The organism is Bradyrhizobium sp. Leo78, from assembly GCF_059512425.1.
This window is the reverse complement of the sequence record NZ_JCAMOT010000019.1, coordinates 1-112,000: the sequence shown is the minus strand read 5'-3', so window position 1 is coordinate 112,000 and position 112,000 is coordinate 1. Positions and strand designations below refer to the sequence as shown.

General features: G+C 63.1%; 105 protein-coding genes and 3 pseudogenes (1 of these 108 cut by a window edge). 66 read left to right on the top strand and 42 right to left on the bottom strand.

Annotated elements, in window-relative coordinates; translation table 11 throughout:
- The 6 genes and pseudogenes from AC5ZG1_RS23495 to ggt all read left to right on the top strand — a co-directional run.
- Positions 1–770, top strand: partial view of a carbohydrate ABC transporter permease gene (locus AC5ZG1_RS23495; protein WP_028168693.1) — the 3' portion only. The gene continues 172 nt to the left of window position 1, outside the view; 770 of the gene's 942 nt are visible here — the last part of the coding sequence; the start codon falls outside the window, past its left edge; its stop codon occupies positions 768–770.
- On the top strand, positions 770–1,621 hold the full coding sequence (locus tag AC5ZG1_RS23490; RefSeq protein WP_456643594.1) for a carbohydrate ABC transporter permease: 852 nt from the start codon (positions 770–772) through the stop codon (positions 1,619–1,621). The genes AC5ZG1_RS23495 and AC5ZG1_RS23490 overlap by 1 nt, the downstream gene beginning before the upstream one ends.
- A gap of 15 nt (positions 1,622–1,636) precedes the next feature.
- Positions 1,637–2,728, top strand: coding sequence for an ABC transporter ATP-binding protein (locus AC5ZG1_RS23485; RefSeq protein WP_028168695.1), 1,092 nt, complete (start codon positions 1,637–1,639; stop codon positions 2,726–2,728).
- A 77-nt stretch (positions 2,729–2,805) separates the two neighbouring features.
- The gene (locus AC5ZG1_RS23480) at positions 2,806–3,642 is read left to right on the top strand and encodes a universal stress protein (RefSeq protein ID WP_496134201.1); all 837 of its coding nucleotides are present in this window, start codon (positions 2,806–2,808) and stop codon (positions 3,640–3,642) included.
- 171 nt (positions 3,643–3,813) lie between these two features.
- Positions 3,814–4,578 (top strand): annotated as a pseudogene (locus AC5ZG1_RS23475) (LysR substrate-binding domain-containing protein).
- A 498-nt stretch (positions 4,579–5,076) separates the two neighbouring features.
- Positions 5,077–6,831 carry a gamma-glutamyltransferase gene (gene ggt / locus AC5ZG1_RS23470; RefSeq protein ID WP_496134200.1) on the top strand — a complete coding sequence of 585 codons (1,755 nt, stop codon included), beginning with the start codon at positions 5,077–5,079 and terminating at the stop codon, positions 6,829–6,831.
- Between the two features lie 86 nt (positions 6,832–6,917).
- On the opposite strand, the gene AC5ZG1_RS23465 is transcribed toward ggt, so the two are convergent.
- The 3 genes and pseudogenes from AC5ZG1_RS23465 to AC5ZG1_RS23455 all read right to left on the bottom strand — a co-directional run bounded on the left by AC5ZG1_RS23465 (position 6,918) and on the right by AC5ZG1_RS23455 (position 9,506).
- Positions 6,918–7,349: an RrF2 family transcriptional regulator gene (locus tag AC5ZG1_RS23465; protein ID WP_496134223.1), complete on the bottom strand. Its 432-nt coding sequence runs from the start codon at positions 7,347–7,349 to the stop codon at positions 6,918–6,920.
- A gap of 147 nt (positions 7,350–7,496) precedes the next feature.
- Positions 7,497–8,550: pseudogene (locus tag AC5ZG1_RS23460) on the bottom strand (cytochrome-c peroxidase).
- Positions 8,551–8,624: 74 nt separating this feature from the next.
- A complete protein-coding gene (locus AC5ZG1_RS23455; RefSeq protein WP_496134199.1) occupies positions 8,625–9,506 on the bottom strand; it encodes a transporter substrate-binding domain-containing protein in 882 nt (293 codons plus the stop codon).
- A gap of 171 nt (positions 9,507–9,677) precedes the next feature.
- Here AC5ZG1_RS23455 and AC5ZG1_RS23450 point away from each other — a divergent pair, with 171 nt between their 5' ends.
- The 6 genes from AC5ZG1_RS23450 to AC5ZG1_RS23425 all read left to right on the top strand — a co-directional run bounded on the left by AC5ZG1_RS23450 (position 9,678) and on the right by AC5ZG1_RS23425 (position 15,056).
- Positions 9,678–10,766, top strand: coding sequence for an ABC transporter substrate-binding protein (locus tag AC5ZG1_RS23450; protein WP_496134198.1), 1,089 nt, complete (start codon positions 9,678–9,680; stop codon positions 10,764–10,766).
- 83 nt (positions 10,767–10,849) lie between these two features.
- Positions 10,850–11,689 (top strand): ABC transporter permease, encoded by an 840-nt coding sequence (locus tag AC5ZG1_RS23445; RefSeq protein ID WP_496134197.1) that lies wholly within the window; start codon positions 10,850–10,852, stop codon positions 11,687–11,689.
- Positions 11,690–11,730: 41 nt separating this feature from the next.
- A complete protein-coding gene (locus AC5ZG1_RS23440) occupies positions 11,731–12,510 on the top strand; it encodes an ABC transporter ATP-binding protein (protein WP_456643587.1) in 780 nt (259 codons plus the stop codon).
- Between the two features lie 32 nt (positions 12,511–12,542).
- Positions 12,543–13,031, top strand: a complete 489-nt coding sequence (locus AC5ZG1_RS23435; protein WP_456643586.1) for a tetratricopeptide repeat protein — start codon at positions 12,543–12,545, stop codon at positions 13,029–13,031.
- 37 nt (positions 13,032–13,068) lie between these two features.
- Positions 13,069–13,851 carry a MetQ/NlpA family ABC transporter substrate-binding protein gene (locus AC5ZG1_RS23430; protein WP_456643585.1) on the top strand — a complete coding sequence of 261 codons (783 nt, stop codon included), beginning with the start codon at positions 13,069–13,071 and terminating at the stop codon, positions 13,849–13,851.
- An 8-nt stretch (positions 13,852–13,859) separates the two neighbouring features.
- A complete protein-coding gene (locus AC5ZG1_RS23425) occupies positions 13,860–15,056 on the top strand; it encodes an LLM class flavin-dependent oxidoreductase (protein WP_496134196.1) in 1,197 nt (398 codons plus the stop codon).
- 70 nt (positions 15,057–15,126) lie between these two features.
- On the opposite strand, the gene AC5ZG1_RS23420 is transcribed toward AC5ZG1_RS23425, so the two are convergent.
- Positions 15,127–15,942 (bottom strand): MetQ/NlpA family ABC transporter substrate-binding protein, encoded by an 816-nt coding sequence (locus AC5ZG1_RS23420; RefSeq protein WP_456643583.1) that lies wholly within the window; start codon positions 15,940–15,942, stop codon positions 15,127–15,129.
- A 91-nt stretch (positions 15,943–16,033) separates the two neighbouring features.
- A pseudogene (locus AC5ZG1_RS23415) lies at positions 16,034–16,282 on the bottom strand (LLM class flavin-dependent oxidoreductase); the annotation flags it as partial.
- A gap of 543 nt (positions 16,283–16,825) precedes the next feature.
- On the opposite strand from AC5ZG1_RS23415, the gene AC5ZG1_RS23410 reads away from it, so the two are divergent.
- The 4 genes from AC5ZG1_RS23410 to AC5ZG1_RS23395 are packed head-to-tail and all read left to right on the top strand — an operon-like array spanning position 16,826 to position 20,560.
- Positions 16,826–17,755 carry a TauD/TfdA dioxygenase family protein gene (locus AC5ZG1_RS23410; protein WP_456643582.1) on the top strand — a complete coding sequence of 310 codons (930 nt, stop codon included), beginning with the start codon at positions 16,826–16,828 and terminating at the stop codon, positions 17,753–17,755.
- A gap of 15 nt (positions 17,756–17,770) precedes the next feature.
- Positions 17,771–18,829: an ABC transporter substrate-binding protein gene (locus AC5ZG1_RS23405; RefSeq protein ID WP_456643581.1), complete on the top strand. Its 1,059-nt coding sequence runs from the start codon at positions 17,771–17,773 to the stop codon at positions 18,827–18,829.
- Entirely contained in the window at positions 18,826–19,692 is an 867-nt protein-coding gene (locus AC5ZG1_RS23400; RefSeq protein WP_496134195.1) for an ABC transporter ATP-binding protein, read from the top strand. Before AC5ZG1_RS23405 ends, AC5ZG1_RS23400 begins: the two co-directional genes overlap by 4 nt.
- Positions 19,685–20,560, top strand: a complete 876-nt coding sequence (locus AC5ZG1_RS23395) for an ABC transporter permease (protein WP_496134194.1) — start codon at positions 19,685–19,687, stop codon at positions 20,558–20,560. Before AC5ZG1_RS23400 ends, AC5ZG1_RS23395 begins: the two co-directional genes overlap by 8 nt.
- 11 nt (positions 20,561–20,571) lie before the next feature.
- Here the strand turns inward: AC5ZG1_RS23395 and AC5ZG1_RS23390 are convergent, their stop codons facing one another.
- From AC5ZG1_RS23390 to AC5ZG1_RS23370, 5 genes are all read right to left on the bottom strand, one after another.
- Positions 20,572–21,327 (bottom strand): ABC transporter ATP-binding protein, encoded by a 756-nt coding sequence (locus tag AC5ZG1_RS23390; protein WP_496134193.1) that lies wholly within the window; start codon positions 21,325–21,327, stop codon positions 20,572–20,574.
- On the bottom strand, positions 21,315–22,067 hold the full coding sequence (locus AC5ZG1_RS23385) for an ABC transporter permease (protein ID WP_496134192.1): 753 nt from the start codon (positions 22,065–22,067) through the stop codon (positions 21,315–21,317). The genes AC5ZG1_RS23390 and AC5ZG1_RS23385 overlap by 13 nt, the downstream gene beginning before the upstream one ends.
- Positions 22,068–22,100: 33 nt before the next feature.
- A complete protein-coding gene (locus AC5ZG1_RS23380; protein ID WP_245287654.1) occupies positions 22,101–23,099 on the bottom strand; it encodes an ABC transporter substrate-binding protein in 999 nt (332 codons plus the stop codon).
- A 213-nt stretch (positions 23,100–23,312) separates the two neighbouring features.
- The gene (gene epsC, locus AC5ZG1_RS23375) at positions 23,313–24,278 is read right to left on the bottom strand and encodes a serine O-acetyltransferase EpsC (protein WP_028168774.1); all 966 of its coding nucleotides are present in this window, start codon (positions 24,276–24,278) and stop codon (positions 23,313–23,315) included.
- 22 nt (positions 24,279–24,300) lie between these two features.
- Entirely contained in the window at positions 24,301–24,873 is a 573-nt protein-coding gene (locus tag AC5ZG1_RS23370; RefSeq protein ID WP_028168773.1) for a flavin reductase family protein, read from the bottom strand.
- 685 nt (positions 24,874–25,558) lie between these two features.
- On the opposite strand from AC5ZG1_RS23370, the gene AC5ZG1_RS23365 reads away from it, so the two are divergent.
- Both AC5ZG1_RS23365 and AC5ZG1_RS23360 read left to right on the top strand, forming a co-directional pair.
- Complete coding sequence (locus AC5ZG1_RS23365) at positions 25,559–25,759, top strand: hypothetical protein (protein ID WP_496134191.1); 201 nt, start codon at positions 25,559–25,561, stop codon at positions 25,757–25,759.
- 33 nt (positions 25,760–25,792) lie between these two features.
- A complete protein-coding gene (locus AC5ZG1_RS23360) occupies positions 25,793–26,629 on the top strand; it encodes a universal stress protein (RefSeq protein ID WP_496134190.1) in 837 nt (278 codons plus the stop codon).
- A 349-nt stretch (positions 26,630–26,978) separates the two neighbouring features.
- On the opposite strand, the gene AC5ZG1_RS23355 is transcribed toward AC5ZG1_RS23360, so the two are convergent.
- Positions 26,979–27,245, bottom strand: coding sequence for a hypothetical protein (locus tag AC5ZG1_RS23355; protein WP_463327362.1), 267 nt, complete (start codon positions 27,243–27,245; stop codon positions 26,979–26,981).
- A gap of 654 nt (positions 27,246–27,899) precedes the next feature.
- Between AC5ZG1_RS23355 and AC5ZG1_RS23350 the strand changes: the two genes are divergently transcribed.
- From AC5ZG1_RS23350 to AC5ZG1_RS23340, 3 genes are all read left to right on the top strand, one after another.
- A complete protein-coding gene (locus tag AC5ZG1_RS23350; RefSeq protein WP_496134189.1) occupies positions 27,900–29,183 on the top strand; it encodes an extracellular catalytic domain type 1 short-chain-length polyhydroxyalkanoate depolymerase in 1,284 nt (427 codons plus the stop codon).
- A gap of 426 nt (positions 29,184–29,609) precedes the next feature.
- Positions 29,610–30,503, top strand: a complete 894-nt coding sequence (locus AC5ZG1_RS23345) for an NAD(P)/FAD-dependent oxidoreductase (RefSeq protein WP_496134188.1) — start codon at positions 29,610–29,612, stop codon at positions 30,501–30,503.
- A 308-nt stretch (positions 30,504–30,811) separates the two neighbouring features.
- The gene (locus AC5ZG1_RS23340) at positions 30,812–30,937 is read left to right on the top strand and encodes a hypothetical protein (protein WP_496134187.1); all 126 of its coding nucleotides are present in this window, start codon (positions 30,812–30,814) and stop codon (positions 30,935–30,937) included.
- A 1,015-nt stretch (positions 30,938–31,952) separates the two neighbouring features.
- Here the strand turns inward: AC5ZG1_RS23340 and AC5ZG1_RS23335 are convergent.
- Together AC5ZG1_RS23335 and AC5ZG1_RS23330 are read right to left on the bottom strand one after the other, a co-directional pair.
- Positions 31,953–32,375, bottom strand: a complete 423-nt coding sequence (locus tag AC5ZG1_RS23335; RefSeq protein ID WP_130230890.1) for a CBS domain-containing protein — start codon at positions 32,373–32,375, stop codon at positions 31,953–31,955.
- Positions 32,376–32,427: 52 nt separating this feature from the next.
- Positions 32,428–32,898 (bottom strand): aminoacyl-tRNA deacylase, encoded by a 471-nt coding sequence (locus AC5ZG1_RS23330; protein ID WP_028165041.1) that lies wholly within the window; start codon positions 32,896–32,898, stop codon positions 32,428–32,430.
- A 547-nt stretch (positions 32,899–33,445) separates the two neighbouring features.
- Here AC5ZG1_RS23330 and AC5ZG1_RS23325 point away from each other — a divergent pair.
- A complete protein-coding gene (locus AC5ZG1_RS23325) occupies positions 33,446–33,682 on the top strand; it encodes a hypothetical protein (protein WP_456643570.1) in 237 nt (78 codons plus the stop codon).
- A gap of 179 nt (positions 33,683–33,861) precedes the next feature.
- Here AC5ZG1_RS23325 and AC5ZG1_RS23320 read toward each other — a convergent pair whose 3' ends face one another.
- The 4 genes from AC5ZG1_RS23320 to AC5ZG1_RS23305 all read right to left on the bottom strand — a co-directional run bounded on the left by AC5ZG1_RS23320 (position 33,862) and on the right by AC5ZG1_RS23305 (position 37,719).
- Positions 33,862–34,902: an alpha/beta fold hydrolase gene (locus AC5ZG1_RS23320; protein ID WP_496134186.1), complete on the bottom strand. Its 1,041-nt coding sequence runs from the start codon at positions 34,900–34,902 to the stop codon at positions 33,862–33,864.
- 805 nt (positions 34,903–35,707) lie between these two features.
- Positions 35,708–36,145 carry a phage holin family protein gene (locus tag AC5ZG1_RS23315; protein WP_496134185.1) on the bottom strand — a complete coding sequence of 146 codons (438 nt, stop codon included), beginning with the start codon at positions 36,143–36,145 and terminating at the stop codon, positions 35,708–35,710.
- Positions 36,146–36,161: 16 nt separating this feature from the next.
- Entirely contained in the window at positions 36,162–36,530 is a 369-nt protein-coding gene (locus AC5ZG1_RS23310; protein WP_028165067.1) for an ElaB/YgaM/YqjD family protein, read from the bottom strand.
- Positions 36,531–36,606: 76 nt separating this feature from the next.
- Positions 36,607–37,719, bottom strand: coding sequence for an AI-2E family transporter (locus AC5ZG1_RS23305; protein ID WP_496134184.1), 1,113 nt, complete (start codon positions 37,717–37,719; stop codon positions 36,607–36,609).
- A 198-nt stretch (positions 37,720–37,917) separates the two neighbouring features.
- Here AC5ZG1_RS23305 and AC5ZG1_RS23300 point away from each other — a divergent pair, with 198 nt between their 5' ends.
- Together AC5ZG1_RS23300 and AC5ZG1_RS23295 are read left to right on the top strand one after the other, a co-directional pair.
- Positions 37,918–38,709 carry a L,D-transpeptidase gene (locus AC5ZG1_RS23300; protein ID WP_496134183.1) on the top strand — a complete coding sequence of 264 codons (792 nt, stop codon included), beginning with the start codon at positions 37,918–37,920 and terminating at the stop codon, positions 38,707–38,709.
- A 7-nt stretch (positions 38,710–38,716) separates the two neighbouring features.
- Positions 38,717–39,370, top strand: coding sequence for a DUF2865 domain-containing protein (locus AC5ZG1_RS23295; RefSeq protein ID WP_496134182.1), 654 nt, complete (start codon positions 38,717–38,719; stop codon positions 39,368–39,370).
- Positions 39,371–39,376: 6 nt separating this feature from the next.
- Here the strand turns inward: AC5ZG1_RS23295 and AC5ZG1_RS23290 are convergent, their stop codons facing one another.
- Entirely contained in the window at positions 39,377–41,470 is a 2,094-nt protein-coding gene (locus AC5ZG1_RS23290; RefSeq protein ID WP_496134181.1) for a methyl-accepting chemotaxis protein, read from the bottom strand.
- Between the two features lie 179 nt (positions 41,471–41,649).
- Between AC5ZG1_RS23290 and AC5ZG1_RS23285 the strand changes: the two genes are divergently transcribed.
- Entirely contained in the window at positions 41,650–41,805 is a 156-nt protein-coding gene (locus AC5ZG1_RS23285; protein WP_130228911.1) for a Thivi_2564 family membrane protein, read from the top strand.
- A 152-nt stretch (positions 41,806–41,957) separates the two neighbouring features.
- On the opposite strand, the gene AC5ZG1_RS23280 is transcribed toward AC5ZG1_RS23285, so the two are convergent.
- From AC5ZG1_RS23280 to cysD, 4 genes are all read right to left on the bottom strand, one after another.
- On the bottom strand, positions 41,958–42,158 hold the full coding sequence (locus AC5ZG1_RS23280; protein ID WP_027579253.1) for a CsbD family protein: 201 nt from the start codon (positions 42,156–42,158) through the stop codon (positions 41,958–41,960).
- Between the two features lie 106 nt (positions 42,159–42,264).
- Entirely contained in the window at positions 42,265–44,427 is a 2,163-nt protein-coding gene (locus AC5ZG1_RS23275) for a malate synthase G (RefSeq protein WP_496134180.1), read from the bottom strand.
- A 382-nt stretch (positions 44,428–44,809) separates the two neighbouring features.
- Positions 44,810–46,726: an adenylyl-sulfate kinase gene (gene cysC / locus AC5ZG1_RS23270; RefSeq protein ID WP_496134179.1), complete on the bottom strand. Its 1,917-nt coding sequence runs from the start codon at positions 46,724–46,726 to the stop codon at positions 44,810–44,812.
- A 23-nt stretch (positions 46,727–46,749) separates the two neighbouring features.
- Positions 46,750–47,544, bottom strand: coding sequence for a sulfate adenylyltransferase subunit CysD (gene cysD / locus AC5ZG1_RS23265; RefSeq protein WP_027579256.1), 795 nt, complete (start codon positions 47,542–47,544; stop codon positions 46,750–46,752).
- Positions 47,545–47,800: 256 nt separating this feature from the next.
- Between cysD and cysG the strand changes: the two genes are divergently transcribed.
- From cysG to AC5ZG1_RS23205, 12 genes are all read left to right on the top strand, one after another.
- On the top strand, positions 47,801–49,228 hold the full coding sequence (cysG, locus tag AC5ZG1_RS23260) for a siroheme synthase CysG (protein ID WP_496134178.1): 1,428 nt from the start codon (positions 47,801–47,803) through the stop codon (positions 49,226–49,228).
- Positions 49,225–49,542 (top strand): DUF2849 domain-containing protein, encoded by a 318-nt coding sequence (locus AC5ZG1_RS23255; protein ID WP_028165075.1) that lies wholly within the window; start codon positions 49,225–49,227, stop codon positions 49,540–49,542. Before cysG ends, AC5ZG1_RS23255 begins: the two co-directional genes overlap by 4 nt.
- 11 nt (positions 49,543–49,553) lie before the next feature.
- Positions 49,554–51,209 carry a nitrite/sulfite reductase gene (locus AC5ZG1_RS23250; RefSeq protein ID WP_496134177.1) on the top strand — a complete coding sequence of 552 codons (1,656 nt, stop codon included), beginning with the start codon at positions 49,554–49,556 and terminating at the stop codon, positions 51,207–51,209.
- On the top strand, positions 51,196–51,711 hold the full coding sequence (locus tag AC5ZG1_RS23245; protein WP_130228905.1) for a DUF934 domain-containing protein: 516 nt from the start codon (positions 51,196–51,198) through the stop codon (positions 51,709–51,711). The genes AC5ZG1_RS23250 and AC5ZG1_RS23245 overlap by 14 nt, the downstream gene beginning before the upstream one ends.
- On the top strand, positions 51,708–52,439 hold the full coding sequence (locus AC5ZG1_RS23240; RefSeq protein WP_028165078.1) for a phosphoadenylyl-sulfate reductase: 732 nt from the start codon (positions 51,708–51,710) through the stop codon (positions 52,437–52,439). The genes AC5ZG1_RS23245 and AC5ZG1_RS23240 overlap by 4 nt, the downstream gene beginning before the upstream one ends.
- Before the next feature lie 121 nt (positions 52,440–52,560).
- Positions 52,561–53,550 carry a sulfate ABC transporter substrate-binding protein gene (locus tag AC5ZG1_RS23235; protein WP_496134176.1) on the top strand — a complete coding sequence of 330 codons (990 nt, stop codon included), beginning with the start codon at positions 52,561–52,563 and terminating at the stop codon, positions 53,548–53,550.
- Positions 53,551–53,617: 67 nt separating this feature from the next.
- Positions 53,618–54,424, top strand: coding sequence for a sulfate ABC transporter permease subunit CysT (cysT, locus tag AC5ZG1_RS23230; RefSeq protein WP_165435475.1), 807 nt, complete (start codon positions 53,618–53,620; stop codon positions 54,422–54,424).
- Positions 54,425–54,436: 12 nt separating this feature from the next.
- The gene (gene cysW, locus AC5ZG1_RS23225) at positions 54,437–55,399 is read left to right on the top strand and encodes a sulfate ABC transporter permease subunit CysW (RefSeq protein WP_496134175.1); all 963 of its coding nucleotides are present in this window, start codon (positions 54,437–54,439) and stop codon (positions 55,397–55,399) included.
- On the top strand, positions 55,389–56,438 hold the full coding sequence (locus AC5ZG1_RS23220) for a sulfate/molybdate ABC transporter ATP-binding protein (protein WP_130228900.1): 1,050 nt from the start codon (positions 55,389–55,391) through the stop codon (positions 56,436–56,438). Before cysW ends, AC5ZG1_RS23220 begins: the two co-directional genes overlap by 11 nt.
- Positions 56,439–56,636: 198 nt before the next feature.
- On the top strand, positions 56,637–57,134 hold the full coding sequence (locus AC5ZG1_RS23215; RefSeq protein WP_130228899.1) for a CAP domain-containing protein: 498 nt from the start codon (positions 56,637–56,639) through the stop codon (positions 57,132–57,134).
- 95 nt (positions 57,135–57,229) lie between these two features.
- Positions 57,230–58,402, top strand: a complete 1,173-nt coding sequence (locus AC5ZG1_RS23210) for a DUF3734 domain-containing protein (protein WP_456643557.1) — start codon at positions 57,230–57,232, stop codon at positions 58,400–58,402.
- A 7-nt stretch (positions 58,403–58,409) separates the two neighbouring features.
- Complete coding sequence (locus AC5ZG1_RS23205) at positions 58,410–59,198, top strand: 3-hydroxybutyrate dehydrogenase (protein ID WP_130228898.1); 789 nt, start codon at positions 58,410–58,412, stop codon at positions 59,196–59,198.
- 291 nt (positions 59,199–59,489) lie between these two features.
- Here AC5ZG1_RS23205 and metH read toward each other — a convergent pair whose 3' ends face one another.
- Together metH and metF are read right to left on the bottom strand one after the other, a co-directional pair.
- Entirely contained in the window at positions 59,490–63,344 is a 3,855-nt protein-coding gene (gene metH, locus AC5ZG1_RS23200) for a methionine synthase (protein WP_496134174.1), read from the bottom strand.
- Positions 63,345–63,376: 32 nt separating this feature from the next.
- The gene (gene metF, locus AC5ZG1_RS23195; protein WP_208824138.1) at positions 63,377–64,273 is read right to left on the bottom strand and encodes a methylenetetrahydrofolate reductase [NAD(P)H]; all 897 of its coding nucleotides are present in this window, start codon (positions 64,271–64,273) and stop codon (positions 63,377–63,379) included.
- A 383-nt stretch (positions 64,274–64,656) separates the two neighbouring features.
- Here metF and AC5ZG1_RS23190 point away from each other — a divergent pair, with 383 nt between their 5' ends.
- Positions 64,657–65,676, top strand: coding sequence for an LLM class flavin-dependent oxidoreductase (locus AC5ZG1_RS23190; protein WP_496134173.1), 1,020 nt, complete (start codon positions 64,657–64,659; stop codon positions 65,674–65,676).
- Between the two features lie 123 nt (positions 65,677–65,799).
- Here AC5ZG1_RS23190 and AC5ZG1_RS23185 read toward each other — a convergent pair whose 3' ends face one another.
- Positions 65,800–66,660, bottom strand: a complete 861-nt coding sequence (locus AC5ZG1_RS23185) for a prephenate dehydratase (RefSeq protein ID WP_028165088.1) — start codon at positions 66,658–66,660, stop codon at positions 65,800–65,802.
- A gap of 21 nt (positions 66,661–66,681) precedes the next feature.
- Entirely contained in the window at positions 66,682–67,422 is a 741-nt protein-coding gene (locus AC5ZG1_RS23180) for a 3-deoxy-manno-octulosonate cytidylyltransferase (RefSeq protein ID WP_496134172.1), read from the bottom strand.
- 202 nt (positions 67,423–67,624) lie between these two features.
- On the opposite strand from AC5ZG1_RS23180, the gene AC5ZG1_RS23175 reads away from it, so the two are divergent.
- The 6 genes from AC5ZG1_RS23175 to AC5ZG1_RS23150 all read left to right on the top strand — a co-directional run bounded on the left by AC5ZG1_RS23175 (position 67,625) and on the right by AC5ZG1_RS23150 (position 76,078).
- On the top strand, positions 67,625–68,170 hold the full coding sequence (locus tag AC5ZG1_RS23175) for a c-type cytochrome (RefSeq protein WP_130228505.1): 546 nt from the start codon (positions 67,625–67,627) through the stop codon (positions 68,168–68,170).
- Positions 68,171–68,374: 204 nt separating this feature from the next.
- A complete protein-coding gene (locus AC5ZG1_RS23170) occupies positions 68,375–70,270 on the top strand; it encodes an extracellular solute-binding protein (RefSeq protein ID WP_496134171.1) in 1,896 nt (631 codons plus the stop codon).
- A 14-nt stretch (positions 70,271–70,284) separates the two neighbouring features.
- Positions 70,285–72,150, top strand: coding sequence for an extracellular solute-binding protein (locus AC5ZG1_RS23165; protein ID WP_496134170.1), 1,866 nt, complete (start codon positions 70,285–70,287; stop codon positions 72,148–72,150).
- Between the two features lie 3 nt (positions 72,151–72,153).
- On the top strand, positions 72,154–73,263 hold the full coding sequence (locus AC5ZG1_RS23160; protein ID WP_130228508.1) for a microcin C ABC transporter permease YejB: 1,110 nt from the start codon (positions 72,154–72,156) through the stop codon (positions 73,261–73,263).
- Positions 73,263–74,441: an ABC transporter permease gene (locus AC5ZG1_RS23155; protein ID WP_130228509.1), complete on the top strand. Its 1,179-nt coding sequence runs from the start codon at positions 73,263–73,265 to the stop codon at positions 74,439–74,441. The genes AC5ZG1_RS23160 and AC5ZG1_RS23155 overlap by 1 nt, the downstream gene beginning before the upstream one ends.
- Positions 74,442–74,452: 11 nt before the next feature.
- On the top strand, positions 74,453–76,078 hold the full coding sequence (locus AC5ZG1_RS23150) for an ABC transporter ATP-binding protein (protein ID WP_028165095.1): 1,626 nt from the start codon (positions 74,453–74,455) through the stop codon (positions 76,076–76,078).
- Positions 76,079–76,345: 267 nt separating this feature from the next.
- Here AC5ZG1_RS23150 and AC5ZG1_RS23145 read toward each other — a convergent pair whose 3' ends face one another.
- A complete protein-coding gene (locus tag AC5ZG1_RS23145; RefSeq protein WP_496134169.1) occupies positions 76,346–77,188 on the bottom strand; it encodes a C40 family peptidase in 843 nt (280 codons plus the stop codon).
- Positions 77,181–78,563 carry a leucyl aminopeptidase family protein gene (locus AC5ZG1_RS23140; protein ID WP_496134168.1) on the bottom strand — a complete coding sequence of 461 codons (1,383 nt, stop codon included), beginning with the start codon at positions 78,561–78,563 and terminating at the stop codon, positions 77,181–77,183. The genes AC5ZG1_RS23145 and AC5ZG1_RS23140 overlap by 8 nt, the downstream gene beginning before the upstream one ends.
- Before the next feature lie 114 nt (positions 78,564–78,677).
- Here AC5ZG1_RS23140 and AC5ZG1_RS23135 point away from each other — a divergent pair, with 114 nt between their 5' ends.
- The gene (locus AC5ZG1_RS23135; protein ID WP_496134167.1) at positions 78,678–79,487 is read left to right on the top strand and encodes a tetratricopeptide repeat protein; all 810 of its coding nucleotides are present in this window, start codon (positions 78,678–78,680) and stop codon (positions 79,485–79,487) included.
- A 155-nt stretch (positions 79,488–79,642) separates the two neighbouring features.
- Here AC5ZG1_RS23135 and AC5ZG1_RS23130 read toward each other — a convergent pair whose 3' ends face one another.
- The 9 genes from AC5ZG1_RS23130 to AC5ZG1_RS23090 form a co-directional block, all read right to left on the bottom strand.
- Entirely contained in the window at positions 79,643–80,617 is a 975-nt protein-coding gene (locus AC5ZG1_RS23130; RefSeq protein WP_028165099.1) for a type II secretion system F family protein, read from the bottom strand.
- 10 nt (positions 80,618–80,627) lie between these two features.
- Positions 80,628–81,605 carry a type II secretion system F family protein gene (locus tag AC5ZG1_RS23125; RefSeq protein WP_028165100.1) on the bottom strand — a complete coding sequence of 326 codons (978 nt, stop codon included), beginning with the start codon at positions 81,603–81,605 and terminating at the stop codon, positions 80,628–80,630.
- Positions 81,606–81,616: 11 nt separating this feature from the next.
- Positions 81,617–83,080: a TadA family conjugal transfer-associated ATPase gene (locus AC5ZG1_RS23120; RefSeq protein ID WP_496134166.1), complete on the bottom strand. Its 1,464-nt coding sequence runs from the start codon at positions 83,078–83,080 to the stop codon at positions 81,617–81,619.
- A gap of 18 nt (positions 83,081–83,098) precedes the next feature.
- Positions 83,099–84,364, bottom strand: coding sequence for a CpaE/TadZ family protein (locus AC5ZG1_RS23115; RefSeq protein ID WP_496134165.1), 1,266 nt, complete (start codon positions 84,362–84,364; stop codon positions 83,099–83,101).
- Positions 84,361–85,110, bottom strand: coding sequence for a CpaD family pilus assembly protein (locus AC5ZG1_RS23110; protein ID WP_208824115.1), 750 nt, complete (start codon positions 85,108–85,110; stop codon positions 84,361–84,363). Before AC5ZG1_RS23110 ends, AC5ZG1_RS23115 begins: the two co-directional genes overlap by 4 nt.
- A 9-nt stretch (positions 85,111–85,119) precedes the next feature.
- Positions 85,120–86,571, bottom strand: coding sequence for a type II and III secretion system protein family protein (locus tag AC5ZG1_RS23105; protein WP_433994518.1), 1,452 nt, complete (start codon positions 86,569–86,571; stop codon positions 85,120–85,122).
- Positions 86,572–86,612: 41 nt separating this feature from the next.
- Positions 86,613–87,410: a Flp pilus assembly protein CpaB gene (gene cpaB, locus AC5ZG1_RS23100; protein ID WP_496134164.1), complete on the bottom strand. Its 798-nt coding sequence runs from the start codon at positions 87,408–87,410 to the stop codon at positions 86,613–86,615.
- 128 nt (positions 87,411–87,538) lie between these two features.
- Positions 87,539–88,063 (bottom strand): A24 family peptidase, encoded by a 525-nt coding sequence (locus tag AC5ZG1_RS23095; RefSeq protein WP_028165106.1) that lies wholly within the window; start codon positions 88,061–88,063, stop codon positions 87,539–87,541.
- Positions 88,064–88,368: 305 nt separating this feature from the next.
- On the bottom strand, positions 88,369–88,533 hold the full coding sequence (locus AC5ZG1_RS23090) for a Flp family type IVb pilin (protein WP_063623388.1): 165 nt from the start codon (positions 88,531–88,533) through the stop codon (positions 88,369–88,371).
- A 485-nt stretch (positions 88,534–89,018) separates the two neighbouring features.
- On the opposite strand from AC5ZG1_RS23090, the gene AC5ZG1_RS23085 reads away from it, so the two are divergent.
- The 3 genes from AC5ZG1_RS23085 to AC5ZG1_RS23075 all read left to right on the top strand — a co-directional run bounded on the left by AC5ZG1_RS23085 (position 89,019) and on the right by AC5ZG1_RS23075 (position 90,920).
- A complete protein-coding gene (locus tag AC5ZG1_RS23085) occupies positions 89,019–89,534 on the top strand; it encodes a pilus assembly protein N-terminal domain-containing protein (protein WP_130228574.1) in 516 nt (171 codons plus the stop codon).
- Positions 89,535–89,691: 157 nt separating this feature from the next.
- Positions 89,692–90,273, top strand: a complete 582-nt coding sequence (locus AC5ZG1_RS23080; protein WP_028165108.1) for a TadE/TadG family type IV pilus assembly protein — start codon at positions 89,692–89,694, stop codon at positions 90,271–90,273.
- Positions 90,274–90,281: 8 nt separating this feature from the next.
- Positions 90,282–90,920 carry a TadE/TadG family type IV pilus assembly protein gene (locus tag AC5ZG1_RS23075; RefSeq protein WP_496134163.1) on the top strand — a complete coding sequence of 213 codons (639 nt, stop codon included), beginning with the start codon at positions 90,282–90,284 and terminating at the stop codon, positions 90,918–90,920.
- Between the two features lie 86 nt (positions 90,921–91,006).
- Here the strand turns inward: AC5ZG1_RS23075 and AC5ZG1_RS23070 are convergent, their stop codons facing one another.
- From AC5ZG1_RS23070 to AC5ZG1_RS23060, 3 genes are all read right to left on the bottom strand, one after another.
- Positions 91,007–91,219 carry a cold-shock protein gene (locus AC5ZG1_RS23070; protein WP_028165110.1) on the bottom strand — a complete coding sequence of 71 codons (213 nt, stop codon included), beginning with the start codon at positions 91,217–91,219 and terminating at the stop codon, positions 91,007–91,009.
- A gap of 263 nt (positions 91,220–91,482) precedes the next feature.
- Positions 91,483–91,773, bottom strand: a complete 291-nt coding sequence (gene infA, locus AC5ZG1_RS23065; protein ID WP_027579226.1) for a translation initiation factor IF-1 — start codon at positions 91,771–91,773, stop codon at positions 91,483–91,485.
- 25 nt (positions 91,774–91,798) lie between these two features.
- Complete coding sequence (locus tag AC5ZG1_RS23060) at positions 91,799–93,226, bottom strand: DEAD/DEAH box helicase (RefSeq protein ID WP_496134162.1); 1,428 nt, start codon at positions 93,224–93,226, stop codon at positions 91,799–91,801.
- Between the two features lie 571 nt (positions 93,227–93,797).
- Here AC5ZG1_RS23060 and urtA point away from each other — a divergent pair.
- The 15 genes from urtA (at position 93,798) to AC5ZG1_RS22985 (ending at position 108,134) form a co-directional block, all read left to right on the top strand.
- Complete coding sequence (urtA, locus tag AC5ZG1_RS23055; protein ID WP_496134161.1) at positions 93,798–95,123, top strand: urea ABC transporter substrate-binding protein; 1,326 nt, start codon at positions 93,798–93,800, stop codon at positions 95,121–95,123.
- Positions 95,124–95,214: 91 nt separating this feature from the next.
- Positions 95,215–96,828: an urea ABC transporter permease subunit UrtB gene (gene urtB, locus AC5ZG1_RS23050; protein WP_496134160.1), complete on the top strand. Its 1,614-nt coding sequence runs from the start codon at positions 95,215–95,217 to the stop codon at positions 96,826–96,828.
- Positions 96,825–98,000, top strand: coding sequence for an urea ABC transporter permease subunit UrtC (urtC, locus tag AC5ZG1_RS23045; RefSeq protein ID WP_130228568.1), 1,176 nt, complete (start codon positions 96,825–96,827; stop codon positions 97,998–98,000). Before urtB ends, urtC begins: the two co-directional genes overlap by 4 nt.
- Positions 97,997–98,758 (top strand): urea ABC transporter ATP-binding protein UrtD, encoded by a 762-nt coding sequence (gene urtD / locus AC5ZG1_RS23040; protein WP_028165115.1) that lies wholly within the window; start codon positions 97,997–97,999, stop codon positions 98,756–98,758. The genes urtC and urtD overlap by 4 nt, the downstream gene beginning before the upstream one ends.
- 3 nt (positions 98,759–98,761) lie before the next feature.
- Positions 98,762–99,457 carry an urea ABC transporter ATP-binding subunit UrtE gene (gene urtE, locus AC5ZG1_RS23035; protein ID WP_028165116.1) on the top strand — a complete coding sequence of 232 codons (696 nt, stop codon included), beginning with the start codon at positions 98,762–98,764 and terminating at the stop codon, positions 99,455–99,457.
- 28 nt (positions 99,458–99,485) lie between these two features.
- Positions 99,486–100,322, top strand: coding sequence for an urease accessory protein UreD (locus AC5ZG1_RS23030; RefSeq protein WP_130228567.1), 837 nt, complete (start codon positions 99,486–99,488; stop codon positions 100,320–100,322).
- Between the two features lie 27 nt (positions 100,323–100,349).
- On the top strand, positions 100,350–100,652 hold the full coding sequence (locus tag AC5ZG1_RS23025; RefSeq protein ID WP_496134159.1) for an urease subunit gamma: 303 nt from the start codon (positions 100,350–100,352) through the stop codon (positions 100,650–100,652).
- A 134-nt stretch (positions 100,653–100,786) separates the two neighbouring features.
- Positions 100,787–101,092 (top strand): urease subunit beta, encoded by a 306-nt coding sequence (locus AC5ZG1_RS23020; protein WP_028165119.1) that lies wholly within the window; start codon positions 100,787–100,789, stop codon positions 101,090–101,092.
- Between the two features lie 100 nt (positions 101,093–101,192).
- Positions 101,193–101,732, top strand: coding sequence for an HD domain-containing protein (locus tag AC5ZG1_RS23015; RefSeq protein WP_496134158.1), 540 nt, complete (start codon positions 101,193–101,195; stop codon positions 101,730–101,732).
- Between the two features lie 25 nt (positions 101,733–101,757).
- Positions 101,758–103,470 carry an urease subunit alpha gene (ureC, locus tag AC5ZG1_RS23010; protein ID WP_130228565.1) on the top strand — a complete coding sequence of 571 codons (1,713 nt, stop codon included), beginning with the start codon at positions 101,758–101,760 and terminating at the stop codon, positions 103,468–103,470.
- Positions 103,471–103,518: 48 nt separating this feature from the next.
- Entirely contained in the window at positions 103,519–103,818 is a 300-nt protein-coding gene (locus AC5ZG1_RS23005) for a putative quinol monooxygenase (protein ID WP_496134157.1), read from the top strand.
- Positions 103,819–103,830: 12 nt separating this feature from the next.
- Positions 103,831–104,475, top strand: coding sequence for an urease accessory protein UreE (locus tag AC5ZG1_RS23000; protein ID WP_496134156.1), 645 nt, complete (start codon positions 103,831–103,833; stop codon positions 104,473–104,475).
- Complete coding sequence (locus tag AC5ZG1_RS22995) at positions 104,462–105,193, top strand: urease accessory protein UreF (RefSeq protein WP_496134222.1); 732 nt, start codon at positions 104,462–104,464, stop codon at positions 105,191–105,193. Before AC5ZG1_RS23000 ends, AC5ZG1_RS22995 begins: the two co-directional genes overlap by 14 nt.
- 222 nt (positions 105,194–105,415) lie before the next feature.
- Positions 105,416–106,066: an urease accessory protein UreG gene (gene ureG, locus AC5ZG1_RS22990; RefSeq protein ID WP_496134155.1), complete on the top strand. Its 651-nt coding sequence runs from the start codon at positions 105,416–105,418 to the stop codon at positions 106,064–106,066.
- A 409-nt stretch (positions 106,067–106,475) separates the two neighbouring features.
- On the top strand, positions 106,476–108,134 hold the full coding sequence (locus AC5ZG1_RS22985) for a CHASE domain-containing protein (RefSeq protein ID WP_208824078.1): 1,659 nt from the start codon (positions 106,476–106,478) through the stop codon (positions 108,132–108,134).
- A gap of 316 nt (positions 108,135–108,450) precedes the next feature.
- On the opposite strand, the gene AC5ZG1_RS22980 is transcribed toward AC5ZG1_RS22985, so the two are convergent.
- Both AC5ZG1_RS22980 and AC5ZG1_RS22975 read right to left on the bottom strand, forming a co-directional pair.
- The gene (locus AC5ZG1_RS22980) at positions 108,451–108,999 is read right to left on the bottom strand and encodes a sigma-70 family RNA polymerase sigma factor (protein WP_027579243.1); all 549 of its coding nucleotides are present in this window, start codon (positions 108,997–108,999) and stop codon (positions 108,451–108,453) included.
- Positions 108,999–109,211, bottom strand: a complete 213-nt coding sequence (locus tag AC5ZG1_RS22975) for a NepR family anti-sigma factor (protein ID WP_028165127.1) — start codon at positions 109,209–109,211, stop codon at positions 108,999–109,001. The genes AC5ZG1_RS22980 and AC5ZG1_RS22975 overlap by 1 nt, the downstream gene beginning before the upstream one ends.
- A 274-nt stretch (positions 109,212–109,485) precedes the next feature.
- On the opposite strand from AC5ZG1_RS22975, the gene AC5ZG1_RS22970 reads away from it, so the two are divergent.
- The 3 genes from AC5ZG1_RS22970 to AC5ZG1_RS22960 all read left to right on the top strand — a co-directional run bounded on the left by AC5ZG1_RS22970 (position 109,486) and on the right by AC5ZG1_RS22960 (position 111,710).
- On the top strand, positions 109,486–110,292 hold the full coding sequence (locus AC5ZG1_RS22970) for a response regulator (RefSeq protein WP_130228561.1): 807 nt from the start codon (positions 109,486–109,488) through the stop codon (positions 110,290–110,292).
- Positions 110,293–110,557: 265 nt separating this feature from the next.
- Positions 110,558–110,722 (top strand): Flp family type IVb pilin, encoded by a 165-nt coding sequence (locus AC5ZG1_RS22965; RefSeq protein ID WP_130228560.1) that lies wholly within the window; start codon positions 110,558–110,560, stop codon positions 110,720–110,722.
- 592 nt (positions 110,723–111,314) lie between these two features.
- Positions 111,315–111,710: a hypothetical protein gene (locus AC5ZG1_RS22960; RefSeq protein ID WP_496134154.1), complete on the top strand. Its 396-nt coding sequence runs from the start codon at positions 111,315–111,317 to the stop codon at positions 111,708–111,710.
- The last annotated feature ends 290 nt before the right edge of the window (positions 111,711–112,000 follow it).

Genomic DNA, 112,000 nt, shown 5'->3' with positions numbered 1-112,000 from the left:
CGGTGACCGACGCCAAGGTCGGCGTGCCCGGAAATTTCGTCGGACTGCAGAATTTTGCGGTGCTGATGAACGACAGCATCTTCCGCATCGCGGTCTGGAACACCATCCTCTACACGGCGGTGACGACCGTCTTCAAGCTGGCGCTCGGCTTGTGGCTTGCTCTGCTGCTCAACCGCCACTTTCGGGCAAAGGCCCTGACCCGGGCCTTCATCCTGTTGCCCTTCATCATCCCGACCGTGCTCTCGACCTTCGCGTGGAAGTGGATGTTCGATCCGACTTTCAGCGTCATCAACTGGACGCTCTTTCACCTCGGCATCATCCGCACCCGCATCAATTGGCTCGGCGACCCCCAACTTGCCCTGATCTCGGTGATGATCGTCAATGTCTGGCGCGGCGTGCCGTTTTACGCAATCAGCCTGCTCGCCGGATTGCAGACCATCAGTCCGGAGCTCGCCGAGGCGGCCGCGATTGACGGAGCGCGGCCCTGGCAGCGCTTCCGCTACATCACCTGGCCCTTGCTGCTGCCCGTCACCATGGTTGTGGTGCTGTTCTCGGTAATCCAGACATTCGCCGATTTCCAGCTCGTCTACATCCTGACCGGCGGCGGACCGGCCAACGCCACGCAGCTCTTCGCCACCTACGCCTATCAGATCGGCGTCGGCACGGGTCTGTTGGGCGAGGGCGCGGCGATATCGCTCGCCATGTTCCCGGTGTTGCTCGTCGTCGTCGTCGTGCAGCTCCTCTACATCCGACGCGTGGAGACACTCTGATGATAGAGGGCGCGCGCTGGCGTCGTTGGGTCTTCTTCAATCTCCCGCTCGCGCTGTTCGTGATCGGGCTGCTGTTCCCGTTCTATTGGATGATGGTGACGACGGTGCGGCCGGACGCCGAGCTCTATCGTCCCTGGATGGCGCCGAACTACACGCCGTTCTGGACGCTCAATCCGACCCTTGACCATATCCGGTATCTCCTCAACGAGACGCTCTTCAACAGGTGGATGCTGAACACCTTCTTCATCTCGGTGCTTGCCACATTGATCTCGCTGTTCTGCGGGCTCCTCGCCGGCTACGCGCTCTCCCGGCTCAAATTTCCGTTCGCCGGCAGCCTCGGCACTGGAATCTTCGTCACCTATCTGGTGCCGCAGACGCTGCTGTTCATTCCGCTCGCCGATATCATCCGCAACTTCCGCCTCGGCGATACGCCATGGGCGCTCGTTCTCACATACCCCACCTTCCTCATCCCGTTCTGCACCTGGCTGCTGATGGGCTACTTCAAGGCGATCCCGCGCGAGCTCGAGGAATGTGCGCGCATCGACGGCGCGACCCGCTGGCAGGCGATGGTCTACATCGTCTTTCCGGTCGCTGTGCCCGGCATCCTCTCGGCCGGTATCTTCGCCTTCACGCTGTCGTGGAACGAGTTCATCTATGCCCTCGTCTTCCTGTCCTCGCCGGAGCAGAAGACGGTCTCCGTCGGCATCACCTCGGAGCTGGTCCGCGGCGACGTATTCTACTGGGGCTCGCTGATGGCCGGCGCCCTGCTCGGTTCGGTGCCGGTGGCGCTGATCTATTCCTTCTTCGTCGAGTACTACGTCGCCGGCATCACCGGGTCCGTCAAAGGGTGAGGCAAAGGGTGAGCCATGTCTCGGGTCATCATACGGAGCTTGAACAAGAGGTTTGACGGAGTCCATGCCGTCAAGGATGTCAATCTTGATATCCACGACAAGGAATTCGTGGTGCTCGTCGGTCCCTCGGGCTGCGGCAAAACCACGACGCTCCGCATGGTGGCCGGGCTCGAATCGATCACTTCGGGCGAGATCATGATCGGTGACCGCATTGTCAACGAGCTGCCGCCGATGGACCGCGACATCGCCATGGTGTTCCAGAACTACGCCCTTTATCCGCACATGAGCGTCTACGACAACATGGCGTTCGGCCTGAAGATGCGCGGGTTCGATCGCACCGAGATATCTAACCGAGTGAAGGCCGCAGCCGAAATCCTCGGCATAGAGGAACAGTTGCAACGCAAGCCGCGGCAGCTCTCCGGCGGCCAGCGGCAGCGCGTCGCCTTGGGCCGCGCCATCGTTCGGCATCCGCAGGTGTTCCTGTTCGACGAGCCGCTGTCGAACCTCGACGCCAAGCTGCGCATCCAGATGCGGGTGGAGATCAAAAAGATCCACGTCCGCCTCGGCACCACCGCGATCTACGTCACCCACGACCAGGTCGAAGCGATGACGCTCGGCGATCGCGTGGTCGTCATGAAGGATGGTCTCGTTCAGCAGGTGGGCGAACCGCTGGAACTCTACAACGAGCCCGCCAACCGTTTCGTCGCAGGCTTCATCGGCTCGCCAGCCATGAACTTCGCGACGGTGGAAATGGCTGATACCGAGGGTGCCCTCTGGGCCCGCCATGAAGGCATCCGCATCAAGCTGCCGGCCGCCATCGCAGGCCGGCTCCGGCCGCATGTCGGAGAGAATGTCACGCTCGGCATCCGGCCGGAGGATCTGCGCGTCGCATCCGGCAGCGAGGAGGCGGATCTCAGCTTCGATGCCGTGGTCGAGGTCATCGAGAAGCTCGGCTCCCAGATTCTCCTCGACGTCAGGGTCGGTCCCAACACGATGGTGGCCGCAGTCGAACCGACCGTCAAAGCGAAAGTCCACGACCGTCTTCGCCTCGCACTGAATCCTGACCGGCTGTACTTCTTCGACCGCGTGTCGCAGGCGGCAATCTGATGTTGTGTGCCACCTCGTACACTGCTGGGTTGTAAGGACTATTCGCCGGATCGCCTTTGACAGGCTGGTGGTGAAACATGAAGGACGTACTCGTTTTCCTGTCTCCGTCGCGCAGAGATGACCTCTCGCGCGGCGCGCATTATGCGATCGCCCTGGCTCGCATGTATGGGGCGCATCTATCTGCATTGATTGCAGATGTGGAGACCGACCTCCGCGACTCGCTGCCTGAACCGGACATTCGGCAAGTCGGGAGTCCTGCCGCCAGGTCAGCAACGTCAAGTGAACGGGTGGCACGAACGGCGGAGCTTGTTCAGTCCGCTGCGACGGCTGCAAACGTATCGTGTGACATTCTGCAGGCCGAAAACCAGTCCGTCTCGCTTCGCGAACGAATGATCCATTGCACCCAGGTGCACGACGTCCTGGTGATCGATGTGCGCGGATCACTTGATGCGCCGCGCAAAGAACTGGTCGAGGCCGCCCTGTTTGCGAGCGGTCGTCCAATTGTCTTCGTGCCACCAAACACCCCTGTGCTCGCAAAAGACCGGATTGTCGTTGCATGGGACGGAACACGCTCGGCAGTTCGTGCAGTGCACGACGCCTTGCCCCTTCTCGCTCAGGCGCGTGAGGTGCTCGTCGTATCGGTCATGGACGACAAGCTGTTTCCGACACCTCATTCCGGACACGCACTCTGCCGCTATCTGGCGCGGTGGCAGGTTGATGCCAAATTCAGCACGATCCGTCGTGAGACTCTGAACGTCGGCGCGACCCTTCTGGCCTATGCGCAGCAAGCAGGCGCGGATCTGCTGGTGATGGGCGCGTTCGCACATGGATTCGAGCGCGAGCTGATGCTCGGCAGCGCAACGCGAGATATCTTCAACGGGAGGATCGAAATTCCCGTACTGTTGTCGCACTAGTTTCTTCTGACGCGCACGACGAGATAGAGAGGCCGCATCAAGATCCGCGAGTCCCGATGCGCGATGCCGCATGGCAATGGACGTTCATGACGCGCAACAACAGTCGTCGGCCGTCGAGTAGATCCAGTGCGTACGTGCACCTCAGCTTGCGACAGGCACTATTCCGGCACGATGCTTGTCCGCACTGGCCTCACCCTGTTTGAGCGGAAGGTTCGCAGGGTGAGCCTTAGCGAGGCCGGCGCGCAGCTCTATCCTGTGCTGCGGGAACGGTTCGAAGCGTTCGAGGCCGTGCTTGAACGACTCTCGCAGTCAAAGAGGCCCGCGCAAGTGACGATTTCGGCGACCAACGCCTTCACGGTGAAATGGCTCGTCCTGAAAGTTGCCGGTTTCCGAAAGCTGCATCCCGGCGTCGACCTGCAACTCCATGCGTCGGACGAGGCCGTCGACTTCGTAGCCAGCTCCGTCGACATCGCAATCCGCTACGGCACAGGGCCGTATCCAGGCCTCATTTCAGAGCCGATGTTTGCGGACGAGTTCGCACCGCTCGTTAATCCGAATCTCGGCGTGCGCGATCTCGCGGACTTGAACCGTCGTCCCCTGATCCACTTTGAATGGACAAGAAAGCACCCGTTCAATCCGACCTGAGAGAACTGGTTTGCAAAGGCCGGGTTGTCGTGCCCCTCGAACCTCGGACAGCTCCGATTTTCGGACGAAGGTTATGCCATCCAGGCGGCTGTCGCGGGCCAGGGGATCGCGCTGCTCAGTCTGGCCCTCGTGGCCGACGAACTCGCCGCCGGCCACCTCGTACAGCCGTTCGGCCCTAAGGTGGACGGGTTCACTTATCATCTGGTGACAAGTGAAGATCGCGCGAAGAACCCACGCGTGCAAGCCGCGGCTGAATGGCTCCGGTTGGAAGTGATGTCCCTAAAGCCCTGAACCGGCAGCAACAGTCTTCGCTATATCCCGCGATGGAGGAGGCATCTCGATGTCTCCGTGACGCCGATGTAGTCGCAGCGATAGCCGGCTCGGGCGCAAGCCCCAAGAGTAAGCCCCGCGTTCTGCGGGCTTTTTTCCTCTTCGATCGAAGTAGGGCGGGTGGCGGTGGCACTTAACGTCAGCATCTGATCCAAAAGCGGAACTGAGTTTCGCTCGCTCGCCCATCTCTTGATCCAGCACATCATGTGGGCGAGGTGGCTATCACGGTTGCTGCTTCGCCGCTCCAAGCTTTGGCCAAAGCATTCCAGCGGGCTTGCGATAGTTCATATACTCCCCGGCGAGGGGCGACGGCCCAACGCTGCCCATTCAACTCCTGGCGAGAATGTTGGATCGTGACAAACGTAATCATTTAGGGTGTTGCGAAGCGCGCGATCGCGGCGTCTGCTCATGCGGAGGAGCGTGCGCCCGAGGCAGGGCCGCGCGTACCGGAATGATATGATGATCAACATACAATGGATGGCTCTGCTCCTGGCTATGGTGGTGGGCGGGGCGCATGCGGCAACACCGTTGGCGCTCGAGGCGCAGAACGGGATGGTTGTGAGTTCGCAACACCTCGCCTCTGAGGCAGGCCTGGAGATTCTGAAGGCTGGCGGCAACGCCATCGATGCGGCTGTCGCCGTAGGCTACGCCGAAGCGGTCGTAAATCCGTGTTGCGGCAATCTTGGTGGCGGCGGGTTCATGGTGATGCATTTGGCCGATGGTCGCGACCGGTTCATCAACTTTCGCGAAACTGCGCCGGCAGCGGCGAGCGAAAAGATGTATCTCGACGTCGGCGGCAATCCGATTCCGGGCGCCAGCCGATTTGGCTACAAGGCGGTTGCTCTCCCGGGAACGGTCAAGGGACTGGATGCGGCCCTGACCGAATATGGGACGATGTCGCGCGCCGAGGTGATGGCGCCCGCGATCCGGCTTGCCCGCGATGGGTTCGCGCTAACCCGCGGTGACACCGACATCATGGATTATGCGGCAAGTCGGTTTCATAACGATCCGTCGGTCGCAAGCATCTTTCTGCGCCGCGACGGAAGCAACCTCCAGCCGGGCGACAGGTTGGTGCAGACGGATCTGGCGGTGACGCTCGAAGCGATCGCCAAGGACGGGCCGGACGCCTTCTACGCCGGCCGAATCCCGGCTGCGGTCGAGGCTGCGTCGAAGGCCGGCGGCGGAATCGTTAAAGCCGATGATTTTGCTCATTACAAGATCACCGAGACGGAGCCGCTGTACTGCACCTATCGCGGCTACGTCTTCGTCTCCGCGCCGCCGCCGAGCTCAGGCGGCACGACGCTGTGCGAGATCCTGAATGTCCTCGAGGGCTATGACATGGCGGCGCTTGGCTTCCACTCGGCCGCCTCGATCCACGTCATGGCCGAGGCCATGCGTCATGCCTATCTCGACCGCAATACGTATTTGGGCGATCCCGATTTCGTTAGAAATCCTGTTGATCGGCTACTGTCCAAGGACTACGCAGCAGCCATCCGAGCCAAGATTCTGCCCGACAAGGCGACGCCTTCGGAGGCGGCGCGGCCCGGACTCGAGCCGCATGAACAAGGCGATACCACGCACTACTCGGTCATCGATCACGCCGGCAACGCTGTTTCTGTCACCTACACGCTCAACGGTCTGTTCGGCGCAGCGGTGATGGCGCCGGGGACTGGTTTCGTCCTGAATGACGAGATGGATGACTTCACCATCAAGCGCGGCGTGCCGAACATGTACGGGCTGGTGCAGGACCAGGCGAATCTCATCGCGCCGAACAAGCGCCCGCTGTCATCGATGACCCCGACGCTGATCACCCGGAACGGCAAAGTCTTTGCTGTGCTCGGCAGCCCGGGCGGCCCGCGCATCATCACCATTACACTTGAGGCCGCGCTCAACATGATCGATCACGGCATGGAGCCGCGGCAGGCAGTCGATGCGCCGCGGATCCATCTTCAAGGCCTGCCTGACGAACTCGACTACGAGCCGTATGCGATCTCACCCGACACCGCAAAGCTGCTTCGTGAGATGGGCTACAAACTGGTCGAACAGACACCGTGGGGAGCGGCTGAGCTCATCGCGATCGGTCCTCCCGATGGCGGCGCTGCAGGTCCGCGCTCGTCCGGCAATGATGCCGCTCGGAGCGGCAGGATGCGGCCCGGCTATTTCTACGGCGCCCACGATGATCGGCGACCGGCCGGGAGCGCCGCGGGAGAATAGAGCGTATACCTTCGCAAAGCTGCAGCTGAGTTCCCAAGGCCGCGAAGGTGACCGATGCAGCCTGGAAGGTCGGACAATAGGCAGCGTCAGACCAGCTTCTTGCGCTTCGTCGTGGCCAAATCGGCCAGGCTCATCTGATCCAATACATCCGACATGGCATCGCGAACCCGTGTCATTGTGATGCGTACGACGCATTTGCGAGGATCTTCGCAGTCCTCGCATGGCTGGTAGGCCGTACGGCTTGCGCAGGCGATGGGCGCTAGCGGACCATCGAGCTCTCGGATCGCCTGCCCGATATTGATAGCGTGCGGCGGCCGAGCCAGCATATAACCGCCGCCCGGTCCCTTCTTCGTATGCACGAGGCCGGCTTTGCGGAGATCGCCCAGGATCGTGTCCAGGAATTTCTTGGAGATGTTGTTGGTCTGCGCAATGTCGATGGACTGAATCGTTTCGCCGGGTTTCAGGGCCGCCAGATGGACGAGTGCCTTGAGGCCATATTTTCCCTTGGCTGTTAGCATCTGATGTCTTCGAATTAGAATAGGTAATAGATATACTATAGGATATATCGCCGCCATTTGGCGGTTATCTTGGAATAATTCACACGTTGATGCGGCCATTGAAAGATAAGGCTTCTGAATTGGCCGCGCCCCGACTTCAACTCCCGCTCAAAGCGTTCGCAAGAACGCGGCGAGGGCGGCTTTCTCTTCGTCGGAAAGACCGAGCGGCCGGATGTGAGACGACAGTTGCGCCGCGAACGGATAAAGCGGATATTCCGCTTCGCTGCGGTTTCGCGCCCATACCTCACCGCCACCGCGATCGTAGAGGTTGATCGCGCCTTCAAGTGTCGGAAAAAGCCCGTTGTGCATATAGGGCGCAGTCTCTCCGACATGACGCAGGCTCGGTGTGCGGAAACGCCCGACGTCGTCAGGGAGATGGGTGACCTGGTAACGGCCGAGATCCTGCGCCTTCTCGCCGAAGAACGAGATCTTCAGATTGTGGAAGCGATCGTCCGTCAATAGCGGGCCGAAGTGGCAGTTGGCGCATCGCGCCTTGGTCCGGAACAGGTGCAGGCCCCACAATTCCTGTTCGGTCAGCGTGTTCCGGTCGCCGTCTGCGAAGCGATCGAAGCGCGTCTCGGTCTCGAGATGGGTTTGAAAGGCAACGAGCGCATCCGCGAGTGCGTCTGCCGAAATCGGTCCCGCGCCGTAAACCTCCGCGAAGCGGGCTGCATAGTCGGGATCGGCGCGCAGGCGCGCCAGCACGGAATCCAGATCCGGATTGCTCATCTCCTCAGATATCGTGAGCGGCAACAGCGACTGGGCCGCCAGAGACGATTCCTCGACCATCCCAGGCCAGATACGGCCGCAAGGCGACGTTCTGGAGCGATGGAGGATTACGCCGCCCGCGGGCAAGCGCATGCCCCGGCGCCGTTGCGGTCCCGCTGCTCCAGCCGTGCTGCGCATTGTGGCATGTCGAACAGGCGAGATCGTTGCCGGCAGAGAGCGTCGCGTCGTGGAAGAGACGCGCGCCAAGCGCGATATGACGTTGCTCTTGGGTGGATGGGGACGACGGCAGGTTCAGCTTGCCGAGCTCAACAAAGGCAACGTCAGCGTCGAGCCACGGTGCAGGCCATTCGGTTGCAGAGCGTGCGTAGGACTGCCGCAGCGTCGACAGATGCTCATCCCCTGGTGTCGCCGACGTTGCATGCGCGAAGATCATGCCGAGCATCGTCAGAGCGGTTACGCCAATCGCACCACAAAGGCTTGCCGCTTTACTTGAAGGAATCGCGCGGCTCAATGGCAATCAGGACCTGCCTGGTCCCTGTAGACCTCGAAGGAGGCGAGCTCCGCCCACCGTTCTCGCCGTCGCCGCCATTGCTCAGAGCTGCCTATCGCAGCCAGCGCGCGCCCGATCGTCACGGCGAGATCGGTTCGACGCTTTGCCACGGCAATCACGAGTGAAGTCGGATCGACGGGAGGCAAGGTCGCCGAGAATTTCTGCCAGGATCGCTTCGTGAACAAGGGATCAAGCACCGCGCGGTCGTGAAAGGTGGCTGCGCATTCGCCGGTCCTCACAAGCATCAAGGCTTCCGCCGGTGCCCGCAAGGTCCGTATCTCGGCGCCGAGCGATTGGGCGAGTTTCTGCCCGCGATCATTGGCGAGGGTGACGCAAACCACGCGGCCTCTGAAGTCGCTCCACTGCCGCAACGGCCGGTCCGAGCGCATGACCGGGCTCAGGCCGGACTCGTATCCCGTCGGCAATATCTCCGCCGCCTTGCGCAGCGGATCATCATCGGCGACGCGCGCCAGCACCGCGTCCACTCGATTTTCATTCAACGCCGCGAGCCGGTCCGCGGGCGGCACGAGCACGAGCTTCACGTCGGCACCAAGCCGTTCCCCGATCTCGTTCGCGAGATCGGTTTCGAATCCCTCCTCGATGTAGAGGCGCATGTCAGGTGCCTTGGCCGGCGGCACATAGGCGATGCCAAGCCTCAACTGATGCGCGTTATCGGTTTTATCACGAGGCCTCTCGGCAGATGCGAAATCAGACGAGGCAAAGCCCAGCTCGCCTCGTACGGTCACGATCGCTCCGCCGATCAGGACAGGCAGCAGCAAGCCGGACACAACGGCAGCGAGGATTTGCCAGATCGGCAAGCGTGCGTTGTTGGCGTTCATCGCGTGATCTTCTGCGCTGATTTCATGAAGCGAGCTGGCACGTGTGCTGCGAATAATCGTCCTTGAACTGAGATGATTACAGAATAAAGTTGTCTATAGAACATATAGACTTATCGCGATGATGAAGTATCGTGAAAACGTTCATTTGTCATCACTGAACGGGGAATTCACATGCGAACCACGCGCGCGGCAAGCAGCAGGCGCCCATTCGGTTATCTAGCAGTGGCGGGCGCGCTCCTCGCCGTCGCACACATCGCTCCAGTACGCGCCGCCGAGCCGCTGCCGGAAATCAATCTGCAGCTCACGCCCTGGACGGTGATCGCGCGCGAGAAAGGCTTCTTCAAGGAGGAGTTCGACAAGATCGGCACCAGGAAGATCAACCTCATCGCCTCTGGCGCCGCTGAATTGATCGGTGCAGAATCCGCCGCGGTCAAGGGCGGCGCGATCGCGATCGCGCAGCGCATGATCTATCCGGCCACGGTCCACCGTGCGAACGGTCTCGATGGCGAGATCATCTGGGTTTCGGAGGCGTCCAATCGTTATCGCGCGCCCATTCTCGCCCGCGCCGACAACGACAACATCAAGTCCGTCGCCGACCTTGACGGAAAGAAGTTCGGCTCGAGCCGCATAAGCTGCTATTGGTCGTCGCCGTTCGAGATCACGCAGAAGGCGGGGCTGCCGTTCGACTCGCGCGAGAAGCAGGGCCGGATACGCTACACCTCGATCGACAACACCGCCGTTGCGATCAGCGCGGTGCTCTCGGGCGCCGCCGACGCCACGACCTTCCATCTTGCGGCGGGCGCCGCCGCCACCGGCGCATGGCTGTCGGGTAAGCTCAAGGTGGTCGGCCGGTCGCCGGACGACGGCATCTATGTGAACAATGCGGGCCGCGTGACCTATTTCGCTCGCCGCGACTTCGTGGACAAATATCCAGACCTTGTGAAGGCGTTCCTTGCCGCGCGCGAGCGTACGCGCGAGTGGGCCGCCGATCACGTCGACGAAGCGGCCGAGATCGTCGCCAAGGAGACGCGCGTTCCGATCGAGGTCGCGAAGTTCCAGATCACCCACGCCGGCGAATGGGAGTTCATGGCGGGCGAGCCGAATGCCGACCGTGCGCGCGATGCGATCAAGAAGTTCCAGGCCTGGTACATTGCCAACGGCGATGACATCCTCTCCGAGCGCAAGCTGACCGACGCGCAGATCGATGCTTTCGTCGATGGGCGCTTCTTCGCAGGCGGCACCCACTCGATCTACAACTGACGCGCGGACGTAACCGACGCGTACGCCTCGGCACGCGGCGAGTGCCGGGGCGTCGTAATGATCTGTGAAAGAATGTTGTCAGCATGACCGATAGCGTAGAGGCGATCGACGGCTCCGGAATCCGAACCGGCGGCTCGGCAGTCGCGGCGCGGCAAGGGCGCGCGTACAAGGGACCTGCGCTGATCGGCATTGTGCTGCCCGCGATCATCCTGACCCTATGGCAAACGGCGTCCACCCGCGGTTGGATCGATCCGGTGTTCCTGCCGGAGCCGATCACCGTCGCCACGGCGTTCTGGAAGATGCTGACCAAGCAGAACCTGGCGCTGGATTTTCTCGCCAGCGTCAAGATCGTCGGACAGGCGTTCATCTACGGCTCGCTCGTCGGCGTCGCGCTGGGGATCGCGGCGGGATTGTCGCGCAAGGTCGAGCAGTTCTTCGGCCCGACCTTCGATACGATCCGGCACATTCCCGGCATTGCCTGGCTGCCGCTGATCGTTCTCTGGCTCGGCATCGGCGCGCCCGCGAAAGTGCTCGTCATCGCCAAATCCGTGTTCTTCCCGGTATTCCTCAACACGCTCCAGGGCATTCGCAACGTCGACAAAACTTACGTCGAACTGGCGGAAGTCCTCACGCTGACGCGCAGGCAGCTCGTGCGCAAGGTGATCCTGCCGGCCGCCACGCCCTCAATCATGGTCGCGCTGCGCTATTCGGCTGGGCTCGCTTGGGCGCTTGTGGTCGTTGCGGAAGGATTGAGCGGACTGGAGGGGCTGGGCTTCCTGATCTTCCGCGCGCAGGGCCTGCTGCTCACGGATCAGCTTGTCGTCTGCATGGTCATCATCGGTCTCGTCGGCTTCGCAATCGACCGCAGCATGTATCTGTTGCAACGTCGCGTGCTCCGCTGGAAGCAGGGCTACGAAGGTTGAAGCACGCGACGGCGGCCGCATCACATCAACAGGAGTATGCCATGGCCGCATCCGGCCAGCTCGAGGTGAGGAACGTATCCAAGACCTATGCTGTCGCCGGCCGCCCGCCGGTGCACGTCCTGTCCCATGTGAATCTCGATGTGAAGCCGGGCGCGTTCGTTTCGCTGGTCGGGCCGAGCGGATGCGGAAAGTCGACGCTGCTGCGGCTGATCATCGGTCTCGACCGCGACTATCGCGGCGATATCCTTATCGACGGCCGGCAGGTCACCGGTGCCGCGCTCTCGCGGGGCATCGTGTTCCAGGATCACCGTTTGCTGCCGTGGCTGACGCTCGAGGACAATATCGGTCTGAGCCTGGAGAATTCGGGCAGGAGCGCCGCGGACAAGGCTGCCACGATCGCCGAGCATATCGCCCTTGTCGGCTTGAAAGGTTTCGAGAAGGCCTATCCGCATCAGCTGTCCGGCGGCATGGCGCAGCGTGCGGCGATCGCCCGTGGCCTGGTGAACCGCCCGGAGATCCTGCTACTCGACGAACCGCTCGGCGCGCTGGACGCTCTGACCCGGGTCCATCTCCAGGCCGAATTGCAGCGCATCTGGCGCGTCGAACAGATCACCATGATTCTGGTGACGCATGACGTGGATGAAGCGATCTACCTCAGCGACAGGGTCGTGGTAATGGCCGGCGGTCCCGGCCGGATCGTCGACGACATCAAGATCGACCTTCCACGCGACCGCGACCGTGCGGACCTTGAGTTCGCCAGCTACAAGCGACGAATCCTGTCCGCCATGGGCGAATATGGCGGCAAGCCGCAGGCGGCCTGATGGCCGACGTGCCTGTCCTGCGAGGTCCAATCATGCTGAGGTCGCAGACGACGGCACGGCTCCACGGTCTCAGCTTGCTTCGCAACGTGATCGTTGCGATCGGGCTCGCCGCGAGCGGGGCGGCCATAGCCATGGACACCGCCCCGTCAAGCGATCTTCCTGATTTGTCGGCGGTGCGGGTCGAGATCTATTCCGGCGAATACGAGAAAGCGGCCGCCAAGCTGCTGACGCTTGCAGAAACCATCCATCATGCCGACGTGTACAATCTGCTCGGCTTCTCGCTGCGCAAGCTCAGGCGCTACGACGAGGCGGCGCGGTGGTACAAGGAGGCCATCTTCTACGATCCGACCCACCGGCCGGCGCTGGAATACCAGGGCGAGCTGTTCATCGATATCGGCGATGTCGCGCGCGCAGAGAAGAACCTCGAGCTGCTGCGGCTATTGTGTCACCCCGGCGGATGCGAGGAATACGACAAGCTGAAAGATGCTCTCGCTCGCGCCGGACATAAGTCCAAATCCTAGATTCTTGCGCTCACACTGCCTGGATGGAGATCTATAGATGAAACGCTGGTTGCTCTCTGTTGTCGTTGGGGTCGCGCTCCTCGCCACGCCCGCCTGGGCGGAGCAGAAGATCAAGGTCGGCATTGCGGCCGGCGACGGCGATATCGTCTGGGCGAAGGTCAGGGAGATCGCCGCCAAGGACGGACTCGACCTCACTGTGGTGGTGTTCAACGACTATCTCTTGCCAAACGCCGCGCTCGACGCAGGCGATCTGGATGCAAACGCGTTCCAGCACAGGCCCTTCCTCGAGAACCAGATCAAGACGAGAGGCTACAAGATCACGCCGGTCGGCGAGACGATCGTCGCCCCCATCGGCCTCTATTCCAGGAAGGTGAAGTCCATCGGCGAGATCAAGGACGGCGCGTCGATCGGCATCCCGAACGATCCCTCCAATGGAGGGCGTGCGCTCCTGCTGCTGCAGGCCGAGAAGCTGATCAAGCTCAAGGACGGTGTCGGGATATCGCCGACTGTGCTCGACGTGACTGACAACCCCAAGAAGCTGCAGCTTCGCGAGATCGATGCGGCGCAGCTTCCACGCAGTCTCGATGACCTCGACGCCGCCGTGATCAACACCAACTACGCGGTCCCGGCCGGGCTGCTTCCGGGCAAGGATTCCATCGCCGCCGAATCCGCCGTCAGCAATCCCTATAACAATTTCATCGCCGTGCGCGAGCGGGACAAGGATGCCCCTTGGGTGTCGAAGCTGGTGCGCGCCTATCAGAACGATACGATCCGGCAGCTCATCAAGGACACATTGCCAGGCCAGATTCCGGCCTTCTAGGGGTTAGCATGACGATAGTCCACGAGCCGGGCGAGATTGTTGGATCGCCGATCTTTCCGAGTCCGACGCAATTTCCGGACAGTCCGCTATCGAAGTCGCTGAGCCAGCCTTTGCTGCTCGGCTTGTTCTTGCCGATCCAGGCGGGCGGCTGGAGTGCCTCGACCTTGCCGCGAACGACGACGTGGACGTTCGACTACAACCGGGATCTGACGCTCACTGCCGAAGCTTTTGGCTTCGATCTGGTCTTTGCGCTGTCGCAATGGTTGCCGAAAGGCGGTTATGGCGGGGTATTCACCGGCGAGGCGCTCGATTCGTTCATGACGACAGCGTCGCTGGCGGCACTCACGTCAAAGATCATGCTGATCTCGACCATCCATGTGCTTTACGGTCCGATCCATCCGCTGCATCTCGCCAAATACGGCGCAACGCTGGATCACATCTCGGGCGGACGCTGGGGCATCAACGTCGTGACCGGGCATCGCGCGATCGAGCACGAGGCCTTCGGATGGAACCAGATCGAGCATGATCGCCGTTACGAACTGGCGGCGGAGTTCATCGAGGTGCTGCAGCGGCTGTGGAGCGATGACGAGAATTTTTCCTTCTCGGGCAAATCGCCGTGGCGGCTGAACAAAGCGTTCGTGACGCCGAAGCCGCGGTTCGGACGGCCCATCCTCGTCAATGCCACTGGATCGGACGCCGGCATCGCGTTTGCCGGCCGTTATTCCGACATCGTGTTCATCACGAGCCCCGCCGGCTCGTCCTTTGAGAGCGCGATCGAGGCGCTTCCAGCGCATGCGCAACGTGTCAAGCGGGCCGCGATCGAGGTCGGACGCGAGGTGCGGACGCTGCTCAATCCGATGGTGATCTGCCGCGAGACCGAGCGGGAGACGTGGCAGTACCATGACGCCATCGTCGATCACATCGACCCCGTCGCTGGCTTCCAGAATTTCGCCAGCGATGCGCACGCCTGGAAGGGAAGGATAGGTCGTGACGCGCCAAAACGGCCTGCGATCGGTGGCAATATCGAGGTGATCGGCACGCCGGAGCAGGTGGTCGATCAGTTCATCCAGCTCGAGAAGGCCGGCATCGACGGGCTTCAGCTCAGCTTCTTCGATTTCAAGCCTGATCTCGAGTTCTTCGGTCGCCGCGTGCTGCCGCTGATGGAGCAGGCTGGACTGCGGCTTCCGGTGACCCGTACGAACTGAGCTGAGATCCGGCCGCCGCGCCGTTTGGCCGGACGGCGCGCTACGCGGCGGTTCGCTCGCGGCGAGCCGGTCATTTCAAATAATCCGGCAGCGTGAATCCGTCATAGAAGCGGTCGCTTCGGATCGCGGCCTTGAAGGTTTCCGACTTATAGCCGGCGACGATGTCCTGTGCCCATGCGCTCTCCGCGTTGCTGCGCTTCACCGCAACGACGTTGATATAAGGGGTCGTCATCTTTTCCAGCGCGAAGGCGTTCGTCAGCTTCAACCCGCTATAGATCGCGAAATTGCCCTGGATGGCGGCGAAGTCGACGTCGTCAAGCGCGCGCGGCGCCTGCGCGGCCTCCAGCGGCACGATCTTGATGCCGCCCGGATTCTTGATGACGTCGAGCTCGGTGACGTCGACCGGCTTGCTGTCGCGGATTTCCACGAGGCCGAGGTCGCGCAGGATCCACAGCGCGCGCTGCAGGTTGACGGGATCATTGGGGACGGCCACGGTGGAGCCGGGCTTGATGGGCGTGCCGAGCGCATGCTTCTTCGAATAGAGACCCATCGGCGGCGTCGGCACGTGGACAATGCCGACAAGGTCGGTGTTCTGGCGCTCATTGTAGGAATTCAGGAAGATCGTGTGCTGCATGACGTTGGCATCGATCTCGCTCTTGAACACGGCGTTGTTGGCCTCGAGCCCGGTCGAGAATTCGAAATATTTGATGCGGTAGCCCTTCTTCTCGAGTTCCGGCTGAACGCCGGCCTTGAACTCGTCGATATAGGGGCCGGGCACGAAGCCGAGCTTGAGCTCAGCCTTGGCGGGTTCGGCACGGGACGGGACGCCTGCCAGCGCGCCGATGATGAGAAAGGCCGAAAGTAGAAGGAAACGAGGCGTATTCATTGCGGTCTCGGAGAGGTTGTGATGCTTGGCGTGCACGAAAATGCCCGCGGAAGACGCGGGGCATGATCCGGAAAGATCAGGCGGTCATGCGAATCGCGGCGAGCCAGGTGATCGGCTCCAGTCGGAAGCGCTGCGCATAGCGGACATTGTCGCCAAGCGCGGGACCGTCGGCGAAGAAGATCGCATCGAATTTGTGCGCCTCGGCGCGCTGCGCCAGCTCCTGGTAGTAGGTGATATCGAGGATCCGGTCCGTCGCGGAGCCCTTGTAGCGCCACGCGGCCTCGTGATGGCCGCCGGGATAGATGAAGAGATTGAGGGTTAGCTGCCGTCGATCGCTCATGTCTTAGGACCCGCGCATGTTTGAAGGCTGATGACGCCGTCGGGCTGCGACATTTCCGGGCATCCGTCGTCACTGCGTTTCCTGCTCGCACTCAAGCTGCAGTGCGAAAGAGTCTACGTCTGCGATCGCGAGAATGTCGATGAAATGAATTTACATAGTTGCGTCGGAAGCCAGCATGAACATTTTGGGTTATTCGTCGATAGGAGACGAGACCGCATGCTGCGATAGGAATGACGACGCATCGGGCATCCTGTGCGACGTCAGTACGAGAGTTTTCGGCTTAAAGAGCTTCGATTTCGACTGGCCATGCATGCAGTCGGTGCCCGCAAGACGATCGTCATCGCAAATATTCCAGCACCCGCATCGACGGAAACGCGATCATTGTCTGTCGTCGAAAACAAAGCTGGTTTCATTTCATTGACTGACGGTCGATCGCTCTTACGATTTACGCCCAATCGCGAGGTCGAAACATGCCGCCGATCTCTACGCATCAGCACTCTGGCGATCGCCGCAGATTGTTGCGGCCGAATAGGGGACACAACCATGGCTCAAACTGATGGCATCGATAACGTCATCCCGCGCGCTGATATCGTCGAGCGTGCGGCCCGCCTCGGTGCGGAGATCAGGAACATCAATCTGGCGGGCGATCTGCCTGACGAGACGATCGCCGCGATCAACAAGGTGCTGCTTGAGCACAAGGTGATCTTCTTCCGCAATCAAGATCATCTCGACGATGCCGAGCAGGAACGCTTTGCGGTGCGGCTTGGCAGACTGGTGCCGCATCCAACCATCGGCCCGGCCAAGGGCACGTCGTCGATCCTCGAACTGGACTCGGGAAGGGGCGGAGGCCGCGCCGACCAATGGCACACTGACGTCACCTTTGTCGACGCCTATCCGAAGATCTCGGTACTCCGTGGCGTGGTGATCCCGCCCTATGGCGGCGACACGATCTGGTCGAACACCGCGGCGGCCTATCTCGATTTGCCGCCGCCGCTCCGGCGGCTCGCCGACGAACTCTGGGCGGTCCACAGCAACGCCTATGATTATGCGGTGAAGTCGCGCGCCACCGACGCTGACAGGAAACACTTCGACGAAGTGTTCACGGGTACGGTCTACGAGACCGAACATCCGGTGGTTCGCGTCCATCCTGAAACCGGCGAGCGGACGCTGGTGCTCGGCAACTTCGTGCAGCGGTTCGTCGGCTTGCCGAAATATGACGGCCAGAAACTCTTCGACCTGTTCCAGTCGCATATCACCGCGCCGGAAAACACCGTGCGCTGGAGCTGGAAGGCAGGCGACGTCGCGATCTGGGACAATCGCGCGACGCAGCATTATGCCGTCAATGACTACGGCGACCAGCATCGCGTCGTCCGCCGCGCCACGGTCGATGGCGAGGTGCCGGTCAGCATCGACGGTCGCCACAGCGTGACACGCATCAAGGCGACCAAGCCGCAGGCAGCCAAGGCCGCGTAGCGGGGAGTTCGGCAGATGAGCATGACGCATCGATCGGCTGGCTTCTGGTCCGGGAGCAGTGCTGCAACGAAAATCCGGTATATTCTGTGGGCATTCGCGCTGATGCTTGGCTTCCTCGGCCAGGCGTTGGCCGAGCCATTGGAAAAGACCGAGATCCGCTATCAGGGCTGGGCTGGCCAGGTGACGTTCCCCGAACTGGCCGAGGATCTCGGTTACCTCGCGCCGCTCAAGCTCAAATGGGTCGGCAACACCATCAGCGGGCCGCAGGACATTCAGACCGTCGTCACCGGTGACATCGACATCGGCGGCGCCTTCTATGGGGCGATCATCAAGCTGACTGCGGCGAGAGCGCCGATCAAGGCGGTGGTGGGCTATTACGGCTCCGACGCCGATACGTATTACGGCTACTATGTGAAGGAGGACAGTCCGATCAAGGGGGCGCGCGACCTGATCGGAAAGAAGGTCGCAGTCAATACGCTCGGCGCCCACCTTGAATTCGTGCTCCGCGAATATCTGGCGCGGAACGGGCTGAGCGCGAGCGAGGCGAAGCAGGTGACGCTGGTGGCGGTCCCACCGGTCACCGGCGAGCAGGCGCTGCGGCAGGACCAGGTCGAGGTGGCCGCGCTCAACGGCGTGCTGCGCGACAAGGCGCTGGAACGCGGCGGCCTGCGAAAACTGTTCGCCGACACCGACCTGTTCGGCAACTTCACCGGTGGCGCTTATGTGCTGCGCGACAAGTTCATCAAGGAGAATCCGAATACAGCGCGCAAACTGGTCGAGGGCATCTCTCGCGCCATCGAATGGGCACGCGAAACCCCGCCGGAGGAAGTGCGGGCTCGCTTCAACAAGATCGTTGCGGAGCGCAAGCGAAACGAAGACGCCTCGTCGATCAAATACTGGAAGAGCACCGGCGTCGCATCAAAGGGCGGGCTGATCACCGACCAGCAATTGCAGGTGTGGATCGATTGGCTGGTGAAGGATGGTCTGCTGAAGCCCGACCAGATCAAGGCCTCCGACACCTACATCAACCAGTTCAACTATTATCGTTCGGGCAAGGCAGCGGAAGCCAGATGAGCACCGCAAAGATCCGCTTCGAACAGGTTCGCAAGGAGTTCCTCGTCCGCGGCGAAAGCGGTGGACCGGCGCGGCGGTTCATCGCGCTGGAGGATGTCACGCTCGACGTCCGGCCGGGCGAATTCCTGGCCCTGGTCGGCCCGAGCGGCTGCGGGAAGTCGACCTTGCTCGATCTCCTGGGTGGGCTGACCGCACCGACCAGCGGCCAGATTCTGCTCGATGGACGACCGATCTCGGGCCCGGCGCGCGACCGCGGCATCGTCTTCCAGCAATACGCGCTGTTTCCCTGGCGGACGGCGGCGCAGAATGTCGAGTTCGGGCTCGACATTGCGGGGTTGAAAGCGAAGGAGCGCCGTTCGATCGCGCTGCACTATCTCGATCTGGTCGGGCTCGCGGGTTTTGCTGACCGGTACCCGCACGAGCTGTCCGGCGGCATGAAGCAGCGCGTGGCGATCGCGCGCAGCCTTGCCTACGATCCGGAAGTGTTGCTGATGGATGAGCCGTTCGCGGCGCTCGACGCGCAGACGCGCGAGACGCTGCAGGGCGAGCTCCTGCGCATCTGGCGGACCACCGGCAAGACCATCGTCTTCATCACGCACGGGATCGACGAGGCGGTCGTGCTCGGCCAGCGTGTCGCGGTGATGACGTCGCGGCCCGGCCGCATCAAGCATGTCGTCGACATTCCCGAACTGTTGCGAAGCGAGGTGGATGACGTGCGGTCGCTGCCCGAATTCGGGCGGGTCCGGCACGAGGTCTGGAGCTTGCTGCGCGAGGAAGTGTTGAAGGCCCAGCAAGGACAGCTTGCCGGTGCTCATGTCGCGTCGCGCGCTGATCGTTCTGTGGAGGATGTTGCGCATGTCTAGCCTTGAGATGCTGACGCTGCTCGAACTCGCGCACGGACGGCCGGCGTCGCTTGGCAAGATAGAAGAGGAACCGTCGGCGGTGGCGCGTGCGCTGCATCGTTTCCTGCGTTGGCTGGTCGCGTTCGGCCGCAGGTCGCTGCTGCTGCTGGTTCTGCTTGCGGCATGGGAGGCGGCGCCCCGGTTCGGGCTGATCGATCGCGCATTCCTGCCGCCGTTTTCGGAAGTCATCGCGGCCGGCTGGCAGCTTGCGCAGAGCGGGGAGCTTTACGATGACGTGGCCGCCAGCCTGTTGCGTGCATTGAGCGGTTTCCTGATCTCGGTCGTGCTGATTGTTCCGCTGGGCCTCGCCGTCGGCTGGTATGCCCGGCTTGGCGATCTGCTCAATCAAACCATCGAGATCTGCCGCAATACGGCGCCGCTCGCGCTATTACCGGTGTTCATCCTGCTGCTCGGGATCGGTGAGGTCTCGAAGGTCACGATGGTGATCTATAGCTGCGCCTGGCCGCTGCTCCTCAACACCATTGCGGCGGTGAAACAGGTCGATCCGCTCCTGATCAAGTCTGCGCGCACCATGGGCGCGACACCGCAGCAGTTGTTCCGCAAGGTGATTCTGCCGGCAGCGCTTCCGACGATCTTCGTCGGTATCCGCCTGGCGAGCGCGGCCGCGATGCTGGTGTTGGTCGCTTCCGAAATGGTCGGTGCGAAGGCCGGCCTCGGCTATCTCATCATCTACAGCCAATACAGCTTCCTGATCCCGCAGATGTATTTCGGGATTTTGGGCATCACCGTGATCGGCCTGACGTTCAATGCGATCCTCGAAGCGCTCGAGCGGCGCTTCATGCGGTGGAAGACGACGGTGACGGCCTGACGTGCGGTGGCTCAGGCCGGATCCTCGTCCCCAAGGATCGCGCGCAGCCGCGCAATCAACTCCCGGTTCGCCGGATCGTCGCGGCGACGAGGCCGGGCAACGTCGATGGGAATGGAGGCGGCGAGGCGCCCCGGCTTGCCCGTGATCGCGATCACCTCATCGGCAAGATAGACTGCTTCCGTGATCGAATGGGTCACGAAGATGACGGTCTTGTGGGTGGCGGCATGGATGCGCGCCAATTCGTCCTGCAGCGCTTCCCGGGTGAGGGCATCGACGGCGGCGAAGGGCTCGTCCATCAGCAGGATGTCGGGATCGACGGCGAGCGCGCGCGCCAGCGCCACCCGCTGACGCTGTCCGCCGGACATCTCGTGCGGATAGCGCTTCTCGAAACCGGACAAGCCGACCAGCGCGAGCGCGGCGCGCGCCATCTTGTGGCGCTCGTGCGTGCCGACTTTGCCGTGCTCGAGGCCGAAACCGACATTGGATAGCACGGTACGCCAAGGCAGCATGCGCGCGTCCTGGAACACCAGCGCGACCGGGAGCCTGTATTCTTCCGCGCGCGCATTGACGCGGACCTCTCCGGCATTCGGCTGGAGCAGCCCGGCGATCACGCGCAAGAGCGTCGACTTGCCCACGCCGGAGGGACCGAGCACGGCGACAAAACGGCCGGGCGCGACGTCGAGGTCGAGGTCGCGCAGCACTTCCGTCCGCTCGCCATCGCGTACGAACGACAGGCCGACGCTGCGCAGCGAAATTATCGCTTCCATCGCAGCACCCGTGATTGCAGCGCGACGAAAGAGGTGTCGATCAGCCCGTACAGCGCGGCCATCGTCGCCATGTAGATCACCACGACGTCGCTCGCGAGCAGGTTGGAGGCCTGCATCATGCGTTGGCCGAGACCGGGCACGCCGAAGATCTCGGAGGCGACGACGGCCATCCAGGCCTGCCCGAGCGCGGTCCGCAGGCCGACCAGGATCCCGGGCGCGGCGGCAGGCAAGATCACCTTGACCAGCTTCTGATCCGCGCGACGGAATCCGAACGCATCGGCCAGCTCGATCAGGTCGCGCTCCACCGAGTGGACCGAGCCAAGGGCCGCGAAATAGCAGATCCAGAACACGCCGGTTGAGATGATGAAGATGGCGGCGGCCGGATCGATGCCAAACCACAGGATCGCGAACGGCACCCATGCGAGTCCCGGGATCGGCCGCAAGATGCGCACGATCCAGGCGAGGAACGATTCCAGCGTTGCCGACATGCCGGTCGCAACGCCGAGCGCGATACCGAGCAGGCTGCCGATCGCAAGCCCCGCGAGATAATTGCGCAGGCTCGTCGTCAACGCCGCGGACCAGATGCCGCTCGAGAGCTCGCGCCAGAAAGCCCGCGGCAACGCGCTCGGCGGCGGCAGCACCGATGCCGGCACGATTTGGAAGGCGGGCATTGCCTCCCACAATGCGAGGAAGGCGACAAAGCCCAACGCGCCCAGCGTCAACGATCGTGTGCGTGTCACCGGCCGCGTCCGTTCCGTGAATTGCAGGCGTCGCTAGTTGGCCGTGGCGCGGTTATAGACATCGAAGGCGAACAAGCCTTCGAGGGGTTCCGCCTTCTGCAGCGCGCCGATCTTCACCTGATACTCCTGCAGCTGCCGAGTCGATTCCTCGATGCGTCGCGGATCGGAGGTGAACTGGGTCTGCGGCGACTTCAGCGACTCCAACAGGATGTCATCGGGCACAAGGCCCTTGCCGAAAGCGGCGCCGACATGCTTCACGGCCTGCTCCGGATGCTCTTTCAGCAGTGCGGTGGCGCGGATGATCGAACGCACGAGGCCGTCGACTGCCTTGGGATTCTTGTCCGCAAAGGAGCCCATGACCGCGACCACGACGCCCGGGAAATTCGGAAACATGTCCTTGCCGGTCGCGATCAGCTTGATCGCCGGATTCTGCTTGCGGATGATGGAAAGCGCGGGCTCTCGTACCGAGCCACCCTCGACCGCCCCGGTCGCGATCGCGCGCTGGGTCGCGTCGATGCCCATCTCGACGATCTGGACATCTGCCTTGTCGGCCTTCACGACTTCCCACAGCCAGTGCTGCAAGGCGGTGTTCGGGCCCGAGCCGATCGGCTGGGTCGCGAGCTTGACCGGGCGGCCGTTCTTTTCACGAAACGCCTTGAACGCAGCCGCCGGATCCTTGCCTTCGATCTGCGGAGAGAACGCGGCGCTGGTCGCAAATCCCATTTCCTCGACCACCGTCGCGGCGACGATGCGCACGTCGATGCCTTTCGCACGGGCGACCAGGAGCGGCGCAAGTCCAGCGACGTAGACGTCGAGGGTGCCGGACTGCAGTGCCTGGATCATGTTCGGGCCCGACTCGAACGTGCTCGTGGTCAGCGTCAGTCCCGCCTGCTTGATCCAGCCTTCGCCGTCCGCGACGAAGACCTGTGCCGCGCCCATCACCGGGATGAAGCCGAGGCGCAACGGCTGCTGCGCCCGCGCCGAAACCGGCTGGCCCAACGCGATCCCGACCGCCACAAGGGCAGCAAACATGCTTGTCACGAGGCGCATCGTCATCCTTCCGAGAGATCAAGGGGAAATGTGGCCGCAACGTCTCTTTTCGAGGACGTTTGGTCCATTGCGTTATTCGGGCTTTATCAGCTAGAATCTTCTAAATTTATCCATCAAAGTAGAAAGTAATTCTGCAGCTCTGTCGAAGTACGGACGACAGTACCCCTCACATATCTAACGGCTTCGGCAGCCTAGCTAGCTCGGGTCGACACCTGTACCGACTTTGTTCCGGGCCGTGGCCTGCGTCACCACGCTGTTTGCAGGCACGTCGCGCGTCAGCCAGACATTGCCGCCGATGGTGGAGCCGCGGCCGATGGTGATTCGGCCGAGGATGGTCGCGCCCGCGTAAATGACGACGTCATCCTCCACGATCGGATGGCGCGCATCGCCCTTGATCAGGTTGCCTTCGTCGTCAGTCGGGAAATGCCGCGCGCCGAGCGTGACGGCCTGGTAGATGCGCACATTGTCGCCGATCACGGCGGTCTCTCCGATCACGACCCCGGTGCCGTGATCGATGAAGAAGCCCGAGCCGATGCTGGCGCCCGGATGGATATCGATGCCGGTCCGGGCGTGGGCGATCTCGGCTATCAGCCGCGCGACGAGCCGCGCGCCCTGGCGATGCAGGATATGGGCGAGGCGGTGGTGGATGATCGCGGTCATGCCGGGATAGCCGATCAGGATTTCCGGAAAGTTGCGCGCGGCCGGGTCGCCGACGAACGCCGCTCGCAGGTCGTTGATCAACACGCCGCGCACCGAAGGCAGTTGGGAAGCCAGGCTGCGCGTCAGCTCGATCGCATCCTCTCGGCGAAAACCCGGCAACAACTCGTCACCGACGAACAGCGCGCCGCGATGGATCTGCTCGCACAGCGAATCCAGGGCAACGCTCAGCGTGTTGCCGACGAAATAGTCGATGTTCTCGCCGTCGAGATCGAACCGCCCATAGTGCCTTGGAAACAGCGCCTCCGTCAGTCCGTCGAGAACGGCCTCCAGCGCCTCGCGAGACGGCGCTCGTCGCGCTTCGCCGTCGCGGCGGATGCTGTGGGTCTCCTCGCGCGAGACGCGCAATTCGGCGACGATCCGGTCGAGTTGCCAGCGCGCGGTCGACGGCGCACTGTCGCCCGCTGCAGCGAATTGCGATTGCGGTGGAGTTTCGCGCTTCATGCTGTCTCGACCCCCGTTGCCCTCAGCGGACGTGCGCCAAGGGGATACTTACCTCCGCAAGACGGTCCAGGTCCGTGTCGTGGTCGATCTGGATGTATTGACGGTTCCAGTAGATCAGGCCGGACAGCCGATGCGACAGCTCCATGCTGAGCAGGCGGCCGACGATAATCCCGTGCGAATAACGCTCGATGATCTCCTCGGCCTGGCACTCGACGGTCGCCAGCGCTTTGCCCAGCAGCGGCACGCCGGAGGAGCCGGTGAACCATGTCGTGCCGTCGAAGCGCTGGCTGCCCTTCAGCCGGCGATTGCTGAAGCGGGCGGCCAGCACCTGCTGGTCCGAACCCAGGATGTTGACGCCAAACAACCGGTGGCGCTCGATCAAGGCGAAGGAAGATGCCTGCCTGTTGATGCTCACCAGCAATCGCGGCGGGGCGGCGCTGAGCGAGGTCAGCGAGGTGACCGTCATTCCGGTGATGTCGTCGTCGCGTCCGGCGGTGATGATGCTGACTCCGCCGGCGAGGCGGCGCATGACGGAGCGAAACTGGCGCTCGATCTCGTCGGTTTCATCGACGAGATGGATATCCGCTTTGGCCATCGGTTGCTCCTCTCGTCGAACCTCGCGGAATTATGCTCCCGCTGGAAGCAGCCTTTCGCGGGCAGCGGCGTGCCTCTGATGAGTGCAAGCCTTCCACGCGTGGAAAAATGTCCCACGAATTTGGCCGGACAGAAATAGAGCGGTTTTCCAATTGTCCGCTGTCCGGGAGTTTTCTGATTTCTTTGCGCGTGCAAGACCGCAAAGAATATCTTTCAGCGCCTCCGCTTGATCTCTCCTCGCGCCTTGAAAGCAGCCTTGCCCGCGCCGCGACGTGAACTGTCATCGGTGGGAACAGTGGCGCTTCGGACACGCAACGGAAGCGCGTACAAGCCCGCGGAGCTCGCAAGAGCGGTTCAAGACGAGGTCCTTCCCTATGAGCTGAACTATTTCCGTGAGGCCGAGCGTCTCAGTGCCTCGCTGGAGCGGCTCGATGCGCTCTGGATCAATGTATCGCAAGCGGGTGCCGCGGCACAGGAAGACGTGCTCCGTGCGCGGGAAAGCGCAGCGATGCTGGCGACGGCGGCGCGCTGGATGTATCGCAGCGCGGAAAGCCGCGGCATGCACCGCGCGACGATTTTCCGGATCGGGACGAGCGTGAGCGCCATTACATCACGGCCGGCGGTCTCGACGAGGTCTGGAGCTCGGTGCGTCCGCGTGCCGATCGTACCTATGCGGAGGCCGCCGAATGATCGAGGTCATCGACGCCGAGCGCTGCACGGCCTGCGACATTTGCGTCAACGTTGCCACCGGCGATCGTCATCCCGCTTCACGAGAAGAGCTTGCGGAACCGGCCGGCGGGACGGGACACTCAACACGATCCCGTCGCATTGCAGGTGGACAATTGGGAGCCGGCAGCCTGAGGACAATTGATCACGTGCGCCAATGAATGCGGATCTCTTGAGCTGTATGGTGGTGGAACATGAAGGACATACTCGTTTTCCTGTCTCCGTCGCGCAGAGATGACCTCTCGCGCGGAGCGCATTATGCGATCGCCCTGGCTCGCATGTATGGCGCGCATCTATCTGCATTGATTGCTGATGTGGAGACCGATCTCCGCGACTTGCCGCCTGAACCGGACATTCGGCAGGTCGGGAGTCCTGCCGCCAGGCCAGCAACGTCAAGTGAACGGGTGGCACGAACGGCGGAGCTCGTTCAGTCCGCTGCGACGGCTGCAAACGTATCATGTGACATTCTGCAGGCCGAAAACCAGTCCGTCTCGCTTCGCGAACGAATGATCCATTGCACCCAGGTGCACGACGTCCTGGTGATCGATGTGCGCGGATCACTTGATGCGCCGCGCAAAGAACTGGTCGAGGCCGCCCTGTTTGCGAGCGGTCGTCCAATTGTCTTCGTGCCACCAAACACCCCTGTGCTCGCAAAAGACCGGATTGTCGTTGCATGGGACGGAACACGCTCGGCAGTTCGTGCAGTGCACGACGCCTTGCCCCTTCTCGCTCAGGCGCGTGAGGTGCTCGTCGTATCGGTCATGGACGACAAGCTGTTTCCGACACCTCATTCCGGACACGCACTCTGCCGCTATCTGGCGCGGTGGCAGGTTGATGCCAAATTCAGCACGATCCGTCGTGAGACTCTGAACGTCGGCGCGACCCTTCTGGCCTATGCGCAGCAAGCAGGCGCGGATCTGCTGGTGATGGGCGCGTTCGCACATGGATTCGAGCGCGAGCTGATGCTCGGCAGCGCAACGCGAGATATCTTCAACGCGAGGATCGAAATTCCCGTACTCTTATCGCACTAGAAGGAAACGCATCGATCCACTCTGCGAAAATCCAAGTCTGCGAAATCCACGTCTTTCATCTCGAAAGGTTGCGTCTGAAGCTTCATCGCCTTGTTGCGCTGCAGCGGGCCGATCGACAGCTCTTGAACCCGGCCGCTGGAGCCGCCACCGCCCGCTTTTCAGATGCAGATCGAAGGCAAGGATCCGGCGGCACTTAACGTCAGCATCTGGACCCTCAACCGACATTCGGCGAGAGCTGGGACACCGTTTCGAGGCGCTAGGCGGCTGCCGGAGGGAACTTCGCAGCTCAAATCGAAACTTCTGCTCGCGCTTTTAGCAACAACCGAACGAGCAACACGTTTCGGTAGTCTCAAGGAAGGAGATCATCCATGAGACTGAAAATTGCTGCTGTTGCCTTCGCCGCGCTTGGTGGTGTTGCTCTCACCTCGACGGCGGCTTCCGCAATGCCAAATCGGATCACAAAGGCGAACGAGATCGTCTTGCAAACTTCAAGGATCCAGCAGGCGCGCTGGACCAGCGGCCCGCGCCACAGCGCCCGGCACTCGGGTCCGCGATGGCGTGCCGCCCACGCTTGGAATCCGCGCCGCGTGTCGCGTCCGGGATGGCGCAGCGCCAACGCTTGGGCTCCGCGCCGGGCGTGGGGTCCGGGATGGCGCGGCGCCTATGCCTGGAGCCCACGACCGGCGTGGTCTGCGGGCCCGGCGTGGGGCGCGAGCCCAGGATGGGGCTGGGGCGCGGGCCCGGGATGGGGCTGGGGCGCGAGCCCGGGGTGGGGATGGGGCGCGCGCCCAGGATGGGGCGTGAGCGTGGGATTTGGCCCGAGCGTAGGGGTGGGCTGGAACAGCGGGTGGTGGTGATAGGCGCATAGCGAAGCATCCCGTTGCTGGCGCGACCCGTTGGGCCAAGATCAGTGCCAAGATCAATATGGGCGTGCAGGGCTGGCCTGCTTACGCCGGCGTGGACCGCACGACCAACACCGGAAGGCTTCGTCAAAGCTATCAAAGCGGCTAGTCGCACCAACAGCGGAGAGGATTGTTCGTGGTTCTGCCTCGGAGCCGATCGTCAAAGCGAAAGTCCACGACCGGCTTCGCCTCGCGCTGAATCCCGAGCGGCTGTATTTCTTCGACCGCGTGTCGCAAGCGGCGATCTGAGGCTTTCGTAGTCTGCTCGGGATGGCGAGCTGGCGGCCGCGGTCTTGACTCTGCTTCCGACGCCTGCAATGTTGCGGTGCACACAATAAATCTCCTGTGATTGGTATAGGTGTGCACCGATGCGCGAGGAGTTTCGCAGTAAATTCGAAGGTCTTCTTGCGGCGGCGCGAAAGAACGCGGCGTCCATTCGCGGGGCGCCCGCCCGCCGCCCGACACGGCTGCGAGAACTGACCGGGTTTGGAGCAAATCCCGGCAATCTCCGTATGTTTGCCTACGCGCCTGAGGACCTTCCGCCCAATAGGCCCGTGGTCATCGCGCTACATGGCTGCACCCAAACCTCCGCCGAGTATGACCACGGTACCGGCTGGTCATCGCTCGCCGATAGGCTCGGCTTCGCGGTCGTCTATCCGCAGCAGCAGCCCACCAACAATCCGAAGAATTGTTTCTCGTGGTTCTTGCCGGGCGACATCGCGCGCGGCCATGGCGAGGCGCTTTCGATCAGGGAAATGATCGAGCATGCCCTGACGAGATTTGCGGGCGATCGGGGCAAAGTATTCGTGACCGGCCTCTCCGCCGGTGGCGCTATGGCTTCCGTTATGCTCGCGACCTATCCAGAGGTTGTTGCCGGCGGCGCCATCATCGCCGGGTTGCCCTATGGATGCGCCAGCAACGTTCAACAAGCATTTGAGGCCATGTTTACCGAGCACGGACATGCCACGCAGGCGCTTGGCGATCGCGTGCGGGCAGCATCCAGACATTCCGGGCCGTGGCCGAAGATCTCGGTATGGCATGGCTCCCGCGATCCGATCGTGAAGCCGTCCAACGGTGAAGACATTATTCGGCAATGGACCAGCGTGCATGGGCTTTCGGACAGCCCCTCGCATCAAGAATTCTTCGAGAGCCACAATCGGCGCGTATGGAGCGACGCAAATGGTGAGCCACTGATCGAGGCGTTTTCCATCCGCGGCATGGGCCACGGTGTGCCGATCGCGACGAAGATGGAAGAGAGTTGCAGCTTTGCCGGTGCATTTTTCCTGGATGTGGGAATTTCCTCTACGCATCACATCTCTCGCTTCTGGGGTTTGCATGAATCTCCGGTTGAAATGCCCCGTGCCGCGCCGACGTCAGCCACCATTCAGATGCCAACTGATGACCACGCCCTGCTCATTGCTGCAGCAAGTGCCGAGGGCACGCACGGTTCAGGCGGCGCCTCAACTGCTAATGATCGAGCCCAGCAGATGCGTCCGCCGCTCGACCCCAACACCATCATCGCGGCGGCCTTTAAAGCCGCAGGTCTCCCGGTTCCGGAGTTTCCCATCGCGCTGCCCGGCACGCCGCCGCGCGTTGCACCTGGCCCGATCATCACGGCGGCCCTGAAGGCCGCCGGACTGGTGCCGCGTTAATCCGACGTCGGCGCTCGCTCTTGTCGTGGATTGACGGGTCGGGCGTGGTCGCCAATTGGCCCTGAGCCGAATAACGTTTGAATCCGTCATCATATCGGCTGTCCAGGGCAGACCGGATATTGTGGTCGCGCTCGTGAACTGCAGCTCTGGATCCAGGCGCCGCAAATGTTTGTGTATTCGGCGACCGAAAGCGTCAGTTGGCGACAACTGGCGGCTGTTTGTGGCGCTATTGTTTCTTGAGCCATCCCTCGGCGATGTCATGCGAGCCCTCGGCACGCTCCTCCTCGAACGGGCCGGGGTTCGCCGGTAAGGCCTCTTCAACTGTCTGCTTCAGGCAGTTGGTAAACGGCCCAGGCTTGAGGCCGTTCCTGAAAACCAATTCTCCAGCGTGTAAGAACCTCATCGGTGCGAACGGGTTAATCGCAGATGCCTGAAGATGTTGAGGTCTTGGTTATCGGTGCCGGGCCAGCGGGTCTCGTGTCCGCGATCTACCTTGCGCGATTCGAGCGAAAGGTTCTGGTTGTCGATTCCGGTGAGTCTCGGGCGGCACTGATTCCGAAAAGCCACAATTTTCCGGGATTCGCACGCGGAATTTCCGGTGCCGAATTGCTTGCGCGCATGAGAGAGCAGGTGGCCGCGCTCGGTGTTCGGCTGATCGACGGCAAGGTCGAGGCACTTGCGCGAGCCGGCAGCGGCTTTACTGCCACGGTCGGTCGCACGAATATCCTGGTGTCGAAAGTCGTTCTTGCGACCGGTATCGTCGATCGGCAACCTCCGATGAAGGATTGGGCCAGCGCGGTAGAGGAAGGTCTGCTGCGCTATTGTCCGATATGCGACGCGTTCGAGGCGCGCGGGAAAAGGATAGGGGTGATCGGCCCGCTTGCGCATGCAGCGAGCAAGGCGCTTTTCCTTCGTACTTTCACCGCTGATGTAGTCCTCGTTCCGACCGATGACGCGCGTGAGGACGGGCTGGAGATGAAGCTGAAGGAGGCAACAATTGCCACCACTGCGCCACTCGCTCAGCTTAAAAAAGTCGATGGTCGATTAGCGGCTCGGCTGATCGATGGCACCTCAGTCGGGTTCGATGTTATCTATCCTGCGATGGGCAGCGAGGTCCGATCCGCCCTGTCACTTGCGGTGGGCGCGGATCATACGGCGGAAGGGTTTCTGATCGTGGACCAAAAACAGCAGAGCACGGTCCAGGGACTGTACGGAATTGGTGACGTCGTCAGTGACCTGCACCAGATATCGGTCGCACTGGGTCATGCTGCGGTAGCGGCATGCCACATCCACAATACACTGCCACCGAACTACGTGTAGTCGCCACCGCCTAGAAACGCTGCCGGATCGTGATGACTGTCTCGGCCGTCATCCATTGACCCGCCGAGCACGGCTAGGCCGAGCCTGAGCGGCAAGGGGAGTCCTGAGAGCGGCCAGTGATTTTCCTCGGTCCAGTTTCGGCGACCGATCGCGCAGGTAAAGGAACTGCCCGTCGAACAAACAATAGGACGAAGATCCGAACGCGAGCGAGCAGAAGAGGGCGCTGGTCAGGTCTTTGCGGCCGGAGCAACCGCTGGCTTCTTTGGATGAACCGTCCGCGGATCAGCGCCAGTGTCGGGCGCCCAGAGATGATCGCCGGCCTTTGTCGGATTGCGCCTGTAACTGCGATCCGAGGCAACGTCGATACCGGCAATTGGGCGGAGCGCTATCCCGAGACCAAGGCGGTCAGGTTCGCCGGCTGCGCGTTCCGCTGATTTACCGGCCGACTTCTTCCATAACGAGAACTGCGGGAGCCCCCTGCGCGCATTGCCCCCGCAGCAATAATAGCAACCCAGCCGACCTCCATTGGAAAGGACACGTGAAAAGCTCCTGGCCTGGGTAGGATAACCGGTTGCTGGTAAGAAACTATTTTAGGGTTCCCGACTTTGCTTTGCAAAGATCGTCTGATTCGCAGAGGTCGACTGTGAACAGAATCCTTAGGCCGGTTACTTACGTCTTCGCCGCCGTGTATTTCCTGGTGGATGCGGCGTTTTTGGCGCTTGCCAAGCCGATCTCAGACTGGATCGCTGACCACGTTCCGTTGAGACGACTACGGGCTTGGATCAGATCGTTACCGCCTTACCCATCGCTTGCACTCTTTTCAGTTCCTGTGATTCTTCTGGAACCTGTTAAGCCTCTCGCCGCATATCTAGCCGCGACGGGGCAGTTTCTGAGCAGCGCTTTAACATTGATCACGGGCGAGCTGTTAAAGCTCGTGCTGGTAGAGCGTCTATTCAGTCTCACCCGAGACAAATTAATGAAGATCCCCGCATTTGCTTGGGTCTATGTCAGGTTCCAGCAAGCGAAAGCTTGGTTAGAAGCCACGGAGGCTTGGCGTACCATACGGTCATTGAGCAGGGCGGCCCGCAACTACGCTGCACGTGTCAAAGCAACGATATGGTGCCACTTCGCCACTGCGGGGGGCGATAGAAATCGGAGCTAAATCCCTGGGCTACAGGTCCACAACTTGTCCGCCCAATCCGCGATTGTGGACCGGAGTTCGCGCGGACCCCGAGCTAGGGTTCCCGCCAATAACTGCCCCGATTGTAAATTTCGCGATGCAGCGAGGCTGCACCGCACTCACGCCACCATACTAAGGACAAACAGCGGTTCGTCGTGTCCGTGGTTGCGTATGATTCCCTCCCTGGGCACCACTTCCCGGTCAAAGCAAGACGCTGCCGCACCTCCAGCCTTTGGCGGCGGCTTGGCGGTTGTCACGCTGGCCACGCCTCAGTGATGAGCCGAGACGCTCCTGACGCATTCGGACAGGAGATTGTCGCCAGACGTGGAATGGCTGACATCGCCGAGACTGAGGATGCCGACCATCCGCTTGCTCTTGTTGATCACCGGCAGCCTGCGGACCTGCAGCTTCTCCATGTGATGCATCGCCTTTGCGAGGTCATCGTCCTCGCGGCAGCAATGGATGCCTTCGGTCATGACATCGCGCGCCGTCGCGCGACGCGCATCGAAGTCGTTGCTCGCAAGCCCTTTGCAGACGATATCGCGGTCGGTCACCATCCCGATCAGCCGATCGTCCTCTCCGATCGGAATGCAGCCGATGTCATGCCCCCGCATCAATTTCGCGAGTTCGGTGACGGGGGTGTCGGGGCTGACCCAGTCGACGCCCTTGTGCATCACGTCTTTGACTTTCATGGCGGACCTCCATTGCTGGATTTCAGGTGCACTTGATGCGCGCGACCAATCCTCAGTCGTGCGCGCTAAAGCGCCCATGCGGTGCGTTCGCCGTCAGGCGCGCAAACTGCTCATGCGTGAGATGAAGCAGGGTCTCGTGATCGCCGGCTTCCATATAGATTTCCGGCTGTGTCTCGATGCTATCGTCGACGATGATATCGAGCCCATAGCACTTGCCGATGGCCGGAACGGCGCCGAGTGCGCAGTCGCGGAACAGTCGATTGATTTCGGCTTCATTCGCCATATCGACATGATCACCGAGTGTCGCCCGCAGCTCCGACAGGCGGAGGTGGTGCGATGCCGGCACGACGGCGAGGATATATTCGCCGTCGCGTCGCAGCACGATGCCTTTGGCAAGACGGTCGCCCGAGATATGGCATGCTTCGGCCGTGCGAGTGGACGACATGCTCGGCTCGTGCTGGATCTCCTCGTATTGGATGTTTTCAGCGGCGAGGTATTTTTGCAGTGTGGGAGCGATGGACATGACGTGACCTCCGGTGCGGGTAGGCAAACCATCCGCCGTAAGGTTTTCCTGCAGAGCCTCGCCTTACGATGGGCGGCTGCGTCATTATAAGGCCAACATATTCCTTCCATCCGCCAGCCGCAATTCTTCGTCAGTGACCGGGGTGCGATGCAACGCTTCCAGATTGGCGTTGGTATGCTCTCTGTCTTTGCCACCAACAGGCGATCGTCGCGGCGTACGTATCACCGATAAGGCAGCGTTCTTGGCCCAATTCTCGATCGCTCTGGCCCGGTGCAGAAGTCGCGAAAAACGCGGTAGTCGTCCCCATTTTTAACGCTCAATCCCGATCACGAAAGAAGCGGCAAGCGTCCTTCATTTCCGCTATCATCAAGCCATGACGATCGGGATAACCGGACCCGAGCGGAAGGCACCTAGGCAAAGCGCCGTTCGCTGGCGCTACTTCAAGGATGGTGGGTTACGCCTTGCGGCTTCGCGTGTTGAAGCAGCGGAGTGCGAGTTCGGCTAACCCACCCTACGACTTCCTGATAGGAAGCGTTAACGGCCGCAAATGTACGCATATGCCCTTTTCATCATCGTGGTCATTGGCTTTGCCTGGATGGCAGGGAAGCTGTTGAGCAGTTTGCGACAGATGGAAGTCCGAATGGGCGTTGGCGTGGTGCTCGCAAAGCGCGATAACCCCATGCTCTTTTGGTCCGTGGTCAGTATTCAGAGTCTGGGCGTAGGTATCCTGCTTGCGATTATCTGCTTCGTGATCTTCGTTCTTCCAAACAAGATAATGACCTGACAGGGCCGTGGGGCGGATTAGCTTTGCGCCGCAGCTCGAAGAGCGAAGGTGGAAAGCATAATCCGCCGTTCACTGGCGCTGCACCAAGGATGGTGGGTTGCGCCTTGCGGCTTTGCGTGTTGAAGCAGTGGAGTGTGAGTTCGGCTAACCCACCCTGCGACTACGCTGCTAGGCCGCCCCTATTTCGTCACCATCCCTCCCGTCTCCGGATGCTGCAGCCATCCCAGCACCGCGTCGTGGAAGCGTGCGGGCGCCTGGATTTGCGGGGCGTGGCCGAGATCGGGGAATTCGATCAGTTGTGCGTGCGGGAAACGCTTGGCCGCTTCCTTGCCGAGCACGGGATAATTGCCGAGCGTTGGGCGAATGTCCGGCGGTGCGAGGTCTTTGCCGATTGCGGTGGTGTCCTTGTCGCCGATCAGGAGCAGCACTGGCGCGGTGATGCGCTCGAATTCGTAGAACACCGGCTGGGTCGCGATCATGTCGTAGAGCCGCGCCGAACTCGATGCCACCGCCTCGCGTCCGGGACCGCGATACATGCCGGCCAGCATCTGCACCCAGGGTTCGTATGACGCGTCCCAGGTGTTGGCATAATAAGTCGCGCGCTCGTAGGCGCGAACGGTGTCGGCGGTCACGCGCTTCTCGCGCTCGTGCCAGCCGTCGAGGCTGAGCCACGGCACGCCCTTGGCCGCCCAGTCCTCCAGCCCGATCGGATCGACCAGCACGAGCTGATCGACGGCCGCCGGATACATCAGCGCGTAGCGCATCGCCAGCATGCCGCCTGTCGAATGGCCCATGATCACCGAACGCTCGATGCCGAGTGACGCCAAGAGCGCGCGGGTGTTGCCCGCGAGCTGCTGGAATGTGAACTGATAGCGCTCGGGCTTGCTGGATTTGCAGAACCCGATCTGGTCGGGCGCGATCACCCGATAGCCGGCCGCCGTCAGCGCCCTGATCGAGCCTTCCCAGGTGGCGGCACAGAAATTCTTTCCATGCAGCATCACGACGGTGCGGCCGTTCGGGTTCGACGGTTTGACGTCGAGATAGGCCATCTCCAGGTCCTGGCCCTGCGACGAGAAGCGATAGCGCTCAACCGGGAAGGGGTATTCGAACCCCTGCAGCTCAGGCCCATAGGCCGGTCCCTCGTCGGCGGCGGAAGCCGGTGAACTGAGGCTCACGGCGGTGGTCAATGCGAGACTGAACAGAGCGGCGAAACGGATCATCGGGCAATCCTGCGGATTGGAATGTCAGGCGGCCTCGGACTAACGCAGCACTGTGACGCTATCCAGAAGGCTTGCGATGATTTGTTTGTGATCGATCGGGAGATCGGCCGACTGCTCACGCCGTCATTGCGAGCGGAGCGAAGCAATCCATGGTCTCCACAAGCGGCGCTATGGATTGCTTCGCTTCGCTCGCAATGACGATGTGGTTGATTTCGGTGCGACAAATTAACTCGACGGGCAAATCAGCCGAAAGTCTGTCCACCCCTCGCGTGAAAAATATTCCGCTTTCGCCGTCGGGCAAATCAGTGATTTAACTCCGCGCGTCTCACGGCGGATGAGGGGCGGGTCGCGATCGTCACGAACGTTGCAGTGAGATGCGGTGGACGCTGATATCACGACTGACGAGCGTGACATCAGCGGACGGCGAAGTCGTGTGGTCCTGGCGCCCCGACGCTGGCGCTAAGTTTTTTGCACGAACAGTTCGTGCGAGAGATGACGGTGGCAAGAAAGCCCGGTCACCGGGGAGAGCGCGAAGGAAACCGTAACACCATCGCGCAGGGAAAGCCGGAATGCTTCGGTTGAACCTGTGGTCCTACCCCCGTGCTTTTTGTTGCACGGGACCCATGGGTGCAACCAGCACCCGGCTTTCCCTGCGCCCTCTGTTCAATGAGAGGGCGAAACGAACGCAAAGCTCGGGCAGTTCGTGCCGCGAGAATGCAGACTCACATCCTCTCCGCTGTTTGACATTTGAATCCGGACCTCACCCCGCGTTGTCCCGGCGTGCGCCGGGACGACGGCACGCCTGTCACTTGTCCGCTGGCGGTGGATCGCTCGCCGCGCCGCGGCTGGCCATCAGCCCCAGCGCCAGCCCGCCGATTGCCACAATCGGGACCAGCCGTTTCACGCCGATGGTGCGGACGAGTTGCAGGCCGGTTGCGATCGTCGCGGGGTTGGTGAGGAGGGATTGGCGTGCCGCGCGGGCCATCTCCTCGGCGCGCAGCCGCATCTGCCGCTTGCGTGCGACGTAGAGAGCGGCGGCGATCAGCGCGACCACCACGAAGAGCGCGGCGCAGGCAAGGCAGGCCCAGATCGGCCCATAGGTCTGCTGCACCCAGACGAAGAATGCTGCACAGATGAAGCCGAGCGCAATGAGCGCAGTTGCGGCGATCACGACCGCAAGCGACGTCAGCCGCATGGCGTTGCCGGCCTGCTCCCTGACATCACTGACCAGTCGCTGCAGCATGGGGACGCGTCCGCCGCTACCTTCGCCAGGCGATGCCGATCAGGAAGCCGAGGCCGAGCGCCAGGCCGACGGTCGCCAGCGGGCGCTGGGTGATGGCGTCCTCCAGCGTCTCCTCGATCGAGGAGTACGCGTCCTGTGCGGCGTCCATCATCGCGCTGCCGCGCTCCGACACATCGCCGACAGCGGATTCGGCGCGGTCGCGTGCCTGGTCGTAGCCGCGGCGTGCCTGTTTTCTGGCGCTGCCGGCGAACGAGTTGAGCGCCTCGGTGATTTGGTCGGTCAGCGCGGCGATGTCGTCCTTCACGTTGGCGACATCCTTCTGCAGGCGTTCATAGGTTGCTTTGTCTGTCATGTTCTTCAATCCGAAATCGCTTGTCGCCGACATCGAACAGCTCCCGAACCAATGTTGCTTCTTGGCAAAACGCCGCGCCGGGAACTAAGTTCCCGACTCGAATTCAGGCTCATTCCTCCGGCAGATGCGGCGAATTGACCGGCATCAGATGCTCCTTGAGGATCAGCGCGACGATCAGGAGCGGCGAGGCCAGGAAAGCGCCCATCGGGCCCCACAGCCAGGTCCAGAACGCCAGCGCGATGAAAATCGCGAGCGCATTCAAGGCGAGTCTTCGGCCGACGATGGTCGGGGTGATGAAATGTCCCTCGAGAAAGGTCAGCACCGCAAAGCAGGCCGGCGCGATCAATCCGGCGCTGATGGTCGGGAAGCTGACGAGGCCGACCAGCACCAATACAACGAACATCGCGACCGGCCCGATGATCGGGATGAAGTTCAGCGTGGCGGCGAGCGCGCCAAGTCCGGCCGGGTTCGGCATGCCGGTGACGGTACAGATCAGCCCGGTCGCGATCCCGACGCCGACATTGATCATGGTCACCATGAGCAGGTAATTGCCGAGATGCTGCTCGATCTCGTTGAGGATCCGCAGGGTGCGGAGCCGCCAATCGCGGTCGCCGAAGGCCATGACGAGCGCCCGCCGCAGATCCTTCCAGCTTGCGATGAACAGGATCAGGGTGGCGATGAACAGCAGGAATTCGGCAAAGGTCGGCGACAGGAATTCCAGCGTCGGCTGCACCCATTCGAACTTCGGCAATTGCAACGGAGCAAGCGTCTCGGAGCCGCCGATCATGCTCTGCAATTCCTGCCACAGCCCGAGCGGCCGGTCGAAGATGTGCATCTTCTCCTTCAGCGCCGTTGCGAGCTCCGGCAGCCGCGCGCTCCACTCGATCGCCGGAGCGGAGATGAGCCCGATAGTGAAAGTAGCGGCAGCGCTGACGGCGGCGACGATCAGCACTGCGCCGATCGCGCGGGGCACGCGGTAGCGCTCGAGGAAGCTTGCCGCCGGCGACAGCATGGTGCCGACGATGAAGGCCATCGTGATCGGCAGGAAGAACGCCTTGGCCAGATAGAGTACCGCGACGATGGCGATGATCAGGAGCCCGACCAGCGACAGGGCGACGAGTTCGGTGCGGCGGATGACCGGCGGCAGCTCGGCGTGGCCATTGGGTGCGGGCGTACCTTCGGCGCCATTGGACAGGAGACGCTCACTGGGAAGGACATGCACGCTGGTTCTCTCCCGCGAGGGGCGCGTATCAATTGTGACGCAAACTCCGGGCCGGCCGTCAGGTTCCATCGCGCGATCGTGAGCGCTCGTGTCCTTGACTGGTGCGCCTCTGCCACGGCCGCGCCGGAACCGCGAAGCGATGGCGCGCGTTTGGTTGGGGCAGAGCATCAGCGTGATGCGTATCCAATGGGGCAGCACATGACACCGTCATCCGCTCTATTCCGCCGATCGTCGCGCGCGGCTAACGCGCTTGTCTTCGCCGCCAGCCTGCTGGGGACGCCAATCGCGCTCTCAGCCTCGGCAGGTGCCCAGTCGCTGGGCTATGCCCCCATCCGGCAGAGCGCGTTTCCGTCCGATGCGGCGTTGACGCCCGAGGCAAGGGATGCGGAAGCCGGCGTGCTGCCGGAGCGGCTGCGCCGCGCGGTGGTGCCGTTCGCGACCAGCGAGGCGGCAGGCACGGTCATCATCGATACCGGCAACACCGCGCTCTACTACGTGCTCGGGCAGGGCCGCGCGATCCGCTATGGCGTCGGCGTCGGCCGCGAAGGCTTCACCTGGTCGGGCGTGCAGAGCATCAGCCGCAAAGCGGAATGGCCGGACTGGTATCCGCCGGCCGAGATGATCAAGCGCCAGCCCTATCTGCCGCGGTTCATCGCCGGCGGTCCCGGCAATCCGCTCGGCGCGCGCGCGATGTATCTCGGCTCGAGCGAATACCGCATCCACGGCACCAACGATCCCTCGACCATCGGCAAGTTCGTCTCTTCCGGCTGCATCCGGATGACCAATGAGGACGTCACCGATCTGTTTGGCCGCGTCAATGTCGGCACCAAGGTCGTGGTGCTGCCCAAGAACGCGCCGGTGCTGGCCCGCGGTTCGGATACCAGGACCACGATCAGCGTGCGCCCGGCGCCGCCGCGTCCGCAAGCCGCGGCGACCACGCTGCCATCGGGCCAACAGGCGATACGACTGAACGTGTCGTCGGTGAATTGAGGTGAGGATGGCCCCAATCCCGCATTGGCGATGGATATTCGGCGCGACGGCGCTCTCGCTTGCCGTCGCCGCGCCGGCGGCGCAGGCCCAGGATTTCTTCTCGCTCCTGTTCGGCGGCTTCGGCCGGCCTCCGATGATCCGACCGCCCTTCGACGACGGCCCGCCCGTTGCGCAGCAGCGGGTTTGGCGGCCGCGCTCGTATGACCGCAGCTACGACCACGCCGATAGCGTCGGGGGGCGGGCGTTCTGCGTGCGTACCTGTGACGGACGTTACTTCCCGCTGCCGGACTCCGACAATGCCAGCCGCGCGCAGAGCTGCAATAGTTTCTGCCCGGCGAGCGAGACCAAGCTGGTCTATGGCAGCAGCATCGACAGCGCCGAGACGGAGGACGGAAAGGCCTATTCGGAACTGCCGAACGCGTTCCGTTACCGAAACGAGCTCGTGGCGGGGTGCACCTGCAATGGCAAGGATCCCGGCGGGCTGGCGCAGATCAAGATCGAGGATGATCCCACCTTGCGCAAGGGTGACATCGTCGCCGGCGAGAACGGCCTGATGGTCGCGGGCCGTCCCGATAAGCGCGGCGCCTCGCTGCAGTTCTCGCCCGCGCCCGACCGCATCCGCGCCAAATATGGGCGCGTGCCGGTCATGGCGCGGGAGTAAGCAGAACTAAGCGGCGCGGATCTTGCCGAGGAAATCGGTGACCTGGTTGCCGAGCCCGCGGCTTTGCGTCTCGAGCGTCTCCGAGGCGAGGCGAACGTCCTCGGCGGCGCCGGCCGCGGAGTCCGCATCGGCCTTCACGCCGGTGATGTTCTCGGACACGTTCTTGGTGCCCTGGGCGGCGAATTGCGTGCTGCGCGTGATCTCCTGGGTCGCGGCGCCCTGTTCCTGCACCGCGGCGGCAATCGCGGTCGCGACCTCGTTGACCTCGCCGATGATGCTGCCGATGCCCTTGATGGCGTCGATGGCCTCGCCCGCGACCTTCTGGATGTCGGCGATCTGCTCGGAAATCTCCTCCGTCGCCTTCGCGGTCTGGCTCGCCAGCGACTTGACCTCGGAGGCGACCACGGCGAAGCCGCGTCCGGCCTCGCCGGCGCGGGCGGCCTCGATGGTGGCGTTCAGCGCCAGCAGGTTGGTCTGCGCCGCGATGGTGTTGATGAGGCCGATCACCTCGCCGATGCGGCCGGCGGATTTCGCCAGTCCCTGCACGGTCCCGTCGGTGTTGCGGGCCTGGCTGACCGCGCGGCTGGCGATACCGGCTGCATGCGCCGCCTGCTGGCTGATGTCGTTGATCGAGGCGCTCAATTCCTCGGAAGCCGCCGCGACCGTCTCCACGCTCATCGACGCCTCGCCGGACGCCTTTTCGGCGACCTCGACCCGTGCATTGGTCTGGCGCGACACGGCGGAAAGGTTGGCGGACGTCGCCCGCATCTTGCCGGAGGCATCGCCGAGCTGTTCGAGCGTCTGGCGCACCAGATGCTCGAACTCGCCGACATGGTTCTCGATCGCCTGCTGGCGGGCGGCCGCGCCGGCATTGCGCTCGCGCTCCTGCGCTTCGATGCGAAGCTTGTCCTTGGCCTGCTGCTTGAAGGTTTCGAGCGCACCGGCAAGCGCGCCGATCTCGTCCTTGCGCCCGCCATAGCCGCTATCGACGTCGAGGTCGCCGGAGGCGACTTTCAGCATGGCATCGCGGATGTTGTGCAGCGGCCTGATGACGCGGCGGCCGATCGCGATCATGGCACCGACGGTGAGCGCGATCGCACCGGCGAGCAGCGCAAGCTGTGTAATCAGCGAGCGCTGCGCCAGGGCGTATTGGGCTGCGGCGTGATCCTTTGCCGCATCGAGCGCTGCTTCAGCGACCGCCACCGCCGTCCCCATCCGGCCGACGGTGACCGGGCTCCACTGGTTCGCGGTCATCTCGGGCTTCTCGCCATTGGCCAGCGTCGCCACCAGCCGGTCGCGCAGACTTTGATACTCCGGCTCGAAATAAGCGGTCTTGGAGGCGGGGATCGCGGCCGCAAGCTTCGGAGGCAATTGCATGCCTGAGGTCGACACCTCGAGCGCCTTCCAGGCGGCATCGATGCCGCCGACGAATTTGGTGTAACGGAGGCGGGTTTCCGGCGCGATACGGCCTGCACCAAGTGCGTCCGATACCAGCGCGGAGGCTTCGCCGGCGGTGTTGCGCAACAGCCAGGCGGTCTGCTTGATGTTGAGCAATTGGTCGATCACGGCGTCCTGATGATTGACATCGGCGGCAAGCGTTCCCGACAATTTGTCGAGCACATCGAGCAGCGCCAGCGTCGTCGCCTGATACTCCTTCGCCAGTTCGGCGCGGCGCGCTTCCTTCGGCTTGGCCATCTCCTGCCAGAATTCCTTCTGCTCGGCCGTCAGCAGCGAGAACACCCGTTCGAACTCCGCCACCAGGGTGGTCTGCTCGGGGAAGTCCATGGTCTTGAGCCGGGCGAGCCCGTTCGCCATCGCCAGCATTTCGGCATCGCGGAGATCGCGGAGGTACTTCTCTATTCCGCTGTCCAGCGGAGACGCGCCGGTCAGAACGCGGTTGGTGGAAGAACGATCGGTCCGCAGACTGTGCATCGCCTTGAAAAGATTGGCTGAGACATCGGCGATCGTCGAAATTCGGCCCGCTACCTGCAGCCGGCCCCAGCTATCCCACGCATTCAGCGAGAAACCGACGATGATGCAAAATGCAGTGCTCAGGATAACGATCTTCAGCAACGCGGATACAGAAAGGCGATTCAGCATGTGGCTCCCCCAAAGCTGTCGCCATCTGGAACAAGAAGGGTAAAAATTTCCGGAAGCGCTATTGCCGTATATCTACGGAGCTTGCTGAAATGACTGAGGGTTCCCCACCTGGAACCTCGCGGGCATCTGGCAGTTAAGAGAAGACTAACACGCCATTCACGACGTCCCCGGGGGGCCGCATGCTCGTCAGCATACTCGTCACGTTTCTGGTCGTTATCCTCGTCCTTTACCTGATCAACCTGCTGCCGCTTGATGCGCGCGCCAAGCAGATCGCGCGCGTCGTCGTCATCATCCTGGGTGTGATCTCGCTGTTGAAATACATCGCGGTGTTCTGAGAATGCCCCAAGCAAAAAGCCCCGGCGTTGGCCGGGGCTTTTGCGGCGAGAGCCTGGAGCTTCGGTTCTGATTGAATCAGAGTCGAAGCTCTAGATTCTTGTTTTGACCCGTTTTCTTCACGCGAACCGGTCTCCACTTCGCTCGAAACGCCCTATCGCAGGCTCCGGAACCAGTCGTCCACATCCTTGTGGATCTGGTCCTTGGCGAAGCCGTAGCGCTGCTGCAGCTTGCCTTCGAGCTGCTCGCGGCGGCCTTCGATCACGTTGAGATCGTCATCGGTGAGCTTGCCCCATTTCTCCTTGGCGGCGCCCTTGAACTGCTTCCAGTTGCCCTCGATCCGGTTCCAATCCATTGCCATCTCTCCGATGCTTCAGTTGAGATGGCGTTGAAACGGATTTGATGCCGCACGGGTTCCCTGAAATCGTGCGGCATCGTGACGTGCAACCTTGTGAGTCAGATCAGCCGGCGGCCTTCGCTTCGCGGCGGCGGGCAGTGAGGATGAATTCGGTGTAGCCGTTCGGCTGCTCACGGCCCTTGAAGATCAGGTCGCAGGCGGCCTTGAAGGCGACGCCGTCGAAGGAGGGCGCCATCGGCCTGTAGAGCGGATCGCCCTTGTTCTGGCCGTCGACGACCACAGCCATGCGCTTCAGCGACTCCATCACCTGATCCCTGGTGATGACGCCCTGGTGCAGCCAGTTCGCCAGATGCTGGCTCGAGATGCGCAAGGTGGCGCGGTCTTCCATCAGGCCTACGTCGTGAATGTCGGGCACCTTGGAGCAGCCGACGCCTTGGTCGATCCAGCGCACGACATAGCCCAGGATGCCCTGGCAGTTGTTGTCGATCTCCTGCTTCACGTCATCGGGCGCCCAGTTCGACTGCGACACCGGAATGGTGAGGATATCGGAGAGCTTTGCGCGCGGGCCGCCCTTGGCCAGCTCCTGCTGGCGCGCGATCACGTTGACCTGGTGATAGTGCAGCGCGTGCAGCGTCGCGGCGGTCGGCGAGGGCACCCAGGCGGTGGTGGCGCCGGCCTGCGGATGGCCGATCTTCTGCGCCAGCATGTCGGCCATCTTGTCGGGCGCCGCCCACATGCCCTTGCCGATCTGCGCATGGCCGGGCAGGCCGTCGACGAGGCCGGTGTCGACATTCCAATCCTCATAGGCCTTGATCCAGGGCTGCGCCTTCATGTCGTTTTTGCGGATCATCGGACCCGCTTCCATCGAGGTGTGGATCTCGTCGCCGGTGCGGTCGAGGAAGCCGGTGTTGATGAACATCACGCGCTTGGCCGCATTCTGGATGCAGGCCTTGAGGTTGACGGTGGTGCGGCGCTCCTCGTCCATGATGCCGACCTTGAGCGTGTTCTCCGGCAGCGAAAGCAGTTTCTCGACCTCGCCGAACAATTCGCAGGTCAGCGCGATTTCGTCGGGGCCGTGCATCTTCGGCTTGACGATATAGACTGAGCCGGTGCGGCTGTTCTTGATCTTCGACTTGCCCTTGAGATCATGGATAGCGAGCAGGCCGGAGACAGCGGCATCGAGGATCCCTTCCGGAATTTCCTCGCCCTTTGCATCGAGCACGGCGTCGGTGAACATGTGATGGCCGACATTGCGCATCAGCAGCAGGCTGCGGCCGTGTAGCGTGAGATCCTTGCCGTCGGGCGTCTTGTAGACGCGGTCGGCATTGAGCGAGCGCGTCAACGTCTTGCCGCCCTTCTCGAAATCGGCCGATAGCGTGCCGGTCATCAGACCAAGCGTGTTGCGATAGACCAGCACCTTGTCCTCGGCATCGACAGCCGCGACGCTGTCTTCCATGTCGAGGATGGTGGAGACCGCCGCCTCCAGGATCATGTCGGCGACCCCTGCCGGATCGTCCTTGCCGATCGGATGATTGCGGTCGATCGTGACGTCGATGTGCAGGCCGTTGTTGACGAGCAGCACGGCGCTCGGCGCGGCCGCATCGCCCTGATAGCCCGCGAACTGCGCGGCTGACTTCAGTGCGGTGGTGCTGCCGTTCTTCAGCTTCACCGCGAGCTTGCCGCCGCTGACGCTGTAGGAGGTGACGTCAGTGTGGCTTCCGGTCGCGAGCGGCGCGGCCGAATCCAGGAACGCTTTGGCCTTCGCGATCACCTTGTCGCCGCGCGCCTTGTTGTAGCCCCGGCCAGCTTCGCTCGGGTCGTGCGGGATCGCGTCGGTGCCGTAGAAGGCGTCATAGAGGCTGCCCCAGCGCGCATTCGCCGCATTCAGCGCATAGCGCGCATTGGTCAGGGGCACCACGAGCTGCGGACCGCAGATCTTGCCGATCTCTTCGTCGACATTGGCGGTCTCGACCTGCCTGGTCGGCGGCTCCGGGAGCAGATAGCCGATTTCCTTCAGGAAAGCGGTATAGGCGTCGATGTCGAACGCCTTGCCCTTGTGCGCGCGGTGCCAATCGTCGATCTTGGCCTGCAGCGTGTCGCGGAAGGCAAGCAATTCGCGGTTTTTCGGCCCCAGTTTTGCGATGATGGCGGCAAGCCCGGCCCAGAAGGCGTCGGGCGCGATCCCGGTATTGGGGGTCGCCTCCTTGGCGATGAAATCGAACAGGACAGGGGCGATCTTCAATCCGTGGGCTTCGACACGCGTCATGTTGGGCTTTCCAAGAGAAATGGCGGCTGCGGACTGTTTTCGGAACGAAAACAGCAAAAAACACGCCAAAAGGCGGGCGGTTCAACGCCCTTTTAACGCTAAAGCCGCGGCCATGAGAAGGCCCCCTGCGGGGCTTGGTGTCCTACCAAAGGAGCGGGCCAGGCCGCCTAAAACATGATGCGATGGGATGGGTAGGCGTCGCGTCGCAGGTGCCCACCTCTCCCCGACGGGGAGAGGTGGATTTGCGCAGCAAATCGGGTGAGGGGCCGCAGCTCTAACGAGGGACCGTAACCCCTCACCCGGCGCTTCGCGCCGACCTCTCCCGTTGGGAGAGGTGGGAGTTTGTGGTCACCACCGAATACAAGCAATAAAGCATCCCGCTCTAAATATTCGCGGCGAGGTCGGCGACTTCCTCGAACAGGATGCCGGTCTGGGCCAGCATCCTTTCGATCTCGTCGACGGCGTCGGCGACTGTCCGGCGCGAGGTATCGATCGTCAGTTCGTTGCCCGCCGGCGGCTCGTAATCATTGGTGATGCCGGTGAAGGAGGGCAGGCCGCCGGCGCGGGCCTTGGCGTAATGGCCCTTGGGATCGCGACTTTCGCAGATTTCCGCAGGCGTCGCGACATAGATCTCGCGGAACGCGCTGTCGGCGATGCGGCGCGCCGCAGCTCGGTCGGAGGCTGCGGGTGAGACCGCGGCGACGATCGCGATATGGCCGTTACGCGCAAGATGCGTCGCGATCTCCGCGAGACGGCGGATGTTTTCGCTGCGATCGGCGTGCGAGAAGCCGAGGTCGCTGTTGAGGCCGGCCCGCAAGGTGTCGCCATCGAGCAGGATCGGCGAGCCGCCATTGGTGAACAACCGCCGCTCAAGCGCAAGCGCCAATGTCGATTTGCCGGAGCCGGGCAGCCCCGTGAACCAGAGCACGGCGCCGCCGTGACGATAGCGGGCCGAACGCTCGTCGGCGCGCAACGCCGACTCCACCGGCACGATGTCGACCGGCACCGCGCGCTGGCCGGCGTCGACCGACAGCACCAAGCCGCCGCCGGCGATGCGCCCGTTCACCTCGATCACCAGGCGCCCGGTCCGCGGGCTTTCATGATAGGGATCGGCGGCAATCGGCTGCGCCAATGAGATGTCGATCTCGCCGACATGGTTGCGTGCGATCGAGTTGGTTTCCTCGTTGGAGAGCGCGCCGGGATCGACCGCCTTGTCGATCGCGACCACGCTCGCGCGGGTCTCGCGGGTGCCGAGCCGGATCAGGATCTGGTCGCCCTTCGACAATGGCTTGTCGTGCAGCCAGAAGATCCGGGCATGGATACGGCGGGTGTCGCGCGGGCTCTGGCCGACATGGCCGATGACGTCGCCGCGCTCGATGAACAGCTCGCGGTCGAGCGTGATGCCGACCGAGCGGCCGGCCGTTTGCGGCCCTTGAAGCGGCGTGACCGGCCAGCTCTCGACCGTCTTGATCCTGGCGATCTTGCCGGCCGGCATGATCACGATCTCGTCGCCGGCCTTCAGGCTGCCGGATTCGATGCGGCCGGCGACGATGCGGCGGTCGTCGAATTTGTAGATCGCCTGCACCGGCAGCCGCAGCGGCAAGGTTTCCGCCGGCCGTGCCGGCTCCAGTTCGTCCAGCGCCTCGACGACACTCGGCCCCTTGTACCAGGCGATCCGCGCCGTGTGCTCGGCGACGCCATCGCCGTCGCGCGCGGAGATCGGGATCACCGCCGATGGCTTCACGCCAAGACCGGTCAGGTGCGCCGATATCTCGTCGCTGATTTCGCCGAAGCGCTCGGCACTGAAATCGACCCGATCCATCTTGTTGACGACGACCGCGACCTGCTTGATGCCGAGCAGATGCAGCAGATAGCCGTGCCGCCGAGTCTGGTCGCGCACGCCTTCGAGCGCGTCGATGATCAGCACGGCGCCGTCGGCCTGCGAGGCGCCGGTGATCATGTTGCGGAGGAATTCGGCGTGGCCGGGCGCGTCGATCAGCACGACGTCGCGCGAGCGGGTACGGAAGCGGATCTGCGTGGTGTCGATGGTGATGCCCTGGTCGCGCTCGGTCTGCAGCGCATCCAACAGGAACGACCATTCGAACGGCATGCCGCGCCGCGCGCTGACGGCTTTCAGCATTTCGAGCTTGCCGTCGGGCAGGCTGCCGGTCTCGTGCAGGAGGCGGCCGACCAGGGTGGATTTGCCATGATCGACATGGCCGACGATGACGATACGGACTTGCGGACGCGTGGTGCCGTTCGGTGTCGCGGAGATCGCGCTGGGAAGAACCATGTTCATCGAAAACGCCTTAAGCTCGCTTCTCAGAGATAACCGGCGACACGCAGCCGCTCGAACGCATCCTCGGTCTCGTGATCGAGTGCGCGGCCCGCGCGTTCCGGCACCTTGGTGTCTTCGAGCTCGGCCAGGATCTCATCGATGTTTGACGCGGTCGACGCAACGGGGAAGGTGATGTCGGCATCACCAAGCGAACGATAGCGTTTGCCGTCCTTCGCCAGATAAAGCGGGATGATCGGGATGTTCTCGCGCCTTGTGTAGGCCCAGATGTCGGCCTCGGTCCAATGCAGGATCGGGTGGATGCGCAAATGCGCGCCCTGCGGCGGGGAGGCGTTGAAATGATCCCAGAACTCCGGCGGCTGGTCGCGCACGTCCCATTCGCCCTCCAGGCCACGCGGCGAGAACACGCGCTCCTTGGCGCGCGTCGCCTCTTCGTCGCGGCGGATGCCGGCGATCAATCCGTCAAAGCCGTGTTTGACCAGCGCGAGCTTCAGGCCCTCAGTCTTGCGTGCAGCGGAGCGCGCCGCGGGCGGCAGCGTGGGATCGACACTATCGATCGGCGGGCAGGGTTCGACGCGGAGGTCGAGATCCCATTCCTTCGCGTAGCGATCGCGGAAGGCATACATCTCCGGAAATTTCTTGCCGGTATCGACATGCATGGCAGGAAAGGGCACGCGGCCGAAGAAGGCCTTGCGCGCGAGCCAGATCATCACGTTGGAGTCCTTGCCCAGCGACCAGAGCAGCGCGAGCTTCTTCAGCCGCGCGAACGCCTCGCGCAGAATGTAGATGCTTTGCGCCTCGAGCTCGTCGAGATGATCCATGGAAGGCGCTGTCGCGGGTTCTTCGACGAGGATTTTCCGCGGCACCTTTATTCCCTCTTTGGGCTCGGAAGCGCGCAAGCGTGCTTTGCCGGATTCATTGTCGAGAAGATGCATCTCTGTGCCTTGGCCTTTGGAGGCGAAAATTCTATAGTTGCGATGCAATAGAGAAGAAATAAATTTCTCTTTGCGGGCGCTTGCCGACACATATATAGAATAAAATTCCAGTCAACCCATAAGTTGGAGAAGCGAGTGGCGCATGCGGTTCTTGCCGGTGTTCCTGGATCTGCAAACGGGCGTGGTGCTGCTGGTCGGCGCCGGCGATCTCGTGCGCGCGAAGCTGCGTCTGCTCGCGGCCGCCGGCGCGCGCGTCCGCTGGTTTGCGACTGACGGCAATCATGATGTGAGCGGGATCGATGCGACGCGCATCGAACTCGCAACGGGCGATCCACTCGCCGCTGATCTCAGCGGCGTCATCGCGGTGCTCTGCGCGGGCGCCGGCGATGTCGGTGTTGCGCTGGCGGCGCGCGCGAGGGCTGTCGGCCTGCCCGTCAATGTGATGGACGATCTCGAGCATTCCACCTTCATCTTCCCGGCGATCGTCGATCGCGGCGATGTCGTGGTCGCCGTCGGCACCGGCGGCGCCTCGCCGGTGGTGGCGCGCCGCGTGCGCGAGCGGATCGAGGCGGTGCTGCCGGCCCGCATCGGCGATCTCGCATCCTTCATCGGCCAATTCCGCAAATCCATACACGCGCGCATCGGCGAATTCGCGCTGCGTCGCCGCTTCTGGGAGCGCATTGTCGACGGTCCGATCGGCGCGCTGGTGCTGGCCGGTCGGAGAGACGAAGCCGAGAAGGCGTTGCAGCAGATTTCCGATCCCTCCGCCTTTGCCGGCGCGACAGCGCTCGGCAAGGCCAAGGGCCATGTGACGCTGGTCGGTGCCGGACCTGGCGATCCGGATCTTCTCACCATCAAGGCGCTGCGCGCGCTGCAGGACGCCGACGTCGTGTTCTACGACGAATTGGTGTCATCAGAGATTCTTGACCGCGTGCGCCGCGACGCCTCGCGCATTCCGGTCGGCCGCCGCGTCGGCAAACCCGGCATCGGCCAGGACGCGATCAACAAACTGATGATCGAGGCCGCGAAATCAGGACAGCGCGCGGTGCGGCTGAAGGGCGGCGATCCCTTCATCTTCGGTCGGGGCGGCGAAGAGATCGAAGCGCTGCGCCAGGCAGGCGTCGCCTATTCGGTGATCCCCGGCATCACGGCGGGCTTAGGTGCCGCCGCGCAATTCGAGGCGCCGCTGACCTTCCGCCACGAGGCGCTGCGCATCACCTTCCTCACCGCGCACAAGGCGCGTGACGCCGAGACTATCGACTGGTCGGCGCTAACAGACAAGAAGATGACTGTCGTGGTCTATATGGGCATGACCGCCGCGCCGACGATCCGCGCCGGCCTGTTGGCCGCTGGCCGCTCGCCACAAACGCCGGTCGGCGTGTTCGCGCGGGTGACGCGGCCGGATGCCAAGGCCGCGGTCGGAACGCTCGAACATCTGCCGTCGCTGGTCGAGAAGATCGATGGCGGCCCCGCCATCCTGGTCATCGGCGACGTCGTCTCCCACTCTGCGCCCTGGCGCCATGCCAATCTCAACCAAGTGATCTCGGACCTTTTGGAAGCTGCCGAATGACCTCTCCGCTTGAACAGAAGAAAATCAGAATTACCGGGCCTTCGGTAGTGACCGCCAACCGCACTCATGACGGCGTGGTGATCTATCGCACCCCGCAGCATGGCTGGTCATCGCGGCTTGCGGACGCCGCCATCGTGCGCACCTCCGACGATGCGCGGGCGCTGCTTGCCGAAGCGGTGGCCGATGATGTCGGCGCGATCGGTGCCTACATCGCGCCGGTCGCAATCAAGGACAATGGAGAGATTGCGCCCGGCAATCTCCGCGAACATATCCGGTCGGAAGGCCTCACCATCGAGCTTCCGGTTCCGGCTTAAGGTGCTCCCTCATGTACGCATATGACGAACTCGATCGCACGCTCCTTCACGAACGTGTCGAAGAATTCCGCGACCAGGTGAAGCGCCGGCTTTCCGGCGAACTCACCGAGGACGAATTCAAGATTCTGCGATTGCAGAACGGCGTGTACCTGCAGCTTCACGCCTATATGTTCCGCGTCGCGATCCCCTATGGCACGCTGTCAACAAAGCAATTGCGCGCCCTTGCCCATGTCGCGCGCCGCTACGACCGCGGCTATGGACATTTCACGACGCGGCAGAACATCCAGTTCAACTGGATCAAGCTCGCTGAGCTGCCGGACGCGCTCGCCGATCTTGCCGAGGTCGGCATCCACGCCATGCAGACCTCCGGCAACAACATGCGCAACGTCACCTCCGACCAGTGGGCGGGGGTTGCGCCCGGCGAGGTCGAGGATCCCCGTATCTGGTCGGAGCTGCTGCGGCAGCACACCACGCTGCATCCGGAATTCTCGTTCCTGCCGCGCAAGTTCAAGATCGCGATCACCGCCTCCGAGCACGATCGCGCCGCGATCAAGATCCACGATATCGGCCTGCGGCTGCACAAGAACGCCGATGGCGAGACCGGCTTCGAGGTGCTGGTGGGCGGCGGGCTCGGCCGCACGCCGTTCATCGCCAAGACCATCAAGCCGTTCGTGCACGGCCGCGACATCCTGAGCTATGTCGAGGCGATCCTGCGCGTCTACAACCAGTACGGCCGCCGCGACAACATCTACAAGGCGCGCATCAAGATCCTCGTGCACGAGCTAGGCATCGAGAAGTTCGGCAAGGAAGTCGAGGAAGAGTGGCAGCAATTGCGCGACAGCGCGCTGACGCTCGATGATGGTGCGATCGAGGAAGTGCGCTCGCGCTTTTCCTATCCGGCCTACGAGAAGCTGCCGCACATGCCCGACGAGCTGAAGCAGGCGGCGCATGATCCGCTGTTCGAGCGCTGGCGCAAGAATTCGGTGTTTCCGCACAAGGTGCAGGGCTATTCGATCGTGACGCTGTCGCTGAAGCCGGTCGGCGGTCCGCCCGGCGATGCCACCGCCGAACAGATGGATGTGATCGCCGATCTCGCCGACCGCTATTCCTTCGGCGAGATCCGCGTCGGCCATGAGCAGAACCTGGCGCTGCCGCATGTCGCCAAGCGGGATCTGCCGGCGCTGTGGAAGGCGCTCGACAAGGCCGGGCTCGCGACCCCGAACGTGAACCTGGTCTCCGACATCATCGCCTGCCCAGGGCTCGACTACTGCTCTCTGGCGAATGCGCGCTCGATCCCGATCGCGCAGGAATTGACGCGGCGTTTTGCCAATCACGACACCGCAGGCCTGATCGGCCGGCTGCACATCAATATCTCCGGCTGCATCAACGCCTGCGGCCATCACCATGTCGGCCATATCGGCATCCTCGGTGTCGAGAAGAACGGCGAGGAATTTTATCAGATTACGATCGGCGGCCGCGCCGACGAGGGCGCCGCGCTCGGTACGCTGATCGGCCCTTCGGTGCCTTACGCCGAGGTCGCCGACGTGGTCGAGGACATCGTCGAGGCCTATCTGGCGCTGCGCTATTCCCCCGATGAACTCTTCATCGACACGGTCAAGCGGCTCGGCGTCGAACCTTTCAAGGAGCGGGTCTATGCCACTCGTTAAGAACGGAAAAATCGCAACCGACATCTACGCCCATGTCGCCGATGGCGCCGAGATCCCGGCTGATGGCGCAATCCTGGTGCCGGCGGCGCGCTTCCTTGACGATCCCGAGGCGCTGCTGCGCCGGCCCGGCAAGGTCGGCGTGGTCTGGCCGAACAACCGCGATCTCGACGAGCTCGTGCCCTATCTCGACCGGCTCGCCGCGGTCGCGCTGGTGTTTCCGTCGTTCCGCGACGGCCGCGCCTATAGCCAGGCGCGGCTGCTTCGTGAGCGCTATCGCTTCCAGGGCGAATTGCGCGCCACCGGCCAGGTGCTGCGCGACCAGTTCGTGTTCATGCTGCGCGCCGGCTTCGACGCACTCGACGTGAAGAAGGAAAAGGATGCGGACGCCTTCGCGGAGACGGTGAAACGCTACACCGTATTCTACCAGCCGACCGGCGACGGCCGCACCACCGCGCTGAGCCGCCGCACGCAATTGCGTCATTCCGAAAGCGCCAGCCCATGAACGCGCTGGCGCCAGAGATGTCGATCGAGGCGCTGTCGGCGCTGCCGTCGGTACAGGAGCTCAATCGCGTCCTGCGCGCGGCGACGCCGTTCGAGGTCATCGAGTCCGCGCTGAAGACGGTCGGCCGCGAGCGCCTTGCGCTGGTCTCGTCCTTCGGCACGGAATCGGCGGCGCTGCTCAAGGTGATGGCCGACGTCGATCCGGCCATCCCCGTGATCTTCCTCGATACCGGTTGGCTGTTTGCGGAAACGCTTGCTTATCGCGACACGCTGATCGACACGCTTGGTCTGACCGATGTTCGCTCGATCAAGCCGCTCGAGGAGACGCTTCACCGCGACGATCCCGAGCGCGATCTCTGGTTCTCCGATCCCGACGCCTGCTGCCGCATCCGCAAGGTCGAGCCGCTGACGCGCGCGCTGGCGCCGTTCGCCGCCTGGCTCAACGGGCGCAAACGCTTTCAGGGCGGCGCCCGCGCCGACATCCCCGTGGTCGAGGAAGACGGCGTGCGCCTGAAATTCAATCCCTTCGCCAACGCGACACGCGAAGAGATCGAGGCGATCTACCGCGACGGCAAGCTGCCGCCGCATCCGCTGATTGCCTCCGGATATATGTCGGTCGGCTGCATGCCCTGCACCAGCCGCACCGCGCCCGATGAGGATGCGCGCGCCGGCCGCTGGCGTGGTCGTGCCAAGACAGAATGCGGCATTCATACGATGAAGACTTCTTAGGACAATGACGCTGCCACGCCGCGAACAATGAAATGCGGTTCCGTTGACTAAAGCGCTCTTCGCCGTGAGTTATGTTCCACGTGCTCCGGTGTTGCTTCATCCGCTTTGAATGGAGATAGAGATGGTCCGTCGTATCCTGCCGCTCGTCGCGGGTTTGCTGTGGGCGGGTTCGGCTTTCGCCGCCGATTACTCGCTGCTCAACGTGTCCTACGATCCGACGCGTGAGCTCTATGCTGATTTCAACAAGGCGTTTGCCGCGGCCTATCAGAAGGAGACCGGCAAGAGCGTCGAGATCAAGCAGTCGCATGGCGGCTCCGGCTCGCAGGCGCGCGCCGTGATCGACGGCCTGCAGGCCGACGTGGTCACGCTCGCGCTCGCCTACGACGTCGACGCGGTCGCGGCCAAAGGCCTGATCGCGCCGGACTGGCAGAAGCGTCTGCCGCAGAATGCCGCACCCTACACCTCGACCATCGTGTTCCTGGTGCGCAAGGGCAATCCCAAAGGCATCAAGGATTGGGACGATCTGATCAAGCCAGGCGTTGCCGTCATCACGCCGAACCCGAAGACCTCGGGCGGCGCTCGCTGGAATTATCTCGCCGCCTGGGGCTATGCACAGAAGAAGTTCGGCTCGGCCGACAAGGCCAAGAAGTTCGTCGCCGATCTCTACCAGAACGTACCGGTGCTCGACACCGGCGCGCGTGGCTCGACCGTTACCTTTGTCGAGCGCGGCGTCGGCGACGTGCTGCTTGCCTGGGAAAACGAGGCGTTTCTGGCGCAGCGCGAGTTCGGCAAGGACAAGTTCGAGATCGTCTCGCCGCCGCTGTCGATCCTCGCCGAGCCGCCACTCGCGGTCGTCGATGCGATCGCGGACAAGAAGGGCACCAGGACGGTTGCCGAGGCCTATCTGAAGTATTGGTATACCAGGGAAGGCCAGGAAATCGCCGCGCGTAATTCTTACCGTCCGCGCGATCCGGAGATTGCCAAGGAGTACGAGAAATCCTTCGCCAAGGTTGAACTTTTCACCATTGACGACGTTTTCGGTGGTTGGACCAAGGCGCAGAAGGAGCACTTCGCCGAGGGCGGCATCTTCGACCAGATCTACAAGAATTGATCTGGCCGGGCCCGTGGGGGCGGAAGCAGGGGGATAGGTGAGCACAGCGGTTGCACGGCGCAGCACTTTGCCGGGGTTCGGTCTCACCATGGGACTGACCCTGACATGGCTCTCCGTTATCGTCCTGATTCCGCTCGCCGGTCTCTTTCTCAAGACGTTTGAGCTGAGTTTCGATCAGTTCTGGGGCATCGTCACCAGCCGCCGCACCCTGAGCGCGCTGAAGATTTCGTTTGGGCTTTCGTTTGCCGCGGCTTGCGTCAATCTGGTGATGGGCACGGTCATCGTCTGGGCGCTGGTGCGCTACCGCTTTCCGGGACGGCGGCTGTTCGATGCGATCGTCGATATCCCCTTCGCGCTGCCGACCGCGGTTGCCGGCGTCGCGCTGACCCAGCTCTTTGCACAGAAGGGCTGGTTGGGGGCGCCGCTTGCCGAACTGGGCATCAAGGTCGCGTTCACGCCGATCGGCATTTTCGTTGCCATGGTCTTCATCGGCATTCCCTTCGTGGTGCGGACGGTGCAGCCGGTGCTGATCGATCTCGATCCGGAGATCGAGGAGGCCGCGGCAAGCCTCGGCGCCAACCGCTGGCACACGGTGTTTCGCGTGATCCTGCCGAGCCTGATCCCGGCGCTCTTGACCGGCTTTGCGCTCGCCTTTGCCCGCGCCGTCGGCGAATATGGCTCGGTCATCTTCATCGCCGGCAATCTGCCGAATGTCTCCGAGATCGCGCCATTGTTGATCGTGATCCGGCTCTCCGAATTTCGCTATGCGGATGCCACCGCGATCGCGGTGGTCATGCTGCTGGCTTCATTCATCATCATCTTCGCGGTCAATCGCCTGCAGCGCTGGGCGCAGACCCGCATTCCCACCCACTAGAGGGCCGGATCGATGTCGCTGCAATCGAACCTGGCTTCCTCCACCACGCAGTTGCGAGCCTATGCCCCGAAGACCGACCTCAATGTCGCCTCGCCGCCCTCGCAGCGGGAGAAGGTGCGCCCGCACACGGCGGCCTCGAAGCGGGATCTGCGCACCGAGCCCCGGCCGATCCGCTTCCTGATCGTCGCGCTGGCGCTGCTCTTCCTCACCGTATTCGTGGTGCTGCCGTTGGTCGTGGTGTTCGCGTCGGCGTTTTCGCGCGGCATCTCGGCCTATTTCGCGGCGCTCAGCGAGCCGGAGGCGCTCTCGGCGATCCAGTTGACGCTTCTGATCGCGGCGATCTCCGTCAGCCTCAACCTGATCTTCGGCGTGATCGCGGCCTGGGCGATCTCGAAATTCGATTTCGCCGGCAAGACTTTTCTGATCACGCTGATCGACCTGCCGTTCTCGGTCAGTCCCGTGATCTCGGGCCTGGTCTTCGTGCTCTTGTTCGGCGCACAGGGCTTCTTCGGGACCTGGCTGCAGGCGCACAATATCCACATCCTGTTCGCGGTGCCCGGCATTGCGCTCGCCACCATCTTCGTGACCTTCCCCTTCGTCGCACGCGCGCTGATTCCATTGATGCAGGAGCAGGGCACGCAGGAGGAGGAAGCCGCGATCTCGCTGGGCGCGTCAGGATTGCAGACCTTCTTCCGCGTCACCTTGCCCAATATCAAATGGGGCCTGCTCTACGGCGTCCTGTTGTGTAACGCGCGCGCGATGGGCGAGTTCGGCGCGGTGTCGGTGGTCTCGGGTCATATCCGGGGCGAGACCAATACCATGCCGCTGCTGGTCGAAATCCTTTATAATGAATATCAGTTCGTGGCGTCGTTCGCGATCGCGTCGCTGCTTGCGATGCTGGCGTTGATCACGCTGGTCGTGAAGACGATCCTCGAACGGCGTCTGGACGAAGGGCAGATTGTCAGTGACGATTGAAGTCAAGAATATCGTAAAGAAGTTCGGCGATTTCGCAGCGCTCGACACTGTCAGCCTGAAGGTCGGCGACGGCGAGCTGTTGGCGCTGCTCGGGCCATCCGGCTCCGGCAAGACCACGCTGCTGCGGATCATTGCCGGCCTCGACTGGCCCGAGGCGGGCGAAGTCACGATCGACGGCGAGGACGCGCTGGGCCGCGGCGCCAGCGAGCGCCATGTCGGCTTCGTGTTCCAGCACTATGCGCTGTTCCGTCACATGACGGTGTTCGAGAACGTCGCCTTTGGCCTCCGCGTGCAGCCGCGCGCGATCCGCAAGGACGAGAAGGCGATCCGCGCCCGCGTCAAGGAGCTGCTCGATCTGGTGCAGCTCGACTGGCTGTCGGATCGCTATCCGAGCCAGCTATCCGGTGGCCAGCGCCAGCGCATCGCGCTCGCCCGTGCGCTCGCGATCGAGCCGCGCATCCTGTTGCTCGACGAGCCCTTCGGCGCGCTCGATGCCAAGGTGCGCAAGGAGCTCAGGCAATGGCTGCGCTCGCTGCATCAGGAGATCCACGTCACCTCGATCTTCGTCACCCATGACCAGGAAGAGGCGCTCGAGGTCGCCAACCGCGTGGTCGTCATGGACAAAGGCCGCATCGAGCAGATCGGCACCCCTGGCGAGGTTTATGACAATCCGGCGACGGCCTTCGTCCACGGCTTCATCGGCGAATCCATCGTGCTGCCGGTCGATGTCAGCGACGGCGCGGTCCGGCTCGGCGGCAGGCCGCTCAACATCGCCGCCAATGGTGCGGCGCCCGGCGCGTCCAAATTGTTCGTGCGCCGCCATGACATGCAGATCGGCCCGGCGGGAGGCGGATCGCTGGAAGGGGCGGTGCGCCACGTCCGCTCCTTCGGCCCGATCCAGCGTGCCGAGGTCGCGCTTGCCGACAGCGAAGGCAAGACCGTGATCGAGATCGATGCGCCGCGCGACCGGGAACTGCAGGCCGGCGAAATCATCTCGCTGGAACCCCGCCGCTACCGTATTTTCGCGGCTCACGAATAGCTGCCGTAGCCCGGGTGAAGCGGAGCGCAACCCGGGATTCGCATCCACGCGCGAAAAGGCCCAGGATTACGCTTCGCTCCATCCGGGCTACAGGATCTCGCGGACCGCCATCGCCGCGGCAAAAAAACGCCCCCCGTTCACCATTCAGCCACGGTTGGTATGCAACAACGGCGGACCAACCTTGGGGGAATCCTTTCAGTGAAACGGACGACCGTCGCCCTCTTTGGGCTTCTGGTGCTGGGCGGCTGCGCGGCAGACACTCCACTTCCGGAACAGCCGGCCATGTATGTCAACATGGCTGCACCCGGCGCCGTCCTGGACACCCAGGCCGCCGCGACCATGATCTCGCAATATCGCCAGAACAACGGCCTCGGCGCCGTGGTGGTGGACCCTGCGCTCGTCAAGCTCGCCGAGCAGCAGTCGCAGGCCATGGCGGCGCGCAACAAGATGGACCATGACGTGAAGGCCCCGCTCGGCAAACGGCTGGAAGGCTCCGGCTATCCGGCGACGGTGGCGGTCGAAAACGTGTCCGCCGGCTATCATACGCTGGCGGAAGCGTTTTCCGGCTGGCGCGATTCGCCTCCACACAAGGCCAATATGCTCAAGGGCGGTGTCACAAAATTGGGCATTGCCGCGAGCTATGCGCCGAACACCAAGTACAAGGTGTTCTGGACGCTCATTCTCGCGTCAACCTAACTCCGCGTGATCGTCACGCCGGATCAGGCCGATTGACGCGGTCGCGAACTGCGGCCACGGTGGGCGCCATTATACACCACTGATTGACGGTCGCGATGGATACTTCAGATCCTCCGCCCGCCACGACGCCCGCGCAGGCGCAGCGCGTATTGGTCCTGCAGGGCGGCGGCGCCCTTGGCTCATATCAGGCCGGAGCATTTCAGGCGCTCTGTCGCGCCGGCTTCGAGCCTGACTGGGTTGCCGGAATCTCGATCGGCGCCGTCAATGCCGCGATCATCGCCGGCAACGAGCCCGACAAGCAGGTGCCGCGCTTAAAGGAATTCTGGGAGATGGTGTCGCGTCCGGTATCCTGGAATCCGATAGCGCCCGGCGACCGCGCCCGCACTTTGTTCAACGAGACCAGCGCCGCCATCATCGCGACATTCGGCGTGCCGGGCTTCTTTGCGCCGCGGATTCCGCCTGCGCCGTTCTGGCCCATGGGCAGCGCGCAGTCGCAAAGCTATTACGACACCGCGCCCCTGAAGAAGACGCTGGAGCGGCTGGTCGATTTCGACCGCATCAACGACCTGAAGACCCGGCTTTCGGTCGGCGCCGTCGGCGTGACCTCCGGCAATTTCAGGTATTTCGACAATTACGAGTTCAAGAAGCTCGGCAAGAAGATCGGCCCCGAGCACATCATGGCCTCCGGCGCGCTGCCGCCGGGCTTTCCGGCGGTCCTGATCGAAGGCGAGCATTATTGGGATGGCGGAATCGCCTCCAACACCCCGCTCGACTTCGTGCTTGATGAGGAGACCCGCCGCGATCTCCTGATCTTCCAGGTCGATCTGTTCAGCGCCCGCGGACCGTTGCCGAATTCGCTATTGGAGGCGGCCGAGCGTGAAAAGGACATCCGCTTTTCCAGCCGCACGCGGATGAACACCGACAAGAACAGGCAGATCCACAATGCGCGCATGGCGGTGCGTGATCTCATCGGCAAGCTGCCGGATTATCTGAAGAACGATCCCTCCGTTGAATTGCTGCGGCAGGCCTCCAAGGAGAACACCGTCACGGTGGTGCACCTGATCTACCGCAGCAAGAACTACGAGACCTCGTCGAAGGATTACGACTTCTCCCATGTCGCCATGGTCGAGCATTGGGAGGCGGGCGTCCGCGACGTTCATTTGTCGATGCGTCACAAAGAATGGCTAGAACGGCCGCAGTCCGGGGAAACCATGGTGACCTACGATCTCACGGGGGACGTCGATCCGTTCCCCGCAAAGAAGGAGTGAAGCAGATATGGCTACGTTGACAGGCAAGACCGCTGTCGTGACCGGCTCGACCAGCGGCATCGGATTGGCGATTGCGCGTAAATTCGCCAGCGCGGGGGCCAATGTCGTCATCAACGGCATGGGCGTGCCGGCCGATATCGAGCGCGAGCGCTCCGGCATCGAGACCGATTTCAAGGTCAAGGCCGCCTATTCGCCGGCCGACATGACCAAGCCCGCCGAGATCGCCGAAATGATCGCGCTCGGCGAAAAAACCTTCGGCTCGGTCGACATCCTCGTCAACAATGCCGGCATCCAGTTCGTCTCTCCGATCGAGGAATTTCCGATCGAGAAGTGGGATGCGATCATCGCGATCAACCTGTCGTCGGCGTTTCATGGCATCCGCGCCGCGGTGCCGGGGATGAAGAAGCGCGGCTGGGGCCGCATCATCAACACCGCCTCCGCGCATTCGCTGGTCGCCTCGCCCTTCAAGTCGGCCTATGTCTCGGCCAAGCACGGCATCGCGGGCCTCACCAAGACGGTGGCACTCGAGCTTGCGACCTTCAAGATCACCTGCAACTGCATCAGCCCCGGCTATGTCTGGACGCCGCTGGTCGAGCACCAGATTCCGGAGACCATGAAGGCGCGCAATATGACCAAGGAGCAGGTCATCAAGGACGTGCTGCTCGAGGCCCAGCCGACCAAGGAATTCGTAACCGCCGACCAGGTCGGCGCGCTCGCACTGTTCCTCTGCAGCGACGACGCCGCGCAGATCACCGGCTCCAACTACTCCATCGATGGCGGCTGGACCGCGGAGTAGGGCGCTTTGGTTCGGCGCGTACCTGTATGCCCCGCGATGACGGGGCATACAGTATCCGGCGGCCTCTCGGCTCAAGCACAACCGCCTCTGGAATACTGGATCGTCAGGTCAAGCCGGACGATGACAGCGGAGAGCTGTTTGAAATTTGAATCAGAACCCATCCCGCGTCATTGCGAGCAGCTGGCCGTCTAGAGCATTTTCGGTTCTGATGGAATCAGAACCGGAGCTCTAGATTCTAATTTTGACGCGTTTTCTTCACGCGAACCGGTGTCCACTTCGCTCGAAAACGCGCTAACCCGCGCCGACGGCTTTCTTGCGCCAGGCGAGATGGACGGCGCAGGTGCAACCGGGTGGGTGTGAGGTGACGTCGTTGGCGGGCGTGGCGACCGGTGCGGGCGCGGGCGTTGGCTGCTTCGCGTTCTGCGAGGGGATGTAGTTCAGCACGGGCGCGAGCCAGCGTTCGATCTCACCGACCGCCATGTCCTTGCGCGCGGCATAGTCCTCGACTTGGTCGCGCTCGATCTTGCCGACGCCGAAATAGAAGCTTTCGGGATGGCTGAAATAGAGGCCGGAAACCGAGGAGCCCGGCCACATCGCAAAGCTCTCCGTCAGCTTCACGCCGGCCGTGTTCTCGGCGTCAAGCAGCGCGAACAGCGTCGCCTTCTCGGTGTGGTCGGGCTGCGCGGGATAGCCGGGCGCCGGGCGGATGCCCTGATATTTCTCCAGGATCAACTCGTCCGACGAGAACGTCTCGTCGGGCGCATAACCCCAGAACTCCTTGCGCACGCGCTGGTGCATGCGCTCGGCGAAAGCTTCGGCGAGGCGATCGGCCAGCGCCTTGCACAGGATCGAGGAATAATCGTCATTGGCGTTCTTGAAGCGGTCGGCGACCGCGTCCTCGCCGATGCCCGCGGTGACGACGAACCCGCCGATATAGTCAGGTACGCCCGACGATACTGGCGCGATGAAGTCCGAAAGCGCGGCGTTGAAGCGGCCTTCGCGCTTCTCGAGCTGCTGGCGCAGCGTGTGGAAGGTCGCGATCTTCTTCTTGCGCGTCTCGTCGGCATAGACGGCGATGTCGTCGCCTTCGGCATTGGCGGGCCAGAAGCCGATGGTGGCGCGCGCCGTGAACCATTTCTCCGCGATGATGCGCTCAAGCATCTTCTGCGCATCATCATAGAGCGAGCGCGCGACCTCGCCGACCTTCGGATCGTCGAGGATGGCCGGGAAGCGCCCGGTCAATTCCCATGTCTGGAAGAACGGCGTCCAGTCGATGTATTTTGCCAGTTCCGCCAGATCGTAGGCATCGAAGCTCTTGATGCCGAAGAAGGCCGGCTGCTTCGGCGGCGTCTTGGCGAAATCGATCTTGACGCCATTGGCGCGGGCATCCGCAAGCTTCAGCCGTTTCTTGTCCTGCTGCGCTCGGAAATGTGCCGCGGAGATCTTTGCGTATTCGGCGCGGATATCGGCGGCATAGGCCTCGCGCTTCTCGGGCGAGAGCAGCGAGGAGGCGACGCCGACCGCGCGGCTGGCGTCATTGACGTGGACGACTGGTCCGCCCGGATAGTTCGGATCGATCTTCACGGCGGTATGGACGCGGCTGGTGGTGGCGCCGCCGATCAGGAGCGGCAGGTTCAGGCCCTCGCGCTCCAGCTCGCCGGCGAGAAAGCTCATCTCGTCGAGCGAGGGCGTGATCAGGCCGGAGAGGCCGATGATATCAGCGCCTTCGGCCTTCGCGGTCTCGATGATCTTTGCCGCCGGCACCATCACGCCGAGGTCGATGACCTCGAAATTGTTACATTGCAGCACGATGCCGACGATGTTCTTGCCGATGTCGTGGACGTCGCCCTTCACGGTGGCGAGCACGATCTTGCCAGCGGCATTGCGGCCGTCGCCGGCCACGCCATTGGCGAGGTTGCGGGCCTTTTCCTCCTCCATGAATGGCATCAGATAAGCGACCGCCTGCTTCATCACGCGCGCGGACTTCACCACCTGCGGCAGGAACATCTTGCCGTCGCCGAAGAGGTCGCCGACCACGTTCATGCCGGCCATCAAGGGACCCTCGATGACGTCGAGCGGACGGGAGGATGCCTGTCGCGCCTCCTCGGTATCTTGCTCGATGAATTCGGTGATGCCGTGCACCAGTGCGTGGCTGAGCCGCTTCTCGACCGGCCATTCGCGCCAGGCGAGATCGGCTTCCTTGCTCTGCTTCTCCTTGCCGCGGAATTTTTCGGCGAGCGCCAGCAGTCGCTCGGAAGCGCCGGGATCGCGGTTGAGGATGACGTCCTCGCACACCTGCCGCAGTTCGGGATCGATGTCGTCATAGACGATCATCTGCCCGGCATTGACGATGCCCATGTCCATGCCGGCCTTGATGGCGTGATACAGGAACACCGAATGCATCGCCTCGCGTACCGGCTCGTTGCCGCGGAACGAGAACGAGAGATTGGAGACGCCGCCGGAAATATGCGCGCCGGGCAGGTTCTGGCGGATCCAGCGCGTGGCCTCGATGAAATCGACGCCGTAATTGTTGTGCTCCTCGATCCCGGTCGCGATCGCGAAGATGTTCGGATCGAAGATGATGTCCTCGGCCGGGAAATCGAGCCGGTTCACCAGGATGTCGTAGGCCCGCTTGCAGATCTCGGTCTTGCGGGCGAACGTGTCGGCTTGTCCCGTCTCGTCGAACGCCATCACCACGACGGCTGCGCCATGACGCTTGGCGATCGTGGCCTCGTGGATGAACTTCTCCTCGCCCTCCTTCATCGAGATCGAGTTCACCACAGGCTTGCCCTGGATGCATTTCAGCCCGGCCTCGATCACGGCGAATTTCGAGGAATCGACCATGACAGGCACGCGGGCGATATCGGGCTCGGCGGCGACCAGGTTGAGGAACGTCACCATCGCCTTCTCGGAATCCAGAAGGCCCTCGTCCATGTTGACGTCGATGATCTGCGCGCCATTCTCGACCTGGTCACGCGCCACCTGCAGCGCGGCCGTGTAGTCGCCCGCGGTGATCAGCTTGCGGAAGCGCGCCGATCCCGTCACGTTGGTGCGTTCGCCGATGTTCACGAAAGGAATGGCGTCGGTCAGCGCGAACGGCTCGAGGCCCGATAGCCGGAGGCGCGGCGCGATCTCAGGAACAATGCGCGGCTTGTGCGGCGCAACCGCCGCGGCAATAGCGGCGATATGGTCCGGCGTGGTGCCGCAGCAGCCGCCGACGATGTTGACGAGGCCTGCTGCTGCGAACTCGCCGATCAGCCGCGCCATATAGTCCGGCGTCTCGTCGTACTGCCCGAATTCGTTGGGCAGGCCGGCATTCGGATAGGCGCAGATGAGCGTATCGGCGACGCGGCCGATGTCTGCGATGTGGCTGCGCAGGTCCTCCGCGCCGAGCGCGCAGTTGAAGCCGATGGTGATCGGCTTGGCGTGCCGCACCGAATTCCAGAACGCTTCCGGCAACTGCCCCGAAAGCAGGCGGCCGGATTTGTCGGTGATGGTGCCCGAGATCATCACGGGCACGTCGATGCCGCGCTCTTCCGTAATCTCGGAGATCGCATAGAGCGCCGCCTTGGCATTCAGCGTGTCGAAGATGGTTTCGACCAGCAGCAGGTCGGCGCCGCCGTCGAGCAGGCCGTTGATCTGCTCGCCATAGGCCTTGCGCAGATCGTCGAACGTCACCGCGCGGTAGCCGGGATTGGAGACGTCGGGCGAGATCGAGGCGGTGCGGTTGGTGGGCCCCAGGGCGCCTGCCACGAAACGCGGCCTGCCATCCTCCGCACTGACCTTCTCGGCCGCGGCGCGCGCGAGCCTGGCGCCCTCGCGGTTGAGCTCATAGGCGAGGTCCGACATGTCGTAGTCGGCCTGCGCGATCGAGGTCGAGGAGAAGGTGTTGGTCGCAACTATGTCGGCGCCGGCGCGCAGATAGGCGGCGTGGATGTCCTCGATCGCCTGCGCTTGCGTCAGGATCAGGACGTCGTTGTTGCCCCTGATGTCGCGGTGGAAATCCTTGAAGCGCTCGCCACGGAAGGCGGCCTCGTCGAATTGCAGGCCCTGGATCATGGTGCCCATGGCGCCGTCAAGCACGAGGATGCGCTCGCGCGCGGCGGCGATGAGGGCGGTACGCTTGGGAGAGACGGGTACGGTCATTTGATCAGGCAGCTTTCTTCAAGCAGCTTTTTTCAAGCGGCTTTCTTGGCGCCGTTCGGACGGATGCCGAGCAGATGGCTGATCGCGAACACGAGATCGGCGCGGTTCATGGTGTAGAAATGGAAGGTGTCGACGCCGTGTTTTGCGAGCTTCTGCACCTGGCCGGCGGCAACCGTAGCTGCCACCAGTTTGCGGGTCTCGGCATCGTCATCGAGGCCTTCGAATTTCGCGGCAAACCAGTCCGGCACCGTGGTGCCGGCGCGGGTGACGAAATTGCGGGCCTGCTTGAAATTATGCATCGGCATAATGCCCGGCACGATCGGGATCTCGATGCCGCGCGCCCGCACCCGGTCGAGGTAGCGGAAGTAGAGATCGTTGTCGAAGAACACCTGGGTGATCGCGCGCGTCGCGCCGGCATCGACCTTGGCCTTCAGCGTATCGATATCGGCATCGAAGTTCGCGCTCTCCGGATGTTTTTCTGGATAGGCCGAGACCGACACCTCGATATCGGGATGACGCTTCTTGATGCCGGCGACCAGCTCCGGCGAGCTCTGGTAGCCGTCCGGATGGGTGTAATAGGGCGTGCCGATGCCGCCCGGCGGGTCGCCGCGCAGCGCCACGATGTGGCGGACGCCGACCTCGTGATAGCGGTCGACAATCTCGTCGATCTCGCCGCGGGAGGCGCTTACGCAGGTCAGATGCGCGGCCGGCAACAGCCTGGTTTCATTCAGGATGCGCGCGATAGTCGAGTGGGTGCGCTCGCGGGTCGATCCGCCGGCGCCATAGGTCACCGAGACGAAGGTGGGCGACAGCGGCGCAAGCCGGTTGATCGTGTCCCACAGGTTCCGCTCCATCTCCTCGGTCTTCGGCGGGAAGAACTCGAAGGAAATGGCGGGAGTCCTGAACGGCGGGGCAGCAACCTCGGTCATGGCTCTCACAAGCTCCACGGAACAATCGGCGACAGGCTGGGCGGTCGAGCAGGTAAGATAAGGCAAAGCGGGTCGCCCAAACAGCCCATCGATAATGGGATTTTGCCCACTTTTAATGAATCTGCTGGCTCTCGATGGCAACCTAAATTCGTAATGGGCAAGAGTATGAGTTTCGCGGCTTATCGCGAAAATCCGGAAATTATAGCCGTATTCTGTAGTTCATGGGGAAGTCAGTTCTCTCCTCCGGTGTGGGCAGGGGTGAATTATTGCGGATTAACGATATTTTGTCCCACTCTCGAGCGGCTTCAGGTTCAAAGTGTCGCGGAGCTGATCTGCACGCGGAGGGGCTTTGTGGTTTCAATGTGTCGCCCTAGCTTGCTGCGATGATCCCGCTTTCCGTCCTGGACCTTTCGGTCGTCACCACAGCCACAAAGCCCGCCGCGGCGCTGCGCAACAGCATCGATCTGGCGCGCCACGTCGATGGGCTCGGCTATATCAGGTACTGGCTCGCCGAGCACCACAACCTTGCCTCCGTCGCGAGCCCCGCGCCGGATCTGATGATTGGGCAGATCGCTGCCGTGACCAAGAACATCCGCGTCGGCTCCGGCGGCGTAATGCTGCCCAACCATGCGCCGCTGGTGGTTGCCGAGCGCTTCAAGATGCTGGAGGCGCTGTTCCCCGGTCGCATCGATCTGGGCCTCGGGCGGGCGCCCGGCACCGACGGCGCCACCGCCTATGCGCTGCGGAGCCGGCTCGACCGCCGCGAGGGCGATGATTTCCTGGAGCGGCTGCATGAACTGACGCTGTGGGAGACGCGGGATTTCCCGCCCGGCCATCCCTTCAACAATGTGGTGGCGATGCCCGACGATTCGCCGCTGCCGCCGATCTGGCTGCTCGGTTCCAGCGGCTATTCGTCCGAGCTCGCCGCGCAGGTCGGCATGGGCTTCGGCTTCGCGCATCATTTCGCGACCCATGACGCGGTTGATCCGATGACAAACTACCGCGCGCATTTCAAGCCGTCGCCCTGGCGCCAGACGCCATATGCGATCCTCGCAGTGGCGGCGGTGGCGGCCGAGACCGATGAAGAGGCGGAAAAGCTGGCGCTGTCGATGGACCTCAACCGCCTGCGCCGGGACCGCGGCCAGTATCTGCCGCTGCCGAGCGTCGAGGAGGCGCTGGCCTATCCCTATACGGACGCCGAGCGCGCTTCCATCACGCGGAACCGCGCGCGTTTCTTCGTCGGCAGCCCGGCGACGGTGATGGCAAAATTGCAGCCGCTGATCGCGGCCACCGAGGCGGATGAGCTGATGATCATCACCGCGGTGTTCGATCACGAGGCGCGGAAGAAGTCATACAGCCTGCTGGCGGACGCGTTCGGGCGTGGGAAGAAGGAGGCCGCCTGACCTTACACGCCGTCATTCCGGGGCACGCGAAGCGTGAACCCGGAATCCATCGGGAGGCTCACGCAAGCGGAGAAATGGATTCCGGGCTCGATGCTGGCGCATCGCCCCGGAATGACAGGCCCCTTAATCCGCTTTTTCGCTGAACGTCGCGCGGAAAGGGTGGGCGGGATAGACGCCCACGATGCGGAATTCGCGGGAGAAGAATTTCAGCTCTTCCAGCGCAAAGGCCAGTCCGCGATCATACGGATGGCCGTCGACGTCGGCATAAAATTGCGTCGCGAAGAAATTGCCGTCGACCATGTAGCTTTCGAGCTTGGTCATGTTGACGCCGTTGGTGGCAAAGCCGCCGAGCGCCTTGTAGAGCGCGGCGGGTAAATTGCGCACCCGGAAAACAAATGTGGTGACCAGGGGGCCTGAATCCTGCTCGGCCCATTTGGCTTCGCGTGCCAGCACCACGAAGCGGGTGGTGTTGTGGGCTTCGTCCTCGATGTCCTCGGCGAGGATATCAAGGCCATAGATGTCGGCGGCAAGGCGCGAGGCGATGGCGGCGACGCTCTTGTCGCCGCGTTCGGAGATGTCGCGCGCGCTGCCTGCGGTATCGCCGGCGACGATCGGCCTGACGCCGAGCTTGCGGATGATGCGCCGGCACTGGCCAAGGGCGTGCACATGGCTCTCCACGCTCCTGATGTCGCCGAGCTTCGTCCCCTTCACAGCCATCAACTGATGCCGGACCGGCAGGAACCATTCGCCGACGATGAAGAGGCCTGAGGCCGGCAACAGATGGTGGATGTCGGCGACGCGGCCGGCGACCGAGTTCTCGATCGGGATCATGCCGAGATCGGCCTCGCCTGAGGAAATCGCCGACAGCGCGTCCTCGAAGGTCGCGCACGGCATCGGCTCTGCGTCGGGATAGGCCTCGACGATCGCGATGTGGGAATTGGCTCCGGGCTCGCCCTGAAAGGCGATTTTCAGCTTCTTGGTCATGGCGGGGGTTTTAGCAGCGGTTCAGGTTTTCGCCAGTATGCGCCGGGCGGTTTCGAGGTCGGCCGGGGTGTCGACGCCGCGCGGCACGGTGTCGACAATGGTGACGTCGATCCGCATCCCGGCCTCCAGCGCGCGGAGCTGCTCGAGTTTCTCCTGCTGTTCCAGGGGCGAGGGCGGCAGCCGCACGAAGCGCTCCAGCGCGGCGCGGCGATAGGCGTAGAGGCCGATATGATGGTAGCGCGGGCCGTCGCCGTACGGCGCGGTGGCGCGGGTGAAATAGAGCGCGCGCAGCCGCCCTGCCGTGATCGGCGAGCCGACCGCCTTCACCACGTTCGGGTTGAGGCTCTCCTCCTCAGTGTGGATCTCGGAGGCGAGGGTGGCGATATCGACTGCGGGGTCGTCCAGCGGTGGCAGCACGCCGCGGATCGTGTCCGGCGCGATGGTCGGAAAATCGCCCTGCAGGTTGACCACGATCTCGGCGTTGCCGGCAGGATCGAGCGTGGTCGCGGCCTCAAAGATGCGGTCGGAGCCGGAGGGGTGATCGGCGCGGGTCATCACCACCTCCCCACCGGCGCTCCTGACCGCCGCGGCAATCTCCGGCGTGTCGGTTGCGACCGCGACGCGGCCGATATCGGCTTCGATTGCGCGCCGCAGTACGTGCACGATCATCGGCTGGCCGGCAATGTCGAGGAGCGGCTTGCCCGGCAGCCTCGTGGCCGCCATGCGGGCGGGAATCAGCACCAAATTCCGCGGGTCGGACATCTATTCAAAACCCTGCCGGAGGCAGGAAACAGGGTGGGGACGGGACGAAAGTCGGCGCGTTTATACGGGTTGCCAGAGCGCAGGCAAACCGATATCTCCACTCTGCTCGGGGGAGGCGCGACGAGGGCTGATTCCGAGGCTCACCCCCGCGGCCGTTCGGCCCGCCTGAAGTCGACATTTTCGGCCTGGAGCCTGATCCGAAATGGACTCCTTCGAACTCAACAAGATTCTGGGTGCGATCCTCGGCACCTGCCTCATTATCCTGGTGACGAGCTTTGCCGCGCAGGCGGTGTTCACGCCCAAGCCGCTGGAGAAGCCCGGTTTCGAGATCGCGGTGAAAGAGGAGAGCAAGGGCGGACCGGCGGAAGCCGCCGCACCGTCCGAGCCGATCGAGAAACTGCTGCAGACCGCTTCTGTGGAAAAGGGCGCCGCGGCCGCCAAGAAGTGCGCGGCCTGCCACACCTTCGAGAAGGGCGGCCCGAACCGGGTCGGCCCGAATCTCTTTGGCATCGTCGGCGAGCCGAGGGGCGAGGGACGCGGGTTCAACTTCTCGGCCGCGATGAAGGCCAAGGGCGGCACCTGGACCTTCGACGACCTCAACAAGTTCCTCACCAACCCGAAGGGTTTCATCCCGGGCACCGCGATGGGTTTCGCCGGTATTCCGAAGGACAGCGAGCGCGCAGACGTGATCGCCTACCTGAACTCGCTGTCGGATCATCCCCAGCCGCTGCCGACCGCGCAGAAATAGCATTTCCCTCATGGATTCAATCGGAACGGCCAGGCATTGCCTGGCCGTTTCCGTATGGGTCGCATCTTTGTCAGCGGGACGTTTCGCCGCAGACGTGATGGCCCCCAGGCTTCCAAGATGAGGAAAAAGCAACATAATCCGCCGAAACCTTGCCCTATATTACGCACTTAGTGCGTAACCCCGGTTCACGACAGGAAGCTCCCTTTGGCCATTACCCGACGACACCTTCTGCAGACCGGCGCGGTGGCCGCGCTGACCCCCATCATGGGCGTGGCAGCCGGCATCCCGGTGATGTCGAGCGCGCAGGCGGACCCGGGAGGCAGCGAGCCAGCGTGGCGCCACGCGCTGTCGCTGTTCGGCGATATCAAATATCCGGCCGGCTTCCAGCGTTTCGACTACGTCAATCCGGATGCACCGAAAGGCGGCGTCGCGCGGATTATCTCGCTCGGCACATTCGACAACTTCAACGTCGCGGTGATGGGCGTGAAAGGTTCGATCGCACCGGCCGCGATCATGATCTATGAGACGCTGATGTCGCGCTCGCAGGACGAGATCGCGACCGAATACGGCCTGCTCGCCGAAAGCGCGGCCCATCCCGACGACTACAGCTGGGTGATCTACCGGCTGCGCAAGGAGGCACGCTGGCACGACGGCAAGCCGGTGACGCCGGAAGACGTCATCTTCTCGCTCGAGACGTTGAAGAAGCAAAGCCCGTTCTATTCGTCCTACTACCGGCACGTGGTAAAGGCCGAAAAGAGCGGCGAGCGCGACATCAAATTCACCTTCGACACTCCCGGCAATCGCGAACTGCCGCACATTGTCGGCGAACTGCTGGTGCTGCCGAAGCATTACTGGGAAGGCACGGACAGCCAGGGCCGCAAGCGCGATATTTCCGCGACCACGTTGGAGAAGCCGCTCGGTTCGGGCGCTTACCGGATCGCCGATTTCGTCGCCGGCCGTTCCGTCCGGCTCGAGCGCGTGAAGGACTATTGGGGCGCCAAGTTGCCGGTCCAGGTCGGCCAGAACAATTTCGACGAGCTGCGTTTCGAATTCTTCCGCGACAACGTCGTCGCGCTCGAAGCTTTCAAGGCCGACCAGGCGGACTGGATCACCGAGAACTCGGCGAAGCAGTGGGCGACCGCGTACGACTTCCCGGCCGTAACCGAGAAGCGCGTCGTCAAGCAGGAATTTCCGATCAACGATTCCGGTCGCATGCAGGGCTTCGTGCTCAACCTGCGCCGCGATCAATTCAAGGACGCCCGCCTCCGGCGCGCATTCAACTTTGCGTTCGATTTCGAGGAGATGAACAAGCAGCTCTTCTATGGTCAGTACAAGCGCATCAACAGCTATTTCGAGGGTACGGAATTGGCTTCGTCCGGCTTGCCGCAGGGGCAGGAGCTCGAACTCCTCGAGACCGTGCGTGACAAGGTGCCGCCGGAAGTCTTCACGACGCCGTACACGAACCCTGTCGGTGGCAATCCCGAAGCGGTGCGCGCCAATTTGCGCGAGGCGACCAGGCTGTTGAAGGAAGCCGGTTTCGAGGTGCGCGAGCGCAAGCTGGTCGATCCGTCGGGCAAGCCGGTGACCGTGGAGATCCTGGTGCAGGATCCTTCCTCGGAGCGGATCGCGCTGTTCTTCAAGCCGTCGCTGGAACGCATCGGCGTCACGACCTCGATCCGCGTCGTCGACGACGTGCAGTACGAGAACCGCATCCGCAGTTTCGATTTCGACATCATCACCGACCTCTGGGGCCAGTCGCTCTCGCCCGGCAATGAGCAGCGCGAATTCTGGGGGTCGCAGGCCGCGGATCAGCAGGGATCCAAGAATACCATCGGCATCAAGAACCCGGCAGTGGATGCGTTGATCGAGAAGGTCATCTTCGCCAAGGACCGGGCCAGCCTCGTCGCCGCGACCAAGGCGCTGGACCGGGTGCTGCTCTGGAATTTCTACGTGGTGCCGCAGTTCGGCTATCCCTACGCGCGCTATGCGCTCTGGGATCGCTTCGGCCATGCGGAACTGCCGAAATACGCGCGCTCCGGCCTGCCCTCGCTGTGGTGGTACGACGCGGAGAGGGCGAACCGGATCGGCAAACGGTCTTGAGGGATTTTTCGCGCATGGCGCTATTCACCCGTCGGCACGCGCTCGGCTTCGGTATCGGTGCGCTATGCGCGACGCGGCTTCGTCCGGCATCCGCCGATAACGGCGTCGACATGCACGGCATGTCGGCGTTCGGCGACTTGAAATATCCCGCCGACTTCCACCATTTCGACTATGTCAACGTGAATGCCTCCAAGGGCGGCACGTTCTCGCTGATCCCGTCGGTCCGCGCCTACAATCAGTCCTATTTCACGTTCAATTCGCTCAACGCCTACATCCTCAAGGGGGAGGGCGCGCAGGGCATGGACATGACGTTCGCGACGTTGATGGGGCGCGCCAACGACGAGCCCGATGCGATGTATGGGTTCGCGGCGAAGTCGGTGCGGATTTCGCCCGACAAGCTCACCTATACTTTCACGATGCGGCCCGAGGCGCGGTTTCACGACGGCTCGAAGCTGACGGCGCAGGACGTCGCCTTCTCGCTGAACACGCTGAAGGAGAAGGGTCACCCGATGATCCTGGTTCAGCTCCGCGACTTCATCAAGGCCGAGGCGCTCGACGATGCCACCGTCGTCGTCAGCTTCGCGCCGAAGCGCGCGCGCGACGTGCCGCTCTATGTCGCGAGCCTGCCGATCTTCTCGAAGGCCTACTATGCCAACCGGCCGTTCGAGGAATCGACGCTCGATACGCCCCTCGGCTCGGGGCCGTACAAGGTTGGCCGCTTCGAGGTCAACCGCTTCATCGAATATGACCGCGTCAAGCACTGGTGGGCTGCCGATCTTCCGGTCTGCCGCGGCAGCTTCAATTTCGATACCGTCCGCTACGAGTTCTATCGCGACCGCGACGTCGCCTTCGAAGGCTTCACGGGCAAGAACTATCTCTACCGCGAGGAACTCACCGCGCGCATCTGGGCAACGCGCTATGATTTTCCTGCGATCAAGGATGGCCGCGTCAAGCGCGAGCTGTTGCCGGACGAGACACCGTCGGGCGCGCAGGGCTGGTTCATCAACATGCGCCGCGACAAGTTCAAAGATCCGCGCGTGCGCGAGGCGCTGATCTATGCCTTCGATTTCGAGTGGACCAACAAGACCATCATGTACGGCGCCTATGCGCGCACCCATTCGCCGTTCCAGAATTCGGACATGATGGTCTCCGGCCCGCCGTCGCCGGAAGAGCTGGCGCTGCTGGAGCCGTTCCGCGGGCAGGTGCCGGACGAGGTGTTCGGCATGCCCTTCGTGCCGCCGGTGTCGGACGGTTCGGGGCAGGACCGGGCGCTGCTGCGCAAGGCGGCGCAATTGCTCAACGAGGCCGGCTGCGTCGTGAAGGATGGCAAGAGGTTGCTACCGAACGGTGAGCCCTTCACCATCGAATTCCTCAACGACGAAGCCTCGATCCAGCCCCATCACGGGCCGTACATCAAGAACCTTGGCGTGCTCGGCATCGACGCCACCTTCCGGCTGATCGATGCCGTGCAGTATCGCGCGCGGCTGGAGGATTTCGATTTCGACATGACCATCCAGCGCTTCTCGATGTCGGCGACCCCGGGCGATGTCATGCGGGCGTTCTTTTCGTCGCAGGCTGCCAGCACCAAAGGCTCCTATAACCTCGCAGGCATTTCCAGCCCTGTGATCGATGCGCTGGTCGAGAAGATCATCGCCGCCGAGACCAGGGCGGAACTGACCACCGCCTGCCGCGCCTTCGACCGCGTGTTCCGTGCCGGGCGCTATTGGGTGCCGCAGTGGTACGCCAACACGCACAAGGTGGCCTATTGGGATCTGTTCGCCCATCCGCCGAAGCCGGCGCGCTATGCACAAGGCGTGGGAGCGCCGGATAACTGGTGGGCCGACCCGGCCAAGGCCGGTAACGCCGAACAGGCGAAGTAAGACATGAGCGCCTATATCGCCCGCCGCATTCTCCTGATGGTGCCGACGCTGCTCGGCATCCTCTTCGTGTCTTTCGTGGTCGTGCAGTTCGCGCCGGGCGGACCGGTCGAGCGTGTGCTGGCCCAGCTCTCCGGCGCCGATACCGGCGGCTCCTCGCGAGTCTCGGGGTCTTCCGGCGGTGATTTTGCCGCGCGTGCGCCGGGCGGCGCCTCGGCGGATGCGGTGAGTTCGAAGTACCGCGGTGCGCAGGGCCTCGATCCGGCCTTCATCAAGAACCTCGAAAAGCAGTTCGGCTTCGACAAGCCGGCGCCCGAGCGCTTCCTGCTGATGGTGTGGAACTTCGCTCGCTTCGATTTCGGCAAGAGCTATTTTCGCGACGTCAGCGTGATCCAGCTGATCAAGGAGAAGCTGCCGGTGTCGATGTCGCTCGGCATCTGGATGACGCTGCTGACCTACCTGATCTCGATCCCGCTCGGGATCCGTAAGGCCGTGCATGACGGCTCGCGGTTCGACACCTGGACCTCGGCGGTGGTCATCATCGGTTTTGCGATTCCCGGCTTCCTGTTCGCGATCCTGCTGATCATCCTGTTCGCCGGCGGCTCGTTCTTCAACCTGTTCCCGCTGCGCGGGCTGACCTCGGACGGCTGGTCGCAGTTCCCCTGGTACTGGAAAATCATCGACTATTTCTGGCACATCACGCTGCCCTTGATCTCGATGGCGCTGGGGGCGTTTGCCACCATGACGCTGCTGACCAAGAACTCGTTCCTGGATGAGATCCGCAAGCAGTATGTCATGACCGCGCGCGCCAAGGGCTGCAGTGAGCGGCAGGTGCTGTACGGCCACATCTTCCGTAATGCGATGCTGATCGTGATCGCGGGCTTTCCGAGCGCGTTCATCCACGCCTTCTTCTCCGGCTCGCTTTTGATCGAGACCATCTTCTCGCTCGACGGGCTCGGCCTGCTCGGCTTCGAGAGCGTGCTGAACCGCGACTATCCTGTCGTGTTCGGCACGCTGTTCATCTTTTCGCTGGTCGGTCTGGTCGTGAACCTGATCTCCGATCTCGCTTACATGTGGATCGATCCAAGGATCGATTTCGAGGCGAGGGAAGTCTGATGACGATGCTTGCGCCCCAGCCGGTCGAGACCACCACGCAATCGCCACTCGGCGAAGCGGTGCCGCCGAGCCGCCATCCCTTCGAGCCGTCGCCGCTCAACAAGCGCCGCTGGCAGAACTTCAAGGCCAACCGCCGGGGCTACTGGTCGTTCTGGATCTTCCTCGCGCTGTTCGTGATCTCGCTGTTCGCCAACTTCATCGCCAATGATCGTCCGCTGATGGTCCGCTATGACGGTCGGCTCTATTGGCCGGTGCTCTTCAATTATGCGGAGACGACGTTCGGCGGCGATTTCGAGACCACGGCGGATTACCGCGATCCCTATTTGCAGAAGCAGATCGCGGCCAAGGGCGGCACCATCATCTGGCCGCCAATCCGCTATTCCTACGACACCCACAATCTCGATCTGCCGACGCCGGCGCCGTCGAAGCCGACCTGGCTCCTGACCGAAGCGCAGTGCAAGGAGGTGGTCGAGAGGAAGCAGCTCAGCGGCTGCCGCGACCTCGAATACAACTGGCTTGGCACCGACGACCAGGGCCGCGACGTGGTGGCACGCCTGATCTATGGTTTCCGGATTTCGGTGCTGTTCGGCCTGACGCTGACCATCCTGTCCTCGATCATCGGCGTCGCCGCCGGCGGCGTGCAGGGCTATTTCGGCGGCTGGATCGATCTGACGTTCCAGCGCCTGATCGAGGTCTGGACCGCGATCCCCTCGCTCTATCTGCTGCTGATCATCTCGGCGGTGCTGCCACCGGGCTTCTTCATCCTGCTCGGCATCCTCCTGTTGTTCTCCTGGGTGTCGCTGGTCGGCCTGGTGCGCGCGGAATTTTTGCGCGGGCGCAATTTCGAGTACATCCAGGCGGCGCGCGCGCTCGGCGTCTCCAATGCGGTGATCATGTTCCGCCACCTGTTGCCGAACGCGATGGTGGCGACCATGACCTTCCTGCCGTTCATCGTCTCGTCCTCGGTGATGACGCTGACCGCGCTGGACTTCTTAGGGTTTGGCTTGCCGCCGGGCTCGCCTTCGCTCGGTGAACTGCTGGCGCAGGGCAAGGCCAATGTGCAGGCGCCGTGGCTCGGCTTCACCGGCTTCTTCTCGGTCGCGATCATGCTCTCGCTGCTGATCTTCATCGGCGAGGCCGCGCGTGACGCCTTCGACCCGCGCAAGACGTTCAGGTAGAGGGCCGCATCATGGACGCCATCAACCAGCCGCTGCTCGATGTCCGCGACCTCTCGGTCGCCTTCGGCCCGTCAATCGCGGTCGACCATGTTTCGTTCTCGATCAAGCGCGGCGAATGCGTCGCGCTGGTCGGCGAATCCGGCTCGGGCAAATCCGTCAGCGCATTGTCGGTCCTGAGGCTGTTACCCTATCCGGCCGCGTCCCATCCTTCCGGCAGCGTCCGGTTCAAAGGGCGCGACCTTCTTACCGCCTCGGAGCGCGAGATGCGCGAGGTGCGGGGCAACGACATCTCGATCATCTTCCAGGAGCCGATGACCTCGCTCAATCCGCTGCACACCATCGAGTCGCAGATCGGCGAGATCCTGTCGCTGCACAGCGGTGTGCGCGGCGCGGCGGCGCGGGCGCGCACCATCGAGCTCCTGACGCAAGTTGGCATTCCCGAGCCGGAAACGCGGCTGCAGAGCTATCCGCATCAGCTTTCCGGCGGCCAGCGCCAGCGCGTGATGATCGCGATGGCGCTCGCCAACGAGCCCGACCTTTTGATCGCAGACGAGCCGACGACGGCGCTCGACGTCACCGTGCAGGCGCAGATCCTGGCGCTGCTGGCCGAAATCCGCACCCGGCTCGGCATGAGCATGCTGTTCATCACCCATGATCTCGGCATCGTCCGCCGGATCGCCGATACCGTCTGCGTCATGAATGGCGGCAAGATCGTCGAGCATGGTCCGGTCGAGCAGGTCTTCACCGCGCCCAAGCATCCTTACACCCGCGATCTCCTCGCCGCGGAGCCGAAGCCCGATCCGGCGCCGCCGCGCCCGGACCAGCCGGTGGTGATGTCGGCGGATAATCTGAAGGTCTGGTTCCCGATCAAGCGCGGATTGCTGCGCTCGACTGTCGGTCATATCAAGGCGGTCGACGGCGTCAGCATCGCCGTGCGCAAGGGCGAGACGCTCGGCGTGGTCGGCGAATCCGGCTCCGGCAAGACCACGCTCGGGCTCGCGCTGCTGCGATTGATCTCCTCCGACGGGCCGATCGTATTCTTGGGTAGCAATATCCAGGGCCTGCGCTTCAAGCAGATGCGGCCGTTCCGCCGCGACATGCAGATCGTGTTCCAGGATCCGTTCGGCGCGCTGAGCCCGCGCATGTCGGTCGGCGACATCGTGGCCGAAGGGTTGACCGTTCATCAGCGCCAGTTGTCGGCCGAGGAGCGCGAGGCGCGGGTGATCAAGGCACTGACGGATGTCGGCCTCAAGCCGGAATGGCGCTTCCGCTATCCGCATGAATTTTCCGGCGGCCAGCGCCAGCGCATCTCGATCGCGCGCGCGGTGGTGCTGGAGCCGAATTTCGTGGTGCTCGACGAGCCGACCAGCGCGCTCGACATGCTGTTCCAGGCGCAGATGGTCGACCTCTTGCGCGAATTGCAGCGCAAGCGCGACCTCACCTACATGTTCATCTCGCACGATCTGCGCGTGGTGGCGTCGCTCGCCAGCCATCTGATCGTGATGAAATCCGGCAAGGTCGAGGAGGAGGGCCCGGCCTCCGAACTGTTCAAGAACCCGAAGAGCAACTACACCCGCGCCCTCTTCGCCGCCGCCTTCCGCCTGGAGACGGCAGGCAATGGTGCCGTGGCGACGTAACTCCATGCTGGCCTGTCTCGAGTCGCGTTGAGGGAGCCGCGGGCTCGGTTCACCTCTCCCCAGCGGGGAGAGGTCGATTTGCGCAAGCAAATCGGGTGAGGGGGGCAGGTCCCTCGAGAGAGCGGAGCCCCTCACCCGGCGCTGCGCGCCGACCTCTCCCAATGGGAGAGGTGAAGGAGCGCCATCGTTAGTCCATAACCCGGGGTCCGCCGGTGGGACCTTGACGCAGCTGTCCCGGGTTGCGCTGCGCTCCACCCGGGCTACGAGTTAAAGCCGCTTGATCGCGACCACGTCGCTGCCGGCGGCCTTGATGCGGGCGATGGCTTCCGTGGTGTGCTCGATCACGGTTGCCATGTGATGCGCATTGGCATGCACGATCGTGGTCGCATCGCGCACGATGGCGACATGGCCCTTCCAGAAGATCAGGTCGCCGCGTTGCAGTTTCTTTGCTTCCGCCGCGCTCAGCTCGCGCCCGAGGCCTTGCTGCTGCATGTCGCTGTCGCGCGGACAGCCGGTGCCGGCGGCGGTCAGCGCGACCTGCACCAGGCCGGAGCAATCGATACCGAGGCTGCTCTTGCCGCCCCAGAGATAGGGCGTGCCGACGAAACGTTCGGCCACGGTGACGAAATCATCCTCGATCCCGTCGATGCTGCCGACATGGCGGCGCGGCAGATACCTGCCCTCGCGCGTCACCGCGAACGTGCCGTCCTCGCGCGCGACGTTCAGCCTGGCGCCGAGCGACAGCGTCTCGACCGGCGGTAGCTTGATCGAGGGACCGGGGAACGCAAAAGTCCGCAGCGCCGTCACCTTGTGGGTCGGCGCGGCGGAAGGTTTTGCCAGTGCGGCGTCGGGCAGCCAGCCGACATAGCCGTCGCTGCCAAGCTGGCCCCAGGCGAATCCCTCGCTGTTGCGGTCATAGATGGTGACGCGCTCGCCCTTCAGAGCCTGCGTCAGCAGCGTAGCGTCGGAGCGGGGGCCGTCGCGGAGCGGTGCGAGTGCGTGCGCGATCTCGAACTCCTCGCCCGCAACGAAGCGCTCAGCGCGCACCTTGCCTTCGAGATATTTGGCTGCGATGTCGCCGCGGGAAGGTGTCAGGCGCGGATCATCCATAGCGCTGGCTCAACAGTTTGTAGATCGCGCGCGCCGCCTGGCATTCGCCGCCCTCGGGCCGCGCCGGTTTCGCGCTGGGAGTCCAGCCGTAGATATCGACATGCAGCCAGCGTTTGGCGTGCTCGACGAAGCGTTGCAGGAACAGCGCGCACGTGATCGAACCGGCGAAGGTGCCCGACGGCGCGTTGGTGATGTCGGCGGTCTTCGAATCCAGCCAGGCATCGTAGGCAGGCCATAGCGGCATGCGCCATAATGGATCATGCTCCGCTCTCGCATGCGCCGCCACCTCCGCGGCCAGCGTATCGTCCTGCGTATAGAATGGCGGCAGGTCCGGCCCCAACGCCACGCGCGCGGCGCCGGTCAGCGTACCCAAATCGATCAGGAGATCCGGCTTCTCCTCATCGGCGAGCGCCAGCGCGTCGGCAAGCACCAGCCGTCCCTCGGCGTCGGTGTTGCCGATCTCGACGGTCAGCCCCTTGCGCGAGGTGAAGATGTCGAGCGGGCGGAAAGCGTTGCCCGCGACCGCATTCTCGACCGCGGGGATCAGCACGCGCAGCCGTATCTTGAGCTTCGCATCCATCACCATCTGTGCCAGCGCCAGCACATTGGCGGCGCCGCCCATGTCCTTCTTCATGATGAGCATGCCGCTCGATGGTTTCAGATCGAGCCCGCCGGTGTCGAAGCAGACGCCCTTGCCGACCAGCGTCACCTTGGGGTGATCGGGGTTGCCCCAGGTGAAATCGATCAGCCGCGGCGCGCGGTTCGACGCCATGCCGACGGCGTGGATCAGCGGAAAATTCTGTCGCACCAGCTCGTCGCCGATGATGCAGTTGAAAGTGGCGCCGAACCGCGCCGCGACCTGCTCCGACGCCTGCGCCAACTCTTGCGGCCCCATGTCGTTCGAGGGCGTGTTGATGAGGTCGCGCGCCAGGCATGCGGCCTCCACCATGCGCGCCAGGTCTGCCGCGTCGACGCCATCCGGCGGCACCAGCTGCACGTCGGGCGCTTCCGCCTTGCGATAGCGGCCGAAACGGTAGCTGCCGAGCGCAAAGGCGAGTGCGGCGAGCCGCGTATCGTGCGGCGCATTGGCGAAGCGGTAAACGCCTGATGGCAGCAATCCGGGCAGGCTGCCCGGCCGGAACGGATCGCGCGACCGGCTTGCCTCATCCTCAAGTCCGAACAGCACCGGTGCGAGCGAACCGTCGGGCGCCGGAAGGGCGAGATATTTGCCGGGCCTGGCCGCAAAGCCATTGGCCTGCGCGAACTGCCGCGCATGCGCGGGAAGCGTCTCGCGGATCTGCTCCCAGTTCGATTTGGTGACGAAGGTGATGGGAATGGCGTTCGACACGGACGCAGTTTCGAAGATGGATGGCATGCGACTCTCATCAATGGCAGGGGCGCTGCCTAATTAACCAGACGTTAGGGTTAACAGTCTATTGCTGGTGCATTCGGCTCGTTCTTTTCGCGCGAAATTGTGAGTTAAAGCGCCATGCGTCGACAGTCCAGTCTTGCCCGCGCGCTCGCGTCGGCTGCCCTTTCGGCGCTGCTGGCGGCAAGTCTTGGCGGCTGCCAGACGCTCTCTGACGTCGCGGGCTCCTTGACCACACGGACGAGGACTGCCGCAGCCGCGCCGGATGATCCGCGCCGCGCCGTCGAATTCTATGGCGAGCGCTATCGCGCCAATCCGAAGGATGTCGACGCCGCGATCGGTTACGGTCAGGCGCTGCGTACGACCGGACAGCGGGCGCAGGCGGTCGCGATGCTGGAACAGGCCACCATCGCCAATCCCGGCAACCGGCCACTGCTCGCAGCCTACGGCCGGGCGCTTGCCGACAACGGCAATGCGCAGGCGGCGTTCGACGTGCTGAGCCGCGCGCACTCACCCGACAATCCCGATTGGCGCATCCTGTCGGTGCAGGGAACCGCGCTCGACAGGCTTGGCCGGCATGACGAGGCGCGCCGCTATTATGCGAGCGCGCTGCGCCTCGCGCCCGACGAACCGTCTGTGCTGTCCAATCTCGGCCTGTCATACATGCTGAGCCGCGACCTGCCCAAGGCGGAAGAGAATCTGCGCCGTGCCTATGCCAGCAGCCGGGCCGACAGCCGGGTGCGGCAGAACTTTGCCCTGGTGGTCGGCTTGCAGGGCCGGTTCGCGGAAGCCGAGAATATCGTCAAGGCCGACCTGCCGGCGGACGAAGCCGCCGCCAATGTCGCCTACCTCCGCGACATGCTGAAGGGCCGGGACAATCCGCGGACCGCGGCGGCGAAACCGGTGCCGATCGTCGCGCGCGACGACTGATCCGTCTCAGGCGTTCCAGCTCCAGATCCCTCGAGCATTTTCGGTTCTGATTGAATCAGAACCGAAGCTCTAGATTCTTTTTTTGACGCGTTTTCTTCACGCGAACCGGTATCCACTTCGCTCGAAAATGCTCTCGCGGGACGCGCGCAACCGCTTCAGTGCAGCTCGGTGATCCTGATGTAGCTCGGTCCGAGAATGACGATGAAGAGGCAGGGCAGGAAGAACAGGATCATCGGTACCGTCAGTTTCGGCGGCAGCGCGGCAGCTTTCTTCTCGGCCTCCGACATGCGCATGTCGCGATTTTCCTGTGCCATCACGCGCAGGCTCTGGCCGAGCGGCGTGCCGTATCGCTCGGACTGCTGCAGCGCCAGGCAGACCGACTTCACGCTCTCGAGCCCGGTGCGGGCGGCGAGGTTTTCATAGGCCGTCTTGCGGTCCTGCAGGTAGGAGAGCTCCGCCGTGGTGAGCGTGAACTCTTCGGACAGCGCGACCGATTGCCCGACGATCTCGGTTGCGACTCTCCTGAAAGCGACCTCGACCGACATGCCGGACTCGACGCAGATCAAGAGCAGGTCGAGTGCATCGGGGAAAGCGCGCCTGATCGAAAGCTGACGCTTGGTGATGGCGTTCTTCAGGAACAGCATGGGCGCCTGCAATCCGAGATACGCCGCGCCGAGGCAGATGCCGATATTCATCAGCATCGAGCCCTCCAGTTTCGCAATCACGAAAACATACAGTACGGCGCCGACCAGCATGGCGATCGGCGTCAGGGCACGGAAGAACAGAAAGGTGATGTAGGGTGCGTTGCCGCGATAGCCGGCCATGATGAGCTTGTCGCGAGCGCTCTCCTGCGCCACCCATTTGCTTAGGTTGAGGTCTTCCACGACCTTGGAGACGAATTGCCTCGGCGCCTGCCGCAGCGACGCTTTCTCCGATTTGGCCATCCGCTCGCGCTCGCGCTGGCGGATGCGCTCGCGTTCGCTCGCCACCGCCTTCATCCGCTTCTGTAGGTTCTCGCCGGCGAACAACGGCATGATCAGCGAGTAGCAGGTTGCGCTCACGGCGATCGCCGCAAGCAGCATGGTCATGAACCTGACGTCGTGGAGCTTGCTGGCCAGAAGATCAATCATGCTTCACCCATCAGAAATCGAAATTAATCATCTTCTTCATCACGAAGACGCCGATGCTCATCCAGAGCACGCAGGCGACCAGCATCAGTTGGCCGGTCGGATGGGTCCACAGCAGGGAGATGTAATCGGGTGCTGTGATATAGACGAGCGTCATGACGGTCGGGGGCAGTGCGCCGATGATGCTTGCGGAAGCCTTGGCTTCCATCGACATCGCCTTGATCTTCTCTTTCATCTTCTTGCGGTCGCGCAGCACGCGGGAGAGGTTGCCAAGCGCTTCCGAGAGATTGCCGCCGGATTTTTGCTGGATCGAGACCACGATACCGAAGAAGTTCGCTTCTGGCAGCGGCATGCTCTCGTAGAGGCGGGCGCAGGCATCGCCGAGCGGCATGCCGATGGTCTGTGTCTCGATGATTGCCTTGAACTCGCTCTTGAGCGGTTCAGGCGAGTCGCTGGCGACCACCTTGAGCGATTCAAACAACGGCAGTCCGGCTTTGATGCCGCGCACGATCACGTCGACTGCGTCGGGGAGCGCCTTGAGGAACGCTGCCTCACGGCGCTTTTTCAGGTAGCCGAGCAGCCAGCGCGGCAGTCCGAAGCCGGCGGCGAAGGCAATGCCTACTGCGCCGAGCAGTCCGCCGCCGATCACGTAGGAGAGCGCAAAGCCGATCGCTGCAAGGACGGCGGAAATGATCCAGTACTTCTGAGGCGTCCAGTCGAGGCCGGCCTGGGTCAGGCGCTTGCTCAGCGGAAGCTTCGCCTCCTTCTGCCGTCGCGCGTCGAGCTCGCGCAAGGTTCCTTCGACCTGCTCGCGGCGCGAACGCTGGGTTCGTTCGGCCTGCCGAACGGTTGCGGGTTCGGAGCGGCCGATCGAGGCGCGGCGCGCTTCCGCCTGCTTCTCCCCCGACAGCAAAGGATAGAGGAAGACCCAGCCGAGGCCGCCGACGGCGGTTGCCGCGAGGAAGGCGAGGGCAAGCGATTGCAGGTTCATCATCGGCTTCCTTATGCCGGCGGCGGCGCTTCGGCGGCGTCGAGCGCGGCGGCCAGGCGATTCTCCTCGTTGTAGTAGCGGGCGCGCTCCCAGAATTTCGGCCGGCCGATGCCGGTCGAACGATGCCGGCCGATGATCTTGCCGTTGGCGTCTTCGCCGACGATGTCATACAGGAAGACGTCCTGCGTGATGATGGTGTCGCCTTCCATGCCCATCACCTCGGTGATGTGGGTGATGCGGCGGGAGCCGTCGCGCAGGCGCGCCGCCTGGATGATGACGTCGATCGAAGCGCAGATCATCTCGCGGATGGTGCGCGAGGGCAGCGCGAAGCCACCCATCGTGATCATGGATTCGCAGCGCGACAGCGCCTCGCGCGGGTTGTTGGCGTGCAGCGTGCCCATCGAGCCGTCGTGGCCGGTGTTCATCGCCTGCAACAGGTCGAACGCCTCCGGTCCGCGGACCTCGCCGACGATGATGCGCTCGGGGCGCATACGCAGGCAGTTGCGGACCAGTTCGCGCATCGTGACCTGGCCTTCGCCTTCGATGTTGGGCGGCCGGGTCTCCAGCCGGACCACGTGCGGCTGCTGCAGTTGCAGCTCGGCGGCGTCCTCGCAGGTGATGATGCGCTCGTCGTGCTCGATATAGTTGGTCAGGCAGTTCAGCAGGGTGGTCTTGCCCGAACCGGTACCGCCGGAAATCAAGACGTTGCAGCGGACGCGGCCGATGATCTGTAGGATGCTTGCGCCTTCCGGCGTGATTGCGCCGAACTTGACGAGCTGCTCCAGCGTCAGCTTGTCCTTCTTGAATTTACGAATGGTGAGCGCGGGCCCGTCGATCGCGAGCGGCGGCACGATGGCGTTGACGCGCGAGCCGTCGGCGAGACGCGCGTCGCAGATCGGCGAAGACTCGTCGACGCGGCGGCCGACCTGGCTGACGATGCGCTGGCAGATGTTGAGAAGCTGCTGGTTGTCGCGGAAGCGGATGCCGGTGCGCTGGATCTTGCCGCCGACCTCGATGTAAACCGTGCCGGCGCCGTTGACCATGATGTCGGCGATGTCGTCGCGCGACAACAGCGGCTCGAGCGGGCCGTAGCCGAGCACGTCGTTGCAGATGTCGTCGAGCAGGTCCTCCTGCTCGGCGATCGACATCACGATGTTCTTGATCGCGATGATCTCGTTGACGATGTCGCGGATTTCCTCGCGCGCGGAGTCGCCGTCGAGCTTGGCGAGCTGGGCGAGATCGATTGCCTCGATCAGCGCGCCGAAGATGGTGGCCTTGACCTGGTAGTAAGTGTCGGACCGACGCGTGTCGACGGTCGGCGCCGGCGGCGGCTTGGGCGGGGCGATCGGGGGCGAAGGCATGGTCGGAGGCGCCATCTCGCGCGCCGGCGTGGCTGCGGCCGACGGTTCCGGCGCGTGAACGGCGGGCCTCAGTGCCCGCACTTCACTGTCATTTGCGCTACGCTTACCAAACACGACTCTACTCCAGAGCGGCTATTTCGCCCGCAGCTTCCCCAGCAGGGGCGACAGGAACGACCCTTTGGTTTTCTTGGTCTCGCCGCGGCCCGTCAGCCGCTGTGCGATCTGCAGAAACATCTCGATGGTGCGATGATTGGCGGAGATCTCCGCGATCATCTGGCCGTTATTGGCGGCCGAGCCGAAGATCTGCGGATCGAACGGAATCGTCGCGATCGGCTCGGCCTCGATCGCCTTGGCGAATTCGGCGGCGTTGATCTCGGGGCGCTTCGGCACGCCGACCTGGTTGAGGCAGTAGAGCGGCGCGCGGTCGTTCGGCCGCGAGGCCTTCAACAGGTCGACCAGGTTCTTGGTGTTGCGAAGGTTGGCAAGGTCGGGGACTGCGACCACCAGGATGTCGTCGGCGGCGATCAGTGCCCGCTTGGTCCAGCCCGACCATTGGTGGGGGACGTCGAGCACGGTGCAGGGCATGGTGGTGCGAAGCGTGTCGAAGATCGCATCGAACGCCTCGGCGCCGAAATCGTAGACGCGGTCGAGCGTGGCCGGCGCCGCCAGCAGGCTCAAGTGATCGGTGCATTTCGACAGCAGCCGGTCGATGAAGGCGGTGTCGACGCGGTCGGGCGAGAACACGGCCTCGGCGATTCCCTGCGGCGGATCCTGGTTGTAGTCGAGGCCGGCGGTGCCGAAGGCGAGATCGAGATCGGCGACGACGGAATCCAGCGCCAGGTCGCGCGCGATCGCCCAGGCGACGTTATGCGCCACCGTGGACGCGCCGACGCCGCCTTTGGCGCCGACCACGGCAAGGATGCGCCCGACCGCCTTGGCCTCCGGCGCCGAGAACAGGTTGCAGACCGAGCGCACCACGTCGATGGCGACAACAGGCGCGATCATGTAGTCGCTGACGCCGCGGCGCACCAATTCGCGATAGAGCGCGACATCGTTGAGGCGTCCGATCACGATCACGCGCGTGCCGGCGTCGCAGACCGCGGCAAGTTGGTCGAGACCGCCGAGGATGTCGCCGTTGGCCCCAGTTTCCAGGATGATGACGTTTGGCGTCGGCGCCGAGCGATAGGCCTCGATGGCGGCGGCCATGCCGCCCATCTGGATCTTCAGATGCGCCTTGGCGAGCCTGCGGTCCTCGCCGGCCGACTGCACCGCCGCGGCGGTCTCCACCGTGTCGCAGAATGCCTGCACCGACACCCGCGGCGCCGGCGCGATATGCTCCTCCGTCGGCGGCGGGACGTCAGGCTGGGCGTCGGAATTCTGGCGCGCGTAGCTGATCATTTGCCCACATCGCTCAGCTTGGCCTTGTCGGCCTCGGGATAGGTCGTCGTCGTCGAGGTGCCCTTCCGGTATTTCGCGAAGGCGATGTCACGCCGCTCGGTGTATGGCGGCGTCTCCGCGCGCGGTTGCACGAGGTCACTCGGATTGTCGACCATGGCGGCGAGGTTGCGCTGGTAGGCACAGCCGAAATTGTAATAGGGCTTGTTGTCGAAATAGCTCTTGTTGTTGATCGACGGTCCGAGGTCCTCTGGCCAGGTGCCGCAGGGGCCGGCCACCGCCGAGATCCGCGCATAGTTGATCCTGATGGCCGCGAAATGGCGCGGATCCTCGGGGTGATACTGGCGCACGGCGACCGCGCGCGGCGGCACGCCGGCGGCGGCGAAGGTCGCCTGGATCTCACGCAGGGAATCGGCGGCGGCGCGCGCATTCGGCGTGCCGACCGGTGTGTCGATGCTGATCGCGCCCGTGCCTTCGCGCAGCCAGGTCTGCGCCAGCCCCATCACGTCGGCGCGCTGTTCGGCGGTGAGGCCGCCGCGGCCGCTGCCGGCGAACACCACGATGGAGCGGTCGGCTTCCTGGACTGCGATCGGATGGCGCAGGCGATAATCGTCGGGATAGCTCGCGAGCGGCGAATCATCCGTGTGCCGACAGGCACCGAGCGCCACGGCAATGCCGATCAGTGCCCCGAGACGGGCGAGGGCGCGGCTGCGATCGGCGGAACGTTTGGATGTCAGCTTGGGTGTCATCGTCCCGCCTCAGTCGGTAATGAAGCCGTAGGTGCCGCGGTAATTTCGCCCCGGCTCGGTACGGCCCGGCACGCCATAGATGCGGTTGATGCTGCCGAGGAAGTCGGCCTGCGGGTCCGAGGCGTTGGCAAAGCCGTCATCCGGCCGCGACAGGTCCTTCTGCGCCACCGCGCGCACGACATAGGGGGTCACCAGCACCATCAACTCGGTCTGGTTGTTGACGAAGTCGCGGCTGCGGAACAGCGTGCCGAGGATCGGCAGTTGGGCAAGACCCGGAAAGCCGTTGATGGCCTGCTTGGTTTGCTCCTGGATCAGGCCGGCCATCGCCATCGCGCCGCCGGAAGGGATTTCCAGGGTCGTTTCCGCGCGGCGGGTCTTGATCGAAGGAATGGTCAGCGTGTTCACCTGATTGGCGGTGACGGATTGCGAGAGCGTGATCGAATTGTCGTTCGACAGTTCGGACACTTCGGTCATCACCCGCAGGCTGATGCGGCCTTCGGTCAGCACGACCGGAGTGAAGTTCAAGGAGATGCCGAATTTCTTGAACTGGATCTGCGTGATACAGACATGGGTGACGGGGTCGCAGGAGTAGCCTGCGGGGATCGGGAATTCGCCGCCGGCGATGAAGGTGGCCGACTCGCCGGAAATGGCCGTCAGGTTCGGCTCGGCCAGCGTTCGCACCACGCCCGCGCTTTCCATTGCGCGCAGCGTTGCCGATACCGAGGGGCTGGCGCCGAACGCGGTTGTCGCCGTGTTGTTGGGCAGCAGCGGGCGACCAAAGGCGGTGAAGGGATTGTCGTTCCTGAAACTCACCACCGCGGTGCCGTAGTTCAGGTTGGCGGTGAGGTCGATGCCGAGCTGCTTGATGATGTTGCGCGCGACCTCGGCGACGGTGACCTTGAGCATCACCTGGTCGCGGCCGCGGACCACGATCGAATTGACTACCTTTTCAGCGCCGCCGGCAAGCCGCGCGGCGAGATCGCCGGCCTGCTGCGCCTCGATCGGGCTCGAGGCCGTACCGGTCAGCACCACGCCGTCGCCGACGCCGTCGATCTGGATGTCGGCATGCGGCAGCGCCTGGCGGAGCGCCGCGCGTACCCCATTGAGGTCGCGTTTAACGGCGATGTCATAGGCGGCGATCTGCGCGCCGGCAGAATCGAAGAACACGATGTTGGTCTGGCCGACCGCGGCGCCGATGATGTAGGCGCGCTGCGAGGAGCGGATCACGGCATTGGCGATCTTGGGATCGGCCACCAGCACGTCCTTGATGTCGCGCGGCAGGTCGATCACGACCGATTTGCCGACCCCGAGCGACAGGAAGCGCGCACTGGCTTGGCCGTCGGCCGCGGGCGGCGCCGCGACGCGGTAATCGCTCGCCACCACCGGCGTCAGGGCCGGGTTCAGTGTGAAGGCGACAGCGGCCGAAAACGACAGGGCGCGAACGACGAAAGCCCGCATCATCGATCGATTCCCCCAGCCCTTCATTCCCTGCGCCCTTTCGCTCACTTCTGTACCGTTTGCGGGCTGGCGATGCCGTACCGGATGACGTTGATGCTTTGGCCGCGCCGGCGTGTTTGATTGTCGGCATTGGCCTCGACGATATTGACGTCGGCGATGCTGCGCAGCGCCAGCGTCAGCGTGCCGCTCTGGCGCGCACGCGCCAGCGTTTCCGCCTGTTCGGGCTTGAGCTCGAGCGTCACGGTCTTGCCGATCAGCGCGCTGGTACCGTCCTTCTCCTTCGGCGCCTGGTCGATCGCGAGCACGCGGACATTGCTCAGGATGATCTCCGAATTGACGATGTCGGCGCCCTGGCCGTCCGGGTTCTTCTCGCGCCGGGAGAGAATGACGTCGACCCGGTCGTTCGGCAGGATGAAGCCGCCGGCAGCGGTCTCCGGCGAGATTTCGGTCGAAATCGCGCGCATGCCGGACGGCAGGATCGCGGCCATGAAGCCGCTGCCATCGGCCTTCACCAGCTTCTGCTCGCGGATCGGCTCGCCGGCGATGAAGGGGGCGCGGGCAATCGAGCCGATGACGTCCTTCATGGCGTCGGCCTTGCCGTCGCGCCGCATGTACGAGCCGCTCGCGCTCGAGGCCGGCCAAGTCTGCCACTGCAAATCGTCGGCCTTGAGCGACTGGCCGAGGCCGATGTCGGACTTCGCGACGAGGATGTCGATGGTTGGCAGTTGCGCCGCGGGCTGGGATTTGGGAGCGGGCTGGTTATTGCTTCCGCTCGCCAGATACAGGGCCGCGAGGCCGGCAACGCCGGCGATAGCCAAGACCACAATGCGTGCGGTGTTCATTACGCTTCACTTTCCACAGGACGACGCGACGGTTCCGCCGCCGTGATCGGCAGTTGACCAGCTATTCGTCAAAGCATGGTTAATGAGGCGTATCTAAATCGCCTTAACGGGCAGTTACTTCCGCCCTTTCAACGCATTACGAAATGCGCGAAGTCGACCGCCTTCATCCACCCGGTCTCGGGATAGATCACGAGCGCGCCAAGCGCGAGCGCGATGCCGTAGGGAATGCCGGTCTCCTTGGCGTGCAGCCGCAGCAGCCAGGCCTGGCCCAGCAGCGGGTAGGGCAGCGGCCATCGTCGGAACTGGAGCAGCAGCAGCGTCAGCGCGCCGCCGAATACGGACGCATAGAGCAGATAGGGCAGGAGATGATCGAAGCCGAACCAGAGCGCAGCGCCGGCTGCAACCTTGGCGTCCCCGCCGCCAATCCAGCCGAACGCAAAGCAGGCAAATCCAGCCGCGAGCACGGCGGCGCCGGCACCGGCATGCGAAAGCACCTCATAGAGTCCCATGCCGCTCGCAAGCGCGAGCACGACGAAGCCCGCCACGAGCGCCAGCGACACACGGTTTGAAATCGTCATGCTGACAAGGTCGCTTGCAGCCGCGAACGCCATCAGTGCGGGAAACAGCAGCAGGCGAAGAATGTCGAGGATCATGTGATTACGCGAGCCCGAGCGGTCAGGATGAGTGGCGCCTCGAATCTAGCCGCGAGAGATGAATAATCGGCGAAGGCCGGCACGTCACCAGACTGCCGCAATGCGCCAGGCGAGCGTGATAACTGCCAGTGCCAGGGCGACGCAGACGATCTGTGCGGATGCGTCGTTCAGATGACCGGCGCGAAAGGAGGCCTTTGTCGCCGCAAGTCGTGGAACGGTTGATCTACGCATATTTTCGCGGTTCAACTCGACGAAATAAGACAAAGGCCCCGGATCGCCGGGGCCTCTGTGCCGAAAAGAGCCGATTACTTCAGCCCGTTGTCCACTTGGACCAACTTGGCGTTGAGATCGGTGCCGATGACTCGAAGGGTGCCAATGATCACGACGGCAATGAGGGCCGCGATCAGACCGTATTCGATGGCGGTCGCGCCCGATTCGTCCTTAATGAAACGCGAAACGAGGTTCTTCATAGATTGCTCCTGGTGTGCACGTGGCTGGTCGAACTTAGTGTTTTGGTCACCCCGGCGTTCTCAGCGCCGTGACCATGCACGCGAACCTAGGGGTGCGACAATTGCGCAGCAGTTAATTCGATTGCAGAAAGATCGCGCCAAATTTGACAGTTCCGACGCAGAGTCAACGCGGGCTTAAGACAATCGATAAAATGCACATATCTTGGGTTCGATGAGAGACTCGATCGTGCTCCTCTATGGCGCGCCACGCCAAGAATGCAGCGATCGCGTCCGAGCCGCCCCATGATTGATCCTCACTGGGGAGACCTCGGTTCGACAAGCTAGATCATCGGGCAGTTCGTTTGTCCCTCCTGGAAATGAATGCGGATGAAATTGCGGAAGCGCTTTTTGCACTTCGTTCATGAATTGTTGTCAGTTTAGCTCTGTCGGGTGTCGCTTCCGCTGCGTATCGCGGTTGCCGGCTTGTCAATGCCCCGGGGTAGAGTATGTCGTTCAAGTCAGAGCGTGTCCGCACGTTGGCGGGTCTTGCCTTCAGCCTTCTCGCAGCCGCCGCCGCGGCATGGCCTTCCGCAAGTTTTGCCGCGGCCGATCCTGATCGGATCGAGGTCAATGTCGACCAGGCCAAGCTCGTCAAGCTCCCGACCGGCATCGCCACCATCGTGGTCGGCAACCCCATGATCGCCGATGTGACGCTGCAGACCGGCGGCGTCGTGGTCGTCACGGGCAAGGGTTACGGCGCCACCAATTTCATCGCGATGGACCGCAATGGCGAGATCCTGGTCGACCGCCAGATCCAGGTCCAGGGCCCGAGCGACCAGCTCGTCACCGTCTATCGCGGCATCGAGCGGGAATCCTATAGCTGCATGCCGATCTGCCAGCGCCGCGTGACGCTCGGCGACGGCGAGAACTACTTCAAGTCCACGATCGATCAGGCCGGCTCGCTCAGCACCCAGGCAAGCGGGCAGGGCGGGACCGCCCCCAAACCGTCGTCCCCCAACTAACGAAACCTGCAGAGGCCGTCGGCGGCGGCCTTGCGCTGTCCGCCCATGCTTAACGCCGACCTAACGGAACGGGTCGTGCTGTCGCGATCCGACGAAACATTTCGACAATCTGTTTCAGATAATCGTTGCGGCACCACCCCGCTACGAGACTCCTCCGATGCCACAGCCTCCAGGCTCTTTCCGGAAATTGTTGCGCCGGTTTCGCCGCGATCGTCGCGGCGTAACCGCCGTCGAATTCGCCCTCGTCGCTCCGGTGTTCTTCGTGTTGTTGTTTGCGATCATCGAGACGGCGCTGATATTCTTCGCCGGCCAGGTGCTCGAGACGATCACCCAGGATTCCGCGCGCTTGGTCCTGACCGGACAGGCGCAAAGCGGCTCGCTCAGTCCGCAGGACTTCAAGAATGCGGTCTGCGCCCACAAGCTCAGTTTCATGTTCGACTGCAAGGGCATCTATGTCGACGTTCGTAGTTACCCGCAGGTCAACGTGATCAAAATCCCTAACCAGATCGGTTCGGGCGGCGCCTTCATCGATGATATGAAATACTGTCCTGGCCAAGACGGCAATTTCGTCGTGGCCAGGTTGTTCTATCAGTGGCCCGTCATCGTCACCAAGATGCTCAACTTTGGAGACGTGCTCGGCTACGACCCTTCCAATCTGAATGGCAGCAAACGCCTGTTGTCGGCAATCGCGGTCTTCAGGAACGAGCCCTTCCTAAATGGCGGGACGACATGCTCATGAGCGAAACGATGAAAATGAGGTTTCTCTCATCGATCTGGCACGTGCGCCGCACGGTCCGCAATCTCTTCAACGATTGCCGCGGCGTGGCAGCGACCGAGTTCGCGCTGATCGTGCCCATCATGCTGGTGCTGGTCTTCGGAACGATCGAGGTCAGCTCCTTCGTCGCCATCCAGCGCAAGCTGGCGCTGGTGGCGCGCGCGGCATCCGACCTGACGTCGCAATCGCTGAACAGCGTCACCACCACGGACATGCAGAATGTCTTCGCCCTGAGCGGAGCAATCCTGTTGCCTTATTCCTTGACACCGCTGACCGCGACCGTCTCGGAAGTATTCATCGACAAGAACGGCATCGCGAAGATCCAGTGGAGCCAGTCGGCCACCGTCACAATGAGCGGCTCGCCGACAGCCGCGCTTCAGAATTCGCCGCACAAGCCGAATGATACGGTACCGGTTCCACCGGGGTTATTGATACCGAATACCTGGCTGATCTGGAGCGAGGTTAGTTACAAATACAAGTCGCTAACTGGTTACGTGCTCAAGACCGAGATTCCATGGCAAGACCAAGCCTACACCCGGCCGAGACAGTCGCCCTGCGTCGACTATCCGCCGCCCACCAAGCCAAGCAGTAGCTGCACGCCGGTTTCTTAAAGCGAAAAGCCGCGCGGTCGGCGCGGCTTCTCTTTGTTCAGTGTTCTTGATGCGTATGGGCGCTGCGGACGCAGGCCCGTCGTCGGTCAGCCCGCCGAACGCAGATTGTCGGCTGCGGATTTGCCGGACCGACGATCGGACACGATCTCGTAGGAGATCTTCTGGCCTTCGCGCAGCGTGCCCAAGCCAGCGCGCTCGACAGCGCTGATGTGCACGAACACGTCGTTGCCGCCGTCATCGGGCTGAATGAAGCCGTAGCCCTTGGTTGCGTTAAACCACTTCACGGTTCCCATGCTCACGGGATAGTCCCTTCTCAGATAGACAAGTCAAAGCCCGCTTGTGGCAGGCTGGTGGATCGAATTTTGGAAGGGTCGTCAGCGCCGAACCGGGATACCGGTGGATGGCTAATGTCGTCCGGCCGAAAATCGATTAACCCGATATTATGCGAAAAACGGGCCTAAAACAATCCTGACGTGCGCGGATTTCGTTCGAACGTGGAAACCGCAGGGATCGCGCAAGACGTCAGGGCGTCGTGCGCGATTCCGGACGGCTTCGAGGCACGTCAGCGGCGGCGGAACTGGCCGCCCCGTGGCGGCTGGCCGCGTGGCGGGCCGCCGGGCGAACTCGGGCGTTCATCCTTGTGACGGAAAATCAGCCGCCCCTTCTCGAGGTCGTAGGGTGACATTTCAATCGTAACCCGGTCGCCGGCCAGCGTCTTGATGCGGTTTTTCTTCATCTTGCCGGCCGTGTAGGCGACAATCTCGTGTCCGGTATCGAGTTGCACGCGATAGCGTGCGTCGGGGAGGATTTCGGTCACCAGCCCCTCGAACTGGATCAGCTCTTCCTTAGCCATGTGGGTCTCCAGAATCGATAGACGGCTAGTGCTGCGTTTGGTTGTTGCGGTTGGGCTGCGGTTTCGCCCGGCTTTCGCGGTGCAAGAAGGCGACGCCTTGAATGCCGCCCTGCTTACCCTCGCTCTTGCCGATCTGCGGCGGACGTGGCGACTCGCCCCGGTTCGCCTGTGGAGCGCCATTCTTACCACCTCGACGGCGGCGGCGGCGAGGGCCTTTTGCTGCCTGAGGTGATTCATTTCCTCTGGTCTGATGGGGGCGCTGAGCCGATCGTCCAGCCGCCCGATGTGGGGCGGCGGGAGCAGGCGCCTGCTCGCGACTGCCCGGTGTACGGCGATCTTCGCGCGGCAGCGCCACCCGGATCAGCCGTTCGATGTCGCGCAAGTATCCCATCTCCTCTGCGCCCGCGATCAGCGAGATTGCAACGCCGTCGGCGCCGGCGCGTGCGGTGCGGCCGATGCGGTGCACATAGGTCTCCGGCACGTTGGGCAGGTCGTAATTGACGACATGGCTGATGCCGTCGACGTCGATGCCGCGCGCGGCGATGTCGGTCGCGACCAAGGTGCGGATTTCGCCGGAACGAAATGCCGCCAGCGTGCGCTCGCGGTGATTCTGCGACTTGTTGCCGTGTATAGCGTTAGCCGCGATGCCGGCCTTCTCCAGCCCCTTCACCACCTTGTCGGCACCGTGCTTGGTGCGGGTGAACACCAGCGCGCGGTTGACCGGTTCCTGCTTCAGCAGTTGCGCCAGTATGGCGGGCTTGGCGGTGAAATCGACCTGGATGATGCGCTGCGTGACGCGCTCGGCGGTCGAGGACACCGGTGTTACCGCCACGCGGGCAGGATCACGCAGCATCGCTTCGGCGAGCTCGGCGATATCCTTTGGCATCGTCGCCGAGAAGAACAGCGTCTGTCGCTTCTGCGGTAGCTTGGCGACGATCTTCCTGATGTCGTTGATGAAGCCCATGTCGAGCATGCGGTCGGCTTCATCGAGCACCAGGAACTCGACCTGATTGAGCTTCAAGCCGTTGCTCTGCACGAGGTCGAGCAGGCGGCCGGGGGTCGCGACCATGACCTCGACTCCCTGCATCACCGAGCGGACCTGCCGCCCCATCGGCACGCCGCCGATCGCGAGCGCGGAAGAGAGGCGGATGTGGCGGCCATAGGCATTGAAGCTGTCGAGGATCTGCCCCGACAATTCGCGGGTCGGCGAGAGCACCAGCACGCGGCACGACTTCGGTTGCACCTTGGTGCGGTTCTCCAGCAGCCGGTTGAGGATCGGCAGCGCGAAGGACGCGGTCTTGCCAGTGCCGGTTTGCGCAATGCCGATCACATCGCGGCCTTCGAGCGCGAGCGGAATGGTCTGGGCCTGGATCGGAGTGGGGGTGACGTAGTTCTCTTCCCGAAGCGCGCGGGCGATGGGATCGGCAAGGCCGAAATCCTGAAAGGAGGTCAAAAGGGAGGTCTTTCCATCAAAACGTCAGGCGCGCCGGCCATGTCGGCCGGGCGCGTGAGGGCATCAGTGATACCCGCGTGTTTGGGGCATCGGTGCTGTTGGCTGATCAAAGGCAAGCCAAAAGCCGCCGAGGCTGGTTGGAACCAAGGCGGCCTAGAACACGCAAGCTTGCGCCGACCCGGCGATTCGCGCGGGTCATGACAGTGATATGGAACATGAACGCGGCACTTTCAAGGTAAACTCTCCTCGGATTGGGTCGGCCTCGGGAGCGAAGTTGCTATTGCAGGGGCGAGTCCGATGTCGCGACAGCGTCACAATTGGCTGCCGGAAATTTAGCCAGCTCGGTTTAATTGCTCAGAAAATGAACTGATTGCCGCTTTGGCATACATTTTTGTCGCCCAACAATTGGGCAGCCGTTCTCTGCATTCTTCCTGAAACGCCAAATTGCGGTGCGCCAGCAGTGGCTTAAGCGGTGCCTCCACCGTGGCATGGTTCTTGCGATTCCTTTTGTCGCAGGCGGCCGTGGGGCCGTTCGCATGCGTTCACGCCTGCGTCAGGGAGATGACATTTCATGATCACACAGCTTACTCACGATATAGCAACGCTGAGCCGCCGCGGCTGGCTCGCGGCCGCCGCGGGCCTGGTTTTGGGCTTGGCGTCCTCGCCATTTTCTCCGGCCAAAGCCGCCGATGACACCATCAAGGTCGGCGTTCTGCATTCACTCTCCGGCACCATGGCCATCAGCGAGACCACGCTGAAGGATACGATTCTCTTCCTGATCGACGAGCAGAACAAGAAAGGCGGCGTGCTCGGCAAGAAGCTCGAAGCTGTCGTCGTCGATCCCGCATCGAACTGGCCGCTGTTCGCGGAAAAGGCGCGCGAGCTCATCACCAAGGACAAGGTCGCGGTCGTGTTCGGCTGCTGGACCTCGGTGTCGCGCAAATCCGTACTCCCGGTGTTCAAGGAGCTGAACAACATCCTGTTCTACCCCGTGCAGTATGAGGGCGAAGAGTCCGAGCGCAACGTGTTCTACACCGGCGCCGCTCCGAACCAGCAGGCGATCCCCGCGGTCGACTACCTGATGAAGGACGAGAAGGTGAAGCGCTGGGTGCTGGCGGGCACCGACTACGTCTATCCGCGCACCACCAACAAGATTCTAGAAGCCTACTTGAAGTCGAAGGGCGTCAAGCAGGAAGATATCATGATCAATTACACGCCGTTCGGTCATAGCGACTGGCAGACGATCGTGGCCGACATCAAGAAGTTCGGCTCGGCCGGCAAGAAGACGGCGGTGGTCTCCACCATCAACGGCGACGCCAACGTTCCCTTCTACAAGGAGCTCGGCAACCAGGGCATCAAGGCGACCGACATCCCGGTGGTCGCGTTCTCGGTCGGTGAGGAAGAACTCGCCGGCATCGACACCAAGCCGCTGGTCGGCCATCTCGCCGCCTGGAACTACTTCGAGTCGATCAAGACCCCCGCCAACGAGAAGTTCATCAAGGACTGGCAGGCCTACACCAAGAATCCGAAGCGCGTGACCAACGATCCGATGGAAGCGCACTACATCGGCTTCAACATGTGGGTGAAGGCGGTCGAGAAGGTGAAGTCGACCGATCCGGACAAGGTGATCGACGCGCTGCCCGGCATCGAAGCGCCGAACCTGACCGGCGGTGTCTCCAAGATGCTGCCGAACCACCACATCACCAAGCCGGTGTTCATCGGCGAGATCAAGGGCAACGGCCAGTTCGACGTGGTGTGGAAGACTCCCGGCCTCGTCGCGGGCGATGCCTGGTCGAAGGAGCTCGAAGGCTCCAGGGACCTGATCGGCGACTGGGTCGGCAAGAAGTGCGGCAACTGGAACACCAAGACCAACAAGTGCGGCGGTCAGGGCTCCTGATCTGATCCGTTCATTCAACAACCTTCCAAGAGACTGGAGAAGGCGGCGGTGTTCGTCGCCTTCTCCTCACCACTCCTGCCGGGGTCGTCACGTGTTTGGCTATTTCCTTGAGCGTTTTCGCGCGCTCGTTCTTTCAGTGTTGCTGATTGCCTGCTTCGCGTTGCCGGCCTTCGCCGGCTCGTTCGAGGACGCGGTCGCCAAATTCGCCAATGACGAATTTTCCGACACCGCGGAAGCGATCGAGGCGGTCGCAAGTTCCGGCAATCCGCTCGCCTTCCCGATCATCTCGGCGCTCCAGGAGGAGCGGCTGTCGGCCGATCCCGAGAGCAAGAAAGTCTTCATCACGCAAGCAGACGGCAAGATCATCGATGCCGCCACCGGTGCTGCCGTCGACAAGCTGCCGGACAATGCGGCGTCCGTCCGTCTCAACAACCGCCTGCGCCGCACGGTCGAGGCTGCACTCGGCAGTCTGACGTTGCTCTCGCCCGACCCGGCGAAGCGCGTCGCCGCCGCGCAATCCGTCTTCAAGAGTCATGACGAGAACGCGCTTCCCGTGGTGGAGGGCGCGCTTGCGAAGGAGACCGACAAGGCGGCCAAGCAGGCGTTCACCGAGGCCCGTGCAGCGATCATCCTGTTCAAGTCTGACGCCTCCGATAACGACAAGCTCGACGCTGTCGCGGTCATCAAGGCCCGCGGCGACCAGGAAGCGCTGGCGCTACTCACCAGCGTGGGCTCCGACCAGCCGCCGCTGGTGGCGCAGGCCATCACCGGCGCGATCTCCTCGATCCAGAGCAATCTGGCGATGTGGTCGGCGGTGCAGAACGCCTGGTATGGTCTCTCGCTCGGCTCGGTGCTGCTGCTGGCGGCGATCGGGCTTGCCATCACCTTCGGTGTGATGGGCGTCATCAACATGGCGCATGGCGAGATGGTGATGATAGGCGCCTACACCACCTTCGTGGTGCAGGAGGTGATTCGCACCCGCTATCCCGGCCTGTTCGACTATTCGCTCCTGATCGCCGTGCCGCTGGCTTTCCTGGTCGCGGGCGGGATCGGCGTTGCGATCGAGCGCAGCATCATCCGCTTCCTCTACGGCCGTCCGCTGGAAACGCTGCTGGCGACATGGGGCCTGTCGCTGGTGCTGCAGCAGGCGGTGCGCACCGTGTTCGGTCCGACCAACCGCGAGGTCGGCAACCCCTCCTGGATGAGCGGCGCGTTCGAGCTTGGCCAGATCACCATCACCTACAACCGGCTCTGGATTCTCTGCTTCACGCTCGCGGTGTTCGTGATCCTGCTCGCGATGCTGCGCTACACGGCGCTCGGGCTCGAGATGCGCGCGGTGACCCAGAACCGCCGCATGGCGGCCTCGATGGGCATTGCCACCTCCCGCGTCGACGCGCTGACCTTCGGCCTCGGCTCGGGGATTGCCGGCATCGCCGGCGTCGCGCTGTCGCAGATCGACAATGTCAGCCCCAATCTCGGCCAGAGCTACATCATCGACAGTTTCATGGTCGTCGTGTTCGGCGGCGTCGGCAATCTCTGGGGCACGCTGGTCGGCGCCTTCACGCTGGGGATCGCCAACAAGTTCCTGGAGCCGGTCGCCGGCGCCGTGCTCGGCAAGATCGCCATCCTGGTCCTGATCATCCTGTTCATCCAGAAGCGGCCGCGCGGCCTGTTCGCGCTGAAAGGGCGGGCGGTGGAAGCATGAGCGCGCATATCCTCACCCGCTCGCTTGACCGCGCCGCGACCGCCTTCATCCTGATCGTCGCGGCCGTCGGCATCCTGGTCCCGTTGTCGAACCTGTTGCTGCCGCAGGGCTCGTTCCTGCAGGTGCCGACCTATCTGGTCGCGCTGTGGGGCAAATATGTCTGCTACGCCATCCTCGCGCTCTCCATCGATTTGATCTGGGGCTATTGCGGCATCCTCTCGCTCGGCCACGGCGCCTTCTTCGCGCTCGGCGGCTACGCCATGGGCATGTATCTGATGCGCCAGATCGGCAGCCGCGGTGTTTATGGCAACCCGATCCTGCCTGATTTCATGGTGTTCCTGAACTGGGACAAGCTGCCCTGGTACTGGTACGGCTTCGACATGTTCCCCTTCGCGGCGCTGATGGTGCTGCTGGTGCCGGGCCTGCTCGCCTTCTGCTTCGGCTGGCTCGCCTTCCGCTCCCGCGTCACCGGGGTCTATCTCTCGATCATCACCCAGGCGATGACCTATGCGCTGCTGCTTGCCTTCTTCCGCAACGATTTCGGCTTCGGCGGCAACAACGGCCTGACCGACTTCAAGGACATCCTGGGCTTCAACGTCCAGGCCGACGGCACCCGCGCCGCTTTGTTCGCGCTGAGCTGCCTGGCGCTGATCATCGGTTTCCTGATCTGCCGGGCGATCGTGACCTCGAAGCTCGGCAAGGTCTTGATCGCAGTGCGTGACGCCGAAAGCCGCACCCGCTTCCTCGGCTACCGCGTCGAATCCTACAAGCTGTTCGTGTTCACGCTGTCGGCCTGCATGGCCGGCGTTGCGGGCGCGCTTTATGTGCCGCAGGTCGGCATCATCAATCCGAGCGAATTCGCGCCGGGCAATTCAATTGAGGCGGTGATCTGGGTCGCGGTCGGCGGCCGCGGCACGCTGGTCGGCGCTGCGCTTGGCGCCGTCGTCGTCAACTATGCCAAGACGTTCTTCACCTCAGGGCCACTCGCGCCGTACTGGCTGTTCATGCTGGGCGCGCTGTTCATCCTGGTGACGCTGCTGCTGCCCAAGGGCATCGTTGGCACCTTCAATTCCTGGTGGGAGCCATGGAGGGCGCAGCGCGTCGCGGCCGTGGAAAGCGCCGCGCGCGAGGATGGCATCAGCGAACCCAATTCGGCGGAGCAGGCGCAATGAACGTGATGGATACCCGTGCCACGTCCGCGATGCTCTATCTCGATGGCGTGCACGTTTCCTTCGACGGCTTCCACGCCATCAACAACCTCTCGCTCGCGCTCGAGCCCGGCGAGATGCGCGCCATCATCGGCCCGAACGGCGCCGGCAAGACCACGATGATGGACATCATCACCGGCAAGACCAAGCCGGATGAAGGCACCGTGCTGTTCGACGGGGTCACCGACCTGACCCGGCTGGACGAGACCCGCATCGCCGAGCTCGGTATCGGTCGCAAATTCCAGAAGCCGACGGTGTTCGAAAGCCAGACCGTGCAGGACAATCTCCTGCTCGCGCTCAATGTCGACCACAGCGTGCGCGGCACGCTGTTCTGGCGCGAGAGCAGGGCCGAGACCGAGCGCATCCAGAAAGTGCTGGAGACCATCCGTCTGACCGACGCGCGCAACCGTCTCGCCGGCAGCCTGTCGCACGGCCAGAAACAGTGGCTGGAGATCGGCATGCTGCTGGCGCAGGATCCGAAGCTGCTATTGGTCGACGAGCCCGTTGCCGGAATGACCGATGTCGAGACCCACCAGACCGCGGAGCTGCTCAAGGAGATCAACAAGGACCATACCATCATGGTGGTCGAGCACGACATGACCTTCGTGCGCGAGCTCGGCGTGAAGGTGACCTGCCTGCATGAAGGCACGGTGCTGGCGGAGGGGAGCATCGACCAGGTGTCGTCGAACGAGCGGGTTGTCGAAGTGTATCTGGGTAGGTAAGCGATGTTGAAGGTCGAGAACATCAACCTTTTCTATGGCGCAGCGCAGGCGCTGCGCGGCGTCTCGCTGTCGGCCGAACCCGGCAAGGTCACCTGCGTGCTCGGGCGCAACGGCGTCGGCAAGACCTCGCTGCTTCGCGCGATGGTCGGCCAATATCCGATCGCGTCGGGCTCTATCGAGTTCGACGGCAGCGACATCACCGGTTTGAGGCCGTATGAGCGCGCGCGGCGCGGCATCGGTTTCGTGCCGCAGGGCCGCGAGATCTTTCCGCTGCTGACGGTGGAGGAAAATCTCAAGACCGGCTTCGGTCCGCTCAAGCGCGAGAACCGCTTCATCCCGGACGACGTGTTCTCGCTGTTTCCGGTGCTGCAATCGATGCTCGGCCGCCGCGGGGGCGACCTCTCCGGCGGCCAGCAACAGCAACTCGCGATCGGCCGCGCGCTGGTGATGCGGCCGAAACTGTTGCTTTTGGACGAGCCGACCGAGGGCATCCAACCCTCGATCATTAAGGACATCGGCCGCGCCATCTCCTATTTGCGCAATCTCGGCAACATCGCGATCGTGCTGGTCGAGCAATATCTCGATTTCGCCTGCGAGCTCGGCGACTCCTTTGCGGTGATGGATCGTGGCGCGGTGAAATATGCCTGCGACCGCTCCAATCTCGATCCCGCTGAAATCTCCCGCCAAATGGCGCTATAAGGGACGCAACCGGCCAACGGGGGGACGGATGCACACCGAGAATGCACGCGCTGATGCAGCGACCTTTGCGGCCAACCGTGCTCGCGGCGCGGTGCGGTTCGGTGTGCACCTGCAGGATGGTGTTACCCGCCGCGGCGACTTGCACGAATCCGGCTCGCTGCGGGTGCGTTTTCCGTCGCCGGAGGGCGAGGGGCTGTCGGCGGTGTTCGTCAATACCGCTGGCGGGGTTGCCGGCGGTGATCGCTTTGACATCGATATCGCTACTGGTGAGGGCGCGCGGCTGACGCTGACGACAGCCGCCGCCGAGAAAGTCTATCGTGCGGCCGGACCCGCCGCCCAGCTCAATATCGCGCTGAAAGCCGCAACCGGTTCGCATCTGTCCTGGCTGCCGCAGGAGACGATCCTGTTCGACCGCGCCCGGATTTCGCGGCGGATCGATATCGACCTCTCGGAGGGCGCGTCGCTGCTGCTGTGTGAAATCGTGGTGTTCGGCCGCTCGGCCATGGGCGAGACCATGCGCCATGGCGAATTCGTCGACCGCTGGCGGATGCGCCGCGGTGGCAGATTGGTGTTTGCCGAGACCATCCGGCTCGACGGCAATATCGGTGAAAAGCTCGCCCTATCAGCTGTCGCCAATGGCGGCGTCGCGATCGGCACTGCGCTGATCGTGCCCGGAGATGAGGCGGTTGTGGAGCGTATACGCGAGGCGCAGGATTCCTTCCGTGGTGAAGTCGGCGTCTCCTGCTGGAATGGGTTTGCAATGGCGCGGTTCTGTGCCCAAGATGCGATGAGGCTGCGCGCCGACATGATGACGGTGCTCGGCCGCGCCTCCGCCGTCCCGCTGCCGAGGCTGTGGCTCAACTAATCATTCGAAAACCATCAGAGTGCCCGCATGAATTTGTCTCCACGCGAAAAGGACAAGCTCCTGGTCTCGATGGCCGCCATGGTGGCGCGCCGCAGGCTCGAGCGCGGCGTCAAGCTGAACCATCCCGAGGCCATCGCCCTGATCACCGACTTCATCGTCGAAGGGGCGCGCGACGGCCGCACCGTCGCCGAGCTGATGCAGGCCGGCGCACAGGTCCTGACCCGGACGCAGGTGATGGAGGGAATTGCCGAGATGATCCACGACATCCAGGTGGAGGCGACGTTCCCGGACGGGACGAAGCTCGTCACCGTGCACGAGCCGATCCGGTGAGGAGCGCAAGTCCATCAACGTTGTCATGCCCGGGCTCGACCCGGGCATCCACGCCTTTGGGCTGAGTGGTGAGACGTGGATGGCCGGGTCAAGCCCGGCGCCATGACGCAGCAGAGCGATACGAGGTAGCACACATGATCCCCGGCGAACTGTTCATCCAGGACGGCGAGATCGAGCTCAATGCCGGCCGCAAGACCGTGACGCTCACCGTCGCCAACACCGGTGACCGCCCGATCCAGGTCGGCTCGCACTACCATTTCTTCGAGACCAACCCGGCCCTCAAATTCGACCGCAAGAAAGCCCGCGGCATGCGCCTCGACATCGCCGCCGGCACCGCGGTCCGCTTTGAACCGGGCCAGACCCGCGACGTCCAGCTCGTCGCCCTCGCAGGCAAACGCGTCATCCACGGCTTCCGCGGCGAGGTGAAGGGCAAGCTGTGATCCTTGGCGCCAAGTTCGCTGTCGCCCGGCCGTCCCCTCTTTCGCAAGGCAGGAACGGAGTGCGCGGTGGCGCGGTTGAGGCAAAAAGGAGTTTTTCGCCATGCCGCAGCCAATCCGCCTCATCTCCGAAGCCGCCGAGTTCGCCGCGCATCGCCACACGGGCATGGCCCGCAAGGGTCGTGGCAATGAACCCTATATCAATCACCTCGCCGAGGTCGCGAACCTGCTCGCAACAGCGACCGATGGCGCCGACGCCGAACTGGTGGCGGCCGGCTGGCTGCACGACACGGTCGAGGACACCGACGCCACGCGCGAGGAACTGGCGGCAAAATTTAGCGAGCGCGTCGCCGCGCTCGTGGTCGAGGTGACCGACGACATGACGTTGTCGAAGACCCAGCGCCGGCAAAAGCAGATTGAGGACGCCCCGCACAAATCGCCCGGCGCCAAGATGATCAAGATCGCGGACAAGATCAGCAACACGCGCGCCCGAATCGGGCCAAACCTGAGCGAAGACGAGCGCGAAGATCTCGCCGCCTATGTCATATGGGCCGAAAAAGTCGTCGCCGGATGTCGGGGCATCAACCCGATGCTCGATGCCAAATTTGATGAAGCCGCCAAAACCGCGAAAAGCGCGTTTTGAAGGCAAGTGAAGTAGGGGGCTTACAGTGTCCGTGAAGATCAAACGTTCCGTCTATGCCGACATGTTCGGGCCCACCACCGGCGATCGTGTGCGGCTCGCCGATACCGATCTCATCATCGAGGTGGAGAAGGATTTCACCACCTATGGCGAGGAGGTGAAGTTCGGTGGCGGCAAGGTGATCCGCGACGGCATGGGGCAGTCGCAGGTCACGAGCGCGCAAGGGGCGGCGGATACCGTCATCACCAATGCGCTGATCGTCGACCATTGGGGCATCGTCAAGGCCGACGTCGCGATCAAGGAAGGCATGATTTCGGCGATCGGCAAGGCCGGCAATCCCGACATCCAGCCCAATGTGGACATCATCATCGGTCCCGGCACCGACGTGATCGCGGGCGAGGGCAAGATCCTCACCGCGGGGGGATTCGACAGCCACATCCATTTCATCTGTCCGCAGCAGATCGAGCACGCATTGATGAGTGGCGTCACCTCGATGCTGGGCGGCGGCACCGGCCCCTCGCACGGCACCTTTGCGACAACCTGCACGCCGGGGCCCTGGCACATGGGGCGGATGATCCAGTCGTTCGACGCCTTCCCGGTCAATCTCGGCATCTCCGGCAAGGGCAACGCATCGCGGCCGGCGGCGCTGGTCGAGATGATCAAGGGCGGCGCCTGCGCGCTGAAGCTGCATGAGGACTGGGGCACGACGCCGGCGGCGATCGACAACTGTCTTGCGGTCGCTGACGATCACGATATCCAGGTGATGATCCACACCGACACGCTCAACGAATCCGGCTTCGTCGAGGATACGGTGAAGGCGTTCAAGGGCCGCACCATCCACGCCTTCCATACCGAGGGTGCCGGCGGCGGTCACGCCCCTGACATCATCAAGATCGCCGGGCTGAAGAACGTGCTGCCGTCCTCGACCAACCCGACGCGCCCGTTTACGCGCAACACCATCGACGAGCATCTGGACATGCTGATGGTGTGCCACCACCTCGATCCCTCGATCGCCGAAGATCTCGCCTTTGCCGAAAGCCGCATCCGCAAGGAGACGATCGCAGCGGAAGATATCCTGCACGATCTCGGCGCGCTCTCGATGATGTCCTCGGATTCGCAGGCCATGGGCCGGCTCGGCGAGGTCATCATCCGCACCTGGCAGACCGCGGACAAGATGAAGAAGCAGCGCGGATCGCTGCCCGAGGAGAAGGGCAACAACGACAATTTCCGCGTCAAGCGCTACATCGCCAAATACACCATCAACCCCGCGATCGCGCATGGCGTCTCCAAGCTGATCGGCTCGGTCGAGAAGGGCAAGCTCGCCGACCTCGTGCTGTGGTCGCCGGCGTTCTTCGGCGCCAAGCCGGACCTGATCATCAAGGGCGGCTCGATCGTGGCGGCGCCGATGGGCGACCCCAACGCCTCGATCCCGACCCCGCAGCCGGTGCATTACCAGCCGATGTTTGCGGCGTACGGAAAATCGCTCACCGCATCCTCGGTGGTCTTCACGTCCAAGGCGGCGGTCGCCGGCGGGCTGGCGCGCAAGCTTGGTATCGGCAAGAAGCTCTATGCGGTCCAGAACACGCGCGGCAAGATCTCCAAGAAGAGCATGATCCACAATGACGCCACGCCCAGGATCGAGGTCGATCCGGAGACCTATGAGGTGCGCGCCGACGGCGAGCTTCTGACCTGCGCGCCCGCCGAGGTGCTGCCGCTGGCGCAGCGCTATTTCATGTTCTAAAACCTCTCCGGCAAATACGCCCAGAAACCAAAGCCGGGAGGAAATTCCGTGATCTACGTCGTCGCCACACTGACCATCAAGCCTGAAACGCGCGCCGAATTCATTGCGGCCGCCACCGCCTGCATCAAGGAGACGCGGAAGGAGCCCGGCAATATCGCCTATGATCTGCACGAGAGCGTCACCGATCCGACCAAGATGGTGTTCGTCGAGCAGTGGGAGAATGCCGAGGCGCTGGTGCCGCACCGCACCGCCGATCACATGAAGAGCTTCGGCCGCGTCGCGGTGAAGTGCTTCTCGGCGCCGCCGAAGATCGAGGTGATTACGCCCGAGAAGGTCGAAGTTCGGTAAAGAGAAAGCCACATGATCCGCGCGACGTCCGTCAAGCCGCAACACCGCTGGAATGAGCCGGCGGCCGATACCGTGGTGCTCGATTTCGACGACCGCCACCGCCGTCGGATGGCGATGACGGGCACGCGCGGATTGGAGTTCCTGCTCGATCTCGAGAACGCGATCGCGCTGCGCGGCGGCGACGCGCTGGTCCTGGAGGACGGCCGGCTGGTCGAGGTGGTCGCCGCGCCCGAGCCGCTTCTGGAGATCCGCGGCGCCGACCCGCACCATCTGATCCGCGTCGCCTGGCATCTCGGCAACCGCCATCTGCCGACGCAGATCATGAAGAAGGGCCTGCGCATCCGGCGCGATCACGTCATCGAGGCGATGGTGAAGGGGCTGGGTGCACGCGTGATCGAGATCGAGGCGCCGTTCGATCCCGAAGGCGGCGCCTATGCCGGCCATGCGCATGAAGGCGACGCGGCCGCGCATCACCACACCGGCCATGACCATGCGCATGATCATGGCCACGATGATCATCACCACCATCACGGTGCTCACGATCACCATCACCACGGTGATCACCATCACCACGGTGATCACGATCACCACGACGAGCATTGCGACCACGACCATCACCACCATCACGACCACTCCCATGCTCATGACCACAAATGAGCTGCCGCGCAGCGAGGCGTGGGGTGGGATGACGGAGAGCGAGGCCGCCTCGCTCTACCGTTTGATGACCTGGCTGTCGCCGTCATTCCCGGTCGGGGCGTTCTCCTATTCCAGCGGCCTCGAATGGGCGGTCGAGGCCGGCGACATCAAGGATGCCGCCTCACTGCGCGGCTGGCTCGCCGCGATGCTGAGCGACGGCTCCGGCTTCTGCGATGGTGTGTTCCTCGCCCAGACCCATTGGGCGACCATGGTGCGCGACCTTGCAAAGCTGCGCGAGATCGCCGAGCTGGCCGCCGCCTTCGTGCCCTCGCGCGAGCGCCAGCTCGAGACCACGACGCAGGGCCGCGCCTTCATCGATACCGCGCGCGCCGCCTGGTCTTCGCCTGATCTCGACGAGATCATCGCCGCCTGCGACGGCGCGATCGTCTATCCCGTCGCGGTCGGCCTGGTCAGCGCCACCCATGACATTCCGCTTGCGCCAGTGCTGCACGCGTTCTTCCATGCGGTGGTCTCGAACTGGATCTCCGCCGGCGCCCGCCTGATCCCGCTCGGCCAGACCGACAGTCAGCGCGTGCTTGCCGCTCTCGAACCGGTGGTCAGTGCGACCGCAACACGTGCGGGCGGGGCTTCGCTCGACGATCTCGGCAGTGCCACCTTCCGCGCCGATCTCGCCAGCCTGCGCCACGAGACGCAATATACGAGGCTGTTCCGGTCATGATGTATTTGTCGTTCCCGCGTTCCGCCGTCATTGCGAGCGGAGCGAAGCAATCCATCGCACCGCTTGCTGAGGCATGGATTGCTTCGCTCCGCTCGCAATGACGGGGAGAGGGCAGCGCCTCGTTCCTTCTTGTGAAGGGCGGCGGTCAGCTCGCCTTATCGAGAGATCACGCGGTATGGGTCCCGGCCTTCGCCGGGACGACGCTTAGGAGGATTGGCTCTCATGACATCTTCTCACGGCCCGCTTCGCGTCGGCGTCGGTGGTCCGGTCGGATCCGGCAAGACCGCGCTGATGGACCTGCTCTGCAAATCGATGCGCGAGCGTTACGACATCGCCGCGATCACCAACGACATCTATACAAAATGGGACGCCGAGTTCCTGGTGCGCTCGGGCTCGCTGACGCCGGACCGCATCGCCGGTGTCGAGACCGGCGGCTGTCCGCACACCGCGATCCGCGAGGACGCCTCGATGAATCTGGCGGCGGTCGCCGACATGCGCGCGAAATTTCCTGGCCTCGATCTGGTGCTGATCGAGTCCGGTGGCGACAACCTGGCCGCAACCTTTTCGCCGGAGCTTGCCGACCTCACGATCTATGTCATCGATGTCGCCGCCGGCGACAAGATCCCATCCAAGGGCGGCCCCGGCATCACCCGTTCCGACCTGCTGGTGATCAACAAGATCGACCTCGCTCCTCATGTCGGCGCGTCGCTTGAGAAGATGGAGACCGATGCGAAGCGGATGCGCGGTGAGCGTCCCTTCGTCATGACCAACCTGAAGAAGAGCGACGGGCTTGAGCGCATCATCGCCTTCATTGAGGCCAAGGGCGGCCTGCGCCCGAAAGCCTCTGCCAAAGGCAAGGTAAAGGCGGGTTGAAGCGTGTGTTAATATGATATCCGATTTGTTAATATTTTAACGCGGCGAGCTCGTAGCCCCGGGTGAAGCGACTCGCAACCCGGGACATCTGCGTCGACGTCCACGAGCGGTCCGGTTTACGCTCACTACTTTCACGCAAGCTGCAAACGGCGGGTGCGACGAAATATTCCTTGCCGCAATGGGAACAAAATCCAGCCACTCCCATTAGCCAACTCTGACGTTGCTTTCGCCAGCCGGAGCCGGCGCCGGCCGTCGCTCACGTTAATTGCCGCCTTCCGTTGCGTACCGATGCTCGCCACTCCATATTCCGCCGCGGTTGGCGTTCACCCCGTATCCAATCGTTGTCGCCCCCGCAGACGCCAGATGTCCGCTGTTCATCTCCGCCAACCCACAGTCTCCGAGTAACAGCGTGGTCCGGCTGGGCTTCATTATCGCCTTCATTGCGCTGATCGGGGTGCTGCTCTCCGGTCTCGCGGCCTATCGCGTGCACGAGCAGGAGCTGACGCTCGACGGCATCGCGCTGGCGCGGGCGATCGACGTCCACGCCAGCCTGGTGCAGGACCGGCTCACCGAGCGCGAATTGCTCGCCCGCGTCTCCTCGGGCCTGTTTCGCGCGCCGTCGGTGGTGAAGGCAGACATGCTGCAGCCGCTGCGCTCCTCGATCTATGCCTTCAAGACCGATTTCGTGATTGCCGCCTGGATTGCGCGGCTCAGGCCCGACGAGCTCGCGGCGGCGGAGCAGGAGCTGAAGAAGGCCGGCTTCCCCAATCCGACCATCCGCGACTTCGACGACCAGCCCCTCGACATCAAGGCGCTCGATAAGCCCGTCAACGTGATGATGGACCTGGAGCCGCGGACGCCGGAGACCATCATCCTGCCGGGCCGCAGCTTTGACCACCATTCCGTGATCGGGCCGATGCTGGCGCAGGCGATGGCGGACGGCAAGCCGGTGGCGTCGGATCCGATTCCGCTGTTGCGCCAGAATGGGCCGATCGGGGTCGCGCTCGCCGCGCCGGTGTTTCAACAGGGCGCTTCGGAGCCCGCGGGATTCGTCACATTTTCGTATGAGCTCGGGCCGTTGATGCTGGCGAATGACGATATGTCGCTGTTCTCGGTGGTGCTGAAGGACCCGCGCGATTCCAACGACGAGCTGGTCGCCAACGACCAGGGCGTCATCACCTCGCGCGCGGTGCGGCCGGATGGGCCGGCGCCATCGATGGTCCGGACGGTGACGTTCGGCGGCCGCGATTGGTCACTCGCTTATTACGCCAAGACCTCCGCCGCCGCGCGGGCGAACCAGACCGCAGCGATCGTGGCGGCGATCGGCCTCGCGCTGACCGGCATCGTCTGCGGCCTGTTCGGCTATGTCGCCTACAACAATCTTCGGCTCAGCCGCGAGATCGAGGTGAGGATCGGGTTCGAGCGGCGGCTGACCGCTGTGATCGACGAGCTCAACCACCGGGTCAAGAACATCCTGGCCGTGATCCAGTCGATCGTCACGCGCACATTGCGCCATGGCTCGGACATCGATGCCGCGCGCGATCTCCTGATCGGCCGCATCCACGCCATGTCGAACGTGGTCACGCTGCTCAGCGAGAGCCAGTGGCAGGGCGTGAAGCTGAAGGGATTGTTCGAGGCCCGCGCGATCCCGCATGCCGAGCGCATCGCGATCTCCGGTCCCGATATCGCGGTCAGCGCGCGCGCTGCGCAGTCGCTGTCGCTGTTGTTCTTCGAGCTCGCTTCGCATTCCGACGAGGGCCTGTCCCTGGTCGGCAAGCACCCGCACATCGTCGCTAACTGGGAAGTCAACGGCAAGGATGCGGAGGCGATCTTTCATTTCCGCTGGGAGGAGTTCAACACCAGCGAAGCCACCCGCCGCCCCGATTCCGATTTCGGCCTGATCCTGCTCGACCGCGTTGCCCCCGAAGCGCTCGGCGGGACGGCGAAACGCTACTTCACCGACATCAGCTACGTCTACGAACTCACGGCGCCGATGGAAACCGTCATCGACATGAACGAGCGCGACCGCACGGAGAAGTTTTCCGCACCGGTGAGGCCGGCGCGCTGATTGCAGGCCGGTGGCGACCCTGCTTCCCCTCATGGTGAGGGGATAAGTAGGAGCGCGCCGTCGGAATAGATCCGTAGGTAAGTCGTGTAGGAGCGCAGCGTGCCCACCATTCACGGGTGGTGCAAGAGAAGGTGGGCGCGCGGAGCCGGTGATCGGGCGCGCGTTCGCGCGACCCGTTGGCTTCGCCCACCCTACGCATTGCTCTCGCCGTCATTGCCGGGCTTGACCCGGCAATCCATCATCCCTCAGAAAAATCTCTTTTCCGAGATGGATGCGCGGGTCAAGCCCGCGCATGACGATCAAGAGTTGGCGAGCATCAGCCGCCGTTGCCGCCGATCACGGCGCGCACGGTGTCATCAGGGCCGAAATCTTCCGCGCCTTCGACATAGAGCAATGCGCTCAATTTCGATCGCGCGCGGTTGACGCGGCTCTTGATGGTGCCGACGGCGCAGCCGCAGATCGCAGCCGCGTCCTCGTATGAGAAGCCGGACGCGCCGACCAGGATCAAAGCTTCACGCTGGTCTTGCGGCAGCTTGTCGAGTGCGGCGCGAAACTCCTCGAACTCCAGATGCGCATTCTGCGCAGGCTGGGTCTTCAGAGTCTTGGCATAGTTGCCCTCGGCGTCCTCCACCTCGCGCCGCCGCTTGCGATAGTCGGAGCGGAACAGGTTGCGCAGGATGGTGAACAGCCAGGCCGGCAGGTTCGAGCCGGGTTGGAACGAGTCGATGTTGGCGATTGCGCGCAACAAGGTCTCCTGCACCAGATCGTCGGCGCGGTCACCATTGCCGGAGAGCGAAATCGCGAACGCGCGTAGGCTTGGCACCGACGCCAAAATATCGTCGCGAAGTTGGTCGGTGAGAGGCATCAGTCCCTCCCGTCATTTTTTGCTGCTTGCTGCTCGTCAGTCTCTGCCAAATGCTTGGCGGCCTCCGCGGGATCATCGAGCTTGCGGATAAGCTCCGCAAAGCGGTCCGGCACGCCCTGTCGCACCACATCATCGTACATGGCGCGAAGCTGGTGGCCGATTCTCGATTGGATCTCAGCGTTGAGACCGCCCTGCTTCTTGGTTTCCTTCATGATCTGATCCACGTTTCCCCGAGAGGTTAAGTCCCTGTGTTCCAAGCAGTTTCCTCGAAATTCGGTCTTGGCCGCGTTTGCTGCCGGTCGTACGCTAATTCGAAGTTCGCCCGAAAGTTCCGAATGTCCGGAACTTTTTGTGGAACTTTATCGGCGCTCAAGCGTAGTCCGGGCGTAACGCTCAAGGGGAAGGCGGGTCGCCCCACCGGATGTGCCGGCCCGAGAGATATAAGGCGTTTCAGGCAATTGCCTCGAACACAAGGATGGAGTGGGAATGTCCCGATCGCAGCTCGTTGCCGAACACTTGCCATTGTTGCGGCGCTACGCCCGCGCGCTGACCGGAAACCAGGCGTCGGGCGACGCCTATGTCGCGGCCATGCTGGAGGCCCTGCTTCAGGACCCCGCGCTTCTAGATGAAACGCACGGTCCGCGTGCCGGCCTGTTCCGGCTGTTCACCCAGATCTGGAATTCGGTCTCGATCAACGACAACGCCGACGTAGCGACGTTGGCGCTGCCGCCGGAGCGCCGGCTTTCCAACATCACGCCGCTGCCGCGGCAGGCCTTCCTCCTGCTGTCGCTGGAGGGCTTCTCGGAAGAGGAGGTGGCCTACATCCTCAACATCGATATCGGCGAGACGCGCAAGCTCACGGATGCCGCCGGCCGTGAGATGGCCGCCGAGATCGCGACCGACGTCCTGATCATCGAGGACGAGACCTTCATCGCGATGGATCTGGAAAGCCTCGTGCGAAATCTCGGCCACAATGTCATCGGCGTCGCCCGCACCCATTCGGATGCGGTGGCGCTCGCCAAGAACAAGAAGCCCGGCCTGATCCTCGCCGACATCCAGCTCGCCGACGGTTCGTCGGGCCTGGACGCGGTGAATGAGCTATTGCGCGTGTTCGAGGTGCCGGTGGTGTTCATCACCGCCTATCCCGAACGCTTCCTGACCGGCGAACGCCCGGAGCCGGCGTTCCTGATCTCAAAGCCGTTCCAGCCCGCAATGGTCTCGGCCGTTGCGAGCCAGGCGCTGTTCTTCCAGCGCAATTCGCGCAACCGCGCGCCGCGCGCCGCCTCGGCGTGAACTGACTCTGGTTAGGTCGACTGATCCGGCGTGCCGCACGGCGCGCCGGATTTTTTTGCACCGAGACATCCGCCTTTCATGTGACCTCTGTGCTGGGCGAGGCTGTTCGCCTTGCCGGTTGCGCGTGACGAGTATTTGTTTCGAATGCAATCTCTTCAGGTTAACCCTGCTTAAGAGAGTTCGCGGCTTTCGATTCACCGACCTTTAGGCCGGCGCGCATATGGTTGCATGCGTTCAGCCACACAACCATCCCAGGAGACCAGCCGTGCGTAACCTTGTTTCCCGTTTCATTAAGGACGAGTCTGGCGCGACCGCCATCGAGTACGGTCTGATTGCCGCTCTTATTGCCGTCGTGATCATCGGCACCCTTCGAGTCATCGGCACCGATCTCAATACCAAGTTGGTAGCGGTGGACGACGGCCTGAAGTAAGCCGCCGGCTCTTTCTCAGAGGGTGTGCACGTGGACTAGTCCGGCCAAAGGCAACTTTGGCCGGGCTTCTATGAGGGAGTCATCAAATGCGTATTATGGCCTTGCTGGCGCTTGTCGTCTTTAGCGCCGGAGCCGCCCACGCTGATACAGAAATCGTTACCCGCACTCGCAGGGACAGCTTGGGATACACCACGACCACTTCGACTTCGAAGCATGGCACGTACACCATCACCACCGGCCGCAACAGCTTGGGTGAGACGGTCACCACTTCGCGTTGGCAATCGAATAGGCCCCGGAGCTTCCAGGAGCGGGCCATGGGGCACTGACCGCCGAAGGTGGGCAAGCCGGCCGGACCTCTCGAAAATCCCGACAAAAAAGTAGAGCGCGACCGGCATCACCACGGTCGCGCCCTACGTCGCCGGTCAATGGGGCAGGGGGAATAACCGGCTGCCAGAACGACGCGGGGCGCGAAAAAACGTTCCGAGATTCCGAAAATAATTTTGAACACGGTTAAGTGATCCGCAGACATACGAACGGGAGCTTTTCGTTCGAGTTGTGTTCGTGATCGCCATGGGGCGAGGGATGAATCGCCATGTCGCAGATATTGAAGGGAATTTTAGGTGCGCTCGCCGTTTCTTTGACCTTCGGCGCCGTGCAATTTGCCTCCGGGCATGATCTCATCGGGGGCCAGAGCCTCATCACCTCAACCAAGGCGGAACATGACGTCAACCGTACGGCGAAGGCCGACCGGGCGACAGTTCCGGCAGCCACCGGCAAAACCGAAACCATTTCGCTGAAGCTCGACAGCCTGGCCGAGACCTCGGTCGTGATCCGCGTTCCCGTCGTCAGGGACGAGGCGCGCAGCCGCCCCAAGCCGCCCGCGCTGATCAAATCCGGCGAGCGCAGGATGACGGTCGCCTGCGAGCCCGTGGTGAGCGTGCTGACCGAAGTAGCAAAGCGCCTGCAGCCCGGCCGCTGCGTCACCTAAGCTGATCGTTCTTCGTTCTCTCTCCATCCGTCATTCCGGGGCGATGCGAAGCATCGAGCCCGGAATCCATCTGTCCGCTCGCGCATGTGGCGCAATGGATTCCGGGCTCGCGCCAAGAGGCGCGCCCCGGAATGACAGCGGAGGAAAATTCGTGAGCAATTCCAACCTGATTTGCGCCGTCCAGCCCTCGCGCGAAAAACATTCCGCTTCCGCCGTCGGGCAAATCAGTGATTTAACTCCGCGCGTCTCACCCAGATGAGGGGCGGCTCGCGATCGTCACGAACGTTGCG

Excerpts from the sequence above, each read along its gene's own strand:
- AC5ZG1_RS23490 (WP_456643594.1), top strand. The coding sequence starts at position 770 with ATGATAGAGGGCGCGCGCTGGCGTCGTTGGGTCTTCTTCAATCTCCCG.
- AC5ZG1_RS23485 (WP_028168695.1), top strand. The coding sequence starts at position 1,637 with ATGTCTCGGGTCATCATACGGAGCTTGAACAAGAGGTTTGACGGAGTC.
- AC5ZG1_RS23480 (WP_496134201.1), top strand. The coding sequence starts at position 2,806 with ATGAAGGACGTACTCGTTTTCCTGTCTCCGTCGCGCAGAGATGACCTC.
- ggt (WP_496134200.1), top strand. The coding sequence starts at position 5,077 with ATGATCAACATACAATGGATGGCTCTGCTCCTGGCTATGGTGGTGGGC.
- AC5ZG1_RS23465 (WP_496134223.1), bottom strand. The coding sequence starts at position 7,349 with ATGCTAACAGCCAAGGGAAAATATGGCCTCAAGGCACTCGTCCATCTG.
- AC5ZG1_RS23455 (WP_496134199.1), bottom strand. The coding sequence starts at position 9,506 with ATGAACGCCAACAACGCACGCTTGCCGATCTGGCAAATCCTCGCTGCC.
- AC5ZG1_RS23450 (WP_496134198.1), top strand. The coding sequence starts at position 9,678 with ATGCGAACCACGCGCGCGGCAAGCAGCAGGCGCCCATTCGGTTATCTA.
- AC5ZG1_RS23445 (WP_496134197.1), top strand. The coding sequence starts at position 10,850 with ATGACCGATAGCGTAGAGGCGATCGACGGCTCCGGAATCCGAACCGGC.
- AC5ZG1_RS23440 (WP_456643587.1), top strand. The coding sequence starts at position 11,731 with ATGGCCGCATCCGGCCAGCTCGAGGTGAGGAACGTATCCAAGACCTAT.
- AC5ZG1_RS23435 (WP_456643586.1), top strand. The coding sequence starts at position 12,543 with ATGCTGAGGTCGCAGACGACGGCACGGCTCCACGGTCTCAGCTTGCTT.
- AC5ZG1_RS23430 (WP_456643585.1), top strand. The coding sequence starts at position 13,069 with ATGAAACGCTGGTTGCTCTCTGTTGTCGTTGGGGTCGCGCTCCTCGCC.
- AC5ZG1_RS23425 (WP_496134196.1), top strand. The coding sequence starts at position 13,860 with ATGACGATAGTCCACGAGCCGGGCGAGATTGTTGGATCGCCGATCTTT.
- AC5ZG1_RS23420 (WP_456643583.1), bottom strand. The coding sequence starts at position 15,942 with ATGAATACGCCTCGTTTCCTTCTACTTTCGGCCTTTCTCATCATCGGC.
- AC5ZG1_RS23410 (WP_456643582.1), top strand. The coding sequence starts at position 16,826 with ATGGCTCAAACTGATGGCATCGATAACGTCATCCCGCGCGCTGATATC.
- AC5ZG1_RS23405 (WP_456643581.1), top strand. The coding sequence starts at position 17,771 with ATGAGCATGACGCATCGATCGGCTGGCTTCTGGTCCGGGAGCAGTGCT.
- AC5ZG1_RS23400 (WP_496134195.1), top strand. The coding sequence starts at position 18,826 with ATGAGCACCGCAAAGATCCGCTTCGAACAGGTTCGCAAGGAGTTCCTC.
- AC5ZG1_RS23395 (WP_496134194.1), top strand. The coding sequence starts at position 19,685 with ATGTCTAGCCTTGAGATGCTGACGCTGCTCGAACTCGCGCACGGACGG.
- AC5ZG1_RS23390 (WP_496134193.1), bottom strand. The coding sequence starts at position 21,327 with ATGGAAGCGATAATTTCGCTGCGCAGCGTCGGCCTGTCGTTCGTACGC.
- AC5ZG1_RS23380 (WP_245287654.1), bottom strand. The coding sequence starts at position 23,099 with ATGTTTGCTGCCCTTGTGGCGGTCGGGATCGCGTTGGGCCAGCCGGTT.
- epsC (WP_028168774.1), bottom strand. The coding sequence starts at position 24,278 with ATGAAGCGCGAAACTCCACCGCAATCGCAATTCGCTGCAGCGGGCGAC.
- AC5ZG1_RS23370 (WP_028168773.1), bottom strand. The coding sequence starts at position 24,873 with ATGGCCAAAGCGGATATCCATCTCGTCGATGAAACCGACGAGATCGAG.
- AC5ZG1_RS23365 (WP_496134191.1), top strand. The coding sequence starts at position 25,559 with ATGATCGAGGTCATCGACGCCGAGCGCTGCACGGCCTGCGACATTTGC.
- AC5ZG1_RS23360 (WP_496134190.1), top strand. The coding sequence starts at position 25,793 with ATGAAGGACATACTCGTTTTCCTGTCTCCGTCGCGCAGAGATGACCTC.
- AC5ZG1_RS23350 (WP_496134189.1), top strand. The coding sequence starts at position 27,900 with ATGCGCGAGGAGTTTCGCAGTAAATTCGAAGGTCTTCTTGCGGCGGCG.
- AC5ZG1_RS23345 (WP_496134188.1), top strand. The coding sequence starts at position 29,610 with ATGCCTGAAGATGTTGAGGTCTTGGTTATCGGTGCCGGGCCAGCGGGT.
- AC5ZG1_RS23340 (WP_496134187.1), top strand. The coding sequence starts at position 30,812 with ATGATCGCCGGCCTTTGTCGGATTGCGCCTGTAACTGCGATCCGAGGC.
- AC5ZG1_RS23335 (WP_130230890.1), bottom strand. The coding sequence starts at position 32,375 with ATGAAAGTCAAAGACGTGATGCACAAGGGCGTCGACTGGGTCAGCCCC.
- AC5ZG1_RS23330 (WP_028165041.1), bottom strand. The coding sequence starts at position 32,898 with ATGTCCATCGCTCCCACACTGCAAAAATACCTCGCCGCTGAAAACATC.
- AC5ZG1_RS23325 (WP_456643570.1), top strand. The coding sequence starts at position 33,446 with ATGTACGCATATGCCCTTTTCATCATCGTGGTCATTGGCTTTGCCTGG.
- AC5ZG1_RS23320 (WP_496134186.1), bottom strand. The coding sequence starts at position 34,902 with ATGATCCGTTTCGCCGCTCTGTTCAGTCTCGCATTGACCACCGCCGTG.
- AC5ZG1_RS23315 (WP_496134185.1), bottom strand. The coding sequence starts at position 36,145 with ATGCTGCAGCGACTGGTCAGTGATGTCAGGGAGCAGGCCGGCAACGCC.
- AC5ZG1_RS23310 (WP_028165067.1), bottom strand. The coding sequence starts at position 36,530 with ATGTCGGCGACAAGCGATTTCGGATTGAAGAACATGACAGACAAAGCA.
- AC5ZG1_RS23300 (WP_496134183.1), top strand. The coding sequence starts at position 37,918 with ATGACACCGTCATCCGCTCTATTCCGCCGATCGTCGCGCGCGGCTAAC.
- AC5ZG1_RS23295 (WP_496134182.1), top strand. The coding sequence starts at position 38,717 with ATGGCCCCAATCCCGCATTGGCGATGGATATTCGGCGCGACGGCGCTC.
- AC5ZG1_RS23290 (WP_496134181.1), bottom strand. The coding sequence starts at position 41,470 with ATGCTGAATCGCCTTTCTGTATCCGCGTTGCTGAAGATCGTTATCCTG.
- AC5ZG1_RS23285 (WP_130228911.1), top strand. The coding sequence starts at position 41,650 with ATGCTCGTCAGCATACTCGTCACGTTTCTGGTCGTTATCCTCGTCCTT.
- AC5ZG1_RS23280 (WP_027579253.1), bottom strand. The coding sequence starts at position 42,158 with ATGGATTGGAACCGGATCGAGGGCAACTGGAAGCAGTTCAAGGGCGCC.
- AC5ZG1_RS23275 (WP_496134180.1), bottom strand. The coding sequence starts at position 44,427 with ATGACGCGTGTCGAAGCCCACGGATTGAAGATCGCCCCTGTCCTGTTC.
- cysC (WP_496134179.1), bottom strand. The coding sequence starts at position 46,726 with ATGAACATGGTTCTTCCCAGCGCGATCTCCGCGACACCGAACGGCACC.
- cysD (WP_027579256.1), bottom strand. The coding sequence starts at position 47,544 with ATGGATCATCTCGACGAGCTCGAGGCGCAAAGCATCTACATTCTGCGC.
- cysG (WP_496134178.1), top strand. The coding sequence starts at position 47,801 with ATGCGGTTCTTGCCGGTGTTCCTGGATCTGCAAACGGGCGTGGTGCTG.
- AC5ZG1_RS23255 (WP_028165075.1), top strand. The coding sequence starts at position 49,225 with ATGACCTCTCCGCTTGAACAGAAGAAAATCAGAATTACCGGGCCTTCG.
- AC5ZG1_RS23250 (WP_496134177.1), top strand. The coding sequence starts at position 49,554 with ATGTACGCATATGACGAACTCGATCGCACGCTCCTTCACGAACGTGTC.
- AC5ZG1_RS23245 (WP_130228905.1), top strand. The coding sequence starts at position 51,196 with ATGCCACTCGTTAAGAACGGAAAAATCGCAACCGACATCTACGCCCAT.
- AC5ZG1_RS23240 (WP_028165078.1), top strand. The coding sequence starts at position 51,708 with ATGAACGCGCTGGCGCCAGAGATGTCGATCGAGGCGCTGTCGGCGCTG.
- AC5ZG1_RS23235 (WP_496134176.1), top strand. The coding sequence starts at position 52,561 with ATGGTCCGTCGTATCCTGCCGCTCGTCGCGGGTTTGCTGTGGGCGGGT.
- cysW (WP_496134175.1), top strand. The coding sequence starts at position 54,437 with ATGTCGCTGCAATCGAACCTGGCTTCCTCCACCACGCAGTTGCGAGCC.
- AC5ZG1_RS23210 (WP_456643557.1), top strand. The coding sequence starts at position 57,230 with ATGGATACTTCAGATCCTCCGCCCGCCACGACGCCCGCGCAGGCGCAG.
- AC5ZG1_RS23205 (WP_130228898.1), top strand. The coding sequence starts at position 58,410 with ATGGCTACGTTGACAGGCAAGACCGCTGTCGTGACCGGCTCGACCAGC.
- metH (WP_496134174.1), bottom strand. The coding sequence starts at position 63,344 with ATGACCGTACCCGTCTCTCCCAAGCGTACCGCCCTCATCGCCGCCGCG.
- metF (WP_208824138.1), bottom strand. The coding sequence starts at position 64,273 with ATGACCGAGGTTGCTGCCCCGCCGTTCAGGACTCCCGCCATTTCCTTC.
- AC5ZG1_RS23190 (WP_496134173.1), top strand. The coding sequence starts at position 64,657 with ATGATCCCGCTTTCCGTCCTGGACCTTTCGGTCGTCACCACAGCCACA.
- AC5ZG1_RS23185 (WP_028165088.1), bottom strand. The coding sequence starts at position 66,660 with ATGACCAAGAAGCTGAAAATCGCCTTTCAGGGCGAGCCCGGAGCCAAT.
- AC5ZG1_RS23180 (WP_496134172.1), bottom strand. The coding sequence starts at position 67,422 with ATGTCCGACCCGCGGAATTTGGTGCTGATTCCCGCCCGCATGGCGGCC.
- AC5ZG1_RS23175 (WP_130228505.1), top strand. The coding sequence starts at position 67,625 with ATGGACTCCTTCGAACTCAACAAGATTCTGGGTGCGATCCTCGGCACC.
- AC5ZG1_RS23165 (WP_496134170.1), top strand. The coding sequence starts at position 70,285 with ATGGCGCTATTCACCCGTCGGCACGCGCTCGGCTTCGGTATCGGTGCG.
- AC5ZG1_RS23160 (WP_130228508.1), top strand. The coding sequence starts at position 72,154 with ATGAGCGCCTATATCGCCCGCCGCATTCTCCTGATGGTGCCGACGCTG.
- AC5ZG1_RS23155 (WP_130228509.1), top strand. The coding sequence starts at position 73,263 with ATGACGATGCTTGCGCCCCAGCCGGTCGAGACCACCACGCAATCGCCA.
- AC5ZG1_RS23150 (WP_028165095.1), top strand. The coding sequence starts at position 74,453 with ATGGACGCCATCAACCAGCCGCTGCTCGATGTCCGCGACCTCTCGGTC.
- AC5ZG1_RS23145 (WP_496134169.1), bottom strand. The coding sequence starts at position 77,188 with ATGGATGATCCGCGCCTGACACCTTCCCGCGGCGACATCGCAGCCAAA.
- AC5ZG1_RS23140 (WP_496134168.1), bottom strand. The coding sequence starts at position 78,563 with ATGCCATCCATCTTCGAAACTGCGTCCGTGTCGAACGCCATTCCCATC.
- AC5ZG1_RS23135 (WP_496134167.1), top strand. The coding sequence starts at position 78,678 with ATGCGTCGACAGTCCAGTCTTGCCCGCGCGCTCGCGTCGGCTGCCCTT.
- AC5ZG1_RS23130 (WP_028165099.1), bottom strand. The coding sequence starts at position 80,617 with ATGATTGATCTTCTGGCCAGCAAGCTCCACGACGTCAGGTTCATGACC.
- AC5ZG1_RS23125 (WP_028165100.1), bottom strand. The coding sequence starts at position 81,605 with ATGAACCTGCAATCGCTTGCCCTCGCCTTCCTCGCGGCAACCGCCGTC.
- AC5ZG1_RS23115 (WP_496134165.1), bottom strand. The coding sequence starts at position 84,364 with ATGATCAGCTACGCGCGCCAGAATTCCGACGCCCAGCCTGACGTCCCG.
- AC5ZG1_RS23110 (WP_208824115.1), bottom strand. The coding sequence starts at position 85,110 with ATGACACCCAAGCTGACATCCAAACGTTCCGCCGATCGCAGCCGCGCC.
- AC5ZG1_RS23105 (WP_433994518.1), bottom strand. The coding sequence starts at position 86,571 with ATGATGCGGGCTTTCGTCGTTCGCGCCCTGTCGTTTTCGGCCGCTGTC.
- cpaB (WP_496134164.1), bottom strand. The coding sequence starts at position 87,410 with ATGAACACCGCACGCATTGTGGTCTTGGCTATCGCCGGCGTTGCCGGC.
- AC5ZG1_RS23095 (WP_028165106.1), bottom strand. The coding sequence starts at position 88,063 with ATGATCCTCGACATTCTTCGCCTGCTGCTGTTTCCCGCACTGATGGCG.
- AC5ZG1_RS23090 (WP_063623388.1), bottom strand. The coding sequence starts at position 88,533 with ATGAAGAACCTCGTTTCGCGTTTCATTAAGGACGAATCGGGCGCGACC.
- AC5ZG1_RS23085 (WP_130228574.1), top strand. The coding sequence starts at position 89,019 with ATGTCGTTCAAGTCAGAGCGTGTCCGCACGTTGGCGGGTCTTGCCTTC.
- AC5ZG1_RS23080 (WP_028165108.1), top strand. The coding sequence starts at position 89,692 with ATGCCACAGCCTCCAGGCTCTTTCCGGAAATTGTTGCGCCGGTTTCGC.
- AC5ZG1_RS23075 (WP_496134163.1), top strand. The coding sequence starts at position 90,282 with ATGAAAATGAGGTTTCTCTCATCGATCTGGCACGTGCGCCGCACGGTC.
- infA (WP_027579226.1), bottom strand. The coding sequence starts at position 91,773 with ATGGCTAAGGAAGAGCTGATCCAGTTCGAGGGGCTGGTGACCGAAATC.
- urtA (WP_496134161.1), top strand. The coding sequence starts at position 93,798 with ATGATCACACAGCTTACTCACGATATAGCAACGCTGAGCCGCCGCGGC.
- urtC (WP_130228568.1), top strand. The coding sequence starts at position 96,825 with ATGAGCGCGCATATCCTCACCCGCTCGCTTGACCGCGCCGCGACCGCC.
- urtD (WP_028165115.1), top strand. The coding sequence starts at position 97,997 with ATGAACGTGATGGATACCCGTGCCACGTCCGCGATGCTCTATCTCGAT.
- urtE (WP_028165116.1), top strand. The coding sequence starts at position 98,762 with ATGTTGAAGGTCGAGAACATCAACCTTTTCTATGGCGCAGCGCAGGCG.
- AC5ZG1_RS23030 (WP_130228567.1), top strand. The coding sequence starts at position 99,486 with ATGCACACCGAGAATGCACGCGCTGATGCAGCGACCTTTGCGGCCAAC.
- AC5ZG1_RS23025 (WP_496134159.1), top strand. The coding sequence starts at position 100,350 with ATGAATTTGTCTCCACGCGAAAAGGACAAGCTCCTGGTCTCGATGGCC.
- AC5ZG1_RS23020 (WP_028165119.1), top strand. The coding sequence starts at position 100,787 with ATGATCCCCGGCGAACTGTTCATCCAGGACGGCGAGATCGAGCTCAAT.
- AC5ZG1_RS23015 (WP_496134158.1), top strand. The coding sequence starts at position 101,193 with ATGCCGCAGCCAATCCGCCTCATCTCCGAAGCCGCCGAGTTCGCCGCG.
- AC5ZG1_RS23000 (WP_496134156.1), top strand. The coding sequence starts at position 103,831 with ATGATCCGCGCGACGTCCGTCAAGCCGCAACACCGCTGGAATGAGCCG.
- AC5ZG1_RS22995 (WP_496134222.1), top strand. The coding sequence starts at position 104,462 with ATGACCACAAATGAGCTGCCGCGCAGCGAGGCGTGGGGTGGGATGACG.
- ureG (WP_496134155.1), top strand. The coding sequence starts at position 105,416 with ATGACATCTTCTCACGGCCCGCTTCGCGTCGGCGTCGGTGGTCCGGTC.
- AC5ZG1_RS22980 (WP_027579243.1), bottom strand. The coding sequence starts at position 108,999 with ATGCCTCTCACCGACCAACTTCGCGACGATATTTTGGCGTCGGTGCCA.
- AC5ZG1_RS22975 (WP_028165127.1), bottom strand. The coding sequence starts at position 109,211 with ATGAAGGAAACCAAGAAGCAGGGCGGTCTCAACGCTGAGATCCAATCG.
- AC5ZG1_RS22970 (WP_130228561.1), top strand. The coding sequence starts at position 109,486 with ATGTCCCGATCGCAGCTCGTTGCCGAACACTTGCCATTGTTGCGGCGC.
- AC5ZG1_RS22960 (WP_496134154.1), top strand. The coding sequence starts at position 111,315 with ATGTCGCAGATATTGAAGGGAATTTTAGGTGCGCTCGCCGTTTCTTTG.